The organism is Pseudomonas marincola (assembly GCF_900116605.1).
GTDB classification, from domain to species: Bacteria; Pseudomonadota; Gammaproteobacteria; order Pseudomonadales; family Pseudomonadaceae; genus Aquipseudomonas; species Aquipseudomonas marincola.
In genome coordinates, this window is sequence record NZ_FPBC01000009.1 from 57,278 (window position 1) to 172,620 (window position 115,343).

Annotated in this window: 104 protein-coding genes, 1 tRNA gene and 2 pseudogenes (2 of these 107 running past the window's edge); 51 read left to right on the forward strand and 56 right to left on the reverse strand. The window is 57.8% G+C overall.

From position 1 onward, the window contains the following. The 4 genes from BM395_RS15215 to BM395_RS15230 form a co-directional block, all read left to right on the forward strand. Window positions 1-780, forward strand: the 3' portion of a protein-coding gene (locus tag BM395_RS15215; RefSeq protein ID WP_090513303.1) for a hypothetical protein. It extends 588 nt beyond the left edge of the window; 780 of the gene's 1,368 nt are visible here — the last part of the coding sequence; the start codon falls outside the window, past its left edge; it ends in the stop codon at window positions 778-780. Between the two features lie 34 nt (window positions 781-814). Continuing rightward, the gene (locus BM395_RS15220) at window positions 815-3,049 is read left to right on the forward strand and encodes an Ig-like domain-containing protein (protein WP_090513305.1); all 2,235 of its coding nucleotides are present in this window, start codon (window positions 815-817) and stop codon (window positions 3,047-3,049) included. A gap of 73 nt (window positions 3,050-3,122) precedes the next feature. Next, window positions 3,123-3,602, forward strand: coding sequence for a curlin (locus BM395_RS15225; protein ID WP_090513308.1), 480 nt, complete (start codon window positions 3,123-3,125; stop codon window positions 3,600-3,602). Between the two features lie 56 nt (window positions 3,603-3,658). Next, complete coding sequence (locus tag BM395_RS15230) at window positions 3,659-5,095, forward strand: hypothetical protein (RefSeq protein WP_090513312.1); 1,437 nt, start codon at window positions 3,659-3,661, stop codon at window positions 5,093-5,095. A gap of 306 nt (window positions 5,096-5,401) precedes the next feature. On the opposite strand, the gene BM395_RS15235 is transcribed toward BM395_RS15230, so the two are convergent. The 20 genes and pseudogenes from BM395_RS15235 to BM395_RS15330 all read right to left on the reverse strand — a co-directional run bounded on the left by BM395_RS15235 (window position 5,402) and on the right by BM395_RS15330 (window position 28,398). Further along, window positions 5,402-6,238 (reverse strand): CsgG/HfaB family protein, encoded by an 837-nt coding sequence (locus BM395_RS15235; protein ID WP_090513314.1) that lies wholly within the window; start codon window positions 6,236-6,238, stop codon window positions 5,402-5,404. Window positions 6,239-6,266: 28 nt separating this feature from the next. After that, complete coding sequence (locus BM395_RS15240) at window positions 6,267-6,683, reverse strand: curli assembly protein CsgF (protein WP_069901565.1); 417 nt, start codon at window positions 6,681-6,683, stop codon at window positions 6,267-6,269. After that, the gene (gene csgE, locus BM395_RS15245; protein WP_090513317.1) at window positions 6,680-7,102 is read right to left on the reverse strand and encodes a curli production assembly/transport protein CsgE; all 423 of its coding nucleotides are present in this window, start codon (window positions 7,100-7,102) and stop codon (window positions 6,680-6,682) included. The genes BM395_RS15240 and csgE overlap by 4 nt, the downstream gene beginning before the upstream one ends. A gap of 10 nt (window positions 7,103-7,112) precedes the next feature. Then, window positions 7,113-7,640 (reverse strand): type II secretion system protein, encoded by a 528-nt coding sequence (locus BM395_RS15250; protein ID WP_090513320.1) that lies wholly within the window; start codon window positions 7,638-7,640, stop codon window positions 7,113-7,115. Continuing rightward, window positions 7,627-8,001 (reverse strand): type II secretion system protein, encoded by a 375-nt coding sequence (locus BM395_RS15255; RefSeq protein ID WP_090513322.1) that lies wholly within the window; start codon window positions 7,999-8,001, stop codon window positions 7,627-7,629. Before BM395_RS15255 ends, BM395_RS15250 begins: the two co-directional genes overlap by 14 nt. A 4-nt stretch (window positions 8,002-8,005) precedes the next feature. Next, the gene (locus BM395_RS15260; RefSeq protein WP_069901561.1) at window positions 8,006-8,479 is read right to left on the reverse strand and encodes a type II secretion system protein; all 474 of its coding nucleotides are present in this window, start codon (window positions 8,477-8,479) and stop codon (window positions 8,006-8,008) included. A 469-nt stretch (window positions 8,480-8,948) separates the two neighbouring features. Next, window positions 8,949-10,799: pseudogene (locus BM395_RS15265) on the reverse strand (type II secretion system protein GspD); the annotation flags it as partial. Next, a complete protein-coding gene (locus BM395_RS15270) occupies window positions 10,796-11,317 on the reverse strand; it encodes a hypothetical protein (RefSeq protein ID WP_090513330.1) in 522 nt (173 codons plus the stop codon). The pseudogene BM395_RS15265 and the gene BM395_RS15270, both read right to left, overlap by 4 nt. After that, window positions 11,314-11,865, reverse strand: a complete 552-nt coding sequence (locus BM395_RS15275; RefSeq protein ID WP_090513333.1) for a pilus assembly protein PilO — start codon at window positions 11,863-11,865, stop codon at window positions 11,314-11,316. Before BM395_RS15275 ends, BM395_RS15270 begins: the two co-directional genes overlap by 4 nt. A gap of 2 nt (window positions 11,866-11,867) precedes the next feature. Next, window positions 11,868-12,401, reverse strand: coding sequence for a PilN domain-containing protein (locus BM395_RS15280; RefSeq protein ID WP_090513336.1), 534 nt, complete (start codon window positions 12,399-12,401; stop codon window positions 11,868-11,870). Window position 12,402: 1 nt separating this feature from the next. Next, window positions 12,403-13,227: a hypothetical protein gene (locus BM395_RS15285; protein ID WP_090513338.1), complete on the reverse strand. Its 825-nt coding sequence runs from the start codon at window positions 13,225-13,227 to the stop codon at window positions 12,403-12,405. Further along, window positions 13,208-14,920, reverse strand: coding sequence for a GspE/PulE family protein (locus BM395_RS15290; protein WP_090513341.1), 1,713 nt, complete (start codon window positions 14,918-14,920; stop codon window positions 13,208-13,210). Before BM395_RS15290 ends, BM395_RS15285 begins: the two co-directional genes overlap by 20 nt. A gap of 134 nt (window positions 14,921-15,054) precedes the next feature. Further along, window positions 15,055-15,432 carry a response regulator gene (locus BM395_RS15295; protein ID WP_069901555.1) on the reverse strand — a complete coding sequence of 126 codons (378 nt, stop codon included), beginning with the start codon at window positions 15,430-15,432 and terminating at the stop codon, window positions 15,055-15,057. Between the two features lie 233 nt (window positions 15,433-15,665). Continuing rightward, window positions 15,666-16,622 (reverse strand): peptidylprolyl isomerase, encoded by a 957-nt coding sequence (locus BM395_RS15300; RefSeq protein WP_090513343.1) that lies wholly within the window; start codon window positions 16,620-16,622, stop codon window positions 15,666-15,668. 11 nt (window positions 16,623-16,633) lie between these two features. Then, entirely contained in the window at window positions 16,634-18,193 is a 1,560-nt protein-coding gene (locus tag BM395_RS15305) for a cytochrome c/ABC transporter substrate-binding protein (protein ID WP_090513346.1), read from the reverse strand. Between the two features lie 14 nt (window positions 18,194-18,207). Continuing rightward, on the reverse strand, window positions 18,208-18,846 hold the full coding sequence (locus BM395_RS15310; protein ID WP_090513348.1) for an SCO family protein: 639 nt from the start codon (window positions 18,844-18,846) through the stop codon (window positions 18,208-18,210). Beyond that, window positions 18,843-19,529, reverse strand: coding sequence for an SCO family protein (locus BM395_RS15315; protein WP_170860608.1), 687 nt, complete (start codon window positions 19,527-19,529; stop codon window positions 18,843-18,845). Before BM395_RS15315 ends, BM395_RS15310 begins: the two co-directional genes overlap by 4 nt. A 24-nt stretch (window positions 19,530-19,553) precedes the next feature. Continuing rightward, the gene (locus tag BM395_RS15320) at window positions 19,554-21,506 is read right to left on the reverse strand and encodes a YncE family protein (RefSeq protein ID WP_090513351.1); all 1,953 of its coding nucleotides are present in this window, start codon (window positions 21,504-21,506) and stop codon (window positions 19,554-19,556) included. Window positions 21,507-21,608: 102 nt separating this feature from the next. Next, window positions 21,609-27,494 carry a manganese-oxidizing multicopper oxidase MnxG gene (gene mnxG, locus BM395_RS15325; protein ID WP_244528991.1) on the reverse strand — a complete coding sequence of 1,962 codons (5,886 nt, stop codon included), beginning with the start codon at window positions 27,492-27,494 and terminating at the stop codon, window positions 21,609-21,611. Window positions 27,495-27,771: 277 nt separating this feature from the next. Beyond that, complete coding sequence (locus BM395_RS15330) at window positions 27,772-28,398, reverse strand: lytic transglycosylase domain-containing protein (RefSeq protein WP_090513354.1); 627 nt, start codon at window positions 28,396-28,398, stop codon at window positions 27,772-27,774. 198 nt (window positions 28,399-28,596) lie between these two features. On the opposite strand from BM395_RS15330, the gene gspG reads away from it, so the two are divergent. From gspG to BM395_RS15390, 13 genes are all read left to right on the forward strand, one after another. Next, on the forward strand, window positions 28,597-29,031 hold the full coding sequence (gspG, locus tag BM395_RS15335; RefSeq protein ID WP_090513589.1) for a type II secretion system major pseudopilin GspG: 435 nt from the start codon (window positions 28,597-28,599) through the stop codon (window positions 29,029-29,031). A gap of 12 nt (window positions 29,032-29,043) precedes the next feature. Then, window positions 29,044-30,234 carry a type II secretion system F family protein gene (locus tag BM395_RS15340; RefSeq protein ID WP_090513356.1) on the forward strand — a complete coding sequence of 397 codons (1,191 nt, stop codon included), beginning with the start codon at window positions 29,044-29,046 and terminating at the stop codon, window positions 30,232-30,234. An 86-nt stretch (window positions 30,235-30,320) separates the two neighbouring features. After that, complete coding sequence (locus BM395_RS15345; RefSeq protein WP_090513359.1) at window positions 30,321-31,631, forward strand: MFS transporter; 1,311 nt, start codon at window positions 30,321-30,323, stop codon at window positions 31,629-31,631. Between the two features lie 251 nt (window positions 31,632-31,882). After that, complete coding sequence (locus tag BM395_RS15350) at window positions 31,883-32,584, forward strand: YebC/PmpR family DNA-binding transcriptional regulator (protein WP_090513361.1); 702 nt, start codon at window positions 31,883-31,885, stop codon at window positions 32,582-32,584. A gap of 198 nt (window positions 32,585-32,782) precedes the next feature. Continuing rightward, complete coding sequence (locus BM395_RS15355; RefSeq protein ID WP_090513364.1) at window positions 32,783-33,400, forward strand: hypothetical protein; 618 nt, start codon at window positions 32,783-32,785, stop codon at window positions 33,398-33,400. Between the two features lie 173 nt (window positions 33,401-33,573). After that, window positions 33,574-33,840: a hypothetical protein gene (locus BM395_RS15360; protein WP_090513366.1), complete on the forward strand. Its 267-nt coding sequence runs from the start codon at window positions 33,574-33,576 to the stop codon at window positions 33,838-33,840. 107 nt (window positions 33,841-33,947) lie between these two features. Beyond that, window positions 33,948-34,478: an ankyrin repeat domain-containing protein gene (locus BM395_RS15365; protein WP_090513369.1), complete on the forward strand. Its 531-nt coding sequence runs from the start codon at window positions 33,948-33,950 to the stop codon at window positions 34,476-34,478. A 132-nt stretch (window positions 34,479-34,610) separates the two neighbouring features. Beyond that, entirely contained in the window at window positions 34,611-34,943 is a 333-nt protein-coding gene (locus BM395_RS15370) for a DUF2025 family protein (protein WP_090513371.1), read from the forward strand. A 146-nt stretch (window positions 34,944-35,089) separates the two neighbouring features. Then, the gene (locus BM395_RS23745) at window positions 35,090-35,221 is read left to right on the forward strand and encodes a hypothetical protein (protein WP_256547038.1); all 132 of its coding nucleotides are present in this window, start codon (window positions 35,090-35,092) and stop codon (window positions 35,219-35,221) included. Between the two features lie 47 nt (window positions 35,222-35,268). Next, window positions 35,269-35,676, forward strand: coding sequence for a GNAT family N-acetyltransferase (locus BM395_RS15375; protein WP_090513374.1), 408 nt, complete (start codon window positions 35,269-35,271; stop codon window positions 35,674-35,676). A gap of 211 nt (window positions 35,677-35,887) precedes the next feature. After that, window positions 35,888-36,409 carry a peptide-methionine (R)-S-oxide reductase MsrB gene (gene msrB, locus BM395_RS15380; protein WP_090513377.1) on the forward strand — a complete coding sequence of 174 codons (522 nt, stop codon included), beginning with the start codon at window positions 35,888-35,890 and terminating at the stop codon, window positions 36,407-36,409. Between the two features lie 2 nt (window positions 36,410-36,411). Further along, the gene (gene msrA / locus BM395_RS15385) at window positions 36,412-37,086 is read left to right on the forward strand and encodes a peptide-methionine (S)-S-oxide reductase MsrA (protein ID WP_197737971.1); all 675 of its coding nucleotides are present in this window, start codon (window positions 36,412-36,414) and stop codon (window positions 37,084-37,086) included. A gap of 171 nt (window positions 37,087-37,257) precedes the next feature. Further along, a complete protein-coding gene (locus tag BM395_RS15390; RefSeq protein ID WP_090513379.1) occupies window positions 37,258-37,599 on the forward strand; it encodes a YciI family protein in 342 nt (113 codons plus the stop codon). A 161-nt stretch (window positions 37,600-37,760) separates the two neighbouring features. Here BM395_RS15390 and BM395_RS15395 read toward each other — a convergent pair whose 3' ends face one another. Both BM395_RS15395 and BM395_RS15400 read right to left on the reverse strand, forming a co-directional pair. Further along, complete coding sequence (locus tag BM395_RS15395) at window positions 37,761-38,987, reverse strand: NADH:flavin oxidoreductase/NADH oxidase family protein (RefSeq protein WP_048390100.1); 1,227 nt, start codon at window positions 38,985-38,987, stop codon at window positions 37,761-37,763. A 74-nt stretch (window positions 38,988-39,061) separates the two neighbouring features. Beyond that, on the reverse strand, window positions 39,062-40,141 hold the full coding sequence (locus BM395_RS15400; protein ID WP_090513382.1) for a saccharopine dehydrogenase family protein: 1,080 nt from the start codon (window positions 40,139-40,141) through the stop codon (window positions 39,062-39,064). Window positions 40,142-40,336: 195 nt separating this feature from the next. Between BM395_RS15400 and BM395_RS15405 the strand changes: the two genes are divergently transcribed. Beyond that, on the forward strand, window positions 40,337-41,140 hold the full coding sequence (locus BM395_RS15405) for a type 1 glutamine amidotransferase domain-containing protein (protein WP_069901536.1): 804 nt from the start codon (window positions 40,337-40,339) through the stop codon (window positions 41,138-41,140). A 115-nt stretch (window positions 41,141-41,255) separates the two neighbouring features. Further along, complete coding sequence (locus BM395_RS15410; RefSeq protein ID WP_069901901.1) at window positions 41,256-42,182, forward strand: acetoacetate decarboxylase (ADC); 927 nt, start codon at window positions 41,256-41,258, stop codon at window positions 42,180-42,182. Window positions 42,183-42,197: 15 nt separating this feature from the next. On the opposite strand, the gene BM395_RS15415 is transcribed toward BM395_RS15410, so the two are convergent. Beyond that, complete coding sequence (locus tag BM395_RS15415) at window positions 42,198-42,677, reverse strand: MerR family transcriptional regulator (protein WP_048390106.1); 480 nt, start codon at window positions 42,675-42,677, stop codon at window positions 42,198-42,200. A 226-nt stretch (window positions 42,678-42,903) separates the two neighbouring features. Here BM395_RS15415 and BM395_RS15420 point away from each other — a divergent pair, with 226 nt between their 5' ends. The 4 genes from BM395_RS15420 to BM395_RS15435 all read left to right on the forward strand — a co-directional run bounded on the left by BM395_RS15420 (window position 42,904) and on the right by BM395_RS15435 (window position 47,716). Continuing rightward, on the forward strand, window positions 42,904-43,734 hold the full coding sequence (locus tag BM395_RS15420; protein WP_048390108.1) for an alpha/beta fold hydrolase: 831 nt from the start codon (window positions 42,904-42,906) through the stop codon (window positions 43,732-43,734). A gap of 217 nt (window positions 43,735-43,951) precedes the next feature. Continuing rightward, window positions 43,952-44,476: an RNA polymerase sigma factor gene (locus BM395_RS15425; RefSeq protein WP_090513384.1), complete on the forward strand. Its 525-nt coding sequence runs from the start codon at window positions 43,952-43,954 to the stop codon at window positions 44,474-44,476. Beyond that, a complete protein-coding gene (locus tag BM395_RS15430; protein WP_090513387.1) occupies window positions 44,473-45,306 on the forward strand; it encodes a FecR family protein in 834 nt (277 codons plus the stop codon). Before BM395_RS15425 ends, BM395_RS15430 begins: the two co-directional genes overlap by 4 nt. An 82-nt stretch (window positions 45,307-45,388) precedes the next feature. Further along, window positions 45,389-47,716 carry a TonB-dependent siderophore receptor gene (locus BM395_RS15435; RefSeq protein WP_090513389.1) on the forward strand — a complete coding sequence of 776 codons (2,328 nt, stop codon included), beginning with the start codon at window positions 45,389-45,391 and terminating at the stop codon, window positions 47,714-47,716. 177 nt (window positions 47,717-47,893) lie between these two features. Here the strand turns inward: BM395_RS15435 and BM395_RS15440 are convergent, their stop codons facing one another. Next, entirely contained in the window at window positions 47,894-48,820 is a 927-nt protein-coding gene (locus tag BM395_RS15440; protein WP_069901534.1) for a LysR substrate-binding domain-containing protein, read from the reverse strand. 152 nt (window positions 48,821-48,972) lie between these two features. Between BM395_RS15440 and BM395_RS15445 the strand changes: the two genes are divergently transcribed. From BM395_RS15445 to BM395_RS15470, 6 genes are read left to right on the forward strand one after another with little or no spacing between them, the layout of a single operon-like run. Then, the gene (locus BM395_RS15445) at window positions 48,973-50,094 is read left to right on the forward strand and encodes an NAD(P)/FAD-dependent oxidoreductase (RefSeq protein WP_090513392.1); all 1,122 of its coding nucleotides are present in this window, start codon (window positions 48,973-48,975) and stop codon (window positions 50,092-50,094) included. Next, complete coding sequence (locus BM395_RS15450) at window positions 50,084-50,422, forward strand: (2Fe-2S)-binding protein (RefSeq protein WP_090513394.1); 339 nt, start codon at window positions 50,084-50,086, stop codon at window positions 50,420-50,422. The genes BM395_RS15445 and BM395_RS15450 overlap by 11 nt, the downstream gene beginning before the upstream one ends. After that, a complete protein-coding gene (locus BM395_RS15455; protein ID WP_090513397.1) occupies window positions 50,412-51,818 on the forward strand; it encodes an NAD(P)/FAD-dependent oxidoreductase in 1,407 nt (468 codons plus the stop codon). The genes BM395_RS15450 and BM395_RS15455 overlap by 11 nt, the downstream gene beginning before the upstream one ends. After that, window positions 51,815-52,165, forward strand: coding sequence for a RidA family protein (locus BM395_RS15460; protein ID WP_069901530.1), 351 nt, complete (start codon window positions 51,815-51,817; stop codon window positions 52,163-52,165). The genes BM395_RS15455 and BM395_RS15460 overlap by 4 nt, the downstream gene beginning before the upstream one ends. Before the next feature lie 47 nt (window positions 52,166-52,212). Continuing rightward, window positions 52,213-52,989, forward strand: coding sequence for an ABC transporter substrate-binding protein (locus tag BM395_RS15465; protein ID WP_079235628.1), 777 nt, complete (start codon window positions 52,213-52,215; stop codon window positions 52,987-52,989). An 8-nt stretch (window positions 52,990-52,997) separates the two neighbouring features. Then, window positions 52,998-53,339: a hypothetical protein gene (locus BM395_RS15470; protein ID WP_069901529.1), complete on the forward strand. Its 342-nt coding sequence runs from the start codon at window positions 52,998-53,000 to the stop codon at window positions 53,337-53,339. An 80-nt stretch (window positions 53,340-53,419) separates the two neighbouring features. Here BM395_RS15470 and BM395_RS15475 read toward each other — a convergent pair whose 3' ends face one another. Further along, a complete protein-coding gene (locus BM395_RS15475) occupies window positions 53,420-53,884 on the reverse strand; it encodes a MarR family winged helix-turn-helix transcriptional regulator (protein ID WP_090513399.1) in 465 nt (154 codons plus the stop codon). A gap of 256 nt (window positions 53,885-54,140) precedes the next feature. On the opposite strand from BM395_RS15475, the gene BM395_RS15480 reads away from it, so the two are divergent. Both BM395_RS15480 and BM395_RS15485 read left to right on the forward strand, forming a co-directional pair. Beyond that, the gene (locus BM395_RS15480; RefSeq protein ID WP_090513403.1) at window positions 54,141-55,094 is read left to right on the forward strand and encodes a PDR/VanB family oxidoreductase; all 954 of its coding nucleotides are present in this window, start codon (window positions 54,141-54,143) and stop codon (window positions 55,092-55,094) included. Between the two features lie 37 nt (window positions 55,095-55,131). Next, window positions 55,132-56,214, forward strand: a complete 1,083-nt coding sequence (locus BM395_RS15485) for an aromatic ring-hydroxylating oxygenase subunit alpha (RefSeq protein WP_090513405.1) — start codon at window positions 55,132-55,134, stop codon at window positions 56,212-56,214. A gap of 61 nt (window positions 56,215-56,275) precedes the next feature. Here BM395_RS15485 and BM395_RS15490 read toward each other — a convergent pair. Further along, window positions 56,276-56,351: transfer RNA gene (locus tag BM395_RS15490), tRNA-Thr, on the reverse strand. 104 nt (window positions 56,352-56,455) lie between these two features. After that, entirely contained in the window at window positions 56,456-57,298 is an 843-nt protein-coding gene (locus BM395_RS15495) for a CvfB family protein (RefSeq protein WP_090513595.1), read from the reverse strand. 321 nt (window positions 57,299-57,619) lie between these two features. Between BM395_RS15495 and BM395_RS15500 the strand changes: the two genes are divergently transcribed. Further along, complete coding sequence (locus BM395_RS15500) at window positions 57,620-57,808, forward strand: hypothetical protein (protein WP_170827792.1); 189 nt, start codon at window positions 57,620-57,622, stop codon at window positions 57,806-57,808. Between the two features lie 325 nt (window positions 57,809-58,133). Then, the gene (locus BM395_RS15505; protein WP_090513408.1) at window positions 58,134-60,386 is read left to right on the forward strand and encodes an LTA synthase family protein; all 2,253 of its coding nucleotides are present in this window, start codon (window positions 58,134-58,136) and stop codon (window positions 60,384-60,386) included. A 70-nt stretch (window positions 60,387-60,456) separates the two neighbouring features. Here the strand turns inward: BM395_RS15505 and BM395_RS15510 are convergent, their stop codons facing one another. After that, complete coding sequence (locus BM395_RS15510) at window positions 60,457-61,818, reverse strand: DEAD/DEAH box helicase (protein ID WP_090513410.1); 1,362 nt, start codon at window positions 61,816-61,818, stop codon at window positions 60,457-60,459. A gap of 154 nt (window positions 61,819-61,972) precedes the next feature. Between BM395_RS15510 and BM395_RS15515 the strand changes: the two genes are divergently transcribed. After that, window positions 61,973-62,377: an anti-virulence regulator CigR family protein gene (locus BM395_RS15515; RefSeq protein WP_090513412.1), complete on the forward strand. Its 405-nt coding sequence runs from the start codon at window positions 61,973-61,975 to the stop codon at window positions 62,375-62,377. Here BM395_RS15515 and BM395_RS15520 read toward each other — a convergent pair. The 5 genes from BM395_RS15520 to BM395_RS15540 all read right to left on the reverse strand — a co-directional run bounded on the left by BM395_RS15520 (window position 62,347) and on the right by BM395_RS15540 (window position 66,122). Further along, window positions 62,347-63,045 carry a cupin domain-containing protein gene (locus BM395_RS15520; protein ID WP_090513415.1) on the reverse strand — a complete coding sequence of 233 codons (699 nt, stop codon included), beginning with the start codon at window positions 63,043-63,045 and terminating at the stop codon, window positions 62,347-62,349. The genes BM395_RS15515 and BM395_RS15520 overlap by 31 nt on opposite strands. Before the next feature lie 25 nt (window positions 63,046-63,070). Next, on the reverse strand, window positions 63,071-63,970 hold the full coding sequence (rarD, locus tag BM395_RS15525) for an EamA family transporter RarD (protein ID WP_069901521.1): 900 nt from the start codon (window positions 63,968-63,970) through the stop codon (window positions 63,071-63,073). Continuing rightward, window positions 63,967-64,836, reverse strand: a complete 870-nt coding sequence (locus tag BM395_RS15530; protein ID WP_090513417.1) for a carboxylate/amino acid/amine transporter — start codon at window positions 64,834-64,836, stop codon at window positions 63,967-63,969. Before BM395_RS15530 ends, rarD begins: the two co-directional genes overlap by 4 nt. A 203-nt stretch (window positions 64,837-65,039) precedes the next feature. Beyond that, complete coding sequence (locus BM395_RS15535) at window positions 65,040-65,639, reverse strand: FMN-dependent NADH-azoreductase (RefSeq protein ID WP_090513420.1); 600 nt, start codon at window positions 65,637-65,639, stop codon at window positions 65,040-65,042. A 159-nt stretch (window positions 65,640-65,798) separates the two neighbouring features. Further along, on the reverse strand, window positions 65,799-66,122 hold the full coding sequence (locus BM395_RS15540) for a 3-phosphoglycerate kinase (protein ID WP_069901518.1): 324 nt from the start codon (window positions 66,120-66,122) through the stop codon (window positions 65,799-65,801). A gap of 108 nt (window positions 66,123-66,230) precedes the next feature. On the opposite strand from BM395_RS15540, the gene BM395_RS15545 reads away from it, so the two are divergent. The 5 genes from BM395_RS15545 (at window position 66,231) to BM395_RS15565 (ending at window position 70,999) form a co-directional block, all read left to right on the forward strand. Beyond that, window positions 66,231-67,157, forward strand: coding sequence for a LysR family transcriptional regulator (locus tag BM395_RS15545; protein WP_090513423.1), 927 nt, complete (start codon window positions 66,231-66,233; stop codon window positions 67,155-67,157). Between the two features lie 13 nt (window positions 67,158-67,170). After that, window positions 67,171-67,977: an alpha/beta fold hydrolase gene (locus tag BM395_RS15550; protein WP_090513425.1), complete on the forward strand. Its 807-nt coding sequence runs from the start codon at window positions 67,171-67,173 to the stop codon at window positions 67,975-67,977. Between the two features lie 12 nt (window positions 67,978-67,989). Beyond that, window positions 67,990-68,544 carry a peptidylprolyl isomerase gene (locus BM395_RS15555; protein WP_069901515.1) on the forward strand — a complete coding sequence of 185 codons (555 nt, stop codon included), beginning with the start codon at window positions 67,990-67,992 and terminating at the stop codon, window positions 68,542-68,544. A 113-nt stretch (window positions 68,545-68,657) separates the two neighbouring features. Beyond that, window positions 68,658-70,490: an ABC transporter ATP-binding protein gene (locus BM395_RS15560; RefSeq protein WP_090513428.1), complete on the forward strand. Its 1,833-nt coding sequence runs from the start codon at window positions 68,658-68,660 to the stop codon at window positions 70,488-70,490. 242 nt (window positions 70,491-70,732) lie between these two features. Next, window positions 70,733-70,999 carry a DUF2790 domain-containing protein gene (locus BM395_RS15565; protein WP_090513430.1) on the forward strand — a complete coding sequence of 89 codons (267 nt, stop codon included), beginning with the start codon at window positions 70,733-70,735 and terminating at the stop codon, window positions 70,997-70,999. A 47-nt stretch (window positions 71,000-71,046) separates the two neighbouring features. On the opposite strand, the gene BM395_RS15570 is transcribed toward BM395_RS15565, so the two are convergent. From BM395_RS15570 to BM395_RS15590, 5 genes and pseudogenes are all read right to left on the reverse strand, one after another. Continuing rightward, on the reverse strand, window positions 71,047-72,180 hold the full coding sequence (locus tag BM395_RS15570) for a GNAT family N-acetyltransferase (RefSeq protein WP_090513433.1): 1,134 nt from the start codon (window positions 72,178-72,180) through the stop codon (window positions 71,047-71,049). A gap of 165 nt (window positions 72,181-72,345) precedes the next feature. Beyond that, window positions 72,346-73,659 (reverse strand): annotated as a pseudogene (locus tag BM395_RS15575) (OprO/OprP family phosphate-selective porin). Between the two features lie 215 nt (window positions 73,660-73,874). Beyond that, entirely contained in the window at window positions 73,875-74,126 is a 252-nt protein-coding gene (locus BM395_RS15580; RefSeq protein ID WP_069901510.1) for a zf-HC2 domain-containing protein, read from the reverse strand. Next, window positions 74,120-74,731 (reverse strand): RNA polymerase sigma factor, encoded by a 612-nt coding sequence (locus BM395_RS15585; RefSeq protein ID WP_069901509.1) that lies wholly within the window; start codon window positions 74,729-74,731, stop codon window positions 74,120-74,122. Before BM395_RS15585 ends, BM395_RS15580 begins: the two co-directional genes overlap by 7 nt. Next, window positions 74,731-75,852, reverse strand: a complete 1,122-nt coding sequence (locus tag BM395_RS15590) for a beta-ketoacyl-ACP synthase III (protein WP_090513599.1) — start codon at window positions 75,850-75,852, stop codon at window positions 74,731-74,733. Before BM395_RS15590 ends, BM395_RS15585 begins: the two co-directional genes overlap by 1 nt. A 609-nt stretch (window positions 75,853-76,461) precedes the next feature. On the opposite strand from BM395_RS15590, the gene BM395_RS15595 reads away from it, so the two are divergent. From BM395_RS15595 to BM395_RS15605, 3 genes are all read left to right on the forward strand, one after another. Continuing rightward, the gene (locus BM395_RS15595) at window positions 76,462-78,072 is read left to right on the forward strand and encodes an FMN-binding glutamate synthase family protein (protein ID WP_069901894.1); all 1,611 of its coding nucleotides are present in this window, start codon (window positions 76,462-76,464) and stop codon (window positions 78,070-78,072) included. A gap of 15 nt (window positions 78,073-78,087) precedes the next feature. Beyond that, on the forward strand, window positions 78,088-78,699 hold the full coding sequence (locus BM395_RS15600; RefSeq protein WP_069901508.1) for a LysE family translocator: 612 nt from the start codon (window positions 78,088-78,090) through the stop codon (window positions 78,697-78,699). A gap of 165 nt (window positions 78,700-78,864) precedes the next feature. After that, the gene (locus BM395_RS15605; protein ID WP_090513436.1) at window positions 78,865-80,070 is read left to right on the forward strand and encodes an MFS transporter; all 1,206 of its coding nucleotides are present in this window, start codon (window positions 78,865-78,867) and stop codon (window positions 80,068-80,070) included. A gap of 155 nt (window positions 80,071-80,225) precedes the next feature. Here the strand turns inward: BM395_RS15605 and zapA are convergent, their stop codons facing one another. From zapA to BM395_RS15635, 6 genes are all read right to left on the reverse strand, one after another. Continuing rightward, window positions 80,226-80,531, reverse strand: coding sequence for a cell division protein ZapA (zapA, locus tag BM395_RS15610; RefSeq protein WP_090513439.1), 306 nt, complete (start codon window positions 80,529-80,531; stop codon window positions 80,226-80,228). Next, complete coding sequence (locus BM395_RS15615; protein ID WP_069901505.1) at window positions 80,528-80,773, reverse strand: hypothetical protein; 246 nt, start codon at window positions 80,771-80,773, stop codon at window positions 80,528-80,530. Before BM395_RS15615 ends, zapA begins: the two co-directional genes overlap by 4 nt. Before the next feature lie 212 nt (window positions 80,774-80,985). After that, window positions 80,986-83,892 carry an HD domain-containing phosphohydrolase gene (locus BM395_RS15620; protein WP_090513442.1) on the reverse strand — a complete coding sequence of 969 codons (2,907 nt, stop codon included), beginning with the start codon at window positions 83,890-83,892 and terminating at the stop codon, window positions 80,986-80,988. Between the two features lie 198 nt (window positions 83,893-84,090). Continuing rightward, complete coding sequence (locus BM395_RS15625) at window positions 84,091-84,531, reverse strand: HIT family protein (protein WP_090513445.1); 441 nt, start codon at window positions 84,529-84,531, stop codon at window positions 84,091-84,093. A 97-nt stretch (window positions 84,532-84,628) separates the two neighbouring features. Next, the gene (hrpA, locus tag BM395_RS15630; protein WP_090513449.1) at window positions 84,629-88,603 is read right to left on the reverse strand and encodes an ATP-dependent RNA helicase HrpA; all 3,975 of its coding nucleotides are present in this window, start codon (window positions 88,601-88,603) and stop codon (window positions 84,629-84,631) included. Window positions 88,604-88,762: 159 nt separating this feature from the next. Beyond that, a complete protein-coding gene (locus tag BM395_RS15635) occupies window positions 88,763-89,662 on the reverse strand; it encodes a LysR family transcriptional regulator (protein ID WP_090513452.1) in 900 nt (299 codons plus the stop codon). 103 nt (window positions 89,663-89,765) lie between these two features. On the opposite strand from BM395_RS15635, the gene BM395_RS15640 reads away from it, so the two are divergent. Both BM395_RS15640 and BM395_RS15645 read left to right on the forward strand, forming a co-directional pair. Further along, window positions 89,766-91,307, forward strand: coding sequence for an NADH-quinone oxidoreductase subunit L (locus tag BM395_RS15640; protein ID WP_090513455.1), 1,542 nt, complete (start codon window positions 89,766-89,768; stop codon window positions 91,305-91,307). Then, complete coding sequence (locus tag BM395_RS15645; protein WP_090513459.1) at window positions 91,304-93,751, forward strand: YbcC family protein; 2,448 nt, start codon at window positions 91,304-91,306, stop codon at window positions 93,749-93,751. Before BM395_RS15640 ends, BM395_RS15645 begins: the two co-directional genes overlap by 4 nt. Window positions 93,752-93,926: 175 nt before the next feature. On the opposite strand, the gene BM395_RS15650 is transcribed toward BM395_RS15645, so the two are convergent. The 3 genes from BM395_RS15650 to fadD2 all read right to left on the reverse strand — a co-directional run bounded on the left by BM395_RS15650 (window position 93,927) and on the right by fadD2 (window position 98,651). After that, window positions 93,927-94,871 (reverse strand): L-threonylcarbamoyladenylate synthase, encoded by a 945-nt coding sequence (locus BM395_RS15650; protein ID WP_090513462.1) that lies wholly within the window; start codon window positions 94,869-94,871, stop codon window positions 93,927-93,929. A 166-nt stretch (window positions 94,872-95,037) separates the two neighbouring features. Beyond that, window positions 95,038-96,726 carry a long-chain-fatty-acid--CoA ligase FadD1 gene (gene fadD1, locus BM395_RS15655; protein WP_069901497.1) on the reverse strand — a complete coding sequence of 563 codons (1,689 nt, stop codon included), beginning with the start codon at window positions 96,724-96,726 and terminating at the stop codon, window positions 95,038-95,040. Window positions 96,727-96,962: 236 nt separating this feature from the next. After that, window positions 96,963-98,651, reverse strand: a complete 1,689-nt coding sequence (gene fadD2 / locus BM395_RS15660) for a long-chain-fatty-acid--CoA ligase FadD2 (protein ID WP_090513465.1) — start codon at window positions 98,649-98,651, stop codon at window positions 96,963-96,965. Between the two features lie 272 nt (window positions 98,652-98,923). Here fadD2 and BM395_RS15665 point away from each other — a divergent pair, with 272 nt between their 5' ends. From BM395_RS15665 to codA, 5 genes are all read left to right on the forward strand, one after another. Continuing rightward, on the forward strand, window positions 98,924-99,886 hold the full coding sequence (locus tag BM395_RS15665; RefSeq protein WP_090513468.1) for an alpha/beta hydrolase: 963 nt from the start codon (window positions 98,924-98,926) through the stop codon (window positions 99,884-99,886). Further along, the gene (locus tag BM395_RS15670) at window positions 99,883-100,353 is read left to right on the forward strand and encodes a MaoC family dehydratase (protein ID WP_090513471.1); all 471 of its coding nucleotides are present in this window, start codon (window positions 99,883-99,885) and stop codon (window positions 100,351-100,353) included. The genes BM395_RS15665 and BM395_RS15670 overlap by 4 nt, the downstream gene beginning before the upstream one ends. 262 nt (window positions 100,354-100,615) lie before the next feature. Further along, window positions 100,616-101,896 (forward strand): cytosine permease, encoded by a 1,281-nt coding sequence (gene codB / locus BM395_RS15675; protein ID WP_090513474.1) that lies wholly within the window; start codon window positions 100,616-100,618, stop codon window positions 101,894-101,896. Further along, window positions 101,896-103,137, forward strand: a complete 1,242-nt coding sequence (locus BM395_RS15680) for a PucR family transcriptional regulator (RefSeq protein ID WP_090513477.1) — start codon at window positions 101,896-101,898, stop codon at window positions 103,135-103,137. Before codB ends, BM395_RS15680 begins: the two co-directional genes overlap by 1 nt. Then, a complete protein-coding gene (gene codA / locus BM395_RS15685; RefSeq protein ID WP_069901491.1) occupies window positions 103,134-104,369 on the forward strand; it encodes a cytosine deaminase in 1,236 nt (411 codons plus the stop codon). Before BM395_RS15680 ends, codA begins: the two co-directional genes overlap by 4 nt. Here codA and BM395_RS15690 read toward each other — a convergent pair. From BM395_RS15690 to BM395_RS15715, 7 genes are all read right to left on the reverse strand, one after another. Further along, window positions 104,366-105,247 (reverse strand): efflux RND transporter periplasmic adaptor subunit, encoded by an 882-nt coding sequence (locus BM395_RS15690; RefSeq protein WP_090513480.1) that lies wholly within the window; start codon window positions 105,245-105,247, stop codon window positions 104,366-104,368. The genes codA and BM395_RS15690 overlap by 4 nt on opposite strands. 54 nt (window positions 105,248-105,301) lie before the next feature. Next, entirely contained in the window at window positions 105,302-105,505 is a 204-nt protein-coding gene (locus tag BM395_RS15695) for a DUF1656 domain-containing protein (RefSeq protein WP_069901489.1), read from the reverse strand. Then, window positions 105,492-107,480: an FUSC family protein gene (locus tag BM395_RS15700; protein WP_090513483.1), complete on the reverse strand. Its 1,989-nt coding sequence runs from the start codon at window positions 107,478-107,480 to the stop codon at window positions 105,492-105,494. Before BM395_RS15700 ends, BM395_RS15695 begins: the two co-directional genes overlap by 14 nt. A 258-nt stretch (window positions 107,481-107,738) precedes the next feature. Continuing rightward, window positions 107,739-107,849 (reverse strand): cytochrome c oxidase subunit CcoM, encoded by a 111-nt coding sequence (ccoM, locus tag BM395_RS23750; RefSeq protein ID WP_275941849.1) that lies wholly within the window; start codon window positions 107,847-107,849, stop codon window positions 107,739-107,741. Window positions 107,850-108,003: 154 nt separating this feature from the next. Then, entirely contained in the window at window positions 108,004-108,165 is a 162-nt protein-coding gene (locus tag BM395_RS23385) for a hypothetical protein (protein WP_090513485.1), read from the reverse strand. Beyond that, window positions 108,162-108,764 carry an alpha-ketoglutarate-dependent dioxygenase AlkB family protein gene (locus tag BM395_RS15710; RefSeq protein ID WP_090513488.1) on the reverse strand — a complete coding sequence of 201 codons (603 nt, stop codon included), beginning with the start codon at window positions 108,762-108,764 and terminating at the stop codon, window positions 108,162-108,164. The genes BM395_RS23385 and BM395_RS15710 overlap by 4 nt, the downstream gene beginning before the upstream one ends. Window positions 108,765-108,808: 44 nt before the next feature. Then, window positions 108,809-109,120, reverse strand: coding sequence for an aspartate-semialdehyde dehydrogenase (locus BM395_RS15715; RefSeq protein WP_090513491.1), 312 nt, complete (start codon window positions 109,118-109,120; stop codon window positions 108,809-108,811). Window positions 109,121-109,285: 165 nt separating this feature from the next. Here BM395_RS15715 and rapA point away from each other — a divergent pair, with 165 nt between their 5' ends. Together rapA and BM395_RS15725 are read left to right on the forward strand one after the other, a co-directional pair. Then, window positions 109,286-112,129 carry an RNA polymerase-associated protein RapA gene (rapA, locus tag BM395_RS15720; RefSeq protein ID WP_090513494.1) on the forward strand — a complete coding sequence of 948 codons (2,844 nt, stop codon included), beginning with the start codon at window positions 109,286-109,288 and terminating at the stop codon, window positions 112,127-112,129. 196 nt (window positions 112,130-112,325) lie between these two features. After that, complete coding sequence (locus BM395_RS15725; RefSeq protein WP_170860610.1) at window positions 112,326-113,987, forward strand: GGDEF domain-containing protein; 1,662 nt, start codon at window positions 112,326-112,328, stop codon at window positions 113,985-113,987. An 11-nt stretch (window positions 113,988-113,998) separates the two neighbouring features. On the opposite strand, the gene BM395_RS15730 is transcribed toward BM395_RS15725, so the two are convergent. Further along, window positions 113,999-114,790, reverse strand: a complete 792-nt coding sequence (locus tag BM395_RS15730) for a hydroxypyruvate isomerase family protein (RefSeq protein WP_090513500.1) — start codon at window positions 114,788-114,790, stop codon at window positions 113,999-114,001. Further along, window positions 114,787-115,343, reverse strand: the 3' portion of a protein-coding gene (locus BM395_RS15735) for an NAD(P)-dependent oxidoreductase (protein WP_090513503.1). Its footprint extends 334 nt past the window's final position; 557 of the gene's 891 nt are visible here — the last part of the coding sequence; the start codon falls outside the window, past its right edge — the gene reads right to left on this strand; the stop codon is at window positions 114,787-114,789. Before BM395_RS15735 ends, BM395_RS15730 begins: the two co-directional genes overlap by 4 nt.

The window sequence follows — 115,343 nt, forward strand, 5'->3', positions numbered from 1 at the left end:
GCACCCCAAACCTACACCGGTGCGCTGGGCGGTGATATCGGCCCGTTCCTGCGCAGCGTCAACGGGCCTTACACCGAGGTCAACCCGGACACCGGCGCAATGGAAACCTTCATTGGTGATCCCAACTTGCTTGAAGCGGTAACCGGCAGCCCGTTCAACACCAACTTCGTGCGCATTGAAGGCCCGGGCGGGATTGACCTGAGCACCACCGACTTTGCCATTTCCGGCAAATTATCCAGCGTGGTTCGCCCAACTCCGGCCCTCGTAGACCGGGCAACCTACTCGCGCAGCAACAGCCAGCAAGGACCGCTGAACGCCCAACAGGATGTCTTCCTCAAAGCGCCACCGCCTCCCGCCAAAGCCAGCTATGTGGATACCGGCGGTGCAACCGTGACCATGACCGAGGCGGACTCGACCGGCAACTGGTACGGCCAATCCAGCGTCAACCCGAGCTTGCCGGCAAACGTTGAGCTGACCGTCGACAACTCCTTGGCGATCGCTAGCAGCACGCCCGCAACGCTGGTCCAGCCATTGGTCGATCACGTGACGATCAGCACGGCGACCTATGGGTTGAGCTCCGGCCAGTTGATTGTTCAGGCCAGTAGCAGCGACCAGGTCAGCCCGCCAACGCTGTCGGTGTTTAACAGCAGTGGCGACTTCATTGCCACGTTAAGCAACGGTTCGACCCAGACCGGTATCAGCCCAATTCCACCGGCGAGCATCACCGTTCGCTCATCGAATGGCGGCTCGGATACCGAAGAAGTGGTCATCCTTCCATGACGGTTGCGCATCAGAATTTGCGCCAGGAGGCATCATGAACAAGTTGCCCTGCATGTTTATCTCATCCCTGAGCCTGATCGCTCTTGCCATCAGCAATGCTCAGGCTGAGTTGGGTGCGGTCGCCCCGCCACCCTACACCCCGGCAACCGGCGGCTACCCCGCCTGGTATGAAGATACCAGTGAGCCGGCCGCCGAGCGTCTCGATCTCTGCCTGTCCAAGGCCGAGCTCACACCGGGAGCAGGTTACCTCTGCATCCTGCTGCCCAACCCGGGTATCTTCGATGACACCAAACCCATAGTCTTCCCCGACAACTGGCCAGACGAGTCATTCTGGTTCCTGGCCGAAACCACCATCCCGGAAGGTGCGGTGGCAGGCTATGAAATGGACGCCTATGTGGCCGGTATTGAAGCCGCGTTTGGTGGTGGTGATCCATTACCTGGCGATCAGGTGAGCTTTGCGCGGATTCGTATACGCATCAGCGTGCCAGTCGCCGGAACTTACACCGTGACTCACCCGTATGGCGTCGACACCTTCAATGTGACCACGCCGGGACGTCGCGCCATCAACATGACCCGCGACATCGGCATCGGAGCGCCCGGCGATTTCAGCGGCGCACTGGGCGGTGACATTGGCCCGTTCCTGCATGGAGTGGGTGGGCCATATCTGGCGCAGAACCCGGAAACGGGGCAGACCGAGACATTTATCGGTAACCCCAACATTACCGAAGCCGTCACCGGCAGCCCGTTCGACACCAACTTCGTCAGAATTGAAGGCCCGGCCGGGGTGATCGAAACCAACCTGTTCAGCGTGTCGGGCAAACTGTCTGATCCGCGTGATCCGCTGCCGCTGGAAATCGAACGTGCAACCTACCGGCGGACTGCGAGTGGCACCCAGATAAGTGTGTTCGCAGACTCGGCGTCCAACAGCGACGTTTGCTTCCGCGAAACCCTCGATCTGGTGGATGGCGTGCCGCCTTCTCCTTGCCTGACCGACATGACGGCCAATAACAGCGGCAAGTACTTTGGCCATAATCCGGCGGCAACAACCCTGCCACCCTTTATTGTGGCGACGAGCGTAGACCCGAGCGGCGTCAAGCAGCAGACATCGCTCTCAAGCAAACTGGCTGACGTCGTTAAAATCAGCACTGCAACCTACTCGTGGGATGACCAGACCCTGCGCGTCACGGCCACGTCCAGTGACGAGGTACAGGTGCCAGATCTGGCAGCGCCCGGTTTCGGCAGGCTGTCGAAATCGGGGACTCAGCAAACCCTCGAAGTCAGCGACCTCAGCCAGCCGCCTGCCACCGTCACGGTCAAATCGGCAGCTGGCGGCAGCGATACCGAGATGGTCAGGGTCGTGGGTACGGCGCCAGCACCAACCGACAACGAGTTGCCGGTTGCAGTGGATGATGCGGCGGCGACCTCATCAGGCGCGCCAATTTCAATCAACCTGCTGGCCAATGACAGTGACCCGGACGACAACACGCCGCTGACCATTGTCGACCTGAGTCAGCCCGCCACCGGTTTGGGCAGTGTTGCGCTGAATGGCACAACCTCGGTGTTGTATACCCCGCCGTTAAACGTCACCACACCACTCACCGTGACGTTCAGCTACTCCGTGCAGGATGCACTCGGCGACAAGTCGGCAACACCGGCGACCGTTACCGTTACCGTTAACCCGAACCTGCCGCCAACTGTGGTCAACGACGCTGTAACCACACTCAATGCGCCGATCACCATTGATGTGCTGGCCAACGACACCGACCCGGAAGGCAACGTGCCGTTGAGCATTAACGGCTTCGGCCAACCCGCCGCCGGCCAGGGCAGCGTGACCAGCAATGGCACAACGCTGACCTACACCCCGCCGGCCACGGTGACGACGGCGTTCACCACGACCTTCAGCTACACCGCCCGCGATTCACTGGGCGCGGTATCAGTGCCGGCGTCGGTCAGCGTCACGGTCAATCCGCCACTGCCACCGGCCGTTGTGGAAAACCTGACGGTCACCACTGCACAGGTCACCCCGCGCTCGAACAATCGCTTCACGTGGGACATCCGCGGCCAGACGTCGATCACCAATGGCAACGTGATGACTATCAGCGTGACCACCGCCAATGGCCTGCAGGAACTGGGCACGACGGCTGTCCCGGGCACCGGCCGCTGGCGGCTATCGCTGACCTCGACAGAAGTTGTGCCAAGCGCCAATCCGGTGATCTCGGTCAGGTCTTCAGTCGGCACGGTGGTTCAGCAAGCATTGGATGTGCGTTAAGCAGTCGCTCAGTGGTTGAGGTGCGTGTTACTGCGCACTGCTACCACCGGGCAAAACAGCAGGAGGGTTGAGCATGCAAAGGCCAAGGTTAGCAAGCCAACTCTCCGCCATTCTACTGGGGTTTTGCGGGCTGCTTAACGCGGTACAGGCCGCCGACCTCGCCGACAACTTTGACCTGGCTGAGAGCTCGAGCGATATCGCCACGCCCAGCCAGTTAACTGCCAACCAGCTCGCGTTGATCAGCCAGGACGGCCAAAACAATGTGGCGCTGATTGCACAGCATGGCCAGTCGATACTGGGCGAGATCGTGCAGTCGGGCAGTAATCAGGAAGCCTACATCCTGCAGGAAGGCATTGGGCAAATGGCTTCAATCACACAGCAGGGTTATGCCAACGAGGCTTACATCAGCCAAAGCGGTGCCTATAACCAGGCGCAGATCAGCCAAAACGGTGCCTACAACAGCGCACTGATCGAACAAACAGGCACTGGGCAAGCCAGCAGTATCGCCCAGTATGGAAACAACCAGAGCGTGAGGCTCTACCAGTACCGTTGAAAGTGCTTAATCGATCCTATTGCTCGAAGAGCACGCTAAAACCAGGAGGCAATGCCATGTTCCAGTTCAAACCACTTGCTGTCGCAGTTCTGGCCATCGTGAGCCTGCCTGCACTCGCAAACAACAGCACTTCAACCCAGACTCAAGAGGGCGAAGATCATATCGCCGATGTGTTCCAGACTCAGGCCGGTCGCAGCCAGGCTACTCAGACCCAGGACGGCAGCGGGCAGATCGGCTGGATCGAGCAAGAGTTTGGCCGCAACCGCGCTGAGCAAACCCAGTCGGGTGATACCAACGACAGCTTTGTACTGCAAAGTGGCGAAAGCCGCAGCCGCTCGGTGCAGGTCCAGAATGGCTCCCTTCAGGGATCAGCGAATTTCCAGGAGGGCGGTAGTGACAACTTGATCCGCTCCAATCAGGGCGGCTCGTCGCACTTTGGCAGTGGCACGCAGTTATTCGAAACCAACAGTGAGATGCACCTAAGGCAGCGCGGCAATGCCAACGAGGCCGATCAGTATCAAGCCGACGGTGAGCGCAACAACGCCACTATCGACCAGCGCGGCAGCGGCAACATGGCCTCCACGGACAGCTTTCTTCAGCGTGACAGCCAGATGACCATCAATCAAAACGGCGATGCAAACGAGGCGTTCATTTATCAGGACGAAGGCGACTTCACCACGGCCACAGTGGATCAAGTTGGCGCGCAGAACGTGGTCGATGCCTTTCAAAGTGCTCAAATGAATAGTCATTACACGTTGACTCAGACCGGCAACTTGAACGGTGCTCAAATCGATCAGACTGCGGGCACCGACAACCTACTGACCATCACCCAGATTGGTAATGGCAACGAACTGGCGGCCGAGCAATACAATGCAAGCATGATGACGGCGTCACTGACGCAAAACGGCAGCGTCAACTACGCCGAAGCCTATCAGGAAGGCACTGGACACGTGCTGACCGTCAACTCGACTGGTACTGGTAACGAGGTCTACGCCGGCATCGTCTCAGGCTCAAATGGCCAATATGGTAATGGACAAACTGCAACCCTGACCCAAAACGGCGAATTCAACGCCATCACCCTGACTCAAGACGGCCTCCAGCAACTCGCAGTGCTGAATCAGACAGGCAGTGAAAACTCGATGGAAACCAGCCAGGGCGGCACATCGAATGAGCTGTATTTCTCCCAGGACGGTGAAGGCAACCAACTGCTGGTTGACCAGACTGGCACCGACAACTTGGTAGACGGCACCTCGACGGCTGATTTCAGCAGCGTCGAAATTACCCAGTCGGGGGCCAATAACCAGTCGCTCACCGAGCAATCGATTGGCAGTGATAACAGCATCGTGGTCAGCCAGACTGACAACGCCAACCTCTCGTCAGTCTTCCAGGCAGGCTCATTCAACAGCGCCACGGTGACTCAGTCGGGCAATAACATGATCTCCACCATTACCCAGAACGGTAACGGCAACACCGCTAACGCGGTTCAGCAATAACCATCCACCTCGCGTGTTGAGGTGTTAAAGACTGCCGCCACTTTGGCGGCAGTCTTGTGTTCAGCCCATGAATTTAACGCCTTCCCTGCCCCGCCCTTTAATAACGCTTAACTTCTGTGGCTGTGGCCCAACCCGGCAGATTGCGCCGTGGGAATTTCACGTTGTGTACGGCGCAGCACAAGCGAGGCAACGGCCAAGATACTGCCGGTAACTAAGAAGTCAGTAGTTGGGCGAGCGCAGATATATTCACTGCATCGGATCGCGTTTGCGCCGGGCGAAGATCGCCAGACGCAAACGCTATGCGTGCTATTGCACTTGGGTGAGGTACTTGTCCAGCGAGGTTTGATCGAGCTTTTGACCGTCTGCCATCTGCCACAGGTTACTGTTAACGCCTTGCACGACGATATGCGCAACCGCCGCTTCAATGGCCGACAGCACGCACAGCTGCGCGGGCTCGTTGGTGGTGTAACCGGCTTCGGCTTCGAGTAGTTTCTTGAACTCGACAAACTTGAAGACCCCGGCATTGCGCGCCACTGAGTAGATGGTTTTCGAGGTCATCACATTGGCCAAAACCATGCCGGTGCGTACATCGACTGCGCGCAGGTTCACCGACACCTGATCGACCCGGTATTCGCGGCCCAGACTGATGCCCAGATACGCCGCGCCCTCGCCCCCCGACCGCACGTTGGTGTCGTAGGCAATAATGCCGCCCTCCAGCAAAATGTTGGCCGCTTGCAGCGGCGGCAACTCGTTCTGGATATTCACCGGGGTATTGGGTTTGTTCTGCGAGGCGCGGATGATCTTGCGTTCAGTCAGCACGTTTTGCAGTCCTTCGCGTTCCAGCACACGGAACCAGCCGCTGGCTTGCAAGGCATCCACCAGCATGCTGCCCGCACCTTGGGTGACACTGGTTGAAAATGAGCTGGCCGGGGTCGGCTTGTACTGCCCGGTCTGATCACGAAAACCATAAACCGCTGCGACCAAACGACCTCTTGGCCGGGGCAGCGCCAGCAGATCGTAATAAGTCGAGGCGCGTGGGGTCAGGGTCGGCGTGTCTTCCTCCACCTCGGCGGGCATTGGCTCGCGAACGGCACAGCCGTGTAATGCAGCTACCATCATGACCAACAGCATTGTTTTTTTCATGGTCCGGGCATCCTTGGGCACGCTGAACTTAGTTGGCGTTGAGGCCGTTGACTTCGATGACTGAAATTTCACCGGTCAACTTGTCGGTGATCTGCACGCTCAAAGCGCCATCAACATCCACAAAGTCGATAAGGAATGAGTCAGTCGAAAGGCTGCCGGTATTGCCAGCTTCAATGTTGGTGAGCAGTTGCGAAAGCAGGCGCGACTCCAACTGACTGCTGAACCGTTCAAGCGCCGTGGTGCCGGTGAACGATGAGCGATCTATCGCGTCGGGGTCGTCGTAATCGTTCTGCGCCTGTGCCCGGTTCAGCAGCCAGGTGCCGTTTAACGGGTTTCCACCAAAGGTCGGGTTCACCGGCGTATAAACCAACTCGGTGGCCAGCGCCGCAGCACTCGATACTAGGATGCTAAAGCTGGCACTCAAGGCTATATGCTTACTGTTCATAGCTCGTCCTTATCCATGTCGATGGTGTCTTGCAGCAGGTATTCGATTTTCTGCCGGGTAATTTCTTCCTGAATAAAATCGGCCGCTTCATAAGCTGTGGGCTGCAACTCGGCGGTATTCGGCGCAAGGAAACGCCGGTAAAGAATGCGCCCTTCATATTCGATCCAGATCAGGCTGCCCCAGCGTGCGGAAGGCCGCTCGCGCACCACCAGATTGAAATCCATGCGGCTGGTATCGCGCAGGCGTTCGGTGAAGAAGCGGTAAAACTCATGGCCAATGTTGGAAATACTGTTATCGACAATGAAGCCTTTTAGCTCGTCTTCACTGCTGGCTTGCGCAGGCGCCAACAGGCCCAGGCTCAAGCAGACAATAAAGCCGCTATTCAACAGACACTGATGCGCCAATGGCGAACGGAACATCGTCAGCCCCTCAAGGCAGTTGCGCCTTATTCGGGTTTGCCGGGGTGTTCTGGCTAAGCCCCTGCATGAATGACTTATCGGCGACAAACTGCCAGTCCGAATAGTGTTTCATCCCTTCAAAATCGACCCACTGCGCGGGGAATTGCGCCTGTTTCATCGGCGCCTGTTCCGAGCGGCTGTACACGCCGGCAATCCGCCCATCAAACGACTGGATCAAGCCCCAGTCGTTGCTGCCGGTTATCGGGTCGGCATAGAGCTTGCGCAAATGCCGCTGGAGAGACGGAAAACGCGGGTCTTCAATCAGCTCGTCAAGGGTTTGCGGGTACTGGGCAACGCCTGGCGATACTTGATAATAGTGGCGCAGCGCCTGGGCATATTGGCTGCCCACCCAGAGCAAATCCTGTTCCCGCAGGCGCTGGCTGGTGGTTGACCAGAGTTGCCCGGCACCAGCCAGCGCAGTGCCCATGAGCACGATCAGAAACAGCACGGCAAAGTAGCTGAAGCCCTGTTGCCGGCGGCCAAAATCACCACTGCGCATACAAGCTCCCATCCCGCGCCTTGCCACTCGCGCCGCTTTTAATATCGCCAACTGAGCCGCTCACGCCTTCGGGAGGCGGCACAATCACCCACAAATCGCTGCGTTCGGTGATCGGATCGAGCGGCATGTTGCGCAAGTAACGCTGCTCGACCAACTCCTCAATCGACTCAGGGTAATGACCCTTGTCGCCGTAATATTGATCCAGCGAGTCACGCATCACCGCCAGGCTTTGGCGCAGCGTGGTTTCCTTGGAGTTATCGAGACTGGAAAAGTAACGTGGCACCGCAATCGTCATCAGCATCGCGATGATCGACATCACCACCAGCAGTTCTATAAGGGTGAAACCTGCATGCCTGCGCATCGCATTACCACTCCGAATAGGGAATCGAATTGAGCCCGACCAGCCGGGACTGCGAATAAACATCGAACACATCCTCGCCGGAGCGCGGATCATCCGCCGGACTGTCGTAGGACCGCAGCCCCCAGACCTCGGCGATGTCCTGTTGTGGCGGGGCGAATGGATCACGCGGAATGCGCCGCAAAAAATAGATCTTGCCGCCCTTCACATCGCGCAGATCACGCACCCCGTCGACCAGAACGCTGAGGTTTTCGGGGTAGCCCGAACTGGACAGCGACTTCTCGATATGACCGGCATCGGCGGCCATCTTGTAGGCGTCCAGTGCATCGCGTAGCTGGTGCAGCGCGGTTTTCAGCTCCTGCTCCTTGCCCCGGCGCACCACTGTCTCGGTGAGGGGAGCGGCAATACTGGCGAGCAACGCGATGAGGGCCATGGTGATGACCACTTCGATCAGGGTGAACCCGCGAGTTGCTCGTTTCATGGCAGCCGCCTCAAGGCTTCACAGTGACAAACTGCTGCGTTGGCAGCGTGGCGGCAATCAAGCGTTTGTCCTGACCGATGCCGGAAAATTTGATCACTTGCATCGAGGCCTGCTGATCCTGCGCATCCGCGCTTTGCAGGGCCCGCACCCGCACTTGCAACAGGCCGCCGGAACCGGTCGCACCTGCCGCGCCGCTGCGAATTTGCGAGACAGAAACCACACCGGCCTGCTCATCAAGCCGTGGCGTGAATGATGTTTGTGCGCTGTCGTGCTGGAGCAAGCCGCCTTCGAGCACCTCAAGCACCTTCAACCGGGCGGGGTCGTAAGACAACTGCAAGGAAGAACTGTGCAGCGGTTGCCCGGCTTGCGCCTGGAGCACGAAAACCGCTTCCTCGCCGGCGTGCATCTCGCTCGGCATGACCCAGCTCAAACGCAGATCTTCGCTGGCAGCCTTGACCGGCACGACTACCGGTTGCGCCTTGGCAGGCACTGCCGGTGTGCTAACTGGAGCCGGTGTTACGTAAGCAGGTGCACTCGGCGGTGCGCTGTAATCGGCTATCTGTCCGAACCGCGAAGCCGACTGCACACGCATGCTGCTCTCGGTACCGGTGGCAAACTCCATATCGCTGGGGCTCTGATACGGCAGATTACGCACGATGCGCGGGCGGATCGACAGCACCAGCTCCGACTTGTTGTTGGTGTCTTTATTGCTGCCAAACAAGCGGCCAACTCCCGGCACATCACCCAGCCCCGGAATCTTGTTGCCGGTGGAGAACTGGTCATTGCGCATCAACCCGGCGAGTACCTGGGTTTCACCGTCACGCAGGCGCAAGGTGGTGGTCGCGTTGCGGGTATCGACCTGAACCGGAATGGTGCCCTGGCGCGTGGCTTCAAGCGGTGTGGCGTTACTCACTTCAAGGGCAATCTTGATCGCCACTTCATCGTTGAGGTACACCGTTGGCTGCACTTCCAGCTTAAGGCCGACGTCCAGATAAGTGATGCTCTCGGTAATCACCGGCCCTTGTGTGGACGGCACCGACGTGGCGCTGATAATCGGCACCCGCTGACCAATGTGGATGCGCGCCTGCTCATTGTTGCTGACGCGAATAACCGGACTGGCCAGGGTGTTGATGTCGTTATCCTGTGCATTAATGCGCAACTGCGGCGACGGCGAAATGCTGATCCGCCCCGAATCAATGCCGCGCAGTTGATCAAGAATGCTCACCGCTGAGCCGTCATCGTTGATCACGCCGAAGGTGTTCGGCCATTGCAAACCGAGATCGAGAATACGCTGGGTGGCGACTTCCATGACCTCGACTTCCAGCACCACTTCCGGGTTGGACTGGTCCTGCGCCTGGAACAGCTTCTCGGCCATGCGTACGGCATCAATGGTGTCACGCATGGTTAACGTATTGAGGCGCTCATCAATAAACACATCGCGGGTTTTGAGCATGGTCTTGACCATATTCAACGCACTGTTGGCGTCGATATTGGTCAGGTAGAACGTGCGCATCACCAGATCCTGATAATCCTTGAGCTTTTGCGGAGAATCCGGATAGATCAAAATGGTGGTGTCGTTAACCACTTTCTGGTGCAACTGGCTCTGCTGCAGGAGCAAGTCGATTGCCGACTCTATCGGCACCTGCCGCACGAATATGGTGGCTTTGGCATCGGGCCGCACATCCTTGTCGAAGATGAAATTCAGCCCCGAGGTTTTCGCCAGCACCTCGAAGATGACCTTGAGATTGGCGTCGCGAAACTCAAGATTGATCGGCCGGCTCAACTGCGAACGCAGTTGCGGATAAGGCGCCTCTGAGCGGCGCTGGAGCAGTTCGATGTCACGCTGCAATTGCTGAGCGCCCTGGTGCTGCGGGTCGAGCGCGTAAATGTTACGGACCTGATGCTGCGCACCGGTAATATCGCCCCGGCGCAGCGAGGTCTGGCCCTGCACCAGCATCGCGTCAATCGACTTCAACGCTGCAATCTGACGCAGCCCCTCAGCCGCTCTGGAGTTCTGCGGATCGATGCCCATCACGCGCTGATAACCCTGAAACGCCATGGTGTAATTGCGCTGGGTGTAGTCCTGATCGGCCTGAGTCAGCAGCGTTTCGATTATTCGCGCGCGCTGGGTGGTCAGCGTCATCTGGATGCGGGTATCTCGCGGCGCTTCGCGGGCGGCCTCCTCCAGCCGGGCGAGGCCTGCCTCGTACTGGCCAGCCTCGATCATCTGCATGCCATCATCATGGGCCTTGTTAGTCGCGCAACCGACCAGAATCAGCGCCAGACACAAGCTTTTGCAAGCCAGACGTGTTGCCTTCATAAGGTGCTCCCAACAGCCAGAGACTGGGAAATTTTCAAGGGCAGATACAGCAGGGTCATTTGCTCCTGCGTAATCCTTTGCACTTTGTAGGTACCGCCAATCACATCGCCAACCCGCACCACATGCACTTGCTCGCCCTCCTGCAAAAACACCTGCAGACGGGAGTGGTCTTCAAGTTTGCCGATGAAGTGAAAAGGCAGAGGTGGCGCACTGGGGCGGTAGACCACAGGCGCGACTGGCGCGACAGCCACCGGTTTGAACTGGGGAACTACTCGCCAGCTGCGCACGGCAAATAAATCCGCTTGCGGAACACTCGCAGACGCACTTTTTGCCCCGGAACCTGCGCCGCTTTGCTCGCTCTGCTGAGCCGCAACGGACGGTTTCTGCAGGCGCGAGGCCGGGTCTGTTGGTTGAACGGCCAACTCGTCATCACCGGCAAAAAAATACTCGGGGATCAGCGCAACCAATCCGGCCGCGCCGAGAAAGGTCGCCCAGTAAAGCCCGCGCCGACTGTTCATATGCGCCTCGACAAATAAAGCGTCATGCGCACCCGCCCATCGAGTTGAACGTCGGCAATCTGCTTGCGTTTGATGTCTACGTTCTCCAGCACCAGCGCCGGCACCTGGCTCAGTACGGCGTGTAAAAAGCGCCTTAGCTGCGGATAACTGCCACTGACCGGAAGCAGGATCTGGTAGCGCGCCATGCGTGTTTTCGGGTCGATGCCGAGTGAGTATTCGCCGCGAGCCAGAGCAATGTTCTGCAATTGCGCCTGGGTGTAGATCTGGTCAATCGCCCGTGTTGCTTCGGCCTGCTGCGGAAGCATGCCGAGAAAGGTTTCAAGCTCACTGCCTTCAGCGGTGGGCGGAGGCAAAATGCCGTCTTTGATCTGGTTCAGGTACTGCTGGGTTTGCACCACTTGCAGGCTGATGTGCTGGAGGTTTTCGCGGGCTGGTAACAGCGCCAACAACGCATACAGCAGCGCCACCAGCATCAGGGCGATACCCGTCAGGCCCGGCCAACCCAGACGCTGGATGTATTCGTAGGCGATGAGCTTATTGATAGCCATGACTACTCCACCAGCCAGGTTGCGGACAGGCTGAAACGCACCGGGCGCTCAGGCATCTGGGTCAGCGTTTCGTGGCTTAACAGCGAGACATCACGAAGTTGTTGGGTGTTCTCCAGGCTGCGGTGAAAGGCCAGCATGGCCTCCAGATTGCGCGCCTCGGCGGTTAAGCGCAGTTGCTGCTTGCGCGCATCCGGCGCTATCGAGAGCAGCGCGATGTCGTCACGCGGCATGCTTTCGAGGCTGTTGAACAAGGCATTCCAGGGCAGGTTCATTTCGGCTGAGATTCGCCGCATCTCAGCGACACTGACATCGCTTCCCTGCCTGCCCTTGCTGGCGACGGAGGCTTTCGCCGGCTTGCCGCCGTTCAACTGTTGCTGCAGATAACTCAACTTGGCCGACTCCACGTCGCCAGCCTTGCTCACCAGCAGATGCGTGACCAACATCGCTGCCGCCAGCGCGCCACCCAATGCCAGCAAAGACCAGCCCAGCCTGGATGCAATCGCCTGCGGTTGAAAATCGAGCTGAAGTTCGCGCATTTCAGTCCACCGCCCGGGCCATGTTGAACAACGCATCTTCACGCTCGCCCGTTGGCAGCGGCAGCGGCAGCGTCAGCGCATGCGTACTCACGCCGCATACCGGGTGTGGCGGCTTGCTGTTGCGCGCCGGGGCATGCAGATAAACCGAGTCGAAATCGAGGTTTTCCAGCATCTTCAGTTCATGCTCACGGGCGATCAGCGCACTCAGGCTGGCGTCAGAGTCATCACTGCTTATCGAGCGAACGCTTACCCAGTGGCCACCGTGGGCCTGGATCAAATTGCTGCGATGGGGCTCGGCCAGGAGAAACACGAAATCATCTTTACGCAGCGAATGACGGAAATGATTGAACGCGGCCATCAGATAAGGCTGCAAGCTGATCAGTCGCATGCCTTCATGGCTGACGATCGTGCGCAATTGCTCGACCATGGTGTCGGCCATCACAGCGGCCAGACGCGATTGGCCCGCAGGCTCCGGCGAAAGAGTCAGGCTCCAGCCCTCGCCCAGTTGGCCGTAGATTTCTTCAAAGCAAATCCGCGCATAACCCTGCAGCTCCTGCGGGGTGCTGATGTGCTCGCTCCACGGCACCAGACAAAAACGGATGAACTGGTTGGACAACAACACGGTAATTTCAGCGCGCTTGCGGCTGTGCACATGGAGTATCAGTTGCAGCGCATTGAGCGCATCGGGCCATTCAGTCGCCCGCCCCTCGGCAGGCTGCACATCCTTGCGTTCGAGCATGCGCAGCTCACGGCCGTGGCGGCGAAAAAGGGCAACCTGCTCCAGGGTTACCACCGCAACAAAGGAATCACGCGCTAAAAGTGACACGATTGATCTCCTCCAAGGTGGTTTTGCCCTCACGCACCAACTCCAGTGCAGTTGTACGCAGTAGCCGCAGCCCGCGCTTGCACGCCTGCTCCTTGAGCTTGGCGATGGGCTCACGGTCAATAATCAGCTGGCGGATTTCATCGTCGAGTTGCAGCAGTTCGGCAATCGCTGTGCGCCCGCGATAGCCCGTGCCACGGCAGCGCCCGCAACCGGTGCCGTGGACAAAGTGGTAGTGCGGAGCATCTTCAGGATTGATCCCGGAAGCTTGCAGCTCCTCAATTGAAGGCGTTACTGCTTGCGCGCAGGTCGGGCACACCAGACGGATCAGCCGCTGCGCCAGCACCGCGTTGAGTGCGGCGACAAAACTGTAGGGGTCGACTTCCATCTGAGTGAAGCGGCCAATCACATCGAACACGTTGTTAGCGTGGATGGTGGTAAATACCAGGTGGCCGGTGAGCGCGGATTGCACGGCGATTTGCGCGGTGTCGGGGTCACGGATTTCACCGACCATGATCTTGTCCGGGTCGTGGCGCAGTATCGAGCGCAGGCCACGGGCAAACGTCAGGCCCTTTTTCTCGTTCACCGGAATCTGCAACACCCCTGGCAGTACATATTCAACCGGGTCTTCGATGGTGATGATTTTATCCACGCCGTGATTGATCTCGGTGATCATCGCGTACAAGGTGGTGGTCTTGCCGCTGCCGGTGGGCCCGGTCACCAGCACCATGCCGTAAGGCTCAGCCGCCAGACGCCGGAGTTTCTTCATGATGCCGGCTTCAAAGCCCAGCGCCTCCAGGCTTACACCGTGCACCTGATCGGCCAGATCCTGTTTGTCGAGCACCCGCAAAACGGCATCTTCACCAAAGATGCTGGGCATGATCGACACCCGAAAATCGATTTGACGGCCATTGATCGACACCTTGAAGCGACCATCCTGCGGCACGCGCTTTTCACCGATATCCAGCTCGGCCATCACCTTGACCCGGGAAATAACCTGCTCGGCAGTTTCGATACCCTGCACCCGGCTGATGCTGTTGAGTACGCCGTCAATCCGGTATTTGATCACCAGACCGCTGCCGGTCATGCCCAGATGAATATCGCTGGCGTGGATTTTCAGCGCATCGTAGAGCGTGGAGTTCACCAGTTTGACCACCACGCTTGAATCTTCGCTGATGCGCGCCAGCGACAGCGTTTCAACATCTTCAAGCTCGCTTACGTCGCTGTCTTGCGCGTCGAGCGAATCGACCGCGTGGTAGCTCTCTTCCTGACGCGCCAGATACCCGCTCAAATCCGCGGGGTGCACCAGATACAGCGGCGCGCCATTGAGGCACTCGTCAATCCAGGCCAGGCGGGCATTATCGAAGGGGTCGGCAAATACGCCCACCAGCGTGTTGCCCAGATGCACCATGACAAAATCACGTTTGAGCGCCTGCGCCAGCGGCACCCGGTCGAAGGCAGGAATGCAGGCGAACAAGGCGTCGCAGGTCAAAACCGGATAGTGCAGCGTGGCGCCAAGGCGCCGGACAAACTGCGCCGACTCAAGCCCGGCCAATGCTTCAAGCGTATCGACAGTGCGTTGCTGCCCAGCCGATTCCTCGCGCGCCCGAGCCAGTAACGCCGCCTCGAAACGCGTTTCAATTGGCAGCGGGTCAGCAACCGGTGATGCCTCTACAGCGAGGGAAAGCCTTTCCATACCGCACCCTCCAAGATCCACAGCGCAAACCACAAACCCTGTTGCATTGCCAGGCACTTAACCTCGCGGGCTTGAACCTGTTACGGCCACATTTGCGTCCTTGCAGCGGAGGGTGTTCGTCTGCCAGCAACGATTCAGCGGTGAGTGCTGTCACCTCTATCGATCAAGTTTTTCACTGCCCGACCGAGGTCTTTCAGTGGAAACGGCTTGAACAATATCTGCTCGATACCATGTTGCAGGGCCTTGGCACTGACTTCCCCGAGCGGCTGCGCTGTCACCAGCACACATTTACGCCCCCAGCCATTGCCAATCGCATCGAGCACCTGAAACCCCTCCATATCCGGCAGGCGAAAATCCAGGACGATTGCCGCAGGCTCATAGATTCGGGCGAAGCTGATGGCTGTCAGGCCGTCATCCGAAACCAATACTTCAAGGCCCATCAACTCCAGATAATCCTTGAAGTTCTGCGCGAGTACATGCTCGTCCTCAACCACCAGAATCCTGTTGTTCAACGGTGTTGCTCCTAGCACTGAATTCTCGGGAAGTGCCTGATGCGGAATAAAGTGCTCACCTGAAATCAGGGATTGCACGCTTCATGCCAGCCACTGTTCTTTTGAGTATTGCTGTAGTTAGCTGATTTCACTGAATTTTTTTAGAAAGCGCGCGCCCACCCAGCACCCCCAATAATGGGGCAAATGGTTTTTGGGTGAAGCTGCGCCCCCAGAAACGGGGATTGGTTGGAGCATTACAAACCGCTGACGACCTCAATCTTGCCGGTGGCGGTCAGTTGCTTAAGTGCGGCCTCGCGCGCCTCTTTGCGCCGCTGATCATGGAGAAAATCACGCACCAGTTGCATGCCCTGCTCTTTGGGCAGCGGGCTGGGAGGCAGGTAACTCTCCAGCTTTATCAGGTGCCAGCCGAACACGGTTCTCACCGGCTGGCTGACCTCGCCGGGCTTGAGCGCAAAGGCGGCGTTCTCAAAGGCGGGCACCATCGTGCCCCGCGAGAAGTAACCGAGGTCGCCACCCGCCGCTGCTGTGGAGTCCTGCGAGTGTTGCTCGGCCACTTCGGAAAAGTCCGCCCCGGCCTCTATCTGCTCGCGCAAAGCCAGCAACTCCTGACGCGACGCTTCATCTGCTTCGGGGTCTACCGGGTCACTGGCTTTTAACAACAGATGCCGGGCCCAGACCTGCTCGGGTTTTTGCAGGTGCTGGCGATTGGCGTCATACACCGTTTGCACCTCGGATTCGGCGGCCGGCTCTACCTCGCTGAGGGCTTCAAGCATCCGGCTGGCGACTAATTCATGGCGCAAGTAGTCGGTGAAGCTCTGGGTATCAAATCCGGCATTGTTCAGCTCGCGCGCGAACGCCTCATCACCGCCGAGGCCCTGTTTGAGCATGGCCAGCTGCTTGTCGATTTCCGCATCGCTGACACTGATGCCGCGGCGCTGCGCCTCCTGCCAGAGCAGCTCCTTGGCAATCATCTGGTCGAGGGCTTCACGTTTCAGCCGCTTGTAGGTGTCGGGATTGCGGATCCCGCCCACGCTGCGACCCTGCGCTTGCAAGTATTCGCTGAAATATCGCTCCAGCCGGAAGTTACTGATCTCAGTCCCGTTCACCCGCGCCGCAATGCCGGTTTCCCCGCCCTGAACAGTGCCCGCCAGCAACAGCATCAACACCCCAACACGGCCCAATATGCGCATGACGGCGCCCTCTAAAAATCCGAATCAACCGAGATGTACTGCCCTAACGCCTGAAACCGTTGCGCCAGGCTGTCGACCATGACGATATGAGCGCCCGAGGCACCCACTCGCTGGCCAGGCCCGAAGCTCAACTGGGGCGTGAGGCCGGTGCGAAAGTTGTGCAGGTTTTCCAGCGCGCTCACCAGCTTTTCCCGGCTGGCATCGCGCCCAGCGCGCTTGAGCCCCTCGCTGAGCAGCAACGCGGCACAGTAGGCACTGACTTGCAGCGCGCCATGCTGATTGCCCAGACCGCTTTGCTCGCGAATCGCTTCAAGCGCCTTTAGCCCTTCTGGCGTCCAGTCCGATGGCACAAAGGGATACGCCAGAAACACCCGCTGATTAAAGCCTTCGGCGACCCCCAAAGCCCCGCCCGCCACCTGCGCGGAAACTGCCAACAGATAAGGGTGGCGCTCGGCCTGATTAAGCCGCGCTGATAGCTCGCTGAAGGTGTTCGATAACCCTAGGAAGAACACCGTGCTGGCATCCGCCAACTGCGCTGCCGTGTCACTGAGTCGCTCGGTTTGGTAGGCCTGTAACTGCACGTTGGGCCAGCCATCATGCTGCAAGCGCTGCTGTAACCGTTGCGCCAGCTGTTGCTGGGACGGTTGTTGCTCATAAACAATCAATACAGTGCCAGGCGCGGGGGTGAGCGACTGGCTGGCAAACTTGCCCAGCGCCTGCAACTGCTCGACCACGCCGGGCAGGGGCGCAAAGATCAAACGGCTTTTCGGCCCTTCGGTTTTCAACTCCAGCGGCCCAATCAGCGGCACCCCCGTGGGTTCCAGCAACTCGGCATAATGCCCATCCAGTGCGGGAGCCAAGGGCGATAACAAGGCAAACACCTGATCATCCTCAAGCAATGAGCGCAGGCCACGCTCTGCGCTCTGCCGGTCGCTGCCCGCGTCGGCCACCAGCAGTTGCAACTGGCGGCCGTGGATACCGCCGGCCTGATTAACCTGATTCACAGCACCTTCAAGCACCTCGCCGACAACCTTGCCCAGTTCGGCTAACGGGCCTTGCTGCGGCAGCAGCGTGCCGATGCGCAGCACATCACTCTGCACGCCGGGATCGCGTTGCTCTTCGAGACGTTTGAGGTAGGCGGTGAGATTACTCATGTCGCGCATCGACATGATGAACCGTGGCATCGCCGGGTCGAGCTTATTGCCCCCCGGATCAATCCCCTCGCTGACGGCCCGCGCCAACGATGCATCTGTATAGGCCGGGTGAGTGCGGCCATTACTGGCTAACGTGGAAAAGCCCATGGTCAGTCGACGCCAGGTAATATCTGGCGGCCGCACGCCGCCTTCCGGCCGCCCGCGTCCATCTGCACCGTGACAATTGGCGCAAGGCACAACCGCTGCCGGAACCTGCGCACCGGAGGCGCCAACCCTCGCGATGACCTCACCGCCCCCCGCGCTTATGCCCTGGGTAAAGAGTTGTTGACCGGCAGCCTCGCGCTCAGTCAGCTCCAGTGCCACGGCCAGAGAACTGGTGAGCCAAAGGCTGCAAAGCAGCCCGATAAATTTGCCCACGGCAGGCTCCTTGTCTAACGCCCGGCAATCGGCATCGAGAGCAACTGCAAGCGCTGGGCGATTGCATCAACTGGTGCGTCCGGGCGGATCTTGCTCCATTGCTTGTGCGCCACATCGCCCACAATCAGTTGTGTCGAATGCTGCTCTGGGCTCTCGATGAAATGACCGAGGCGCTTGAGCACCAAGTCCATATTGGCCTGCGTGCCGGTAAGGAAAACCCAGTTCAGTGAATCAGCCCCTTGCTTGCGGGCGTACTCGGCGAGCACTTCGGGGGTGTCACGCTGCGGGTCACTGGTGAGCGAGATGAAGGTGATTTTGCTGGCCTTCTCTTCGCCCATGGCCTCGCGCACTTCCCTGAGCTTGCGGGTAATCAGCGGGCAGGCGTCTTCGCAGTGGGTGAAGATCACGTTGAGCATGACAATACGGTCTTTCATCACATCGCTGTAAAACCGTACTTCCTCGCCATGCTGATTAAGCAGGACGGTATCGGTGAAGTAGGTTTGCGCATCATGCGTGCCGCTGACTTTCACCCCCTGCACGGCTGGAGTCTTGTTCTCGGCCGCGCCCTGGGCGTGGTTTTCATGGTCTTCGTGAGCCAGCGCCAGACCACTGGCCAAGGCCAGCCCTAGTGCCAGCAGCAATGCGTTTCTCATGGTTGCACTCCACTGTTGCCCGCGATGTGCTGGGCTTCGTACTCGACGCGACTGAGCTGGATTTCCTGAATTTTTGCGGCCAGCGTATTAGGGTCGGCAAAGCCGTAGAAACGCGTCCATTTACCGGTGCGGCCATCGCCCACCATGATCAGCGCCGGATGCTCCTTCAGATCAGGCGACCAGGCGCCTAATTGCTTGAGCGTGTCGGTGATCGACTGAGGCTTGCCGGTTAGCCAGCTCCAGTTATCCCCGGCACTGTAATTTTGCGCATAACGGCGCAGTTGCTCCGGCGTATCGCGCAACGGATCAACGCTGATCGAGACCAGCTGCACCTCGGGACCACCGTTGGCTTGCAGCTGCTTTTCGGTTTTTTTCATGATCGCTGAAACGACCGGGCACACTGTTGTGCAACTGGTGTAGATAAAGCCCATGAGCACGATCTTGTCCGCCACCAGATCCTGTTCGAGGTGCACGGTCTCGCCGTTCTGGTTAAGCAGCGGCACGTCAGCGAAAGTCACGCTGGCACTCTCTTGTTTAACGGCTGCCTTTTGCGCCGCCATGTGCTCAGCATGACCGTCCATATCATGCCCGGCGTGCTCATCCATGCTGTGCGCAAACGCCGGTGCAGCGTGCAGCGCCAGCGCCAACAGACTTGCAGTAAAACCTGTGAGAAACCCTTGCATGGTTCTATCCTCATCCAGCTCTGATCAATTACTTGCAGTGGACTGCGGTTTAACGGCTTGCACGCGCAGGCTGCTGTAAGCCTGTGCGCCGAAAGGCAGGTGCAAAGAGTCGGAGCCGACATGCACGAAGTAGACGCCGGCCTTACTGATTGCCAACGGCGCTTCATAAACGCCATCACCCAACTCGGTTGCGACAACCTCATGCGACTGCGACGAAGGCGCCATGAAGTAACGCACGCGCAGGTCGGTGACGCCGGTGCGCGGGCTGTTGTCCCGGCCCTGAGTGACCCTGAAACGCGCAACCGCCGGGTCGCCAAGCGTAATGACCGGGCTCTGTTTCAGGTACTCGATGCGCGCCTTGGCGTAGGCTTGCTGAAGCTGCGGATTGGGTTGCACGTCGGTGGTGAAACAGTGAGTCAGTTCGGGCTGATTGATCATCAAAGCAATATCCAGTGGCCCGGATGCCGGCAGCTTGATGCGTGTGCTGTAGAGGCCCGGCTCAACCTCACGCAGGCTGCGGTCAACCACTGTCACCGCGCGCGCACTGTGGCCGCGATTGAGGTAGCCAAACATGGGCGCATTCATGCCTTCCATGTAGAAATAGGTGGTGTTGTCGATGGGGTTCACCACAAACACGGCATTGTCGTCCTGGCCCTGCCCCATGCTTTCAGCCAAGGGCAAATCACCGGCCAGCTTGGGCGCTGAAGGACCTGCCTCGAAGCTTTGCAGAATCGGTTTCTGGCCCTCACCCAAGCTCGACAGATTGACCATGCTCACCCGTGAAGTTGCCAGCCCGCGGATATAGGCGTAAGCCTTGGTGAACACCAGTTGATAAGGCTCGGCGACAACCTCAAGCGAGTGCATGACCTTATCGCTTGCGGCATCAATCACCACGGCGCGGTCCTGCATGGTGTTGAGGACAAAACCGTAGCGCCCCTCCTGACTGAATTGCAGAGGCCCGATGCCCTGACCAACCTCGATGACTGTGCGCACTTTCAGGCTCTTGGCATCAATCACGGTGATTTCACCTTGCTTGCCGTCGGTCACATACACCGCTTGTGACAGCGGCGAATAGCTCAGCGCCAGCGGTGCAGGGCCCGTTTCGAGCGTGGCGAGCAGTTTCAGGCTGGCGATGTCGATCACACTGACGGTGCCCGATTGGCGGTTGCTGACAAAGGCGTGGCGCGAATCTTCACTGAAAGCGATCTCGTGATGGCCTTTACCGGTGGCCAGACTCAGGGCGATTTTGCGGGTCTGCATATCAATCACCGTGACCCCGCTGCTGGCCTCATCGGCACTGTTATTGCCGACCCAGAGATAGCGCTCGTCAGGTTGCAGCGCCACCCGAAACGGCTCCACGCCCGCCGGTACGCTGGCCTCCACCTGAAACTTTTCGGTGTCGACGATTGCCACTTCACCGGCACTCGGCATGCTCACGAACAAGCGCTTGTCGTCACTGCTTACGGCCCAGTCCATGGCCGGCTTTTTCAGCATGATCACCGCCATGGTGCTGGTTATTCCGCCCAGCGAGGTATTCGGGTCGATCACCGTGATGCTGGCATCCTTGTTCAGCACCATCAGGTAATAGCTATTCAGGTCCATCAGCGGCTTGGCATTGAGCACGCCTTTCAAATACAGGCCAATGCGCGACTTGCACTGCATCTTCTGGCCTTCGGCTGAAATGCCGGCCTGACCCTGATCCAACCACGCGCCTGGCGCTATGGCGGATAACGGTTGTCCGGAGGCGACATCGCTGATGCGAAATTGCACATCTGCCAACGCGCCCTCGATCAGACCCATGCCGGGGCTGACCGGTTGCAGATTGAAGGTGACGACGACGCCATCCCGTTCAATCCGATTGGCCTCGGCAGCTGGCGCCTTAAGGTCATCTTTCGGCGCCGCGTCCGCTTGTGAGGCGGCGCGCGCTTCGCTGATGTAAGCCGCGCCGCCAGCGATGGCAAACACGACCAGCAGCATGCATGAGGCTTTTCTTATATTGTCCACGGCTACTGCACTCCTTGGTCCTGCCAATCCCCAGCTGGAGCCTCCGCAAGAAGGCTCCAGCGCTGCATGCCTTGCTCAGGGAGCCGGGGTTTGATCGGGTTCATCGCTGACCCGCAAAATGCCCCACAACCCATTGGCATTGCCCTGCCCTGCATAGTCGCGATACAGGTAGTCACCCGGGATCGCGTTACCGCCGCCGGCACTCGGGAACAGCATGCTGAAATGCGCGGCCGGCAATACGCTTTCCTGGGCGCCGATAAAGGTGCTTTCCGGGTTCCAGCCAAAGCGCACGGAACCCACGCCCGGGTATTTGGTGGGGTAGCCGTACTCATCGCGGTATTCCGACTGGAACGGCGAACGTGCCCAGTCATGCCCGGTGAGCTGGAAAATACTGCCGCGGCTGCCACCGGTTGGCAGCACCACGTGGGTGCGGAATGGCTGGCCCGGTTTTACCCGCAGAATCGGAGTGACCGGATCGCTGCCCACCAGCGCATTGCTGTAAGCCATGTGCGCATTCAGCGTGTCGCCCCAGCCACCGCCATTGGCGCGGCCAAACGGTGCGTTGGGCGGCAATTGCAGCCGATACCACAGCGGCTCGGTCTGGTAGTTGATGGCCATGCCCGAGTTATCCTGCGGGTCGCCGCCGACACCAAAGCCTTCCGACGCGATATTTTCCAGCGGCCGGCCGCTGGCCCAGCGCGGATTCAGCGATTTCTGCCAGACCAGCGCAAAGTCGCGGTAAGACGAGCCCTCCAGTGGTTTCACCGTTGCAGCAGCGCGCATGCCCGGGTCTTCTGTCCAGGTGGCGCCCTGCGGCACGATGCTCATGGCGCCGCCGAGGCCTTTCTGGCCCTGTTTGATCGGGTCTGCCGGAGTGATGGCCAGCCCGCCAAACTCGATTGGCGTGGCGTTGATGTTATCGACCGCACGGCCGAGGCGAACCAGTGGCCGCCCTTCCCGCTCAAGGTGCCCGGCGTAAAACTGATAGGTTTTAGTCGGGTACTCTGCCGCGTTCGAGGTTCTCGGCGCCACGGTCTGCACCGGGTTGATCCCGACATTGGCGCCGTCGGAACGGGTGATGTCGTAGCTCAGCAGTTGTGCGTGGATGCCAACGTGGCTCGAAGGCTTGATCAGGTTATTGCTGAACGTGGTCGCGCCGTTCGAGCTGTTGCGGTCACGCTTGACCACGCCCGCCATGATTGCGGTTTGCGGCAAGTCTGGCATGTCCACCGGCAAGCGGTTTTCAAGGATCACGCTGATGCACTCGCCCGCCGCGGCGCGCAATACGATCGGCTCGATTGGCACGTTGTTTTTCAGCTTGCCGTTTTTGTTCAGGTCATCCTTGCGCACATACATGATCGCGGTCGGGTCATGCAGCGGCCCGCTCTGGCCGCCAATGGTCGAGATTGTGCCATCTTCCTCGCTGATCACCGTGACTTGCGCAATGCTCACCTCACGGGGGTTGTACACCAGCGTGCCGCCGTTGGGTTTGAGTGCGCCACCGACATGCATGCCAGCGCCTTGCGGATCATCGATGCTCAGGTTCAGCGGATTCTTGAGGATGTCGTTGGCCAGCGCCGCGACAATCTCATACTCGCGCTTGACGGTAGGCCGCTGCCCCACTCCATTCGGATTCGGGGTGTAGCGCGGGCAAATGCCGTCAAATGAAGAGGTGTTGCGCGCCGACACCGGATGCGGATTGTTCGGCAGGGCAAACAGATCCGTACGCGGCTCACTGTAGTTGCGCATCACGCCCCACATGCCGTTCCAGTAACCTTCAATCGAGGCGTCCATCGAGTACAGGTAATCACCTGTCGCACTGGCCGATCCCGAGCTAAGTGAAACCGGCGCAGCAAAGCCCATCTGCTCGGAGATACCGACCATTTGCGAGGCGCGCCATCCCGAGTTGGAACTGCTGCCATAACCGGTCCCGGTGTGCAGCCACTTGACGCCATGCAGGGTCACGTTGTGCTCCTCTTCGTGGCCACCGGCGTGCACCCGCAGCCGCACGTTGTCGCCCGAATAGGTGCGCAGCAGCGGTGTAAACGGATCACCCGGCAGGTCGCCCGCCTTGTTGATATGCGGCGGGAACAGTGTGGTTCCGCCAGTCGGGCCCACTGCGCTGGTGATGGCGCTCGGCGCCATGTTCATGGCGGCAATGGCGCGGTCGGTACGGGTTTGCAAGGCGTACGCAAGGTCGCCTCCCAGCCCGGCAGCCTGCATGCCAGGTTTGCCATCCGGCGCCATCCGGTTCGGGTCGTAAACCCGCAGAGCCACCGGCTCGTTGCGGTAATTGACCACGAAGATTCCCGGATCATCCACCGAAATGGCTTGCGGGCAAGGCCGGCTTGGGCAACCCGGACTCACACCGCCAGGCAACTCGACAGTCTGCTCCAACTCCGTGCTGGCAACTCCCCGTGCAGGCGGGTTGATGGCGTAGCGGAAGGTATCTGCGGTGGCCGGATAACTGCCCGGATTGGGCACGCCATCAGGCCCGGCGCCCACATAAACCCCGGCTTCATAGGCATGCTGGAAGTCGCTGTATTCCAGGAAGAACTCACGGAAGGAGTCGTTCGAACCGTCGCCATTGACATCGTTGGTGGCGATCACCGCTTGCCATGAAGTCGGCCCGCCATCCTGACGACCAGCGGCATACAACGGCTGGCCAGTTTCAGCGTGATACCAGTTCGAACCTGCGGGTTCAGTGAGCACGGTGGCGTAAAGGCCGACCTGCTGGTGAGTCGATGGGCCAAGGTGGTCGTGGGTAAAGATATTGCCCAGACCGCGATCGACGTTATGCACGTTGACCACCGGATCGGCGAACCAGCGCTGCATGGCCGTGCGCGCACCGATCCAGTCGGGCCGGTTGTACTGGCCGAAGAACGGGTGCGCCTTGGCAATCGGGCAATCCGCGCTGCCGTCGCGCGGATCACCGGCGTGGCAGGCATTGAACTCACGGATGGCTTCAATACGCTCAACCACACTGGACGGGGCCAGCAAGCCGTCTTCATAGTTCCAGCCATTGGCTGAACCATCGGCAGCGGTAAGGTCCCACTTTGGCAGGTGGATATGTTGGCCGATCACATCAGTCGGGGTGCGCACCTGATAATCATCAAGCTCATAGGTGCCGGGAATCAGGTTGGTCTGCTGATACATGGTGCAGTCAAAGGTGTTCATGCGCATCACGAACGGCTCAGGCGGACGCTGCTTGTTGATCACGCCCCAGGCATCTTCCCAGAGCGCCAGCATGCGAGTTTGCGGGAAGTGATAGCCGACCTTGTTGAACACCGCATCGAACTGGATATTGGCTGCTTTGTAGAGCCGCGGCTTGTCGGCAGTAAAGGTCGAGCCGCCGGTAAAGCTCATGCCATCGAGCCGCTCACCACTGTTGAACTGGCCAATGCCGTTAGCGGCAGTCAGCCGTTTCTGATTATCGTCAATGCACGGCTCGTAGTAAGGCGCGCCGGCCACAGGCAGCGAGCCATTGGTTTTAAACACCTTGGGCACGACTTGCATATCGGCCATTACGGCAAAGCTCGGGTGGCTGGGCTTGGCGTGATAAGCCATCGCAGCCTGCTCGACATCAGTGCCCTGCTCCGGATAGAAAACCGGCTTGGCGCGGGTGATGGTTTTCGAGAAATCCAGCGCATTGGTGACCACTGTGGCCTCCCCGCCAGCGGCTTCACCTTCCAGCGAATGGCGCGGCAAGCCACCATCCCAACCGCCGGATTGAGCCGGGTCGAGATTGCTCCACAGGGCGTTACCGGTGTCGCGCAGCTGTTGCGCCAGCGTCGCGTCGAGCATGTCCAGTGGCGGGGTTGGCGGCCGCTGGCCTACGGTGCTTTCCATACCGGCAATCCAGAATGGGAAGCCCGGGTTTTTCAGATTGCCATCGGCGTTGTAGTTAGCCGGGCTGCGATCAACCAGCGCCACTGAGCCGATAATCTGGCTGTGCGCGACGTTGTCGTCATCGCCTTCATGCTCCTCGTCATCATCCGTTTCGGCCAGCAAACGCTCGCTGACTTTCGGCACCACAGCCACTTTGCCCGGCATGGGCGGCATGGCTTTACCGGGCAGCGGTACAACGGCCGGAATCGGTGTACCGGCGATTATCTCTCCGTCTGGCAGCGCCCGTGATCCTGCGGCTGGCAAGCCACTGCGCAAGGCGAAAGGTTCACTGTGGTAGCCATTCTCGCCCTGGGCCGAAACGTCGAGCACGGTGCCTTCTTCAAGCACGTCGTGAATGCGCCACATCGCCCACATGCCTTGAGCAAAGTGCGGGTAGAAGTGGCAATGATAGATGGCATCACCTGCCACCCGATTACGGTTGCCAGAGCCGCCGTTGGCGATTTCGTAGGTATAACCGGAACCAGAGCCAAGGCCCTGAGCGTCGATGTAATCGGAGTCATCATCATTCGGGTTGAACAGCCACTGATGCCCGTGCAGGTGGAAAATATGCTGCTCGGAGCCAACATGGGTGTTGCGGAATTTAACGAAATCGCCGGTGTAGCTGTGGCTTACATTTGAAGGTTCGGCCGGATACAGCGCCATGTTTGCCTTGATGCCAGTGGCTTCTGGCGGAGGGATTTCACCGGGACGAATATTTTCCAGACCGACGTTGGCCGGCACATCCACCAGCATGGCGACATCGCCCACGGTATGCGCGCTGAGGAAGAACTCCTCATAGGCGCAGGACAAGCAGTCATGCATCGGCCCGACACCCAGGCGGTTAGCCACAACCTCCGCGCCCATGCCGCCCGAACCGTAGTTGATCATGAAACTGTCGCGGGTCGGCTCCAGCACGTGCTGGAACACCGGATCGGCCCAGTAACCGGGAAACGCCTGCGCGGCGGCGGCTTCATCGTGGAAAGCGCTGGCAAAGTCGCGGAACGGTTCCAGCCGGTTAGGCAGGGCCGGATTGCGCTTGCCGATGCTTTCCAGCGGATAGGTCGCAGCCGGGAAGCTGCCGTCTGCATTTGGCCCCAGCACAATCGCATCGGCGTCGGATGAAATGATCTCGTTGTTATCAATCATCGCCAACACCGGACGCCCGGCCTTGCCCTCACTGGCCCAGGGCTCGCCCATTGGAAAGCGTGCCTGATAATCGACGATTGGCTGGCCGGCTGGAGTACGTCCGGTAGTGGCCAGACGCAGCTCTTCTTCGGTCACCACGTTGCGGTAAGTGCGACCGCCTTTAGGTACGACCACGACCTGGGCAAACAAACCATTGGCATTGTTACCGGACGAGGCTTCACCGCCGAAAGTTGCCCCTTGGCTGGTGGCCACAAACGCACCTTCATGTTGTGCGTAAAGGGTGTAGGAGCGGCTGCCTCCTGGCGCAATCAGCGAGCTCTGGTTGCGCCCCACGTTGGTTGAGGTGTCGTCGATTGAATTGACCGGCTGCAGGCCGTTAACCTGAAAACCAACGTGACGATCCGCTACCTGATCGTCAATTTTCATTGGATTGAGCGGGTCGAACTCCGCCTCGTTGGCTTCGTTTTCTTCCTCTTCTGGCCCGTCAAATTCGCCGTCGCTGCGCGGATTGGAATGAGCCGTCAGCAGATTCTGCAGATTGATCGTGATGCAATCACCGGCCGCCACCCGCAATACCAGAGGCCGTGGGCGTTTATCCGGACGCAGGGTCACCTCGCCCGGTACGACCATGCCGCCCTGTGTGAGCGGCACCTGATTGGCATCGACGACATCGCTGCGCAACGCGAACATCATGCCGTTGATATTTTGTGCACCGAGACGGTTGAACATTAACGGCTGGTCGATGGCGACGATGTTGGCGACCAGATTGCGCTCACAGCTGATTGCAGCCTGAGCCGCCTGTTCGAGCCCGCCAACACCCACTGCCAGCGCGATAGCCAGCAGCGGATGGCTGAACGTAAAGGATGAGCGGCTACGACCCAGACTGCTGCCATTGTGTTGGGACTTACTCGAAAATATCCGTTTCATCTTGGCTGACCTCAAGATCGGTTCATCGTCGCCAATTGGCCTACAACCGTTCAGCAATCCCTGTGCCAATAAAAAAACCTTTATTTTTCATATACTTGGAAACAAACATCAGGTGTCTTGGGGGATTTGCCCCAGCACTCACCCCCAAAACCCCAGTTGTGCTGGCTGAAAAGCAGGAACAATCCATGGCGTGGTGATTAATTAAAAAGTATTAATGAGCAGAAATGGCGCCTCCCCGGATCTGGGGAAAATCGCCCACATGCGGGCAGAGCAAGGCTTACATCGGCGCGGCTGTGACCGCCGCCTGCAATCGCTGAAAACGTTCGAGAACGGTGGGCACGTACCGCTGGGTTTCCGGGTACGGCGGGATCACGCCGCCGCGTTTGAGCACAGCGCCGGGGCCGGCATTGTAAGCAGCCAGCGCCAGCGACATATCGTCATTGAACAGGCTCATCAGGCTCTTCAGATAGCGTGCGCCACCGCGAATATTGGCGGCCGGATCCCATACATCGGCGACGCCCATGTCACGTGCAGTCCCCGGCATTAGCTGCATCAAGCCCGCAGCGCCCTGGCGTGAAAGTGCGTTGGGATCGTAGTTCGACTCGGCGCTGATAACCGCATGAATCAAGGCCTCAGGCAGCTGATTCTCACTGGCTGCAGCGCTCACTAAGGCGTTGTATTGCTCACCGCTGGCGCGCATGGCGGTGGCGGCTGGGGCCGCCGGTTTAGCCAACTCGATCTTGGGTTCGCGGGCCACCCGCTGGTAGTTCGAATTGGCTTTATAGATGTTGGTCAGGGTAATGCTGCCGTCCTTGTCGGTGACCATGTAGACGTCTGCCTGCGCCCCTTGAATGCTGATACCAACCCACAGCACGAACCCTGCAAACCAGCCGGCAATGCTCATATTTCACCCTCCGTTGCGAGCCATAAGCAGCGCGCCCCACAGGCCGCGATTGCTCACTTGCAGCGACGCTACACGCAAAGCACGTGCCGAAATGGTTGCACACGACCGCAAACCAATACGCTTGCACGCCTCTTGCATAGCTGCACAAAAGCGTTTGCACATGCACCCAACTTCAATGGGTAAAGGGAGATCGCAATGATGAAACGGGATACTAATTTCCGGCCTGCTCGCACCCAGGGTTTCACGCTGCTGGAACTGCTGGTGGTGTTGGTGGTTCTCGGGCTGCTTGCCGGCATTGTGGCGCCTAAATACTTCAGCCAGCTGGGGCGTTCCGAGGTCAAGGTAGCCAAGACGCAAATCGAAGGGCTGGGCAAGGCGCTGGATATTTACCGGCTTGAAACCGGCCACTACCCCACGACTGAACAAGGCCTGGCAGCGCTCAATGTTGCCCCCAGCGACGAGCCGAAATGGGCCGGACCTTACTTGCACAAAGGCATCCCGCAAGATCCCTGGGGCCGGGATTACGTATACCGCTCGCCCGGCGAAAATGGTGAGTTCGACCTGCTCTCAATGGGCAAGGATGGCCAGCCCGGCGGCGATGGTGATAACGCTGAAATAACCAGCTGGCAATAGCAGGCGACGACCATGCGCATTCTGGTTAAAGGTGTCGGCAAGCAAGCGACCATCATCTCGCAAGTCTTCGAGGCGCCCAGCCTGCTGGATGCACGCAGGCTGGCGGAGGAGCAAGGCATCAAGGTTCTCGCCGTGCGCGGCGAACAACGCCTGCGCCTGCCCGGCCTTAAACCGCGAGAGAGTTTTTCCTTGCTGTTGTTCAGTCAGGAGCTGACGACGCTGCTCAATGCGGGACTGGCCTTGATCGATGCGCTGGAAAGCCTGGCCGAGAAGGAATCGGCGCCACAGGCACGGCGCATTCTGAATGATCTGGTGCGCCTGCTTTATGAGGGCAAGTCACTGTCGCAGGCACTCGCCCAGTTTCCCGAGGTTTTCCCATCCTTGTACGTCGCGCTGGTTCAGTCCAGCGAGAAAACCGGCGCGGTGGGTGAAGCATTAGGCCGCTATGTGTCTTATCGCAGCCGCATGGATGAGGTTCGGCAGAAGGTGATCAGCGCATCGATTTATCCGGCCCTGCTGTTCATTGTCGGCTGCGGGGTTTTACTGTTTTTGATCGGCTATGTGGTGCCGCGCTTCAGCCTGGTGTTCGAAAGTGTCGGCAGCAACATGCCCTGGCTTTCGCAAGTGCTGCTCAGGTCCGGGCAGTTTTTGCACGAGCATCAAAGCGCGTTGATCAGTGCTTCATTGGCGCTTTTGCTACTGAGCGTTTTCTTACTGCGTCAGGACCGTGTACGACTAGCGCTCAGTCGCCTGATTGAGCGAGTACCGACAATCCGCAATCGCATCTTCATTTATGAGCTGGCGCGCTTTTACCGCTCGCTGGGAATACTGCTGCAAGGCGGGATTCCGATCCTCACGGCAATGGCCATGGTGCGCGGTTTGCTCGGCGTCAGTTCAAAGGTCAGGCTCGACCACGCCAGCGAACAAATCCGTGAGGGGCATTCGTTGTCGAGTGCTTTCGAGAGCAATCAGTTGTCTACACCGGTTTCCATTCGCATGCTTCGCGCGGGCGAGCAGTCGGGCAATCTCGGGGAAATGATGGAGCGAACCGCGAACTTTTATGACGAGGAAACGGGCCGCTGGATCGAGTGGTTCGTGCGCTTGTTCGAGCCGATTCTGATGACATTTATCGGCCTGATCATCGGCGTGATCGTGATTCTCATGTACATCCCGATTTTCGAGCTGGCCTCCAGCATCCAGTGAAATCAGCCACCGAGACCAGACTCTGATTGACCCCACCAGCAGAAAACCGGCAGCCTTGCAGGCAAATGACGGGCAACAGGCTGCCAATGAACAAGTCCACAGTAAGCGAAGACATCTACTCCAAGCTGGTCAACGAAGAAGACGCGCGCGTTTGCAGCGAGATCAGCGAGAGCCAATGCAGCAACCTTCCGGCAAATTTTTTGCTGATGGTGATCAGCCACTTTTTCTCCAAACTCGGTGACGCGCTTGCCAGCCCCAAGGTGGTTTTGCCCTGGGTGATGCAAAGCATCAATGCACCGCTGTACCTGATCGGTTTTCTGGTACCGATTCGCGAATCCGGCTCACTGATCCCGCAACTGTTGATTGCCAGCTACATTCGCCGGGTGCAAGTGCGCAAGTGGATCTGGGTCGCGGGGAGCTTGATTCAGGCGGCCGCGATAAGCAGCATTGGTCTGGTGGCATGGCAGCTCGAAGGCAGTGCCGCTGGGTGGTCGATTATTGCCCTGATCACTCTGTTCAGCCTGGCGCGCGGCCTGTGCTCGGTCGCCTCAAAAGATGTGATTGGCAAGACCATCCCGAAAACCCGCCGTGGCCAGGTCAATGGCTGGTCGGCCAGTGCCGCAGGTTTGGTCACGGTTGGCGTGGCTGGCGTATTGCTGCTCAGCGGCGAAAGCCAGCCGACCACGCTGATGTACGCCCTGTTCATCGGTGGTGCAGGCTTGCTTTGGATTATTGCTGCGCTGTTTTATGCACAGATAAAGGAGCAGCCAGGGGCAACGGAAGGCGGTGGTAATGCCTTGCGCGAAGCCATCCAGCGCTTGTCGATTATGCGCGACGACAAACCCTTCCGGCGTTTTGTAATCACCCGTTCACTGTTGCTCTGTTCGGCACTGAGCGCGCCCTACTACGTGGTTCTGGGGCAAAAAAATATCGGCACCGCCGCCTCGCTGTTGGGACTGTTCATGCTCGCCAGCGGCGCTGCGAGCTTGTTTTCGGCGCCGATTTGGGGGCGTTTTGCCGATGTCTCGAGCCGGCAAGTAATGATCATCGCGGCGCTGATGACCTCAGCACTGGGCCTGGCTGTTTATCTGTTGCAAACCCTGCACAGCGACTGGCTGGCTGTAAGCTGGGTACTGCCAGCGCTGTACTTCATGCTCAGCATCGCCCATCAGGGTGTGCGCATTGGCCGCAAGACCTACGTTGTGGACTTGGCCGAAGGCAACAAACGCACCGATTACGTCGCCGTCAGCAACACCCTGATAGGCCTGATTCTGCTGCTGATGGGCTTTCTGGGCGCACTCGGCGCAGTGCTCGATGTGAGTGAAATCATCTTGCTGCTTTCAGTGCTCGGCGCCATTGGCGCGGCTATGGCCATGACCCTGCCACAAGCCGAATGAGCCAGCGCGCTGGCCGGCGCAAACCCGCGGAATAGCGGGCTTTCGCGCCGTTTGTGCGGACAAAATCAACCGGTCCGCCGCGTTGACAAAGACTAGTAATCCATAATTTGCCGCGCTTTTAGAGTGCCATCGGCGGCCGAAGGGATTAAAATACGCGTTTTCGTCGCGCGCGCGTATTACAGCCTCCGCCCTGAGCCTTGAGGTTACCGGCCGCGCCTAATCTTCATTCATTTAGAGCAAGAGAATCAGCCATGGGTGCACAGTGGAAAGCCAAGCCTAAAGAAGCCGCGGCGAATGCCAGGGGAAAAATTTTCGGGCGTCTGGTCAAAGAGATCATGATTGCTGCGCGTAACGGCGCTGACCCGGACACCAACCCCAAGCTGCGTCTGGCGATCCATCAGGCCAAGAAAGCCTCGATGCCCAAGGAAACGCTCGAACGTGCGATCAAGAAAGGCGCGGGTCTGCTGGGTGACACCATCAGCTACGAAAAAACCACCTACGAAGGTTTTGCACCGCATCGCGTGCCGGTCATCGTCGAATGCCTGACCGACAACGTAAACCGCACCGTTGCCGAAATCCGCGTACTGTTCCGTAAAGGCCAGCTTGGCGCATCCGGCTCCGTGGCCTGGGATTTTGACTATCTGGGCCTGGTCGAAGCCTCGCCAGCATCCGACGACGCTGATGCCGAATTGGCAGCCATCGAAGCCGGTGCTCAGGACTTCGAAGATGCCGAAGAAGGCGCCACTCTGTTCATGACAGACCCAACCGACATGGACACTGTGTGCAAAGCCCTGCCTGAATTTGGCTTCACCGTGAACTCGGCGGTGCTCGGCTACCGCGCCAAGAATCCGGTCACGGTCAGCGGCACGGAGCTGGAAGAAGTTGAAGCGTTTCTTGAAGCCCTCGACGGCCACGACGACGTACAGAACGTTTACGTCGGTTTAGCGGTCTGATCACTGCAAACACCCCTAATACGGCGCAGTAACCCGTACTTCCCGATCATCCTGTCGGCGCATACCCAACAGGATGGGGACTAGGTTGTAATCATCAGTGCGTGTTCCTGCGCTAAGCGCTGCTGGCCTGCACGGTAATTTCACCGTGCAGCAAGGCTGGCATGCATACATGGACGTATGCTCAAAAGGAGTTCTACCTTGCGTAACGTCATCCTCATTGCCGCGTGCCTGCTGGTCGGCGCCTGCAGCAGCCCTGCCCATAACGACCATCCGCAACGGCTTGTCGACGGCAGCAACCCGATTGCCAAAAGCAATATCGAAGCCATCCACAACGCCGATGTGATCCCGCTGCCGCTGCATACCGATGCAACCGACTCCATCTGGAAAATTGGCGAAGAGCAACCGCGCATGGACTTCGGCAGCTCAATCTCGAATTACCGGGTTTTCTCGATCAAGCTCAAACAGGGCGAACACTACAACCTCAACGTCAGATCAAGCTGCCTTGATGACTGCCTTGGCGTGAGCAAGTATGCGCTCAAACCAAGAGCCATGCTGATGGATGCTTACGGCATTGTGATTGCGGGCAAGCCCTCGCGCGCCGCCAGCGAAGTCGGTTCAGTGTCTTTGGGCTGGGAAGGCGAAGCCCCTGAAGACGGCACCTACTACCTGTTGGTTGCCGCCGACAACGAAGACACCGGCAAAGCCATTGTCATCGACAACATTTGGCTGAACAACTCACCGCTGATGTCCGTTCAGGTGGGCATGAACAGCCCATCATTCAGTGAAATGAACGCCTACGCGACTGAAAGCAACTAAGACGCGTCGCCGCACTTCAACGTGGCCCCAAACCTTGGGGCCACGCGACATTCCCCCCTGAATCTGCAGCATCGGCCTGACGATAATCACTATCATGGCTAATGATTTCTGCCGCCCACGGTTTCTCAATACGCTAAGCGCACTAAAAGAAGCTATTGACGCCTGGGTGCCCAATGAAACGTATCGTGACTATCGCCTTGCTGGCATTAACCGTGTTGCTTGCTGGTTGTTCGTCTCAGCCACAAAAGGTCGAGCGCGCCTATACCGATGCCGAAATCAAAGAGTTTGCGCTGGAAATGCTCAGCCGCAGCGGCCTGCCTTATGAAGAGTATGAAAAGCTGCGCCGGGCCATCGAGAACCCGCAGCACCGCATGAGCAGAACCAGCCGCGAACTCGATGCACTGCGTGATAGCGCCACACGCGGCGAATCACGCAGCTAGCCGCGCAACCTTGCCAATGCCTCTGTGCATCGGGGCGATGGATAAAGCCAATTAACCACCGGCCGCATTGCGCGTTATCCTCAACGCATCAACTTGAGGGAACGCACATGAACAACGACGCCGCCAACACCGATAACGCAGCCGAACTGGATGACCAGACCCTGGCATTCGCCGAGCGGGTATTCGATCTCGCCCGCCACGGTGAAACGCAAACGCTGGCCGAGATGCTGGCTCAGGGCCTACCCGTCAACTTGCGCAACCACAAAGGTGACAGCCTGCTGATGCTGGCCTGTTATCACGGCCACTTGGAAACTGCGCAGCTGTTGCTCAATCATCAGGCAGATCCGGAGCAGCGCAACCTCAATGGTCAGTCGCCACTTGCCGGGGTGATTTTCAAAGCCGACATGGCGATGATGACGCTGCTGCTCGACCACGGCGCCGATGTTGAGAGCCCGACCAGCGACGGCAAAACGGCCTTGATGATGGCCGCCATGTTCAACAACATCCCGGCCATTGAACTGCTGATTAGCCGCGGCGCCAATCCGCTGAGAGCCGACGACAGCGGGACAACCGCCCTGCAAGTCGCTCAACGCATGGGTGCAACCCAAGCCGCAGAGGCTCTGGCTGGCAAAGCCTGAAACGCACTAATGAACCTCGCCGGCGCAGCCTATTGATCCGGAGCAATATCACTGGCGCGCCGACGCCTTAGCCTTGTGCGCTTGCTGCTGCGCGGCAGCAGACACCCTTTCGGCTAATGGCGAGGCATGACAATGAGCATCACATCGAGCAGCATTTGCGCGGCAGCGGATCAACTGCAGGGTTTTGTCGGTTTCAACCGCAAAACCTCAGCCTATATCGTACGGTTCAGCGAAGATGCCTTCGGCATGGACATCCCGGACGACAGCATCACCCCAACCCATGAGTTTGTCTGGCAAGCGCTTACCGGTGGGGTTATGCAGCTCAAGCGCGAGCGCCTGCAAATGCTCCTCGACTTGCACCTCGACGACCGGATCAACATCACTGAACCCTTACGGGTGTATCTCAGTCGCGAAGACCTGCCCGAAATCAGCGCAGAGCGGCATATCTGCAAGAGCAATGGCTGAAATCTGCTGAAAGCCCCCAACACTCAAGCCGGCAGTGGCCTAGACTGAACAGTGATCCTCATGCAAATCAGGAGGTGCAGATGCCGCACGACTGCATGGCAACACCGAGCCACTATTCAACCATTTGAATTGCCGAGGTGAGTATCATGAGTAAAAGTCTCGATGCGAAAAAGCAGGCGAAGAAAAAGCCGCTGAAAACCGCACACGAAAAACGCCTGGCCAAAAAGCAGCGCCATTCCGGCACCACACTGCTGGGTAATCACTCCCCGAATCAATAAGCCTGTTTACCTGTGCGGGCAAAGGCTCGCACAGGTAATATCCGCGCATGAACCCGCCGCGCATTCGTTGCCTACCCGCCGCATTAACGCCTCTGGCCGACAAATTCTATCGCGCCCAGCGCTCGCCCATGCGCACCAAACAAGCTAATCAGGTCTGGGTCGCCGAGAGCGACGAGATTGTTGGCGCGCTGTGTTTACGCGCGGTCGCCGACGGCTTCTGGCTGACCAGCCTGCTGGTCGCAGCAACCCGGCGCAATCAGGGAATCGCCAGCCACTTGCTGGATCGCGCTTTGGCCGAGGTTGATGCACCCGTCTGGTTATTCTGCGCCCCGGCGCTGGCCGATTTTTATGCCCGTTTACACTTCACCCCAGCAGCCGATCTCCCTGTGGAACTGGCCGAGCGGTTAAGTCGCTACCAGCGCACCAAGTCACTCATCGCCCTGCGCTACCGCTAACCACAACGCCCTGCTTTCCACCTGAGGCGAGATGCAGCGCAGCTCATCTCTTGCGGCGGTTAGATTGAGCCTATGCCCGCGCCGTCGAACGCTAAAATCACGGCTAGTTGTGCATTTACGCCTTGATAATCATAAATTCTCGGCATCAACGGCCTGTAACATTTACCCAAAAGTATCGTCTATTAACCAAGCCCTCAATGAGACTGCAGTCATGAAGCGACGTGCACTGATCCAATCCATTGCGCTACTGCCCGCTGTGTCCCTGCTCGGCAATTTCGCGCAGGCGGCTGAGGCCGATCCGGCCAGAACGCCTACCGTGAAAATGCTCGATAAAGACCATGAACAATGGCGCGAGCAGGTTTCTGCCGAAGCCTACGATGTGCTGTTTGAGGAAAACACCGAACGCCCCGGCAGCAGCCCGCTGAACCATGAAGAGCGTGAGGGCACATATATCTGCGCTGCCTGCTATTTGCCGCTGTTTGAGAGCAGCAACAAATTCGACAGCGGCACCGGCTGGCCGAGCTTTACCCAGCCGATAGCAGGCCACATGGCCACCAAACGCGACTTCAAATTGATACTCCCGCGCACCGAATATCACTGCGCGCGCTGCGAAGGTCATCAAGGTCACGTATTCGATGACGGACCGCCGCCGCGTGGCGAGCGCTGGTGCAATAACGGCCTGGCACTGAAATTCATCGTCGCGGGCGAAACCTTACCGCCACTCAGGAGCTGAACATGACTCTGTCGCTAACGCATTGCTGCAAACCCATCGCAGGCACCCTGCTGTGGGCTGCATTAAGCACTGTATTGATGGCTTGCGGCGCGGGCTCTTCACAAGCCGAGCAAGCGGCTGAACCCGTGACCAATGCCGCGCCTGCCGAGTTTCAGGGCAAAGCCGTGTTTGCTGGCGGCTGCTTCTGGTGCACCGAGTCCGACTTCGACAAGATGCCTGGCGTTATCTCGACCACATCTGGCTACACCGGCGGTGAGGTGAAGAACCCAACCTACGAGCAAGTTTCAGCCGGCGGCACCGGGCACATTGAATCGGTGCAAGTGGTCTACGACACCCGCAAAACCAGCTACGCCAAGTTGCTCGAAGCATTCTGGCCAACCATTGACCCGATCACTGCCAACGCTCAGTTCTGTGACCATGGCACCCAGTACCGCAGTGCGATCTTCTACGCCAACGAGAAGGAGAAGGAACTAGCAGTTGCCTCCAAGGAAGCGCTGGACGCATCGGGGCGATTCAAGCAACCCGTAGTTACCGAAATTCTTCCCGCCACCACCTTCTATCCGGCCGAGGAATACCATCAGAACTACCACAGCAAAAATCCCCTGCGCTACAACTACTACCGCAGCGGCTGCGGCCGTGATGACCGCCTGGAACAACTGTGGGGGAAGAAAGGCTGAGGGTTGAATCGCCCAAAGCCGTGTAGGCATCTATGCTATCTACCTTGAGCGCCCCAACCTTGCAACCAATGCAGTTGCAAGGTTGAGGCCTGAACTCAAGCAACTGAACCGATAGTTAAAGCGTCAGGCTGAATAGGACGTACGGCCTGCATCACCGCGAGTAGATGCATCATGTCCAAGTATCTGATTTCGTTTCCGAGCGCCGCAATGGTTGTCCCGGAAGGTGAGTGGGAAGCCGTGACCCGGGATTCGCACGCGGTGATTCAAGAGGCGAAAGCCGCCGGTGTTTACGTATTCGCTGGCGGTATCAACGATGCTGAACCCACCCTGCTCGTCTCAGCCGACGGCTCGACCACAATCGGCGGCTATCCAGAAGCACCAGCACTAAACGGCGGCTTCGCCGTGCTCGAATTGCCCTCCCGCGACGCTGCCATCAAATGGGCCGCACGTCTCGCCCAAGCTTGTCGATGCGACCAGGAACTGCGCGTGTTTGGGTTTGATCCAGAATCTTGATATTTGATCGTAGAACCGTGCCATGCCACGGTTTGAAGCTGTAGATTTCTAGCCAGCTGCTGGATGCGACTGGCAGGAACCGGCCAATAGCGGACGCTCCTGCTAGTAATGACCGATACGACAAAACTTAGCTCTTCAAACACAAAACTTGCCGGCGCACATCAAACGGTTTCCACCCACCGTCGATATTGACGAGTGCGAAGTGCCATACCGAGCTGTTGCAGGATAAGCGCACGCAGCGGTGAAACGTTCGGATCGGGCTTTTTCGCGCGACTCAGCTTGCGCAACTGAAACTTCACTACCGCCATGTTTGCCAAGGATGCGATGGCTTTATTTTTCCAGGTAATCGGCGGCAATTGCGGAGCATTGTCTTTGCCCAGCAGCCAGTCCCGAGGCAAGTTGGGATCGATGGCTAACGCTGTTCCGATCCCAACCATATTAACGCCGCTCTGCACGACGTTTTCCGCCACCGCGCGGCGACGTATACCACCGGTCACCATTACCGGCATTCTGGCAACTGTTTGGATATCACGGGCGAACTCGACGAAGTAGGCTTCGCGAGCCAGCGTGCGACCATCGCGCGCCTCCCCCTGCATAGCGGGCGCTTCATAACTGCCTCCGGATAATTCCACCAAATCCACACCAAGGCCATTGAGCAGCTCAACGACCTTCTTCGCATCATCGGCGGTAAACCCTCCCCGCTGGAAATCGGCGGAGTTGAGCTTGACCGCCACTGCGAAATCCGCAGAAACCACAGCCCTGACCGCCTTGACGATTTCGAGTAACAGGCGCGCCCGATTTTCTAGGGAACCGCCCCATTCGTCCGTCCTTTGGTTGGTCAACGGCGAAAGGAACTGGCTCAACAAATAGCCATGGGCAGCGTGGATTTCCACGCCGGTGAATCCGGCTTGTTCGCCGAGGCGCGCGGTGTTCGCAAAGCGTTGGATAACTTCCTTAATCACGCCGGAGGTCATCGCGTGAGGCATGGCGAAACGCTTGGACAGTTTGCCCAAATCCAGCGGCACGGCCGACGGTGCCCATGTTTTTTGCCCAAGATTGGACTGCATCTGCCGCCCTGGGTGGTTGATCTGCAACCAGAACTGCGCACCGCCGGATCGACCAATACGTGCCCAACGCTTGAACTTGGCCAGTTGCTGATCGTCCTGCAAAACTACGCCACCCGGTCCGGTCATGGCGCGGCCGTCGACCATCACGTTGCCGGTGATGATCAGGCCTGCACCACCATCGGCCCACGCTTGGTAGAGACGCATCAGTTCTTCGGAGGGTGCCTGATCGGCGTCCGCCATGTTCTCTTCCATGGCGGCTTTGGCGATTCGGTTCTTGATAGACGAACCGTTTGGAAGCATCAGGGTGTCGAACACATTCATGGGGCAGTCCTCAACTGGATATGAGGCTACCTTAAGATTGAAGTCAACTTTAAGGTCAACATCTTTTTTCCGAATCATTCGATGTTCATCGCGCCAGATCCTGGCAATTGCGTCACCAGCTCAGCACCTAACAACAGTGCGGGTGTGTAAGCCCCGCCAGTCGGACGCATTTGCAACAGGTAATCAACCACCGCCAATGCAGCGTCGATGGTCAGGCTGTAGACGTTCGCGGTATGCAGGCGCGCGGTTCTGCACTCACCGCGGGCGTTGCGAGCCTCGCCCCAAACATAGGTGCCTTGATCTGCGCGTTTTTCCTGATCTGGGCCGACCACGGTTTTTCCAATTCGTGCTTTGAGCAACCGCTGCACGAACGACAAACCCAGCAACGGACGAATCCAATTAGCAAACCGGGCGCAGCGGATCATGCCTGCGGAACCAGGGATGAAAACTTCGATGTTGGCAATACCGGTGGTGTGCCAAGCAGTGGAAACGTCGCCCCATGGAATAGTCATTGCCAGCTTTTCTCCGGCACCAAAGTCGATGCGACGCACCCGGTAGGCCAGCGGCACCGAGGTGATTTTGCCGTCACGGCGAACCTTGCCACCCTGCGCCATACCCTCAATTGAAGTCTTAGCAGTACCGGGCGAAAAACTTGAGCGCGAATCAAAACCCAATGCCAGATGCGTAGCATCCGGCATCGCATTTTTCAATGCAGCGGCTACACAGTCCGTAGGGACCACATCGAAACCGACGCCTGGGCAAATGACCACGCCCGCCGCCCGCGCACGTTCATTCAGGGATTGAGCGTGCTCGAATACGGCAATCTCGCCGGTGATATCCAAATAATGTGCATTGGCACGCAAGCATGCTTCCATCATCGGAACGGCGGTCGCTGAGAACGGCCCTGCACAATGCAGAACCAAGCCATGGCCTTTGATCTGAGCAAGTAAACGTACTTCGTCTTCGAGTCCAAACACCCGAGCCTCAAGACCCAACTCCCGAGCCAGGGCTTCAACTTTGTCTCGGCTACGTCCCGCCAGTACAGGTTTAAGCCCACGTTTTACAGCATCACGAGCGATCAACTCGCCGGTGTAGCCGTTGGCTCCATAAATCATCCATTTCATCTGCGTATCAAAGTTGTCTAGCTGACTCATGCATGGCTCCCGAGTGGATTAGTGACGAGCGTTATTGCCTTGCTCATTGAGCATCAGACGCTAGCGTTAAAGTCAGGTTGAGGGTCAAGTTGAAGCGAGCAGCTACCAGTGGAAATTATTTGCAGAGGCGGGGGTTGACCTTAAAGCGAGGTTTAAGGTGAGCATGCGCCGACCTGCTTGATTGATGGAACCCGGATGATGCTCAAGACCTTTGTTTCTTATGCGTTGGTACTGATAGGTAGCGCTTTCATGACATTTGCAAATGCTGACACCGCCCCTTCCACAATGACTGCCAAAAATCGCCAAATTCTGGTGATTCTGACCAACCACTCCAGCTATCCCTCACGAACCGATACGACGGGGTTGTGGCTGACTGAGCTGACGCATTTCACCGACGTAGTGGAGGCAGCTGGCTACAGCACAGTTTTTGCCAGTCCCAAAGGCGGTGCGGTGCCTCTAGATGAGCGCAGCCTCGGTTGGTTGTACATGGACAAGGCCGCCCGAGAGCATTTGCAGTCCCCTGCCTTTCGCGCTCGCCTGCAAAACACACTGCCGATCGCCGATGTCGATCCGTCCCAGTTCAGCGTCATCTACTTCACCGGGGGCCATGGGGTGATGTGGGACTTCCCCAATAATCCTGACCTGCGGCGTGTCGCCGAAACCATCTACAACCAAGGTGGCATCGTCTCCGCAGTCTGCCATGGCGTAGCGGGTCTGTTGGATCTGAAGGATGAACAAGGCCAATTGATCATCAAGGGTAAGAACATCACCGGTTTCTCTGATCGCGAAGAACTGCTCTCTGGCATGAAAAGCCAGGTGCCCTTCTTCCTTGAGGACAAGTTGGTGAGCCAAGGGGCGCGGTACCGCAAAGGCTGGCTGCCATTCACGTCATTCGCCATCACTGATGGAAGGCTTGTCACCGGCCAAAACCCTCAATCGCCCAAAGCCGTAGCTGAAGCCGTGATGGCGGTGCTCTCAGGCGACAACGTAGCTCGCTGAACCCTCAAGTAGTTCCCACCACCCGGAGAAAGACCGATTGAAACTCGCAAGCGCCGTATTAACAGGATTGCTGTTCAGCTCAATTGCCAACCATGCGTTGGCGGGGACGCCTGAAATGCTCAGCCCGACTGAAACCAACACAATCGATATCGCAGGCCACACAGTGCCGGTCGTCAAGGGCGGCTTGTACGACCGTTATCGCTCGAATCCTCCCTTGTCGGTGATTGCAGCAGAACTGCCGGGTGTTGATTTGAGCTGGTTCAAAGGACTGGAAAAGCACAAGGTAGACATTGGCTTCGAGTCATACTCTCCGAACTTTTATTACCAGAACAGTCGGGTAACGGCTGTTTACACGGCCGACCTGGACGCACTTCGGGCATTGATGCCGCCGGAAGTATTGGCAACCGTACACCCCCTGCAAATCTGGCCGGGTCGCGGCTTGATTGCGTTTACCGCGTACACCTATGAGCATTGTGATAACGACGCCTATAACGAAGTGGCCGTGTCGATCATTACCAACAAGCCAGGCAAAGCAAATCTGGGCCCGTTCACACTGATTGGCCAGTCGATGTCTGGCGACTTCTGGGGCTATGTGCTCAAGCTGCCGGTCAATACCGAGCTTGCACGGGTGCGCGGTGTCGTCGGTTACAACCTGCCTAAATGGCTGACCGGTATTGACCGCAAAGAAGATGCCCAATCTGTGGTCTATGACATCACCGACAGCCAGACCGGAAAAGTCGACGTGTCCTTCAAAGCGAAGAAACTCGACAACCTCTCTCGCGATGTCGACATCGTCACCAGCAGCTTCACCAATCTCGATCATCAGGGCCAACTGGCATACGGGTATGCGGTTTCCCGCCAGCTCAGTCACGGCTCCAGCCGCGACGCTGATTCGGTCACCCTCACGCTGGGCGACGGCAGTCTGTCGAATTACCTCCGTGCCATGAAGCTGGGGAAAATGATGAAGTACGAATACGTGCCAGAGTTCCAGAGTGCGCTTTATGCGCCCAAGCCACTCGCCAGCCTGATTGGCGAGCGCTGAGACCTTTTGCGCCTGTCAGGCTCCGGAAGCCTGACGGGTGTGTTTTTTTGTAGAAGACGTTACCGCGGGCCTATCTGAAGCTTTGCCAACCCCCTCTTCACGCAGACGATTTATCAGCATTTGAGCATTATCCCCACACGCCATGCCGTCGGGTTTATCTTCGATGCCCTTGATGACGACCAGAAGTTGAGCTTTGTTTTGCGCTAGCCGCTCCTGCAGAACGCTGATTTCTTCCACCTTTTGCTTAAGTCCAGTGAGCAACTCGTCGTGCCGCCAGCCACTGGCATTCATCGGCATCAGTTGCCGAATCTCCTCCAATGAGAAACCTGCCGCTTGTGCGCCGGTGATGAGTTCCAGTACCCATTCGGTATCGGGCGCGTAGTCCCGGTAGCCATTAGCCTTGCGCTCAACGGAGCTGATCAAGCCACTGGCCTCATAGAAACGGATGCGTGACGGTGCCAGTCCGCTAATTTTCGCCAGTTCGCCTATTCTCATACATCACCCTGAAAAATCTATTGACCTTAAAGTTGACTTTAAACCTAAAGTCATCGAGCGGCCAAGCGCAACGTGTGACTTGGTCGTCATGGCGTTCGTGAGTAAGCGCAGGCTAATCCAGCAACGCACTCTGAACTGCCACCGGAAGGGCTGCATGCTATTAACTCAAGGCCATGATCGGAACGCGATTCGATGAAGGCCTCCACTTCATTCAGGAGATACGAACATGGGGTATGTCACTACAAGAGATGGTGTTGAAATCTTCTACAAAGACTGGGGGCCACGCGATGCCCAGGTCATCTTCTTTCACCACGGATGGCCACTGAGCGCGGATGATTGGGACGCGCAAATGCTCTTTTTCCTGGGTGCCGGTTACCGGGTTGTAGCACACGATCGGCGCGGTCACGGGCGATCCAGCCAGGTCTGGGATGGACACGACATGGACCACTACGCCGACGACGTCGCGGCCGTAGTTGATCACCTGGGTGTACAAGGAGCAGTTCACGTCGGGCACTCCACCGGCGGCGGTGAAGTCGTTCACTATATCGCTCGCCATGGCGAAGACCGCGTCTCGAAAGCGGCCATCATCAGTGCCGTGCCACCGCTGATGGTCCAGACACCGACCAATCCTGGCGGCCTGCCGAAGTCAGTGTTCGACGACTTGCAGGCACAACTGAAAGCCAACCGGGCACAGTTTTACCACGACGTTCCTGCAGGGCCTTTCTATGGCTATAACCGCCCGGGTGCAAAGACCTCCGAGGGCATTGTCTTGAACTGGTGGCGACAAGGCATGATGGGATGTGCACAAGCACACTATGACGGGATAGTGGCGTTTTCTCAGACCGACTTCACCGAAGATTTGAAGAGCATCAAGATCCCCGTCCTGGTAATGCATGGTGATGATGACCAGATCGTGCCTTATGAAAATGCAGGGGTTTTGTCGGCCAAACTTCTGCAAAACAGTACGTTGAAAATCTACCCGGGCTTCCCTCATGGAATGCCGACAACCAACGCCGAGACGATTAACGCAGATCTGCTGGCATTCGTGCGGAGCTAAAAAATGGGGCGGGTTAATCCCGCCCTTTTTCCCCTTGCGACTCCAAGATCAGATTTTGAATTTCGCAAAGTGCATAAGAAATGCGTTAACTGATTGTCCGCTATTGGCCGATTTCGGACCACCGCGGCCAACTGCTCCCGAAACAGACAAACGACCCTGTTAATACAAAGAATTATCATTTATATTCGCACTTAAATCGCATTGCCTCAGGCCCCGCATGTCGCTGGAGTCCGCTAAATCCTCTCTTATCAGCACTCTGGTGCGTCATTACGACGAGCTGGTCGAGCGCGTTCGCCGGCGTTTTGGTGACGGTGGTTTTGCCCATGAGGTGATCCACGATGTTTGTGTTCAACTCCTCGAAAAGCAGCAAAAAGAGCAACCCCGAACGCCGTTGGCTCTGCTGCACAAGATTTCTCACGATCAGGCTATCAGCCGTTACCGCAGTGAACGCCGGCGCCAGGCGTGGATTGTCACCCTGCCCGATCTGCCTGAGCGCGAATCTGAGGCACCCTGCGCTGTTCGGCAATACGCCGCGTGCGAAGAGCTGGAGTTGCTGACCCAGGCCATTGAAGCACTGCCGCCGCGCTGCCAAATGGTTTTTGTTATGCATAAAATCCATGAACTGCCGCAGGCGGAAGTCGCCAGACAAATGGGAATTTCCTTGAAGACGGTGGAGAAGCACCTGCGGCTGGGGCTGGCGGCTTGCCGCGCGCACCTTGCTCGCACGACGTTAGAACCATGAACAACACCAAGACAGCCATGCCCAAACAATCGCCGGACGATGAGCTGCTGGCCCGTCATCGTGACGCGCTGCGCAATCGTTTTCCGCTGCCTACGCCCAAGCCCCGTAAAAAGGCCAAATCAGCAAGCGCTGCGGCCTGTGTTCTGTTGCTGGCGGCGGGCTTTGTGTGGCTGGACCCGGCTTATCACCGCGAGCAGTTCCGCGCGCCCCAGGGCGAGCACCTGCAGGTGCAGTTATCCGATGGCAGCCAGATAATGCTGGAGCGCAATAGCCGCATCACGGTTGAGTGGCACTTACGTTCCCGGCGCGTGCAACTTGAGCAGGGACAGGCGATGTTCGATGTTGCTAAAACGATTGTCCGGCCGTTCCAGGTGACTGCTGGTGAGGCCCGTGTTCAGGTGCTGGGCACGCTTTTCAGCGTTGCTGACTTCAACCAAAACGTGCGTGTCACGCTGGTGCGCGGGCGTGTTTCAGTAAGCACTCGCGACGATCCAGAGCACAGTGTGACGCTGCTGCCTGATCAACAGATAGACGTGTCGAAAAACCAATTACAGCAAGCAGTGTCTGTCGATGTGAACGCTGCGAACGCCTGGCAAAACGACCAACTGGTGTTTGATCACACGCCACTGGCGGAGGTGCTGATGCTAATTCAGCGCTACTCCCCTCGCCCGGTCATTCTTGATGAACCAAGCCTGGCCAACCTGACACTGAGCGGTGTATTCGATACGCGTAACGTTGACGCGCTGCTCAGCGCCCTGCCCGAAGTTTTGCCAATCGCCCTCAACAGCACAGCCGATGGCGAGATTCACGTCGTGGGCAAGGCTAAATAAAAATATTTTCGGTTGGAGGTAGGGTTTTGGTCTGCCCATGACGGCTTATAGGTCAGACCCTACATTCCAAGGAAAATAATTAATGAAGCACCGTCTGCCCTTGCAGTTGTCAGCCCTCACCTTCAGCTTACTGCTCGCCGTCTCGGCGCAGGCTCAGGAGGCTGTCGAGCTGGACTTGCCCAGCGCCTCTCTGGACCAAGCCCTGAATACTCTGGCCCGCCAAACATCGGTACAGATCCTGTTCGCCAGTGACATTACCGCAGGTAAAACCGCACCCGCCATCAAGGGCCGCTACACACCTGAGCAAGCACTGGCGCAGCTGCTGAATAACAGTGGCCTGCAATCAAATGCGCGCGGCGAGCAGACATTCATCATCGCCCCGGCAGAATCGGCGACTGCGCATAACCCCACTGAAACTACGCAACTTGGCAGCATGGTAATCAAGGGCGATGTTCTCGGCGGCGCGACCGACTCTGAAATTTTAAGCTACTCAGGCAGCCGCTCCAGCGTCAAATCTGCTGATCTGACAAAGGCCAGTGTGCGCGGCGTCGATGACGCATTGCAGCGTGTACCCGGAGTCAAGATATTCGATGAAACCGGGACCGGCGCACTGCCACAAATAGCGGTACGCGGGCTGTATGAAAGTCGCAGTGGGCGGGTGCAAGCGTTGTCCGACGGCGTACCACTCGCTCTCGCACCTTACGGCCAAACAGGGCTTTCGCTGTTCCCGGTCACCTTGGCGACCGTCGACAGGATAGATGTTGTGCGCGGCGGTGCAGCCGTCCAGTACGGCCCAAACAACGTGGGCGGGGTGATTAATTTCATCAGCAAACCCATTCCACGCCAAACAGAAACGACCCTGCAGGAGAGAATCACCTTTAACGCGGGGGGCCGTCAGCTTTGGGATTCCTACCTGGGCACCGGCGGTTACCTCACCGACAACTTCGGTTTACAGCTCGACCTGAACACCATCAACGGAGAAACAGGCCGCGAGCATTCGGATACCGATATCCAGAACTACCGTCTGCGCGGCCAGTGGGATATCAATGACAACAGCGATTTGAGCTTCGGCTTACAGCACTACAAAGCCGACATGGATCTGGCCGGTGCTCTGAGTGTTGAGGACTATAAAGACGACCCACGGCAGTCAACGCGGCCACTGGATCGCTTTGAAGGTGATACCGACCGGGTATGGGGAACCTACACCCAACAATTTGGCGCAGCGGGCCCTTTCGATTCGATTGAGTTCAGCTGGACCAACTTCGCGCACAACAGCTATCGCAACTTCATCATTGGCCTGCCCTTCACCCCGGACGGTACAGCCGCAACCAAGCAGGACGCTCCGCGCGACTTCAAAGTATGGGGCAGTGAGCCGCGCCTGAGCATGACCATGGACGGTGAAAGCGTCAGCCAAACCTGGCTATTGGGCGCGCGCTACGTCAAGGAAGACATCGACTATGAAGTCAACCGACAGAACCTCGCGACCGGCCAAACTCAGGCCTTCCGCGACTGGACGTTCAATGATGACGCCAAAGCCTTTTACCTGAGTAACGCCATCAGCCTGTTCGACAACCAGCTCACCATCACACCCGGCGTTCGGTACGAGCACGCCACCATGAATTACGACGATGGCATCACCGGCTTCAAAAACGAAAACGTCGCCAAGGAGTGGCTACCCGGCTTGACCCTTGGCTGGCAGGCCAGTGAGGACTGGTTCATCTACGCCAATGCGCAAAAATCCCTGCGCCCGCCGCAGGTTACCCAGATCGTCAAGGAAGGCGACGTTGGCGCTGAACTGGCGTGGAATTATGAAACGGGTGTGCGCTACACGCCATGGCAAGGCTTGCGCGTTGACATGGGCCTCTACCGCATCGACTTCGATGACCAGATCTCCTACAACGCCACCACAGACCGCTTCGAAAACCTTGGCAGCACCCGTCATCAAGGTCTCGAAACAGAAGTGTTCTGGCCCCCCAGCGCCCTGCCGCAACTGGATCTGCATGCCAGCTATGCCTATCTGGACGCCGAGCAGCGCAACGGCAGTTTCAAGGGCAACGACGTGCCCTTCGCCTCCAAAAATCAATTCTCCATCGACGGCCGCTACCGCTTCGCCGAATACTGGACCTACAGCCTCGACGGACTTTACGTCAGCAGCGCCTACACCGATGCAGCGAACACCACCGATGAAAACAGCATCGCCTCGGTAGGGGAACTGCCCGCCTATTGGCTGTGGAACACGGCTATTGAGCGTGAGTTCAAGCTTCAGGACCAGAGTGTTCTAACGGCGTCTGCGGGCGTGAGCAACTTGTTCAACCGCGAGTATTACTTCCGCGGCATCGACACCAGCCCTTGGGGCCGCCAACCGGCGCCCGAGCGTTCGTTGACGCTCGGCGTTAATTATCGTTTCTGAGGGGGGAAAAGTTTGCAGGAGACAGGGAGTAATTGGGGCAAGCCTCAATTGCTCCCTGTCTAATCAGTGGCGCAACCTATACAGCCTCCCGGATGCATTGGGAAGCTCTGCTGCAGGCGTAGATTCAAATCACACAGTCATTCAATCAGCTATATGGGTCGGGATTATTCATCCCGGTCATTTTACGATGCCAATGGTGTCGCCCAGAAAACTGCCTTTCACCTCACGGTCAACGAACTCGCGCATATGCGAGACGAAACTCTGCTGGATGTTTGAGAGCCGGCCCTGAGAAGGCATTAGCATATTGAAATCAACCTCAATGGACGGCGCAAAAGGACGAAACACAACCCCCTGCCCCTTGTACTCCAGCGCACTGATCGCATCGACCAACGCCAAGCCAGCGCCCAGTTCAACAAATGCGCACATGGGCGCAGACAATTGCGTTTCCAACTGAAGCCTGCGCGACACGCCATGCGCTGAAAATATGGCATCGATGTGGTGTCTGGAGCCGACCGCGCTCGGATAGGAGATAAAGGCCTCGCCTTCAAGGTCTTCCGGAACCACAACAGATTTCTCTTGCAGTCGATGCCCGGCAGGCATTGCACAGAGCAAATTCGATCGCAGCAGTTGTTCGCCGCGCGGGCACAGATAAGTACTGGGCTCCGCAATAAAACCCAGATCACAACGTTGCCCGATCACCTGATCCACAACTTCTTCAGACGACTGCACGACCAGACACACCTGCGCATGGGGATGTTGCTCGACAAACGCGCAAATGGCCCGCGGTAAAAATGAAAGACCCAGTGCCGGCGCGCAGACGATGCGCAGCGACCCGCGGGTGAGGCTGCAGATTTCTCTCGCCGCGCGGGCGATACGCTCAACACCGACCAGAGAGCGCTGAACCTCTTCATACAACACCAGTGCTTCCGGAGTCGGTCGCAGTCGGCCCTTGATGCGGTCGAAGAGCGGGAAGCCAATATCTTCCTCAAGCGCTGAAATCAACCGAGTCGCGGCCGGTTGAGAAATGTGCAGCGCTTCTGCCGCACGCGTCACCGTCTCTCCCACGATGACTGCCCGGAACGCTTCAAGCTGACGAAGGTTCATTCAGCAACCCATAACAAATAAACATAGGCTTCATAAAATAAAGCATTTTTCAGTCACCGATAAGCCCCATAGGATTGATATCAACCAATAGAGGCTCCGGAATCAGTGGCCTATATGAATCTTAGCGCCATAGAACAATGAGCAATCAACCTATGCATAAATCGAAAACAGTTGTCGTAGGTGGTGGCCTTTTGGGCATGACCATCGCTTACGGGCTTGCGCTCAAAGGGCAACAGGTTTGCGTTTTGGACGAGGGCGACAGCGCCTTTCGCGCGTCCAGAGGCAACTTCGGCTTGATCTGGGTGCAAAGCAAAGGTTACGGCATGACCCCTTATGCCCACTGGACCCGACAAGCAGCTGCATTATGGCCTGAACTGGCTGGCAAGCTCTTGGCCGATACCGGCATTAATGTGCACCTGCGCCAGAATGGCGGGTATCAGTTGTGTTTGTCGCAAGCCGAGCTCACTGAAGAAGTTCACCGCTTGCAGTGGCTGGAATCTGCTTTGGGTGACTACCCCTTTGAGGTGCTCGAACCGAATGAGTTGCAGAAACGCCTCCCGCGGATCGGCCCGGACGTTGTCGGCGCCTGTTTCTCCCCCATGGACGGCCACGTTAATCCCCTCAAGCTGTTCAGTGCCTTGCACCACGCCTGCCAAGCGCGCGGCGTGCACGTTCTCCACAACTATGCCGTCGATGGAATTGAAGCTTTCGGCAACGATTTTCTGATCACATCGAACGCTCGCGAGCTGCGTTGCGAGCAACTGATACTGGCTGCAGGACTGGGAAACAAAACGCTCGGAGCCCACCTTGGGCATGACGTACCAGTAGCCCCCAGCCGTGGACAAATTCTGATTACCGAACGAATTGAGCCATTTCTTGATATTCCCACGTCAACCGTCCGGCAAACCGATGAAGGCACCGTCCAGCTCGGCGACTCGGCCGAGTCCGTCGGTTTCGATGACCGCACCAGCACAGCGGTGATCGCTGACATTGCAGATCGTGCAGTGCGCAGCTTTCCGTGTCTGGCCAACGTCAATCTGGTGCGGGCGTGGGGGGCTTTGCGCGTGATGACCCCGGATGGCGGGCCGATCTATCAAGAGCTGTCACATGCGCCCGGCGCGCACTTGGTGTCCTGCCACAGCGGTGTAACGCTTGCTGCCATGCATGCCCTGCGACTCGCACCGTCAATAGCCACAGGCACTGCGCTGCCGGAACTTGCGTCTTTCGGACTCGGACGATTTAGCGCCAACGCAGAGGTTCATCATGCCCACTGAAAGCTTGTTTACCCCATTAGCCAAAGCTCAGTCTTGGGTAACCATCGACTACGAAGGGCATCAGCTCAAGGTTCCGCAAGGTGTTTCCATCGCCGCCGCCTTGCTCGCCAGTGGCGTACGCCATTCGCGTACCACGCCTGTTCAGGGCGCTAACCGCGCACCATTTTGCATGATGGGTGTGTGTTTCGAGTGCCTGGTCGAGGTCGATGGTGTGCCCAACCGCCAAGGCTGTATGACGCTGGTAAGCGACGGCCTCAGGGTTCGACGTCAGCTCGGGGCGCGCAAGCTGGCGCCACTTTGTGCCGAAGGTGACTGCGATGAAAACTAAAGCCGTGGATCTGTTGATTATCGGTGCGGGGCCAGCCGGTATGAGTGCCGCTGTCGAGGCGCGCAACAACGGCTTATCGGTACTGGTGCTGGATGAGCAGCCAGGTCCTGGCGGGCAAATCTACCGCAACATTAGCAACACCGACGCCCAACGCTCACAGATACTCGGCGCTGACTACAGCCATGGGCGTCATTTGGCACAGGCGTTTTTGGCCAGTGATATCGAGTATGTCGCCCAAGCCTCGGCGTGGCAGGTCACTGATCAGAAGCAAGTGCACTATTTGCATCAGGGGCAATCGCGAGTAGCGCAGGGCCAAAGATTACTCATCGCAACGGGCGCATACGAGCGTCCAATGCCGATTCCAGGCTGGACCCTGCCTGGCGTCATGACTGCTGGCGCGGGCCAGATATTGCTCAAGAGTGCGGCTGTGGTACCTGCCGGTCCTGTCGTTCTTGCAGGGTGTGGGCCTCTACTCTACCTGCTGGCCGTTCAGTATTTGCAGGCTGGTATTTCCCTTGCAGCACTGGTCGATACCAGTCGACACAGCGACGTGCTCAGTGGTTTGCGCCATATACCCAAAGCCTTGAAGGGCTGGCCGGACCTGCAAAAAGGCCTGTCACTACTCGCAACATTACGTAAAGCCAAAGTTAAGCATTACAGGGGCGCAACAGCGCTGCGTATTGAAGGCAGCGCACACGCCGAAGCCCTGAGTTTCAGCAGCCGTGGTGATGAATATCGCATTGCCTGCAACCTCGTCATGTTGCATCAGGGCGTAGTGCCTAATACCCAAATCAGCTGGTCTCTGCGTCTGCAGCACCATTGGCAGAACGACCAACTGTGCTGGCAAGCTGAGCGCAATGCATGGGGCGAAACCAGCACGTCCGGGATATTTATAGCCGGCGATGGCGGCTCCATTGGCGGTGCAATGGCGGCTCAGGCACAAGGACGAATCGCAGCACTGGCTATCGCCTGTCAGCTCGGCCGACTAGACAGCTCCAGCCGGGACAAGCTTGTAAAACCCTACCGGAAGGCGTTGCACCGCTGCATGGCGGCGCGCCCTCTCATCGATTCGCTATATCGCCCGCGCAACGAGAACCGCATTCCCGAAGACAACGTAATTGTTTGTCGTTGCGAAGAGGTCACCGCCGGCACCGTACGCAGCCATGTGCGTCTCGGTTGCCTGGGCCCAAATCAGATTAAAGCCTTCAGCCGCTGCGGCATGGGCCCCTGCCAAGGGCGCCAGTGCGGCTTGACCGTAACCGAGATTATTGCCGCCTCCGGCAACGTTAGCGCAAGTGAAGTGGGTTATTACCGCATACGCGCGCCTTTGAAGCCCATCACCCTGAAACAGCTTGCACAACAGCCCAACAAAAACCTCAACCAGGAGTTGTCATGAGCAATATTGAGCATTTCGACAGTAACCCGAAACTAAGCCGGGTTGTTGTTCACCAGGGCGTCGCATGGCTCAGCGGCATCGTCGCCGACGACTGCAGCCAGGACATCAGCGGCCAGACTCGACAGGTACTTGCACGACTTGAAGCCCTGCTGGCTTCAGTCGGTAGCGACAAGTCACGCGTGCTCAGTGCCCAGATCTGGATGAAGGACATGAAGGCCGATGTTGATGCAATGAATGCCGAATGGATCGAATGGTGCGAGACGCCTCCTCCGGCACGCGCTACATGCCAGGTCAGCTTCGACGATCCCGATATTCGCATCGAGCTCATCGCCACCGCCGCCGTCTGAACAATCCAGCAATCCCTAAGCAATAACAACAACACTCTGGAGTTTTCATGAACACGAAAAATATAGTCCGCACGCTGGGCCTGATGACACTGATCGCGATGGGAAGCAATGCTTACGCTGAGAACGGCACCATGCGCGTCGGCATTGAAGCGGCTTACCCGCCCTTCGCGTACAAAACCCCGGACAATAAAATCCAAGGGTTTGATTACGACATTGGCGAAGCCATTTGCGCTGAAATGAAGGTCAAATGCGAATGGGTAGAGGTTGAGTTCGACGGGCTGATTCCTTCACTCAAAGTCCGCAAGATTGATGCAGCCATCTCATCGGTTTCAATCACACCGGACCGCCTTAAATCAGTCGATTTCACCAACAGCTACTACCGCCTTCCCGCGAAGATTGCGGTTCGCAAAGACAGCGCCATCAAAGCAATTCCAGAAGACCTGGCGGGTAAACGCATTGGTGTTCAGCGCTCAACCAACTTCGACCGTTACGCCACAGAACACTTCCAAACAGCAGGTGCCGAAATCATTCGCTACGGCAATCAGGCCGAGATCTTCCTCGACATGCTGGCTGGGCGCCTAGACGCCACCATGGCAGGCTCGATTGCCATTGAAGAAGGCTTGCTGAACAAGCCTGACGGCGAGACGTTCGGGTTCGTAGGCCCCGACTACACCGACACCAAATACTTCGGAATGGGCGCGGGGATTGCCGTGCGCAAAAACAATCCACTGACACAAGAAATCAACCAGGCGCTGACAACCATACGTGCCAATGGGACATACGACTCCATTCGCAAAAAATACTTCTCTTACGATATCTACTGAGAACGGCCGTGCTGCTTTCGCCCCTGGAAATGTTTGCGTTAGAAAAGCTTCTTGAGCAGACAGGCACAAGCGGCCTGGAATTATCGCCCAGTCATTTCAGCGCGCTTGGCCGGGAGTTCACTGCAGCCGGCTTTTACACCCTCATCAAATGCCATGAGCAGCATGAACTCATGCTGCTCGGCAAAGAACTGAGTGTGGCGTTTACCCATCACGCCTTGAAGCGTGGTGGGTACTTTATCTGCTGGCTTGAGGACAACTTCACACTTTGCCTAGAAGGTGTGGCGAACCACCAGGATTGGTCTTCCGAGGTATCACCAGAAAGCCTCGCCATTCTCTGGCGCCAGCCCTAGCCGACCTGTTGCTGCCACTGCCCTGTCGGGCCCTATACGCGCAGCGTCTACGGCCAATTCTTTCCCCTGAATATCGCGCGCTACTCTTTCGGCACCACTGCATTTACTTCTGGCAATTGCCCACTCATGCGGTGCAGGAAGTCGATGAGTACCTCGACCTCGGATTCACTGAAGTTTGCCAGCAGTAACCGCTCCCTTTCGAGCGCTGTTTCCAGCACCCGGTCGTGTAATTCGCGCCCTGAAGGGGTGAGCGTTACGGTGTGCCGCCGGGCATCTTTGCTATCGACTTCGGTAGACACAAAGCCTTCGCGCTCGAGCATCTGCAGCGAGCGACTCACAGCACCTTTGTCGAGCCCAATCACCTGAACAATCCGGTTGGCGCTGATGTGATCCTCCACAGCAAGCATTGCCAGCACCCGCCACTCAACGATGCCAATGCCAAAGTGCTTGCGATAGCAGGCGGATGCCCCGCTGGACATGTTGTTGGTAAGGAATGTGAGCAGAGCGGGAACGTAACGCTCGAGATTAAGTGGGGGTTGCGCCATGACAAACGGGTCCGCTGATTTATTTTAATTGGTTGACATCGCAACTAAAATTACTAAGATTAGAGTCACTCAAAGATATCGCGTCGGCATCATAGTCCAGGCGCCAGAACAATAAAATTATGAGGCTCATCGCCATGAACAGCCTGCACTGGCTCCCTCCTCCCTGAGCTGAATCGCGCTTATCACGCGGTTGCTGAAACCGCCTAAATCCATTTTATTTTTCAAACACTGCATTACTGCGGTGGCGGGTACGCTCATGCTCGACGTTTATGTGTCACGCAAAACCACTGAAGCTGAAGATGTTTGCAGCTTCGAATTGACGGCTGCCAATGGCGCGCAATTACCGGCCTTCACTGCGGGCTCGCACATCGATGTGCAGGTTGCGCCAGGGCTGACCCGACAGTATTCATTGTGCAACCCGCCACATGAGCGCGAGCGGTATCTGATCGCGGTGCTCAACGAGCCGGCATCTCGCGGTGGCTCAAGGGGCATGCATGCCGACATACCTCAGGGCGCACAGCTGAAGATCGGCGAGCCACGCAACCTTTTCGAGCTCGACCTGACAGCGGAGCATTACCTGCTGTTCGCCGGCGGGATCGGTATTACCCCCATTCTTGCCATGGCGCACGATTTATTGGCAGCCGGAAAGTGTTTCGACCTGCATTACTGCGGCAGATCTAAAGAGCGCCTGGCGTTCCTTGATTTGTTAAGCACGACGCCTTTCGCCAAGCACGTGCATGTTCATGTAGACAACGGCCCAGCCGAACAGCGTCTGGATGCAGCGCAGATACTGCAATCGCCCACAGCAGGCGAGCAACTTTATGTCTGCGGCCCATCCGGGTTTATGGCCCACATTGAGTCAACTGCCAAAGCCTGTGGCTGGCGCGATCAGCAGATTCATCGCGAAGATTTTGCGGCCCCTGTGCAGGTGCTTGAGAGGGATCAGCCGTTCGAAGTTGAGTTGACGCGTTCCGGGCAGATCTTGGTGATACCGGCAGAAAAGACCGTACTCGACGTGCTGTTAGAGAACGATATCGAGATCGAAAGCTCCTGCGAGCAAGGCATCTGCGGATCATGCATTACACGGGTTTTAGCCGGTGAGCCGGATCATCGCGATCAATACATGAATGCCAAGGAGCATGCCCTCAACGATTGCTTTACCCCGTGCTGCTCGCGCTCGCTCAGCCCCCGGCTGGTGCTCGATCTGTAACCCCTGACAACAATAAGCCTGATAGTTGGAGAGCCTGATGAATACCTCACACACCCAGTCGCAAGCCATCGAAATCGGTGCGCCCGCTGAAACGCTGCCAAAATTTCCATTGAACCAATGGTACGTAGCAGGCTTTGCCTGGGAGCTGAAAGACAAGCCACTGGGCAGAACCCTGCTTTGCAAACCGATTGTTTTGTTTCGGACTGCCGATGGCCGTGCTGCAGCGCTGGAGGATCGTTGCTGTCACCGCGCTTTACCTCTGTCGCACGGCACGCTTGAAGAACAGGGCCTGCGTTGCGGTTATCACGGCTTGCTGTTCAACGGCTCAGGCCAGTGCCTGGAAGTGCCGGGGCAAGCCAAAATACCTTCAAAAGCCAAGGTGCCGGCCTACCACGTAAGAGAACGTGACCAGATTATCTGGATCTGGTTTGGCAGCCCAAATCAGCCGGAGCCGACAAGCGAGCCGCCAGCGTATGACATTCATAGCAGTGGTGAGTATCTCTTTGACGGCGACGTCTATCACTACGATGCGCCTTACCAGCTCATCCACGACAACCTGCTGGACTTGAGCCATCTGGGTTACGTGCACCTGCGCACTATTGGGGGTAATGCAAGTGTGCACATGAATGCGCAAATGAACGTTGAAAGCACCGACACCAGCGTGACGGTAACCCGCCATATGCCGGGCTCGGTTCCGCCGCCAACCTATTCGGCGGCCTACCCCTTCAAAGATAAAATTGATCGCTGGCAGGAGATCGAGTTTCACGTATCGCACCTGCGTATCTGGACCGGCGCCATCGATGCGGGCACAGACTCGCTGGACAATCCTCAGCGCGAAGGCTTTCACATGCGCGGCTTCCATGGCGTAACGCCCGAAACGGAAACGACCAGCCACTACTTCTGGACGATGGCGACCAACCCCAAGAGCAATGAGCAGGAAATCAAGGAGAAGGTCGTCGAGCAGACTGCCATGACCTTCGATGAAGACAAGGTTGTGATCGAAGCCCAGTACCGCAACATGCTTGAGTTTGGCCCAAAGCCGATGGTCGACATTCACGTTGATGTCGGTGCAAACCGCGCACGCAAGATTATTGAGCAGCTGCGCCAGGCATCTTGCTGATCGGCAGTCGAGGCGGCTCAAACCGCCTCGACTCCGAGCTGGGTTCCAGGGTTGACTCAATTGGTGCCGTTGAGAGGAATTGAACCTCCGACCTACTGATTACGAATCAGTTGCTCTACCAACTGAGCTACAACGGCGCAGAGTGCGGCGCTGGGGTTTGGCGGAGCTGTTTCGCGGCGCTCCCCTGCCTTTGCCAATGCAAGGGAAATTCTAGCAGCGCCCGGGCCAACGGCCAGAGGGATTACTTGCGCAGCAATTCCAGATAGTCGGCATGGATGGCGATATGGCCGTCTTTATACAGACCCCCAATGGCCTTCTTGAAGTTGCCCTTGCTCACGCGGAACATGGCGCTGATGGCCTCGGGGGAGCTTTTGTCGCTGAGGTCCAGACGGCCATCGTTTTCGCGCAATTTGCTAAGAATCTGCTGGGCCAGGCTGCCGGCGGCTTCTTCACCGATGGGCTGCAGGCTCAGGCTGATCTTGCCGTCGCCGCGCATCTCCTTGATGAAGCCCTTTTCCTGCATGCCACTGCGCACAAACTTGAACAGTTCGTTCTTGTGGATCAGGCCCCAGTGCTTGCCGTTGATAATGGCCTTGAAGCCCATGTCGGTCTGGTCGGCCACCAGCAAATCGACTTCCTGGCCCGGCTTGTAATTGGCCGGTTCTTTATCCAGATAGCGATCAAGACGCGCAGTCGCGGTGATGCGTTTGCTGCGTTTATCGAGAAATACATGCACAACGCAGTAATCGCCCACTTGCAGCGGGCGCTTTTCTTCGGAATGCGGTAGTAGGAGATCTTTCGGCAAACCCCAGTCAAGAAAAAGCCCGACGCGGTTGATATCGACAACCTTGAGGCTGGCAAAACCGCCCACCTGCACTTTCGGCTTCTCGGTGGTGGCGATGTATTTATCTTCACTGTCGAGGTAGACGAATACATTCAGCCAGTCTTCCACCTCGCTCGGTGTGTCGCTGGGGATGTAGCGTTTCGGCAGAAGGATTTCACCTTCCGCGCCACCATCCAGATACAAGCCAAAGTCAGTGTGTTTTACCACCTGCAAGCTATTCATTCGTCCAATCAGGGCCATGCTCATCTACCTCGTTGCAAGGGCGTCATTCTAGCTGATATGGCGTTTATTTTGTTATTTCAAATCAGCGCAAGCCACCAGCCAGCCCAGGTTTAAACGCGACCAGACCGGCGGTTTAAAATAAACCCAGGGTCAAACCGCAGCTCATCTACAATAACAAATAACCATAAATAACAATGACTTATATAAATAAAATGATTTTATAAATGCAATATAAACTGAATTTAAAAAAGCCTGTATTTAATTTCGGAGTGTATTTATAAAGATATTGTCAAGTATTTAGTGTACAATCTTCGGCCAAATTAATTTTTAAACAGGTTAATGGCCGTCATGCGCGTAAAAGCATCCAACAGCAAGCCCAAGCCCGCCCCAGCAGTAGAAACCAGCGCTTCGATCGACGCGCAGATTGCTAACTTCCTCAAGGCCGGCGGTGAAATCCAGCAGATCGCCAAAGGCGTCAGCGGCCAGGTCTACGGCGCTAGCAAGCAAATCACCATCGGCAAGAAATAAGCCCGCTCACGCCGACTTATTTACAGCTGATTATTAGGGAGCCTCTGAAAAAGCTAGCGAGCGACGGGAACGCACCGCATGAAAGCTGCACATAGCTGCACTTTCAATCGCCAACCCGAGCGCAGTACTTTTCCAGAGGTTCCTTAGCGTTTTGCTCGCAACGACAAAGCGCTGACTACCGCTCCAGCCCACGACCCCACCGCCCCACATATATTTGCAACGGCTACTGGCAGTTGGCTCGCGCATGTTTCAAAATTATGGCAACCCACCTTCGTGGTAAATCTGGCATTGCCGACAATCTGCAGGCCATGTCATTGGAGTTTCCGTGCGTTTTCTCAGCCGCTGGCTGCAACAGCCTATCAGTGCATCGCTGGCCTTAGCCTCCCTGCTCCTGCTAATCCCTATGCTCAGCCGTTATTTCTTCGGCTGGACGCAACCCTTCGGCTATCTGTCGGACCTTACAATCGGCAGCGCACTGCTGATTCTGCTGGCGCGGCGCAGCCTTTGGCTGAGTGTGCCGATAGCGCTGTTCTGGAGTGTGCTGACCTTAAGCAGTGCTGAGCTGATCAGCGCCGTTGGCCGCATGCCCGAAGTCGGTGATCTGCATTATTTAACAGATGCCCAGTTTGTCAGCCGCTCGACTGAAGGCAACGGGCTCAATCACCCTGTGCTGGCGGGCGTCTTGCTGCTCAATCTACTGGTTTTTGCGCTGCTGCAATTTCGCCAACGCGAAGCAGGCGCTCAACCGGTGCGCCTGCGCTGGTTACTGCTGCCGCTAACGCTGTTTGTCAGCCATAACCTGTTGCAGGCGCGAATCCCCAGCGACGCTGCGCAGTGGGCTCAATTCAACTTGCCGCACAAGCTGCTGGTCGCCGGTATCAACAGCACGAGCGCGCAGCTCGACTCGCTGGTGAATGGCGATCAACCACCCGTTGCGGTGGATATCAGCGCCCTGTCGCGCCTTGACCTCAATGGCACGCCGTTGCTCAGCGGGCCGGGCAAAGCGCGCAATGTATTGATTGTCACGCTGGAGGGCATACCCGGCGCGTATATCGAACCGAGCCGCCATGCATTGCGCAGCCGTTATCACGAAGACCTGATGCCGCGCCTCAGCGCTTGGGCGCATCGCGGCATGCTCACCAGCGATTATGTACTGCACAGTCATCAGACCATTCGCGGTCTCTACGCGATGCTCTGCGGTGATTACGCCAAGCTCGACTCGGGCACCCCCAAAGGCGTCGAGTTACTGGGCCAGGCCCAACGCAGTGAACACTGCCTGCCCGCCCAGTTGCGCGCGAACGGTTTCAGCACGCACTACTTGCAGGGCGCAGGTCTGCGCTTCATGGCCAAAGATCAGATCATGCCGCGCATGGGCTTTGAGAAGACGCTGGGCCGCGACTGGTTCAAGAATGATGCGTACCTGGAATTTCCCTGGGGCATGGATGATAAGGCCTACTTCGAAGGCGCCCTGAGCTACATCGAGCAACTGCGCCAAGCGCCGGATAAACCCTGGATGCTGACACTGCTGACGGTGGGCACGCATCAGCCCTACTCGGCGCCAGCAGACTACCTGCAACGCTACAGCACGCCCAAACAAGCGGCGGTGGCCTACCTCGATGACGCCATTAGCGACTTCCTCGACGGTCTCAAAGCCCGTGGCGTACTCAAGGACACGCTGGTTATCGTCACCTCGGATGAATCGCACGGCATCGAAAATGTCCGTCTCGCCTCAGCCTGGGGTTTCAACCTGATTCTGGCGCCCGAGCAAGAACAATTACCCGCGCTTAAAACCGGAACCTATGGCCACGTCGACCTGACTGTCTCGGTACTCGATTATCTGGGCCTGACGCCGCCTCAAGACTTGATCGGTCGCTCCATGTTGCGCGACTACAACACGGGCCGCTCGATCATTTCCTACACCAATGGACTGCTGCGCGAACATGACGGCACCGTCTTGACCGAATGCGACTTTCAGAATGTCTGCCGGCGCTACGCCAGCACGCGGTTCATCAGCGACCGCGCCGAGTATCTGGGCCGCTTTACCGGTGTACAAGCGCAGGCATTGAGCCAACGGGCAGCCTTGCTGGATCAATCGCTGCAGCACAATCAAAGCAGCCTGAGCTACCAGTTCGCCAACAACCGGCCAATCAAACTAAGCGTTGAGCCCGGCAATGACTGGGCCGACAATCTGGTTGGCGCACAATATCTGCTACTCCCCAAAGGCAGCCACACTCAGGTTACCTTGCGCATTCGTGCGGTGGGGCTCGACGCCGCAGGCGCTCACCTGCAACTCAAGGCCAAGGAATACGAACGCGATGTAAGCCTGCCGATTCCCGAATTGCCAATTCTCACCGCCGACCAGCCACTGGAAGTCGAGTTTGCGTTCGACAATCTGGATGCTCGCAAGGCATTCTCGTTTCACCTGCTCGGCCAGGGCAACGGCGCCATCGAGATCACAGATTTCAGCGTCGATACGGTGCCGCTCAACGCCAAGCTGCTGGCGGCGCAGCAAGAAGATGGCGCACCCGAAATCGAACCCGAAGCATTGCTCGACGATCCAAAGCCGGGCAACCCCTAAGCCGCTAGCGGTTTGTGCAGGCAATAAAAAACCCGCTGCGATGCGGGTTTCCTATTGCCTGTGCGGGTGATTACTCGGCGCCAGGCTCGGCCGGCTTGCGGCGCTTGAGCGGGGCCAAACCGTCTTTACTCACCAATACTGGCGCGTCGGTTTTTGGCTTGTTGATCGTGTTGCGCTTGCTTGGCGACTTGGCTGCCGGTTTTTTCGCAGCGGCCTTCTTGCCGGTTTTAGCGTCGGTCTTTTTCTTCTTGGTGCCGGCCGCTTTGCCAGACGCCTTAAGGTTCTTCGGCCCTTGATACAGGCCTTTGTGCTCCTTGATGTTACGACGCTCGAAACGCTGCTTGAGGTAGCGCTCGATGCTCGACATCAGGTTCCAGTCGTTGTGGCAGATCAACGAGATCGCCAGACCTTCGCCACCGGCACGGCCGGTACGACCGATTCGATGCACGTATTCATCGCCCGAGCGCGGCATATCAAAGTTGATCACCAGATCGAGGCCGTCAACGTCCAGACCACGGGCGGCGACGTCGGTTGCAACCAGAATCTTCACCGCGCCCTGACGCAAGCGATCAATCGCCAGCTTGCGGTCTTTCTGATCCTTTTCACCATGCAAGACGAACGCTTTGTAATCACGCGCAACCAGTTTGCCGTACAGACGATCAGCCTGAACGCGGGTATTGGTGAAGATAATCGCCTTGTCGTAAGTCTCGTTGGCCAGCAACCAGTCGACCAGCAATTCCTTGTGGTAGTTATGGTCGGCGGTGATGATTTGCTGGCGCGTGCCTTCATTGAGCTGGCTGACGCTGTTGAGCTGCAAATGGGTTGGATCTTTCAGCACCTTGCTGACCATCTCACGCAGCCCTGCACCGCCACTGGTGGCAGAGAACAACAGCGTCTGGTGCTCACCGTTGCACAGACCGGCCAGACGTTCGACATCTTCGGCAAAACCCATGTCGAGCATGCGGTCGGCTTCGTCCAGCACCAGCACTTCAACTTCATCGAGCAACAGGTTGCCGGCGTTGGCATGTTCGATCAGGCGACCAGGGGTGCCGATCAGAATATCCACACGGCGCAACATCGCAGCCTGCTGTTTGAAGTCTTCACCGCCGGTGATCAGGCCCGCCTTGAGGAAGGTAAACTGAGCAAAACGCTCAACTTCCTTGAGGGTTTGTTGTGCCAGCTCGCGGGTTGGCAGCAGGATCATCGCGCGCAGGCACACACGCGGCTGCGAGCCACCGTCGCCGAGCAGGCGGCTGAGCATCGGCAATACAAAGGCGGCGGTCTTACCGCTGCCAGTCTGTGCAATTACCCGCAGGTCATTGCCTTGCAGGGCAGCCGGAATAGCCGCCACCTGCACCGGAGTAGGCTCGACAAATTTAAGCTCGGCCACGGCTTTAAGCAGGCGTTCATGCAGGGCGAATTGGGAAAACACGGGGTAACCTCGACAAAAAACTGGACTCAGCCGTATAGCGTAACGCTTTCCGGAGCGTTGGCCGAGTTTCTTTACAGATTTGCTGTAATTATTCATGGATATACACTGATATTTGCTTGTCGAAGATCGTACAAGACAATTTCCGGAGATATTTATGCTCAGGTCATCAAGCCTGTTCGTTACTGTCAGCCTCGCAATCGCACTGGGCGCTCAGCCAGTATTGGCCGCCCCCAAGCACGACAAGCATGGCGGCAACCATAACAGCGACATCAGCATCAACCTTAATGGGCCGTCCGTCGATATTGGCCGAGTGCGCGTCATTCTGGGTGATAACCGCGACTTGATCGGCCCGGCCAGTTCGCTGCCGCCCGGCATTGCCAAGAACCTTGCGCGTGGTAAACCGCTGCCGCCGGGCATCGCCAAGAAGTTTGATAATCGCCTGATCGGCAAGCTGCCGCGCTATGACGGCTACGAATGGCGCCAGGCCGGCACCGATGTGGTGCTGGTCACGCTGGCGACCGGGGTGATTTACGAAGTACTGAGAAACGTACTCGACTGATCCGCAGCGGGCGTCTCAATGAGATGCCCGACCTTCACGTAAATCAGGCAGCCTTCAGTTGAATACGGCGTGTGCACAGAACCATGCGGATTACGCAGCCAGGTGCCCGCCGGATAATCACCGAACTCGTCCTGAAATACCCCTTCGAGCACCAGAATTTCCTCGCCGCCCATGTGCCGGTGCGCCTTGAATTGAGTGCCTGGCGCCCAGCGCACCAAGGCCGTGTGCACGGTGGCGAAGCTGTCGAGCGGCAACACGCTCAAACCCGGCACCAGCCCCGGTTGAAACTCGGCGCTGCGGGTATCAATGCGCTTTACCGTTTGATCATCGGGTTGCTGGTAGCAGAGTTTGACCAACAGCAAACAGCCGTCTGGGCTCGCCGGTGCATGCTGGCTGCCCGGTGGATTCTTGATCCAGTAACCGCGCGGATACTCGCCAAACTCATCGGTAAACGTGCCGTCGAGCACCAGAATCTCCTCGCCCGCAGGATGACTGTGGCTGCGAAAGCTTGAGCCGGGCGCGTACCGCACAATTGAGGTGGCCTTACCGCTCTCGGCAGCAAAGCGCTCCAGCGGGCGCCGCTCCACACCGGCAAGGGGTGAAGGCAGCCACTCCAGCGTGTTGCTGTCGACGACCACACGCTGATTGATATCGGCATTTACCTGCACCGTATTGCTCCTTGAGAATCAGTCTTCAGATCAGTTTCTTGCGCTGCTGTTTAATCAGCAGCCGCGTACTATCAAGTGCAACCAGAATCACCGCAATCCAGATCGGCACATAGGTGATGAGTTGCTGGCTATCAATACTTTCGCCCAGAAACAACAACGACACAGCGAATAACAGCACCGGCTCGACGTAACCGAGAATCCCGAACAGCCCCATCGGCAGCAGTCGGCTGGCAACCAACATGGCCGCGAAGGCCAACGTCCCGAGTAACCCCAGCCCCGGCAGTAACAGCCACAATTGCGGCGCTTCGGTGAAAGCCGCCTCAGGCCCAAAAGCGACAATGATCCAGATGGCCAACGGCGCCAGCACCAGCATTTCAAGGATAAAGCCGGACAAAGAATCCAGCGCCATCCAGCGACGCAGCATGAAGTAAGGCGGATAACCCAAAGCAGTCACCAGCGTGACCCAAGAAAACGCCTGCGTTCGCCACAGCTCATGCGCCACGCCGCAGGCGGCAAAGAACACGGCAATCTTGATCAGCGGCCGCAAGCGCTCACCGTAGAAAACCCGCCCGGACAACACCATGGCCAGTGGCAGAAGAAAATAGCCCATCGACACATCGAGCATTTTGCCGGACAGCGGCGCCCAGACAAACAAGCCCCACTGAATACCAATAAGAATGGCGGCAACCGGCAACGCCAGCATCAGCTTGGGCTCACGCCGCAGTCGCGTGAAAGCGCCGCGCAACAGCGGCCACTGGCGGGTCAACAGCACCAGCAACAGAATCGCCGGTATTGACCACAACACCCGCTGCGCAAAAACCTGCACACCGTCCAGCGGTGCCAGCCATTGCACATAGCCAGGAATAAGCGCAAATAAAATGGAGGCGCCGACCGAAAACGTCACCCCACGACCCGAAAGATTCATCCGCTAACCTTGGCGCCAGGCATCATGCCTTGGCGGGTTATGAACAGGGAAAGTGCAATCACCGCGCCGCCGATGCTCAACCGCAGTAAATCGGCATCGCGGTTCCACAGCAACAGGTTGACCAGCAATCCAGCCGGCACCAGCGCATTATTCATCACAGCCAACGTGCCACCGTCGACCAGACTCGCACCTTTATTCCACCAGTAAAGACCAAGACCCGACGCCACGAGGCCAAGCCACGACAAAACCGTCCATTGCGTGAACGTGTGCGGCAGCTTTTCGCTGTTGCCGAACAGCAGGAATGCCGGCAACGCGACGGCCAGCGCACCGAGGTAGAAATAACCGAAACGCCGATGCTGAGGAATCGGCGACGGGAAGCGCTGCAGCAGGTGCTTGTAGAAAACCTGCCCGGCAGCAAAGGTGGCATTGGCGATTTGCAGCAAGAAGAAGCCGTAATAGAAATCCGCACTGATGTGGTCGAAGCGAATAATCGCCGCCCCGAACACTGCAACCACAGCAGCCAGCAGCGCCCACGGATTGAAACGCCGATTAATCGCATCCTCAATCAGGGTCACATGCAGTGGCGTAAGAATGGTGAACAGCAAGACTTCGGGCACGCTGAGCACACTGAAACTCAGGTACAGGCACACGTAGGTGATACCGAACTGCAGGGCGCCAATCACCAGCATGCCCTGAATAAAACGCGGCTCGACGCCACGCCAGCACGTCATCGGCAGAAAAACCAACCCGGCAATGACGATGCGGGTCAGCACGGCAAAATAACTGTCGACCTGACCGGCCAGGTATTCGCCGATCAGACTGAATGAAAACGCCCACAGCACGGTTACAAAAACTAGATATCGCATGGCCACCCCTTTTGCAGGCGGCGACCTTAGCGTGTCCGTGGCAATTGAACAATCGTGAGGCGCTGCGAACAAAAAATAGCCGATAAAAAACCGGGCAAGCCGACTCAATCTCCCTGCAGGAGTTGAAGCGCCTTGCCCGGTTTGCCCATCAGCTTGCGACGAAAGCTAGCTGATGTGTGCAGCTGTCAGCGTGAAGGCTTGGCTCAAGCCACTTCAGCCATTTTCGCCTTGGCCGCAGCGATACCTTTTTGCTGATGCTCTTCACCCAGATTCAAGCCTTCGGCGTGAATGAAGCTGACATCGTGGATGCCGATAAAGCCCAGCGCCTGACGCAGATAGGGTTCCTGATGATCCAGCGCGCTACCAGCGTAAACGCCACCGCGTGCGGTCAGCACAAAGGCGCGCTTGCCAGTCAACAGACCTTGCGGGCCGGTCTCGGTGTACTTGAAGGTCACACCGGCGCGCAACACGTGGTCGAGCCAGGACTTGAGGGTGCTCGGAATGGCGAAGTTGTACATCGGCGCAGCCAGCACCAGCACATCGGCGGCCAATACTTCATCAGTCAGGGTATTGGAAAGCTCCAGCGCGGCCTGTTCGGCAGCGCTTTGCTGATCCGCCGGAGTCATCCAGCCGCCCAGCAGGTTGCTGTCCAGATGCGGAACCTGATCAACCGCCAGATCACGAACGGTGATCTGATCCGCCGGATTAGCGGCTTGCCACTGCGCAACGAAGTCTGCTGTCAGTTGACGAGAGATAGAACCTTGCTTGCGCGCACTGCTTTCGATTACCAGAACATTAGCCATACTGTTTGACTCCATCGAGGGATGTTTGTTGTCGATGGAGCCAAGACTAATCAGGTTAAAATCGATTAAAAAGCGCAATATATTGCTTTAACCAATCGACAATATTGATTTATAAGCGAGCGAGCTCTAGTCTGGCTTGAGCCAGTTCACTGGCACATTTCAGCCGTTTCTCTCAACTTCACAGACGACGCTTACGCGCAGCTTGATAATTTTACGAGAGAATTTGATCGATAAATTGGTGTCTTCGCCAGCAGACAGCGCAGCGCTGCGAGTACGCGGGGCTTCTGGTCCGTTGCGGAAGGTGGCTTTGCACTTGGCGTCGGCCTGGCCGTAGTTGTAAAGAACAACTGCGCCCATGCTGTCGTCGATTTCAAGGCCGGTCACTGAAACCTCGGCACCGTTGAGTTTTTTGTCAATTTCGATCGGGTAGGCGAAGGCCGTTAGCGGTAAAAGTGCAATCAGTGCGCAACAAATTTTTTTCATGTTTTGGCTCCTGTAATTAACCGCCAGTGTAGAGCGAGATGCTCCCGGTGTGCACCCGAGCTGATCTATTAACCCGAATTAGCCTGCTGAATAAGGACCACACGACCCATGAAAGCGCCGCGCGTAACCCTCGATCAATGGCGAACATTACAAGCGGTAGTCGATCAGGGTGGATTTGCCCAGGCGGCGGAAATCCTCCATCGTTCGCAATCATCTGTCAGCTACACCGTCGCGCGAATGCAGGACCAGCTCGGCGTACCGTTGCTGCGTATCGATGGCCGTAAAGCGGTGCTGACCGAGGCCGGCGATGTCTTGCTGCGCCGCTCGCGGCAACTGGTCAAACAAGCCAGCCAGTTGGAAGACCTGGCCCATCATATGGAGCAAGGCTGGGAAGCCGAAGTCCGCCTGGTTGTGGATGCGGCCTACCCTAACGCCAAACTGGTTCGCGCCCTCACCGCCTTCATGCCGCAAAGCCGTGGCTGCCGGGTTCGTCTGCGCGAGGAAGTGCTCTCGGGAGTCGAGGAAATTCTCAAGGAAGGCACTGCCGATCTGGCCATTTGCGGCTTTAACATTCAAGGTTATCTGGGTGCTGAACTGGGCTCAGTCGAATTCATCGCCGTCGCTCACCCGGATCACTCACTGCACCGCCTCGGCCGGCAACTGACCTTTCAGGACCTCGAATCGCAAATGCAGGTGGTCATTCGTGACTCGGGCCGCTTGCAGCCACGCGACGTTGGCTGGCTGGGCGCCGAACAACGCTGGACGGTCGGCAGCCTGGCCACCGCCGCCGCCTTCGTTAGCAGCGGGCTGGGGTTTGCCTGGCTGCCGCGCCACGTCATTGCACGTGAACTCAACGACGGTCAGCTGAAACCGTTACCGCTGGATCAGGGCGGCAACCGCAACCCGACATTCTTTCTCTATTCGGACAAGGAGAAGCCGCTGGGTCCGGCAACGCAGATTCTTGTCGAGCTGATTCAAAAATTCGACGCGGCCCCGCTCAACGCAGAATTTGCATCCCCACCCTCCCCAGTCTGAAGGAACAGACCCCATGTCCTATTTCGATAATGATGGTTGCCAGCTGCACTACGAAGAATACGGTGAAGGCAAACCCCTGCTGCTGGTGCACGGGCTGGGCTCTAGCACACTGGACTGGGAATACCAGATAGGCGAGTTGGCCCGTCACTATCATGTTTTCGCTATCGATCTGCGCGGCCATGGCCGCTCAGACAAACCCCGCGAAGCCTATAGCATGGAAATTTTCGCGGCTGATGTGGTGGCGTTGATCGAACACCTGAACTTGCCGCCCGTGCATCTGGTTGGGATTTCCATGGGCGGCATGATCGGCTTTCAAATCGCCAGCCAGAACGTCGACCTGCTCAGCAGCCTGACCATTATCAACAGCAGCCCCGAGGTCAAAGCCAAGAAGCCGGCGGATTACATTCAGATCGCCAAGCGCTGGACGCTGGCTCGGGTCATGAGCCTGGAAACCCTGGGCAAGGCACTGGGCAAGCTGCTGTTTCCCAAGGCGGAACAAGCCGACCTGCGCAGAAAGGTCGAGGAACGCTGGCCGCGCAACGACAAGCGCGCTTATCTGGCCAGTCTCAACGCCATTATTGGCTGGGGCGTCAGGGAACACCTTGCACGAATCACCTGTCCTACGCTGGTGATCAGCGCTGACAAAGACTACACGCCAGTCGCACTGAAACAGGCCTACGTCAGCGAGATGCCTAATGCACGCCTCGAAGTCATCAGCGACTCGCGCCACGCAACGCCGATGGATCAGCCACTGGAATTCAATAAACGCTTGCTTGCCTTTCTTTCGGAAGTCGACACAATCAACAAAAACCCCGCATAAGGATCTACCCGAATGTTGAAAAGACTCGTCCTTGCTGCCTGCTCCATGCTCCTGGCGACTAGCCTGCTGGCCGCTGAAAATCCCAAGGTGCTGATGACCACCAGCCTGGGTGAAATCGAGATTGAACTGAATCAGGAAAAAGCGCCGTTGAGCGTGAAGAACTTCCTCAACTACGTGGATACCGGGTACTACCGTAACACCCAATTTCACCGGGTCATCCCCGGTTTCATGATTCAGGGCGGCGGTTTCGATGCCAACATGAAGCAAAAGCAAACCCAGCCATCGATCAAGAACGAGGCCAATAACGGTCTGCACAACGTGCGCGGCACCATCTCCATGGCCCGCACTCAGGTTGTCGACTCGGCCACCAGCCAGTTCTTCATCAACCACAAGGACAACGCCTTCCTCGACAACGGCTCGCGTGACTTTGGCTACGCTGTTTTCGGCAAGGTGACCAAAGGCATGGAAGTGGTCGACAAGATCGCCCAAGTCCCGACTGGCACCCGTGCCGGCATGCCCAACGTGCCGCAAACGCCAGTGATGATCGTCGACATCAAGCGCCTGTAAATCTTCGTTGCACCCTTCTGGCCGGGCACATTCAATTGCCCGGCCAGATTCCCGCCACAACCGACTACTCCCTGATAGGCTAAAGCCCATTCCCTTCGGCCAGGACGGCGCTGATGCTATTTCGTTTTTTCGAGTCGCGGGTCGATGTCTTCAAGAACACGGCAGATGAAGCGCCGCCGCGCAGCATTGCGGGTTTCTACTGGCACTATCTGAAGCAGGTCTGGCCACTCTTCCTCGCCTTGCTCATCGTCGGTATCTTCGGTGCGCTTATCGAAGTTTCGCTGCTTAACTTTGTAGCGCAACTGATCGACATGGCCCAGGCCACGCCAAGCAGCGAATTTTTCAGCCGCTATCGCAACGAATTGCTGTGGATGCTCTGCGTGGTGATGATCATCCGCCCCGTGGTATTTGGCCTGCACGATCTTCTCGGCAATCAGGCGATTACGCCCAACCTGACCAACCTGGTTCGCTGGCAAAGCCATCGCTACGTACTCAAGCAAAGCCTGCGTTTCTTTCAGAACGACTTTGCCGGGCGTATCGCTCAACGCATCATGCAGACAGGGCCGTCGTTGCGCGACTCGGCAATGCAGGTGATCGAGGCGCTGTGGCATGTGGTGATCTATGCCGCCGGCGCGCTTTATCTGTTTGCCGAAGCGGACTGGCGGCTGATGGTGCCGTTGCTTGTGTGGATTTTGGCCTACTGCTTATTGCTGACCTATTTCGTCCCGCGTATCAAGCAGCGCTCAGCCACCGCCTCGGCCGCGCGCTCCAAACTGATGGGCCGTGTGGTCGACGGCTACAGCAATATCAGCACCCTCAAGCTGTTTGCCCACACCCGTGAAGAGCAAAACTATGCGCGCTCAGCGATGCAAGAGTTGCTCGACAAGGTGCGCATTCAAACCCGCACGGTGACCGCCTTGGATGTCAGCGTCACGGCCATCAATGGGCTGCTGATCGGTGCGACCGGCGCCCTCGCCTTGTGGCTGTGGAGCAATCAGTTAATCAGCACAGGCGCAATCGCCCTGGCGCTGGGACTGGTGATCCGCATCAACAGCATGGCGGAGTGGATCATGTGGGTGGTCAATGGCATTTTCGAGAACGTCGGCACCGTGCAAGACGGCATGAAAGCGATTGTGCAGCCCCGCGAGGTACAGGATCGCGAAGACGCTCAACCACTCAACGTGCGCCACGGCAGTGTGCAGTTCGACAGCATCGGCTTTCACTACGGCAAAACCGCAGGGGTCATCAGCGACCTGAGTTTGCACATTGAGGCCGGTGAAAAGATCGGCCTTATCGGCCCCTCTGGGGCAGGCAAGTCAACCTTGGTCAGCTTGCTGTTGCGCCTCTACGACCTGCAAACCGGACGCATTCTGATCGACGGCCAGGACATCGCCAATGTGACCCAGGAAAGTCTGCGCGCACAGATTGGCGTAGTCACCCAGGACACCGCCCTGCTGCATCGTTCTATTCGCGACAACCTGAGCTACGGCCGTCCTGCGGCCAGCGACAGCGAGCTGGACGCAGCAATGCGACAGGCCCACGCCGAAGACTTCATCAAGGCACTTGATGACAATCAGGGCGGCAAAGGCCTCGATGCTCAGGTTGGCGAGCGTGGAGTAAAGCTTTCAGGCGGCCAGCGTCAGCGCATTGCGATCGCCCGGGTGCTGCTCAAGGACGCGCCGATTCTGGTGCTGGATGAAGCCACTTCGGCGCTGGACTCAGAAATTGAAGTGGCCATTCAGGAAAGCCTCGACACGTTAATGCAGGGAAAAACGGTAATCGCCATTGCCCACAGGCTGTCGACTATCGCCCGCATGGATCGCCTTGTGGTGATTGATCAGGGCAGCATTGTCGAAACCGGCACTCATGCCGAGTTGATCGCCAAAGGTGGGCTGTATGCCCGACTCTGGCAGCATCAAACCGGCGGATTTGTCGGCGTTGAATAAGCCGCTGGGCATGCCAGTCGACGATTAGACAAATAGCTAGCTTGCTTTGTAACCAAACATTGCATAATCTCGGCCTCAGGGTGTGACAAATGGTCGCGACCAACTCAACCCCTCTTGCTTGAGCCTCCGGGCTTTGCTCGTGCTTTTGAATCTGAGGCTTCTGAATCAACCCTTCAGACCCACTCGATGACAATTGCGAGTTTCAGTTGATGTGTTACTTCCAGAATTAAGGAAAGGCCATTATGAAAATTGCGTCAGTCGTAACAGCGTTCATCACCAGCCTTGCACCTGCTGCATTTGCGGCAGAAGTAGACCGCGAGCCCGGCTCAGGGATTCCGGCAGTTAAGTATCAATACGGCATGGATGTAGACATCAGCAAAGTCCTCTACCGCACGGACAACTCCAAGAAAGTAGGCGTTGTACCGGTCAATGTTGTGTATGAGGACAGCAAAGGCGAAATCCACAAAATTCAATTCCTGGAGTGGGGCAACGGCCCGCACAACGTATAACGCCTTGCCCTGACCTGCCGCCGGTACAGGTCAGGGCTAACGCGACCTCAGTCGCTGGTTTGCTGGCGATAAGGCAGCAGGCTACACGCCTCCTTCGCATACTGGCTCACTCCCTCCCGCTCTTCCTGCAAGAAATCCGCAACCGCATTGCGCAGTCCCGGATGGCACAGGTAATGCCAGGAACGGGTGATCACCGGTTCAAACCCGCGAATCAATTTATGCTCACCTTGCGCACCGGCATCGAAGCGCTTGATACCGTGGGCGATGGCGTAATCCATGCCCTGGTAGAAGCACGTCTCGAAGTGCAGCCGGTCAAACTCGCCAAGGCATCCCCAGTAACGGCCATACAGGCTATCGCCATCGATCAGGCTGAATGCCATCGCAATCGGCTGGCTGTTCTGAACAGCCATGACCACGCGAATACTCTCTGGCATGTTTTGCGCCAGCAGGCTGAAAAATGACCGCGTCAGATACGGCAACTGGCCGCGCACCCGATAGGTGTTGGCGTAGCAGGTATAAACGAAATCCCATTCCAACTCAGACAACTGACTGCCGATACGCCAGTCAAACTCGACGTTCTGTGCGGCCACCTGCTCACGCTCCTTACGCATTTGTTTGCGCTTGCGTGAACTGAGGGTGTCGAGGAAATCCTGAAAGTCGCGATAACCGCGATTGTGCCAATGGAACTGACAACCGTGGCGCTCCAGCCAACCTTCGCGCCCTTGCAGCAGCGCATCAGCCTTGGGATCGGTGAAGTTGATATGCGCGCTGGATAAACCACGCTCAGCCAAGGTTTCTGGCAGCGCATCAAGCATGTTGCTCAATGCTTCGGGCGTGCCGAGCAAACGTGCCCCGGAGACGGGCGAAAACGGAATCGCGCAGAGCAGTTTGGGGTAGTACTGAATACCGGCCCGGGCGCAGGCATCGGCCCAGCCGTGATCAAACACATACTCGCCATAGGAATGGCTTTTCAGGTAGCCGGGAATGGCCGCGCAGAGCGTGTCCTGAGCATCAAACCACGGCTGATGCGCGGGGCTCCAGCCCGAGCGCCCTCCCACACTGCCGCTGAGTTCCAGCGCCTGCAAAAAGGCATGGCGCAGAAATGGCTGACCGGCTGGCACCAGTGCGTCCCACTGGCCCGGATCTAGATCGTCGATGGAACAAGGCTGTGATGTTTTCATGGCCGCAGTCTGGCCTTTTGCGCAGATGAAAAAAAGCCCCGCTTGAGAGCGAGGCTTAAAAAGAGCACCAATTGTTGCTCTGCGTCGAGACCTGCGCAGGCAGTCGTTACGCAGGTCAACATGAGCCGCAGGGGCTCATGCGTCGATCACTCGTACTAACGTGTCTTAGAACACGTATTGCATGCGCATTACGAACGCATCGCCATCATCGTCGCCAGCGGCGTTTTCGATGTTGTCGGTGTTGAGCATTACGTAGTTAGCAGCAACTTTGACCGCTTCAGTGGCGTACCAGTTAAGGCCCACAGTGTGGATGCTGGCTTCGGTATCGCCGACCTGGCGGGTAGCAGTCGAGGTTACTACGTTGCCATCATCGACATTGATGTGGTCATAGCGGTAGAACACTTCCCAGGCGCCGAGTTGCTTGTCTTCAGGCTTGACGATGTCGAACTTGGCGCCATCAAGCTTGTAGCCGCGAGACTCGCCTGTAAGGGTGTATGCCACCTGACCATAGTAGCCGTCGGTGTCGATGTCTTTGATCGCCGCGCTATCGGCTTTCAGAGTGCGGGTCAGGTATTCACCCTGAGCCGAGAAAGGACCCATTGCCCAGGCCAGTTCAGCGCCCCAGACCGAATCACTTTCAAAGTCACCGGCAACGCCCTGGAAGCCGCCGAATACAGCGCGGTTGCCATTGGTACCGGCATCGTTACCGCCGTTGGTGGAAACACCGCGCACGGTCAGACGTGGACGAATACGGCCATCGACAGCTGTGTCTTCGAGGTCACGGCTGGCGTAGTTGACACCCACATGCAGGACATTACCTGCCTCTGCCATCGGCGCGAATACACCGCGCAAGTTAAACTGCTTGACGCTGTCGCCATCGGTATCGTTTGCGTCTTTGGCGCTGATACCGCCCGACAACCAGAACATGTCACCGGCAACGCCACTGGCTTGAGCGCCAAGGCCGTTTTCGTGGCCGTTTACCCAGTCAGCCACTTCATAGGCTGCGTTACGCTCGATGGCGGTGATCGACTTGGAGCTGGTGGCTTTTTCCAGACCAAAGTCCGGATCGAAACGGCCAAACTTCAAGTTAAATGGTTTGAAACCGGTGTAGGCAATCGACGCCTCGTCGAAGTAACCGTCATCCGAGTTGCCGGCGTTGTGCGCGAAGTCGTAGCTGATTGCGTACTTCCAGTCGGTGTAAGCAACACCGCTGATTTCCAGGAATGCGCGACGGAAGTAGGCTGCGTCTGCGGTTTCACCATTTTTGGTGTAGAAACCATCGAAGCGGCTGTAGTCGGCTTGCAAACGGCCGCCCAGCTTGAAGCTGAATTCTTTGTCGGTAGTGGCTACTTCAAGACCGCCTTAGGTTTTGACAACAATGTCAGCCCCATCAGAAGTCACAGTGCCGGCGAATACTTGCGTGGAAACAGCCATTGCCAGAGCGGTGGCAGCGACACCGGCGAAGTGCTTACAGATCATCGAAAAATTCCCCTATGGACTTTTAGTCGTAAAACACACGAGTGTTTGAGCTCGTTTGTGTGGGGGAATCTTGGCGGTGGGATATGTCAGCTCGGTTGCTGATATATAAAGATTTTGTGACAACGGAACTTTTTTACTTCGAATACTTATAAGCAGCTATAAGCACCCGCGACTGCAACCCGCGAGCAGTCGGGACTATCGAGGAGTGGCACAGATTAACTCTGATGATTACCGCGCTGCTTTCCTTGTCGGATTTCAGACAAGCGAGCAGCCAGCGAATCAAGTGCGGCAGACTCCTCAACAGGGAGCCTGCGCACAACAGCCTGAGAAAGGCGCATGTGTTTGATGAAGCGGCGACAGTTGATGCACATGAGCAAATGCGTGCGCATGGAAATCCGCGTTCGCAGACTCATTCTGTTGTCGAGCAAGTCGCCCGAACGCTCAACCAGTTGCTTGCAAGTCAGCATTTACCTGTTTCCTCAAAATGCTCCAGGGTCGCGAACACTTTAAGGCGCGCCCGGTGTAGTAGTACCCGAACATTTGAGAGCGATATATCAAGAAGATTACAAATTTCTTCCAACTCCAAGCCCTGCCGTTCACGCAGCAACAACACACTGCCCTGAGAGGCCGACAGACTTACCAATGTTTTTTCCAGGCACTCGCGGAGTTCGACCTCCATGAGCAGCTTCTCGGGAGTATCCTGATGCCACGCATGCGGGGCCAGTAACCAGTGGCCATCATCCGCGAAATGTTCATCGCCGATGGTGCCATGCGGGCCGGGCAGGTCGTCAATCAGAACCTCCCGGCGATTATGCTTCAACCGAGTTTTAGCTGTATTGGCGGTGATGGTCAGCAACCAGGTTTTGAGGCTCGAACGCCCCTGAAAACCCTCGAGATTATTGACCACAGCCAGCCATGCATCCTGGACGACTTCATCCGCATTACGGCTGCCCACAATAGCAAACGCAACCGCACGCATTGCCCCCTGATAGGTGGCAACCAACTCCCTGTATGCTTTTTGCTCGCCCGACAGCAGCCGTGCGAGTAAAGCGCTATCGTCCGGATAATTCATCAAATTTTGCGCAAAATCACACTGCCAATCGAGTAGCCTGCGCCAAACGAGCTCAGCACACCCAGCGACCCGACCGGCAGATCATCCTGATATTTATGCAGAGCAATCACTGAGCCTGCAGAGCTGGTGTTGGCATAGGTGTCGAGAATAACCGGCGCCTCACCTGGCTCGGCGTCACGGCCCAGCAACTTGCGCGCAATCAGCAGGTTCATGTTGAGGTTGGCCTGGTGCAGCCAGAAGCGCTTAACGTCATTGACGCTCAACTCGTTCTCTTCAAGGTGGGCAGCAATCAATTCAGCCACCATCGGGCAGACATCTTTGAATACCTTGCGGCCTTCCTGCACGAACAGTTTGTCGCGGGCGCCCTGGCCCTCTTCTGCTGCGCGGTTGAGGAAGCCAAAGTTGTTGCGGATGTTGTTGGAGAACTGAGTCAGCAATTTGGTGCCGACAATATCGAACTGGTAGGCGGAGGTCGCCTGATCCTTGCGCTCGATAATCACGGCAGTCGCCGCGTCACCAAAAATGAAGTGGCTGTCGCGGTCGCGGAAGTTCAGGTGTCCGGTGCAGATCTCCGGGTTAACCATCAGGATCGCGCGAGCCTGCCCCAACTGAACACTGTTGGTCGCAGCCTGAATGCCGAACGTTGCCGACGAGCAGGCCACGTTCATGTCATAACCGAAGCCCTGAATGCCCAGCGCCGCCTGAACTTCGATGGCAACAGCCGGATAAGCACGCTGCAGGTTCGAGCAGGCGACAATCACGCCGTCGATGTCGGCAGCGGTTTTACCCGCACGCGCCATAGCTTCCTGAGCGGCGCCAATGGCCATCTCGCAAAGAACGCCCCACTCATCATTTGTGCGCTCGGCAATCCGCGGCACCATGCGCTGCGGATCAAGGATGCCGTCTTTGTCCATGACGAAGCGGCTCTTGATGCCCGATGCTTTCTCGATGAATGCACTGCTGGATTCAGTGAGTGGCTGCAATTCACCGCGGGCAATGGCATCGCTATTGTCCGCGTTGTATTGGCTTACATACGTATTGAATGATTCAACCAGCTCGTCGTTGGAGATGCTATTAGCCGGGGTGTAAAGGCCGGTACCGCTAATGACGACGTTATGCACGGTCATTCCTCTAGTTCACTGCCGCTCAGGCGGCCAATTATGCATACACCCGCAGTTGGCAGACTGCAGGTACTGTATTTTTCATGCTGGCCAAATTGTTGGTTCCAGCGCTATACAACAGAGTGTGCCACAGCCAGAGCCTTGAAGCCTCGTAGCCTGTAAAGCAAATATGACAATTACGCGCATTTCAGGCCCCGTCCCCGCTCAACCTGAGCAGGACCAAGCCGTGTCAACTTCTCAGCAACTCGGCGGCAAAGAGCTAAAACGGTGTGTTCAGGGCACGCTTACGCCTGAAGCAAGGTACTTATATGATCACTTTAGCCAACAACTATCAGCGCCGAGCCCTGAGATTTATCAGGCCCATAAATTGCGGGCATAACGCCAGCACTTAAAAGCTGTCTAGTTTTATCCATACAGGGTGCAAGGTCAAATTAACCCGACGGGCCATCGAACAGGCCAATGCGGACTTATACCGAACTATCAGTTGGTCATCTGCTGCAACAAGCCCTGAATGCTGGCACTCCAAAAGGCCTGATTTTGCCCACGGGATAACCTGAGCGCTTATTTCGGGTTACATTCAGGGCCATGAGCCGCTATCAGGAAACCAGCATGAATTTTTCACTACTCAGCCGTTACTCATTCTTTGCATCCTGCGTTTTATTCACCCTTATCAGCCTGGCATTTTTGGATCACCATTGGATGTGGCCACTGACGCTGATAGGCGCTGCATTGAGTGCGGTGGGCATCGTAGATTTGCTGCAAACGCGTCAGGCGGTTCGCCGCAACTATCCCATTCTGGGCAATATTCGTTATCTGGTCGAAACCATTCGCCCCGAGATTCGCCAATACCTGCTGGAAGCGGACAACGACCAATTACCCTTCTCGCGCTCGCAGCGCTCGCTGGTCTATGCACGCGCCAAGAATCAGGGGGCCGATAAGCCTTTTGGTACGCTGTTGGATGTATATGAGCCCGGCTTTGAATTTATCAGCCACTCGATGCGCCCTGCTCCGCTCGTGGACCCGAACAATTTTCGCATCGACATTGGCGGCCCGCAGTGCACTCAGCCCTACTCGGCCTCGCTGCTGAATATCTCTGCCATGAGTTTCGGCTCGCTCAGCGCCAACGCCATTCGCGCACTGAACAAGGGTGCAAAGCTCGGTAATTTCGCCCACGACACCGGTGAAGGCAGTATCAGTGCCTATCACCGTGCCCACGACGGCGACCTGATCTGGGAGCTCGGCAGTGGCTACTTCGGTTGCCGCAGCAGCGATGGTCAATTCGACCCGGAGCGGTTTGCCGCTCAAGCCACCTCGCCACAGGTTCGGATGATCGAGATCAAGCTCAGCCAAGGTGCTAAACCGGGCCATGGCGGTATTCTGCCGAAGCACAAGATCACTGTTGAGATATCCGAAACCAGGGGTATTCCAATGGATGAGGACTGCATTTCCCCTTCTCGTCACAGCGCGTTTTCGACGCCTATCGAGTTGCTGGAGTTCATCGCCAAACTGCGCGATCTTTCAGGTGGCAAACCGGTCGGCTTCAAGCTTTGTCTGGGGCATGCATGGGAATTCATGGGCATCGCCAAAGCCATGCTCGAAACCGGAATCCTGCCTGACTTCATTGTGGTCGATGGCAAGGAAGGCGGCACCGGCGCGGCGCCTGTGGAGTTCACTAACCATATTGGCTTGCCGCTGCGTGAAGGCCTGCTGTTCGTGCACAACACACTGGTCGGCATCGGCCTGCGCGACAAGATCAAGATAGGCGCCAGCGGTAAAATCATCAGCGCCTTCGACATCGCCCGCGTACTGGCGTACGGCGCCGACTGGGCCAACTCGGCGCGCGGTTTCATGTTCGCCATCGGCTGTATCCAGAGCCAGTCGTGCCACACCAACAAATGCCCGACAGGTGTCGCTACGCAGGATCCACTGCGCCAGCGCGCTCTGGTTGTCGAAGACAAAGCCGAACGCGTGCACAGTTTCCATCGCAATACCCTGCACGCCTTTGCCGAGATGCTGGCGGCGGCAGGCCTTGATCATCCGGCGCAACTCGAAGCACGCCACTTGGTGCAACGTATGTCGGCGAACGAAATCAAGCTACTATCGCAACAGCACCTGTTCCTCAAGCCAAACGAACTGCTCGGCGAGCAAAATTGCGGCGAGTTCTACCAGCGCATGTGGCAACTGGCCCGCGCCGACAGCTTTGAGGCAGCAAACGTTTAAGACGGAGTCACGACGATGGCATTGCATGTTTGGCTGATTTATCTGGCGGCCGTTACCGGATTATCACTCACTCCCGGCCCGAACGGCCTGTTGGCGCTGACTCATGGCGCACTCTATGGCCATCGTCGAACCCTGTGGACCATCAGCGGCGGCGTGATCGGTTTTGTCGCGCTGATGGCCCTCTCGATGTTTGGCATCGGCGCCCTGCTGAACGCGTCGGCCAATGCGCTGATCATTCTTAAATGGATTGGCGGCGCTTACCTGATCTGGCTCGGTATCGGACTGTGGCGGGCGCCGGCAATCAATCTGCAGGCTCCTCAGGGCCAGGCGTTGAAAAGCTCGAATGCGCTTTTTCGTCAGGGTCTGTTCTCGGCGGTATCCAACCCGAAAGTGATTCTGTTTTTCGGCGCGTTCCTGCCGCAATTCATTCAACCCAACGAAGACCTGCTGCTGCAATTCGCCGTTATGGCGCTGACGTTCGCAGTGGTAGAAGGCTGCATCGAGTATGTGCTGGCACATGCCGCTCACCGCATCCGCCCCTGGTTGCAGCGCCGTGGCAAAGCCTTCAATCGTTGCTGTGGCGGCCTGTTTGCGGCAATGGGTGCGGCACTGCCGCTAACTCGTTAATGGCAAAGAGCGGCCACTTCGGTTGCTCCAACCGTTAGTCAAGTCAAGATCACTAATAACGCATAACAACGTAAAGCATGGTCGTAGAGCGGTTCTGCACTTACTTTCAGGGATAAAGCGGCCGATAATGCCGCGCCCGAAAAAGCCGTCTGCGGAAACCTGTTTATGTCCCAAGTCCCACCCGAATCCCCGTCGCGCCTCAGCACACGCGCCATCATATTAATTGAGTTAGCGCTCGCGCTCGGTGGCTTCGCGATCGGCACCGGTGAGTTTTCGATCATGGGCTTAATGCCCAATGTCGCGCAGGACTTATCGATCACCGAACCGCAGGTCGGTAACGTCATCAGCGCCTATGCGCTGGGTGTTGTGGTTGGCGCGCCGATTCTGGCAATTGTCGGCTCGCGCTTGTTGCGCAAACATCTGTTACTGCTGTTGATGGGCATCTTTGCGGTTGGCAACTTTGCCAGCGCCTTCGCGCCCGACTATCACTCGCTGATGATTGTGCGCTTCTTTGCCGGCCTGCCGCACGGCGCCTACTTTGGCGTTGCCATGCTGGTCGCGGCCTCAATGGCGCCACCGCATAAGCGCGCCAAGGCCGTCAGCCGCGTTCTCATGGGTTTGACCATTGCCATATTGGTTGGCAACCCCATCGCGACCTGGTTGGGCCAAGTGCTCAGCTGGCGGTATGCGTTTGCGCTGGTCGGCTTGATCGCCCTTATGACCGTCATCATGGTCGCGATCTTCATGCCGCTGGACAAACAACAAGCGCGCAGCAATCCGCTGTCGGAAATGCGCGCGTTTAACCGCCCGCAAGTCTGGCTCGCGTTGGCCATCGGCTCTGTCGGATTTGCCGGCATGTTCTGCGTGTTCAGCTACATGGCGCCAACGCTGCTCGAAGTGACCCATCTCAGCGCCAACTGGATTCCCTTCGCGCTAGCCGCGTTTGGCTTGGGCGGGATTGTGGGCAACATTGCCGGCGGCTGGCTGTTCGATAAGCTGCAATTCAAAGCCGTGGCCTGGCTGTTGCTGTGGAGTGCATTGGTGCTGATGCTGTTCCCGTTTGCCGCGCACTCGGTGTGGACTGTATTCCCGGCTGTGTTTGCTGTCGGCACCATGGTGTCGCTGTCTCCAGCGCTGCAAACTCACCTGATGGACGTCGCGCATGGCGCACAAACGCTGGCAGCCGCCTCCAACCATGCGGCATTCAATATCGCCAATGCCCTTGGCCCATGGCTCGGCGGCCTGGCGATCAGCGCCGGTTACGGTTGGACCTCAACCGGTTACATAGGCGCCGCCACGGCACTGGCCGGTTTGCTGATATTTTTCTGGGCATGGAAAGTTGAAAAGGATGTCGCTCAGGCCAAGGCCTGAGCGCTCCAGACCGCGACTTAGCCGCTGGTGTAAGCAGTGGCTAAGCAGCGCGGTTTTACCATTTGAGTCACAACCGTTGCGGTTCGCTCTGGCTGGCAGGCCAATAATCATCGGCAATTAACCGCTATTGGCAAACTGCTAACGCGGCAAATAGATCAGGCTTCGCGAATCAGGCTGTTCAGCCCGGCCACGCGCTCGTTGATCTGCGCTTCCAACGCCTCGATCTGCGCCTGATGTTGCACTTGCAGTTCGATTTGCTGGGCACACAGTTTCAGCGCGGCGAGCACCAACAGTTTCTCGCCCACCAGAGTGGGTGACGCCTGCTTGGTTTCGGCCAATAGCTTTTTCAGCATCAGTGCCGATTCGCTAAGCGCCTCAGCTTTACCTTCTGCTGTTTTGATGCTGTATTCACGCCCCAGAATATTGATTACCGAGACGTTCTCTTCGCGCATGCGATTCATTGATTAGGCGCAGCCTCTGCTGATTGACCGGCGCGGGCCAACTCGACCAGCGCCTGAATCCGCGCGGCTGTGGCTCCGTGTAATTCTTCTTGCTCAAGGGCGGCTAGCTGCAACGTCTCGTTTTCTTCCTTGAGGGTCTGCAACTCTTTGGTCAGCGTCGCATTGCTGCCCTGAAGCGTTTTATTCTCTTGCAAAAGAGCACCGACAAGCTGTTCCAACTGACTTAAATTGTTTTCTAACATAATGATTACTCAGGTCTTTTGCACGGGCCGCGACAATAAAGAAAACTCGCCGAAGAAGCCATACACCTGCGGCCCTTTGACCCTATAAAAACAGATGAATGCCCTCGTGTTGCTCAGCGCTTGCTGAAATCATCGCCGGTGAGTCAGTTAACGAGTCTGCTCCGACCCGCCGCCTGCCCCCGAGTTCAATTGCAACAAACGCCAGTTGCTGCTCAGGCTTGATCGGTGCGGTTATCAGGTAAAAAGGCCATCAAGTCGCGGCAATCGATTTGTTCCGGGGCCAGGAACCGGTCCGCATAGCGCAAACACGCGCCAGAGCGAATGAATATACTCAGCAAATTGGCGTCCAGATGCCCATCCGCGCACATCCCCGACATGATACGCAGCGCTTGCGACAGGGTTTTGCTCGGTTTGTAAGGCCGGTCACGCGCGGTCAACGCTTCGAAGACATCGGCAATCGCCATCATCTTGGCTTGCGGGCTGAGTTGCTCGCCGGTTAAACCGCAGGGATAGCCCTTGCCATCGATGCGTTCGTGATGGCCGCCCGCAATCTCCGGAACCTGCTCAAGCCCATGCGGAAACGGCAAGGCATTGAGCATCTTGATGGTTTGGATGATGTGCTCGTTAATCTTGTAGCGCTCTTCCTCGGTCAACGTGCCTCGGCGTATCGACAGGTTTTTCAGCTCGCCCCGGTCATACAAATACTCGGGCACCTGCATGTTGAAACCGAAGCGGTTGTCGGGGTCGAGACAATCAGCCGCCGGCCGGGCAATTTTGTGTTCCGGACGGTCCGCCAGCAAATCCTCCCACACCGGCAGTTCGACCACGGGTTGCGCCTCTTTACGGACGCGCTCCTCGCCGGAAATACCCAGACGATCATCCAGCGTACGCAGCCAGCGGCGCTTGGCGATGGCCTGCAACCGCTGCAATTGTTCCTCACCCAAAAACTCGCTACCGGTGTTGCAGCGAGCTATAAACGCAAACTCTTCATCCAGTTGCTGCCACTGCGCATCCCGCGCGGCGATGGCCTCGGCACGGTCAGCGCCAGCGTTCAACGCCTCCAGATAATCGATCTGCGCATCACGCTTGAGCACCTCGAAACGCAGGCGTATTTCATGAATCCGGTCGTAGATTGTCTCAAGCTTGGTGGCCTTATCGACCACATATTCGGGCGTCGTCACCTTGCCGCAATCGTGCAGCCACGCGCCGATGTGCAGCGCATGCCAGTCATCATCGCTCATATCAAATTGCGCATACGGCCCTTGCGACTCGGCACAGGCCGCCTCGGCCAACAACTTGGCGGCCTCCGGCACACGCTCGCAATGGCCGCCGGTATAAGGGCTCTTGGCATCGATTGCGCTGGCGACCAACTGAATCAATGACTCGAACAACGCCTTCTGCTGCCCGATCAAACCCCGCGTTTCAAGGGCCACGGCAGCAAACCCGGCTAACGCCTCGATGAAGCTGATGTGCGCATTATCCAAAGCCTGCTCAAGGAACAGCACCAGCGCTCCAACGGCCTGCCCCTTGCGGTTGAACAGCGGCACCGTCAGTGAGGCGCTGGCCGGCAAGCCAAGTTGGCGGCAGTGCTCGGCATTTGCCTGGGAGTGGATCGATTGCTTGCGAGCAATGGCATCCGTCACCGAAAACATCAGCACAGCGCTGTCCAGTTTATAGAACTTCAGCGGGCAGGTTTCCCAAAGGCCATCGGCCAGGCGCAAGGATTCAACGCCATCAACCGCCGTGCGCACATAGAGCAACCCACCGCGTGCATGCGAGGCCTCGGTCGTTGCGCGCAACAGCGTTGCCATTAAATGCTCGAAATCGGCATCGCCGTTCAGGCGGGTAATGATGTCAATGAGCCCGGCCAATGTATCGCGACTGGCGGAGAGCGCAGTATTGAGCTGCTGCATCTCGTAGATTTCGCTTTTAACGTCATCCGCACGGGCAAAATCAAAGAAACGCAGGCGTTCAGCCCTGCGGGTCAACCTGATAATCGGCTCGGTAACGGCACGTGACAGCCAAATGGCCAACGGAATGCTCAGCAGTAAGATCGCCAGGGTTTCAAGAAACATCCGATCACGAACCGAGCGCACCTCAGAGAGCAGATCATCCTTGGGCACTGCAGCGCCAAGGTAAATGTTTGAAGTGCCGGTATTAGGCAACCGAACCAACTCAACCCGCCATTCCCTATCGTTTTGCACAAGCTCTTCGAGGGCGACTTCTTGCTCCTGCTTCGCTTCCAACTGGTCGAGCAAACGCGAAAAGGTATGCATTACAGGTTTTTTCAGGGTACTCAAACGCGGCGCGTGAGCGGGCCTGCGGTCATACAAATCGGGGTCGTTACTGGCCAGAATCTGGCCCTGACGGTTGACCAGCACCATCCTTGCATTAGGCGTTAGCTGGCTGCGGATCAGGCTTTCATCCAGCAGCCTGTAGTTCAGGTCGGCGCCCACCACCAACTGGTCATCATCGGACGCCTTGGCGATCGTGATACCCGCTGTATCCTTCAGATAAAACCGGTAAGGCCGCGTGCGAATCATCGTGTCGACGCTTATCGCCTGTTTAAACCAAGGACGCTCACGCGGGTCATAATTCTCGACGTCGCGCGCGGGTACACGCATTATTTCGCTGAGGTCGGCACGTAAATAGACGGTTTGCAGATTCGGCACGTCGGCCCTGTGCACAAAGTTCTGCGAAACATACACAGTCCCGGGCGGGGCCGTTTCTCGCGCCGGCGGATCGGCATGGGCCAATTCAGCCAGCGACAAGTAATTTCCCTGGTTGTCTGCGTAGTAGAAAGAAATCGCCGCGGGAGCTGCCCGCAACGCAGCCTGCAGCATGGGCAGCGCGCGCATACGAGCGGTCTCGTCGGGGGTCCGCAAAAAATCGGTGAGTACCAACAGGCTCAAGCCTTCGCGCACCGTCGACAGCAGGTAATGGAACTCGACAGCGGTGTCTTCCGCGGCGTTATAGGTTTGTTCGAGGGATTTATCGTAGACAGTCTGAACCGTGCGCTCATACGAACGCACGGCAATGGTCGCACCCACTGCGCTAACCAGCACGACCATTGCGCACACAGCATAAGTGCGCAGCGACCATCCTCTGAACTTGAGCATACATATCCCTTGTTAGCCTTGCGGCTGAGCGTGTGCGACGGAGTAAAAGTATCCGAAGCGGCTGGATTGATCGCGCCCTGTTACAGCCCCGGCAACAACCAGCGTGTTGCTGCTAGAACAATAGACAAACTTCAGGCAACTGTTCAGACGAGGTGACGATACAAGCAGCAATGTTGCTGCCTGCATCGAAGGATAGCCTCAGAGGGCGGCGATACGCTGCTGCAATCGCGCCTGCAGCGCTTCCAGCTCAGCGTTGTCGGCCATATTGCTGGCATGAATAGCCAGGTCTTCGCCGGCAAATCTTGGAATCACGTGAAAGTGCAGATGGAAAACCGTTTGTCCGGCTGGCGCCCCGTTGAACTGGGCAATCTGAACCCCTGCGGGCTCAAGTTCGTCGGTGAGTACCTGCGCGAGACGCTGAACCACGGTAATCAACTGGCTGAGTTTTTCCGGCTCGATATCCAGCAGATTACGCGCTTCGACGTGCTTCGGAATCACCAGGGTATGGCCGTATGACTGCGGGAACAGATCCAGGAACGCCAACACATCATCATCTTCGTAAATCTTGTAGCACGGTGCATCGCCACGAATGATTTTGGCAAAAATGTTTTCTGAATCGTAACTGCCATGCAAGCTCATTTAGGCGCTCCTTAATCGATGGATGGAGATTCAAACATACCGGTTTGGACACAACGGCCCAAGCCTATTAATGGGTCAGACATGTCTGCCTGATTGCTCAGGCCTCGACATTGTTCCATTGCTTGCTCAGACGCTTATCAGACACCGGAATCTTGGTTCCCAGTTGTTGGGCAAACAGCGAGACACGGTATTCCTCCAGCATCCAGCGATAGAGCAGCAATTGCTCGTCGCGCTTGCCCTCCTGCAGATGCTTGGCCAGCCGGGCACTGTATTGCTGCCAACATTGCGCCAGCTCGCCACTCCAGACCCGGTCGCGCTGCACTTGCGAGCCGAGTTTATCCAGACGCTGCTCTATCGCCCGCAAGTAGCGCGGCAGTTCTTTAAGCCACACCGCCGGGGTTTCGCGAACAAAACCTGGATACACCAGATTGGCCAGCTGCTGCTTGATATCGTTCAGGGCAATGGCCTGGGCCAGATCAATCTTGCCCTTAAAGCGCTTTTGCAGGCTGTGGTAAAGCTTGAGAATTTCCAGCACCAGCCTGGCCAAACGCTCGGCATGCTCGACCCAGTCGCCGCGTTTGCTGGCCAACGCAGCCAGCGCTGCACCGTCACGCGGTAACGGCTGCTGCCCTTCAAGCATGCAGCTGTCGAGACTGGCTAAGAGGATATCTTCAACCAACGCATCAACCCGACCCAGCTCGCGGTACAACAGCCCCAGCTCGGTCAGGCCGGGCAATTTGCCGCGCAGGAACTTGGCCGGTTCTGCCAGTTGCTGCAGGAGCAAGCGTTGCAGTGCTCGCCGGTGCTGAAACTCAGCTTCGGCGGCTGTCGAGAAACGCCCTTCCTTGACGCTGCCGGCCTCTTCCACCAAGGCTGGATAAACCGTCATGGTCAACCCGGCCACTTGATGCTGAGTCTTTTCGGCGACCTCGGCAAAGCCCTTGGCCTCGATAGGCTTGTCGGCTGTTTTGCTTTGCGGAATCGCCAATGCAGCCTGGCTGGCTTCACTGAAGCGCGCTGTCAGCTCAGCCAGATCACGGCCTTCACCGAGTAACTTGCCACGGGTGTCTACCACCTCGATATTCATTCGCAGGTGGCTTTCAACAGCGCCGGCAGACTCGGCCCACGCCTCATCCGGCACGCGCGCGCCGGTCATGCGTTGCAACTCGCGGCCCAACGATTGCGGCAGGCTGCCCTCGCCAAAGGTGATCTTGCTGAGAGCGGCCGCCACGAAGTCCGGTACCGGCACAAAATTCTTGCGCAACGCCTTTGGCAATCCCCGCACCAGCGCCATGCATTTGGCTTCGAGCAGACCCGGCACCAGCCATTCGAGACGCTCGGGCTGCAACTGCGGCAGCAACGGCGCAGGCACCCGTACCGTGACACCGTCACGCGGGTGGTTAGGCTCGAAGTGGTAACTCATGGGTAACTGCAAATCGCCCAATTGCAGGGTATCCGGATACAGGCTGGCCGTGACTTCCTTGGCATCACGCGCGAGCACATCTTCCTCACGCATGATCAACAGCTGCGGGTTCTTCGCGCTTTCGCGCTTGTACCAGGACTCAAAGCTGGCGGTTTGATAGATATCCGCCGGAATGCGCGCATCGTAGAACGCGAACATTGCCTCTTCGTCCGCCAGAATATCCCGGCGCCGCGCCTTGGCTTCCAGCTCATCGAGCTTTTCCAGCAGTTGGCGGTTGGCGGACAAACAACGCGCCCGCGAATTGATTTCGCCACCGACCAGGCCTTCGCGGATAAATAGCTCACGCGATACCACCGGCTCAATCGGACCAAAGTGCACAGGCCTGCGCCCGACCACGATCATGCCGTACAGGGTGATTTGCTCGTAAGCCACCACCTGCCCGCGCTTCTTTTCCCAGTGCGGTTCAAAGTGATTTTTCTTGATCAGATGACCTGCCAGCGGCTCGATCCAGTCCGGTTCGATCTTGGCGACCATGCGCGCAAACAGCTTGGTGGTTTCGACCAATTCTGAGGCCATCAACCACTGCGGACGCTTGCGGCCAATGCCAGACGAGGGATGAATCCAGAAGCGCCGTTGCCGCGCGCCCAGGTAATCGCCATCTTCGGTCTTCTGCCCGATCTGGCTGAGCAAGCCTGCCAGAATCGCCTTGTGCAGCGTTTGATAGCCCACCGATTTCTCAGCTGCCGAAAGCTCCTCGCCCTCAGCAGCCTTGGCCTTGGCGGCAGCGGGTTTGTTCGCCGCCGGCTTGGCATTCAATTGCAGGTCGCGGCTGATCAACACCAACTGGCGATGAGCATCGCGCCATTCACGCAAGCGCAAATAGTTGAGGAAGTTCTTCCGGCACCAACTGCGCAGCGCACTCGAGCCCAACGCCTGACGCTGCTCCTCAAAGCCACGCCACAGGTTGACCAGCGCGGCGAAGTCCGAGTCCACGTCCTTCCATTGCGCATGGGCCTGATCCGCTGCTTGCTGGCGGTCCGATGGGCGTTCGCGAGGGTCTTGCACCGATAGATTACTGGCAATAATCAGCACTTCATCGAGGCTACCCAACCGCGCGCCCTCAAGCACCATCCGGCCCAGACGCGGGTCAATCGGCAGGCGCGCCAACTGGCGACCGAGCGCTGTCAGCTGGCCTTCACGGCTAACCGCCGAGAGTTCCTGAAGCAGGTTGAAACCGTCACTGATGGCCTTGCCATCTGGCGGCTCAATAAACGGGAACTGGTTAATCTCACCCAGTCGCAGATGCAGCATCTGCAGGATTACCGCCGCCAGATTGGTCCGCAGAATCTCGGGATCAGTAAACTCAGGACGCGAGTTGAAATCTTCTTCGCTGTAGAGGCGAATACAAATCCCCGGCTCTACCCGCCCGCAGCGGCCTTTACGCTGATTGGCGCTGGCTTGCGAGATTGCCTCAACCGGCAACCGCTGGACCTTGGCGCGATAGCTGTAGCGGCTGATCCGCGCCGTGCCGCTGTCGATCACATAGCGAATACCTGGCACCGTAAGCGAGGTTTCGGCGACGTTGGTGGCCAGAACGATTTTGCGCGCAGGCATCGGCTGGAAAATTTTCTGCTGCTCGGCCGGCGTCAGGCGCGCATAGAGCGGCAACACTTCGGTGTGTTTCAGATTGGCCTTGCGCAGCCAGTCGGCCGCTTCGCGGATCTCGCGTTCACCGGGCAGAAACACCAGCACATCTCCGGGCAATTTGCCTTCACTGCGCTCGAACGCAGCAATCTCATCAATGCTGGCGAGCAGCGCCTGATCGACAGACAAGTCTTCCTCGACCTGATTGCCCTCTTCGTCCTGCTCGGCGGCCAGAGGGCGGTACCAGGTTTCAACCGGATAAGTACGCCCAGACACTTCAACAATCGGCGCGTCGTTGAAGTGCTTGGAGAATCGCTGTAGGTCGATGGTCGCCGAGGTGATGATCAGCTTCAGATCGGGCCGACGCGACAACAGGGTTTTCAGGTAACCGAGCAGGAAGTCGATGTTCAGGCTGCGCTCGTGCGCCTCGTCGACAATGATCGTGTCGTACTTTTCGAGGTAGCGGTCATGCTGGGTTTCGGCCAGCAAGATACCGTCGGTCATCAGCTTGATCAGGCTGCGCTCGTTACTCTGGTCTTCAAAGCGCACCTGATAACCGACCAGCTCGCCCAGCGGTGTACCGATCTCTTCTGCCACTCGGGTTGCCACACTTCTGGCGGCCAATCGGCGTGGCTGAGTGTGGCCAATCAAACCATGCGTGCCGCGCCCCAGTTCCAGGCAAATCTTCGGCAGCTGAGTGGTCTTGCCCGAGCCGGTTTCGCCGGCAATCACCACCACTTGGTGTTTACTGATTGCCTGCTTGATCTCGTCGCGCTTGGCTGCAATCGGCAGCGCGTCGTCGTAACGCATCGGCGGCACGCTGAGCTTGCGTGCCTCAACCTTGGCACACGACTTCTGAAAACGCTCAAGCCACTGGGCCTGCTTCTGCTCATCGGGCTGCTTGCGCAACTCGTGCAATTGCCGGCGCAAACGATGCCTGTCGGCAATCATCGCCTGATCAAGGTTTTTCAGTAATGAGTCATAAGTCGGTGTGACGTCGGTCATCGGGCTATCGCGGCTGTCGTGTCTAGCCGTCAATTGTCGCAGATTTCCAGAGTGGGGTCAGGCCGCGATGGCACACAGGTTTTGGCTGCCCGATGTTGCGCAAACCAGCGCACGCGTGATTGCGTACAGCACAAGCCCGCGTATCGATTTGGCGTCAGATCAGTGGGCTGGCCCGATTGCCGGGTGTGAATGGGCCGACAACAGCTCGTCGAGCACGCCTAGGTTGAAATGCCGCTGCAGGGTCACAGCGAAGAACTGCTCAGCGATCTGCGGAATTTCAGCGTAAAGCTCAAGCGCACCTGCGCGTAACTCGTCCTGCACCACAACTGCCGGCAACAACGCCACGTCACCGGAGTCCCGCGCCAGAAGGCGGAGCATGGCCATGTCGTCTACCTCGGCGCAGATCTGCGGACGCAAACCACGGCTGTCGCAAAACAACTCGAACTGGCTGCGAATATCACTGCTGCGCCCCGGCACGATGAGCCGCACTTGCTGCAAATCGCGTTTCAGATCGAAAGGCTGCGCGCCGCTGCGGGGTGGGCCGACCAGGCAAACCGTTTGCCGGTCCAGCACCTGACAACGCCAGGAACGCTGAGCATCCGAACTGACCGCGGTGTTGCTTAATACAATGTCCAGCTTATGCAGCGCCAGACGCTCCAACAACTCGCCAAGGCTGCCCGACTCCAGCGTTATCAGCACATCGCTGCGGCCCAAAAACGGCCGTAGCAAGTTCTCCTGAAAGTTACGCGAAAGGGTCGCAACCGCACCGATGCGTAGCTTCTGGTTGGCCTGCTGAGCGCCCTGCAAGGTCATCTGCAATTCGTTGCCAAGGGCGAAAATGCTTTCTGCGTAATCCAGCGCCAACTGACCAGCCTCGGTAAGCAACAGGTTTCGGCCCGAGCGAATGAACAAGGCGTAACCAAGTTGCTCCTCAAGGGCACGAATTTGCGTCGACAATGCCGACTGCGCGACATGCAGTGACTGCGCGGCGCGGGTCAGGTTGCCTTCCTTGGCGACGGCCCAGAAGTAATGCAGATGATGGAAATTCAGGCGGCGCATGATTCGTTCTTTATTAAAGATGAATATGTTCTATTCAATCTATTTTAATTAAAAATGCAACTACTGGAAACTGAACCTGCCGATCACCCGCGGAGGTTTCCCGATGCAACACTTGCTCCCCCAATTGAGCGCCCTGCTCCCCTGGATTTACCTGCTGGCCATGTTGCCCGTGGCATTGAGCCCGGCGCGCCTGGCGATTAACCACCTCTGGTGGCCCGCACGGCTGGCCGGTTACGCGGGATTTCTCGTGGTGCTCGCAGCTCTTTTTCAGGCGCTATTGAACGAGCGAGAAAGCGACCGTCTGGGCCTGGCCATGGCCACGCTGATCAGCCTTTTGGCATTGGTCATCGTTGAATATTCGCGGCGCTATCTGGACGGCGAGCAAGGACAGAAACGCTATATTCTGGCGCTGCTCGGCACATTGACGGCGGTGGCCGTGGTCGTCACCAGTCACGATGTGTACGTGCTAGTAGCGGCCTGGATCATTTCCAGCCTGTGCCTGCATCAACTCCTGACCTTCTACCGCGACCGTCCCATGGCTCAGGTTGTGGCCCACAAAAAGTTTCTCGCCAGCCGCCTGGCTGATCTCTGCCTGATCGCGGCAACCGTGCTGCTGGTGAGCGCCAGCGGCGACAGTGCAATTGCAGTGATCCTCGATGAAGTCGCCACACGCCTGCAATCAAGCGGCGCGCTGGGCTGGGATTTGCAGCTGGCGAGCGTGTTACTGGTGCTGGCGGTAATACTCAAGTCCGCACAACTGCCGGTTCATGGCTGGTTGATTCAGGTAATGGAAGCGCCAACGCCGGTGTCGGCCCTGCTCCATGCCGGAGTGGTCAATTTGGGCGGTTTTGTCCTGCTGCGTTTCGCACCGTTGTTGTCCGCCGCGCCCGTCGCACACACTTTGCTCGTGGTTATCGGCGGTCTGACCGCGGTGCTCGCTGGCCTGGTGATGATGACCCGCATCAGCATCAAAGTACGTCTGGCTTGGTCAACCTGCGCGCAGATGGGCTTGATGCTCTTGGAGTGCGGTCTGGGGCTGTACGAACTGGCGCTGGTACACCTGCTGGCACACTCGCTGTACAAGGCTTATGCGTTCCTCGAAGCGGGAGACACTGTTAGCCGTGCGCGGCAGCAGTCGCTGCAGCCGCGCAGCTCACCCGCAAAACCAAAGATCGCGCTTGTGGCGCTGATTGTAGCTGGGGTTTGGTTGGCGCTGCTGCACGGCCTTTGGAGCACGCTGCTCCCTGCGCATCAGTTGCCGCTGATCGCGCTGGGCATTCTCACCATTGGCCTTGCTCCTTGGTGCATGCGCCTCAGCGGTGCGCTTTACAGTCTGACGACGCTGACGCTCTTGCTCGGCTGCTACCTGCTGTGGCACTCGGCGGCTGCGCACATTTTGGGCGCGAGCCCGGCGACGAGCGCGCTGCAACAGTCCCTCGGCGTGTTTGCACTGCTGCTGTTTCTGGGCCTTTACGTGCTGCAAACCTTGATTATGAGCCAACCCGACAGCGCGCTGGCACGGCGACTCTATCCCTGGGCGTTTGCCGGCTTTTATCTGGATGAGCACTTTACCCGCCTGACCTTCCGCCTGTGGCCGATTGCAAGTCCACAGCCTGCTAAACCTGCAACTGGAGAAAGCCAATGACCGCGTTCGAACCGACTCCCTGCTCTAACAAGGCGGCGCTGCATGAAATTGCCCGGCAGGCCTGCGAACGCATAGCGCCGACCTGGCCGCTGGACCAGATGATTGCCGTCAACCCACTGTGGGAGCGGCGCGACCAGCCTTGGGCGCAAGTCGCCGAGCAGCTTTGGCGCCGCGCAGGTTCACGCCTGACCCTGAGTGCGGCCGACTACCGCGCTGCCTGGCAAAATGGCCAGATCAATCAACAGCACCTGACGCGGGCGCTGGCTGAAACGGCGCATACCTGGACGCCTGAGCAGCTGTTGCAGTTTCTCGATCAGCCGGCTGAGCCAGCCCAAACCTTGCCACTGCTGGAAGACATGGCCAAAGCCGAGATCGCAGTGCCTGGCTGGCCCGCCCTGATCACCCAGCAAATCGGTCAAAGTTGCGCCGCCTGGTTCGACGAGAATCAGGCCGACTGGCATCCGCCGAAGAAGGCCAGCCTGTACCACGCCTGGCGTGAATCGATGCTGCAAGACCGTGGCTTGAGCGTGCTCAGCGCTTGCCGCTCGCTGGGCGCGCAAATTGCCGAGTTGCCAGAGGAGCCACAAGCTGCCCTTGAATCGGCGGTAGAGCATTTGGGCATTGCTGAGCATGAGCTGAGCGAGTGGTTTGACTGCCTGTTGCTGCGCAACCTCGGCTGGGCATCGTGGTGCGCGTATAAGCGCTGGCAAGCCCGCCTCGGAGGGGGTGACGATCCTGTTTTGCTTGACCTGCTGGCTATTCGCGCCGCTTGGGAATGGCTGGTTGACGACCGCCAGCGCGACGCTGACAGCGGCTGGAGCCAATGGCGTGCAGCATGGCAAGCCGCACGCAAGCAGCCCCTCACAGCACAGTGGCAAGCGCTGCAAGTGTGGCAGCGGGCAGAAGAACTGGCCTGGCAAGAGCAGCTCCACGGCATGTTGCAGAACCCCGTCAAACCTTCGAAAGTGGCTGCGCCAATCGCCAAGGTGTATTTCTGCATAGATGTGCGCTCAGAGGTATTTCGCCGGGCCCTTGAACAAGCTTGCCCGCAAGTACAGACCGGTGGTTTCGCCGGCTTCTTTGGCCTGCCTGTCGCCTATACCCCGCTGGGCACGCAAGCGACACGTCCACAACTGCCAGGATTACTGGCGGCGCAATTCAGCGTGACAGACAGCAGCGGCGACAGCGAGCGTGACGCGGGTCTGGCCCGTCAGCGCAATTCGCGCCTGCAACGTGGCGGACGCTGGCAACTGTTTGAGCGCCTGCCCGCCTCGACATTCTCCCTGGTAGAAACATTGGGCCTGGGTTACGCCGGCGCTCTGCTGGGGCGTGTGGGTGGTTTTCTGTCACGCTCAGCCGCACCGGACAGCCACGCATTGCGGCCACGCGAGTGGCAACAGTTAAAGCCGTCTCTGCCGGTCATTCCACTGGAGCAGCGCACGAACGTGGCGGCGCGTATTTTACGCGCGATGAGCCTTACGCAAAACTTTGCGCCACTGATCGTGCTGCTGGGGCACGCCAGCCAAAGCACCAACAACCCACAGGCCGCTGGCTTGGATTGCGGTGCCTGCTGCGGCCAGAGCGGCGAGGTTAACGCCCGATTGCTCGCGGACTTGTTGAATAACCCGCAGGTGCGCAAGGGTTTGCTCGACGAAGGCATTGAACTGCCAGACGATTGCCGCTTTCTGGCAGGGGTGCACAACACCACCACCGATGAGATTCGGGTGTTTGACAGCGAAACGCTGGCCCAGCGTTTACAGCCAAACTGGCAGACACTGCGCCGGGCTTTGGATGATGCGGGCGCACGTGCGCGGCGCGAACGGGCTGGCCTGTTAGGGCTTGAGGGCCTCAGCGAAAAACCGGTAAAGCTGCTCAGCAGCGTGCGCCGGCGTGGCACGGATTGGGCGCAGACCCGCCCAGAGTGGGGCTTGGCCGGTAATGCCGCGTTCATCGCTGCGCCGCGCTCTCGAACCCTTGGGCAGAACTTGCAGGGACGCGCCTTCCTGCACGATTACGACTGGCAGCAGGACCCCAGCGGCAAGGTACTGGAGTTGATCATGACCGCGCCGATGGTGGTCGCTAACTGGATCAACCTGCAGTACTTCACCTCCACCACCGACAACCTGCGCTTTGGCTGCGGCAACAAGGTACTGCACAACGTAGTCGGCGGGCGAATCGGGGTGTTCGAAGGCAATGGCGGCGACTTGCGCACCGGCCTGTCACTCCAGTCATTGCATGACGGCAAGCACTGGGTCCATCGCCCATTGCGCTTGACGGTGGTGATCGACGCGCCGCAGCGCATGATCGACAAGGTCATCGCCGAGCATGCCGTCGTCCGCGATCTGGTGATCAATGGCTGGCTGCATCTGCAGCGAATAGACAGCTATCGCAGCGACATCTGGGAACGTCGCACGGCTGAAGGCTGGCAGCCGCTGCCTCGTTGAAAAAACAGGACCGCGCCGCCGTGCGCGGTCCTTCGCAGACGTGAACCGATACTGCCTCGATTTCCCTTTCGCCGTTTTACTCAAAGCCCATGAGCCGGCCGCAGGCTCATGAAGTTTGGCTGCTTCTTTGCGATTGAGAGAGAGCGTGCTGTGCCCGAATCGTGCAACAGATCAATCAGGCAAGCGAATGGCAGGCCCGCGACAAGCGATCATGAACAGCGGCCCAACTGTCCAGCTGCGGTGGCGTCTGGATATAGATGTGCTCAAGGCCCAAAGCATCCAGCTGATAAAGCGCCGCGTAAAAGCCGGCGGCGTAGTGCTCGGGATCAGAGCCGAGACTGATGGCCGGGCCAGTGCTGGCGTGTACCTGATCGCACCAGATCCAGCCATTTGCCTGATTGCTCAGCGCATCAAAAGGAAGCTGGGTAAAACGCTGCGCCGGGGTTGTTGGCGCATAGTGACGCAGGTGCTGGCCCGGAGCCCGGATACCGCCAGCGGCCTCTTCAAGCGGCTCGCCCAGTATTTGCTGCAATTGCATACGGCTGAGCATGCCGCTGCGCAACAAGCGTGGGCTGTCATCCGCTAGCAGGCTGACAATGCTCGACTCCAGACCAACCTGGCAGGGGCCTCCGTCGAGAATAGTCAGCTGGCTGTGATGAAACTGCTTAGCCACATGCTCGGCACAGGTCGGACTGATTGACATGTAGCGGTTGGCCGATGGCGCCACCAGACCACTGCCAAAGCTACGCAATAACGCTTGGGCCATTGGGTGCGCCGGCACACGAAGCGCCACGCTGTTCTGCCCGGCGGTCACGCAGCGCAATACATCGTCGCGCGCCGGCAGTACCAGCGTTAACGGGCCAGGCCAAAAAGCCTCCATCAGGCGCTGGGCTTGCGGGGTAACCTCTGCGGCCCATCGACTCGCTTGCCCGGCATTCTCAATATGCACGATCAAGGGGTTGCTGCTGGGGCGTCCTTTCAAGGCAAAGACTTGGTTGACTGCGCGCTCTTGCAGTGCGTCAGCCGCCAGACCGTATACCGTTTCAGTAGGCATGGCGACCAAATGGCCGTCCCGCAGTTGCTCTGCGCACAGTTCGATGTCTTGAGTGATGGTTGGCATGGCTGAAAGGGTTCTGCGTATGAGTATGGCCTGCTCAGCAGGAGGCTGTGCGTGGCGCAAATAAGGGGTTGAGATCGTATTTTATTGGCGGTCTTGGGTTTACCGCGAGTATTAATGCTGCAAAAACGAAAAAACCCGCCGAAGCGGGTTTTTCCAACAATCAGAATCAGGCCTTGGCCATCTTCTTCATTTCTTCGTCACGCAGTTCGCGGCGCAGAATCTTGCCGACGTTGGTCATTGGCAAGGCATCACGGAACTCGACAGCGCGCGGAACCTTGTAGCCGGTGACGTTGGCACGCATGTGCTCCATCACGGTTTCCTTGGTCAGCGTTACGCCTGGCTTGACCACGACAAATACCTTGATCGCCTCACCCGACTTCTCGTCCGGTACGCCAATGGCAGCGCATTGCAGTACGCCCGGGATCATCGCCAGCACGTCTTCCAGCTCGTTCGGGTAAACGTTGAAGCCCGAAACCAGAATCATGTCTTTCTTGCGATCGACAATTTTCAGGTAGCCGTCTTCCTGAATCAGACCAATATCACCAGTCTTCAGCCAGCCTTCAGCATCAAGAATCTCAGCAGTGGCTTCCTGGCGCTGCCAGTAGCCTTTCATGACTTGCGGACCCTTGACGCAGATCTCGCCGATCTCGCCAACGTCCAGGTCTTTGCCATCGTCATTGATGACTTTGCACAGCGTTGAAGGCAGCGGGATACCGATGGTGCCCAACTGGATCGCGCTGAACGGGTTAACCGTCGCAACCGGGCTGGTTTCGGTCATACCGAAGCCTTCACAGATTGGGCAGTTGGTCACTTCTTGCCAACGCTCAGCAGTCGCCAGTTGCAACGCCATGCCGCCAGAAACGGTGAGTTTCAACGAGGAGAAATCCAGCGCGCGGAAACCTTCGTTGTTGCTCAGCGCGACGAACAAGGTATTCAGGCCTACAAATACGCTGAACTTGTAGGGTTTGATTTCCTTGATCATCGCCGGCAGGTCACGCGGGTTGGTGACCAACAGGTTATGCGCGCCGATGAGCATCATCGCCATGCAGTTAAAGGTGAACGCGTAAATGTGATACAGCGGCAGCGGGCTCACCGCGACCTCACAACCTTCGTTGAGGTTTGCACCCATCAGGGCACGCACCTGCAGCATGTTGGCGACCAGATTGCGGTGCGTCAGCATTGCGCCCTTGGCAACGCCAGTGGTGCCGCCGGTGTATTGCAGCACGGCAATGTCTTCACCTTTCGGTGCGGACTCACGCAGGATCTTGCCGCGACCTTTGTCCAGTGCATCGAGGAAGCTGATGGCCTGAGGCAGGTGATACGGTGGCACCATCTTCTTCACGCGCTTGACGACGGTGTTAACCAGAATGCGCTTGAATGTTGGCAGCATGTCGCCAACTTCGGTGATGATGACCGTTTTTACCCCAGTTTTCGGCACAACTTGCTCAGCAAGGTGGGCCATGTTCGCGAGGCAAACCAGTGCCTTGGCACCGGAGTCGTTGAACTGATGCTCCATTTCGCGCGCGGTGTACAGCGGGTTGGTGTTGACCACCACCAGACCTGCACGAATGGCGCCGAAAATAGCGACTGGGTATTGCAAGATGTTCGGCATTTGCAGGGCGATACGGTCGCCGGGCTGCAAATCCGTGTGATTCTGCAAGTAAGCTGCGAAGGTACCGGAGAGCTCGTACAGCTCGCCGTACGTGAGCGTTTTACCCAGATTGGTGAAAGCCGGCTTGTCAGCAAAACGTTGGCAGGATTGCTTCAGTACCGTTTGAACATTCGGGTACTGATCAGGGTCGATTTCGGCAGAAACCCCAACTGGATACTTATCCTTCCAGAAGTTTTCGATCATGGAAGCCCACTCCTCAGCAACAGCTTTAATCAAGACCGCGCATAACATGACGGTTGTTTGTTGTTAATATTTCGGCTCGTTGAGCCTAAAAGCGCGCCGAGATTATCAGCTTTACCAGAAAGCGACTAGCACCAAAAGCAGGCTAAAGAGTCATAAAAATGACCAGCATGCCACTGCTGGTCATTTTTTGAGGTTCTTCACAAACCCAGCCACACGAGACCCAGCAGGGCCGCGCCTTAGCTGATGTCGCGAAGCTCACGACGTAGGATTTTTCCTACCGGGGACATGGGCAAAGCATCTTTGAAGACGATGTGTTTAGGCACTTTGTAGCCGGTGAAGTTCTCCCGGCAGAACGCCTTGACCTCAGCTTCGGTGAGGCTCGAATCACGTGCAACGATGAACAATTTCACCGCCTCGCCGGATTTTTCATCGGGCACGCCCACCGCGGCACAACTAGCCACCTTGCTGTTGGTCAGCATCACGTCTTCAATTTCGTTCGGGTAAACGTTGAAGCCTGAGACGATGATCATGTCTTTCTTACGATCGACAATACGCGTGAAGCCGTCCTCGTCGATTATCGCAATGTCACCGGTTTTGAACCAGCCATCGGCATCGAGCACTTCGGCGGTGGCCTCTTCACGCTGCCAGTAGCCTTTCATGACTTGCGGCCCTTTAACGCACAATTCGCCGCGCTCACCCAGACCCAGGTCTTGGCCTTCGTCATCGATCACCTTGAACGCGGTGCCCGGCACGGGAATTCCCACGGTGCCCAGACGCGCCCGCTCACCATAGGCGTTGGTGCTGGCGACCGGCGACGTTTCAGTCAGGCCGTAGCCTTCAACCACGGTGCAACCGGTGATTTCTTTCCAGCGCTCCGCGGTCGCTTTGACCAGCGCGGTGCCGCCCGAGTTGGTCAGCTTGAGGCCAGAGAAATCCAGTGACTTGAAGTCCGGATGGTCCATCAGCGCGACAAACAGGGTGTTGAGCCCCAGCAATGCAGTGAAGCGCCACTTGGACAGCTCTTTGATGAAGCCCGGAATATCGCGTGGATTGGTGATCAGTACGTTGTGGTTGCCATTAACCATCATGCACATGCAATTCGCGGTGAAGGCATAGATATGATAGAGCGGCAGCGGCGCGATCATCACCTCTTGCCCCTGCTTCATCAGTGGCTGGCCGGCATCGTCCAGTTGGGACATGCAGGCATCAACCTGCAGCATGTTTGCCACCAGATTGCCGTGGGTCAGCATGGCCCCTTTGGCAACGCCAGTCGTGCCGCCGGTGTATTGCAGCACGGCAATATCATCCAGCCCGGCTTCGACCGCCTTGACGCCCTGACCCATGCCCGTACTCAAGGCGCTTTTAAAGGAAATAGCCTGCGGCAGATGGTAGTCCGGCACCATCTTCTTGACCTTCTTGACCACGGTGTTAACCAGCCAGCCTTTCATCGCCGGCAGCATGTCACCCATGCGCGCTTCAATCAGGTATTCAATTTGGGTATCGGGCAGGACTTCCTGCACCAGCTTGCCGAACATGTTCAGGTACACCAGTGCGCGCACGCCAGCATCCTTGAACTGGTGGCGCATTTCGCGGGCGGTGTACAGCGGATTGGTGTTCACCACGATCAGCCCGGCGCGCATCGCCCCGAATACCGCGACCGGGTACTGCAGGACGTTGGGCATTTGCACAGCGATGCGATCGCCCGGTTTCAAATCCGTGTGTTTCTGCAGGTAGGCGGCGAAGGCTGCCGACTGGCGCTCCAGATCAGCGTAGGTCAGGGTAACGCCCATATTGCTGAACGCGGGGCGGTCAGCGAAGCGCTTGCAAGAACGCTCGAACACCTCGACGACCGACTTGTAACTGTCGAGGTCAATTGTGTTGGGCACTCCCGGTGCGCGTTTATCATTCCAGAAATCGGGCTGCATTATTTTTATCCTCTCCCCTGAATTTCGCCCTGCCTGAGGGCACTCATCCGAACTTAACAGCAATGCAGATTAGCGCCTATATATATGAGCCTTAAATCATTACTGTGAATCTTTGTAACTGGCCCAACGTATTGCTACATCACGATGCTCTATTTCGGCCCATCCGGCCGATCAGGTGCAAAGTCGGGAACTCGGCGGGAATAACCTTGAACATTCCCAGATGCGTATTTCTAGTCCTACAATGGCGATTCCATGCAGGCTAAGGAATCGCCATGCAGCACCAATCCTTCTGGCTCAACAGCAGTGACTCTCAGCCGATTTACGTGAACCACTGGTTCAGCCAGCAGCCGCCCAAGGCGGTGGTGATGGTCGCTCACGGCATGGCCGAGCACAGCGGCCGCTATGCAAGGCTGGGCGAGGCATTGGTAAATGCGGGCTATGAACTCTACGCCCACGACCAACGCGGCCACGGCCAAACGGCAAGCAAAGGCACGCAAGGCCATTACGCCGATGCCAACGGCTGGGATCTGGTCATTGACGATATCGCCCGCCTCAACCACACCATTCGCCAGACTCACCCCACCGCGCCGATTTTTCTGCTCGGGCATAGCATGGGCAGCTACATTGCCCAGGCCTACCTGATGAGCCACAGCGCCAGCTTGCAGGGTGCCGTGTTGAGCGGTTCAAACTACCAGCCGGCAATGCTCTATAAAGCAGCGCAGACCATCGCCCGAATCGAGCGCAAACGCCAAGGCCCCAAAGGCCTTAGTGCCTTGATCGATAAGCTGTCATTCGGCTCGTTCAACAAAGCCTTCAAGCCTAATCGCACCGAGTTCGACTGGCTAAGCCGCGATCCCGATGAGGTCGACCGTTACGTGAGCGATCCGCTTTGTGGTTTTCGCTGCACCAACCAGCTGTGGATAGACCTGCTCGGCGGTTTGCAGCACATCAGCTCGGTCAAAAATCTGGCAAAAATAGACAGCAGCCTGCCGCTTTTGGTGATCGGCGGCAGTGACGATCCGGTCAGCCAGGGCAAACGTCTCGATGATTTGGCGGTCGCATTGCGCATGGCCGGCAACCGTTATGTGCAACTGCAGGTCTACCCGCAAGCGCGCCATGAATTATTCAATGAAACCAACCGTGACGAGGTCAGTGCATTTCTGATCCAGTGGCTTGATCAGGCGCTTAGCTTGCCCCGCCACTCACACCCTTCACTTCAGGAGATTCTGTCATGAGTCAACTCAGCAACACCCCTTACGAAGAACTCACCGTAGGCCAGACCGCCAGCTACAGCAAAACTGTCGAAGAGCGTGATGTGCAATTGTTCGCCGCCGTTTCGGGCGATAACAACCCCGTGCACCTGGACCCGGAATTTGCCGCCGAGAGCATGTTCAAGGAACGCATTGCCCACGGTATGTTCAGTGGCGCCCTGATCAGCGCCGCCGTCGCCTGTGAGTTGCCAGGCCCGGGCACTATCTATCTTGGCCAGACCATGCGTTTCACCTTGCCGGTGAAGCTTGGCGACACCCTCACTGTGCGTCTGGAAATTCTCGAAAAGCTGCCAAAATTCCGCGTTCGCATCGCCACTCAGGTGTTCAATCAGCGCGACGAGATGGTTGTCGACGGCGAAGCTGAAATCCTTGCGCCGCGTAAAGCACAGACCGTGACCATGCCGGCAATGCCGCAAGTCACTGTCAACTAAGCATTCCTGCCAGCGTACGTGATACACCGCTGGCTGCGTTCAAGCTGGTGCATAACTAAAAAGCTACGCACCAGACTTGACCACGCCTGTTTATCATTCACAATAAACCCCGTTAAAACTGTCCACTTTGCAACTTCTGTTGTGCAAGCAGCACAAACCGCTTTGTAACTATCACCCAGCGTGAAGTGCATTTTCGCGAATACGCAGTCTGGCACGCCGCCTGCTATGAAGAATACTTCACTGACCCTGTGGAGTTCCGCGCATGACCCCTTCCAAGATCGACAGCGACTACCCGCTCAGCGAGGTTCCGCAAGGTGCTCGCAAAGGCCTGTTTTCGACCTCAATTCTGCTCTTCGGCTTCACCTTCTTCACCGCCACCATGTTTGCTGGCGGCAAGATCGGCATGGCCTTCGATTTCACCTCGCTGATCTGGGCCGCCGTTATCGGCAACCTGCTGCTCGGGCTGTACGCCGCCGTGCTCGGTTACATCGCCTGCCGCAGCGGCTTGAATTCGGTACTGATGGGCCGCTTCTGCTTCGGCGAAGTCGGCAGCAAGTTGTCTGATGTGCTGCTCGGCTTCACTCAGATCGGCTGGTATGCGTGGGGCACAGCCACCATCGCCATCGTGCTGGTAAAAATCCTCGGCTTGCCAGAGGAATTGACCATACCGCTGATGGTGCTGTTCGGTTTCGGCTTCTGCATCACCGCGTTCATCGGCTACAAAGGCCTGGACATGCTCTCTCGCGTGGCCGTTCCGGCAATGATGATTCTGCTCGGCTGTTCACTCTGGATTGCCACGCGCGATGCCGGCGGCATGACCGCGCTGATGGCCATTGAGCCGAAAGAAAGCATGACCCTGAGCGTGGCCATCACTATGGTTTTCGGTACTTTCGTTAGCGGCGCAACGCAGGCCACCAACTGGACGCGCTTTGCCAAGAGCGGCCGCGTGGCCATGCTTTCGAGCCTGCTCGGCTTCTTTATCGGCAACGGCCTGATGATTATTGCCGGTGCCTACGGCGCAATCGTTTATCAGCAGCCCGACGTGGTCGAGGTGCTGGTATTGCAGGGTTTGTCGATGGCCGCTGTGGTCATGCTGTTCCTCAACCTCTGGACCACTCAGGACAACACCATCTACAACTTCGCCGCTGCGGGCTGCAATTTGCTGCGCACCAATCGCCGCAAGTTGGTGACCCTGGTGGGCGCTGGGATTGGCACCTTGCTGGCGATTGCCGGCATGTATGAAATGCTGATTCCGTTCCTGATTCTGCTCGGCTCGATCATTCCCCCGATTGGCGGCGTGATCATGGCGGACTTCTTCTATGGCCACAAAGGCCATTACCCGAAACTGCAGGAAACCCAACTGCCGGCATTCAACTGGATCGGCCTCAGCGCCTACACCATTGGCGCCGTGTGCGCCTACCTGTCGCCATGGATCGCACCGATTGTCGGGATTGCAGTGGCTGCGGTGGCCTATATTGTTCTGAGCAAACTGCTGAGCGGTGCCACCAACGGCGCAACCAGCGCATCAGGCCCGGCCAACTAATGAGCCTTACGGTCGCGGATGTTCTGGCCCTGCCCGGCCTGGAAAGCATGCGCCTGCGCGCTGGCCAAATCGCACAAAGCAATCCGGTGCGCTGGCCATATGTTGCCGAGAACACCGATATCGCCGAATGGATCATGGGCGGCGAATTGGTGTTTGTCACCGGCATCAACCATCCGCGCACCGAACAAAACCTGTTGTCACTGGTGCAGCAGGCGCATGAGCGGGCGGCCGCCGGGCTGGTGATATTGACGGGCCCGGAATACATCCGCCAAATCCCGCCAAGCGTGATCGATGCCGCGCAGCAACTCGACGTGCCGCTGATTGAGCAGCCCTACGCGCTGAAAATGGTCATCGTCACGCAGGCGATTGGTACTGCGCTGGTGCAAGCGCAAATGCTCGGCCGCTCGCGCCAGCATTTGCTCGAACAACTGCTCGAAGGTGACGTGCAATCGCTCGAGGCGCTGCGCCAGCGCGCGCAAAGTCTTGGTTTGCCATTGGCAACCCCGAGGCAGGTGGCGTTGTTCAAGCTTGAGGGCAGTGATCGCCTGCTTGAGCAACTCTCTGCCGAAGACGCCGAATTGCGCTTACAAGACTGTCGTGAGCGTTTGCAACAGAGCCTGCTGCAACAGTTGCAGGCTCTGGGCGATACGCTCTCGCCAGTCTGTCAGGGCGAGCATTGGATTGCCCTGCTCCCGGCCACCAACAGCCTCGATCAGCAACACAACCGCGAGGCAATGCTGGCCTCGCTCAATCAACTTAATCCGAGCCTGGCTCCGCTGCGCCTGTATCTGGGCCTAAGCACAGGCGGTCACGGCCCTGAACGCTTTGCGCACGCATTGAACGAGGCCCGTCAGGCTCTCGTTGCCGCGCAGTCTTTTCCAGAGCGTCTGGGTGTTTGCAGCTTTAATGAACTGGGCGCACTTGAATTACTCGGGGCGATTCGTGACCGCAGTTTGCTCGACCAGTTCGTCGACAAGGTGCTCGGCCCGATCATCAGTGATGACGCACGCCATGAGCCGGTGCTGATGCCAACGCTTGAGGCCTGGTTTCAGGAAAACGGCAATCTGGCGCTGGCCGCACAACGCCTTGGCGTCCACCGTAATACCTTGAGTTACCGCACCCAGCGCATCGAGTCGCTGAGCGGCAACTCGTTCAGCAATCCTCACGACCGCCTGAATATCAGCCTCGCTTTGCTGATCTGGCGCTTGTCCTCTTCCCGCCCTGCCAGGAGTACCGCATGAATATCATTAACGCCCGCCTTCGGGGCCGCGACGGCCTGTTTCGGATTACCCTTGAGCAGGATCGAATCAAAGAGATCAGCGCGCAAACCCCAACCATCAGCAGCAACCCCGGCGACTTGGATGCGACGGGCAATCTGGTTATCGCGCCGTTCATCGAGCCGCATATTCACCTCGACGCCACGCTGACTGCCGGTGATCCATCGTGGAACATGAGCGGCACGCTGTTCGAGGGCATTGAGCTGTGGGGCAAGCGCAAAGCCACGGTCACCCACGAAGACACCAAACAGCGTGCGAAGAAGACTATTGGCATGCTGGTCGAGCACGGCATCCAGCATGTGCGCACCCATGTTGACGTTACAGACCCAAGCTTGAGCGCACTCAAATCGATGCTTGAGGTGCGCGAAGAAACCCGCCATCTGGTCGACATGCAAATCGTCGCATTCCCGCAGGAAGGCATCGAGTCGTTCAAAAATGGCCGGGCGCTGATGGAGCAGGCTGTCGAGTTGGGCGCAGATGTGGTCGGCGGCATTCCGCACTTCGAGAACACCCGCGATCAGGGCGTTAGCTCGATCAAGTTTCTGATGGATCTGGCCGAACGCACCGGCTGTCTGGTGGATGTGCACTGCGACGAAACCGACGACCCGCACTCGCGCTTCCTTGAAGTGCTGGCCGAAGAGGCCCGCGTGCGGGGCATGGGCAGCCGGGTAACCGCGAGCCACACCACAGCGATGGGCTCTTACGACAACGCTTACTGCTCGAAGCTGTTTCGCCTTTTGAAGATGTCTGGCATCAACTTTGTGTCCTGCCCGACCGAAAGCATTCACTTGCAAGGGCGCTTCGACACCTACCCGAAACGCCGCGGTCTGACCCGTGTCGCCGAAATCGACCGCGCCGGCATGAACATCTGCTTCGCTCAGGACTCAATCGTCGACCCGTGGTATCCGCTGGGTAACGGCAACATCATGCGTATTCTTGAAGCTGGCCTGCATATCTGCCACATGCTCGGCTACGCCGACCTGCAACGCGCGCTGGATCTGATCACCGACAACAGCGCCCGTACCCTGAACCTTGGCGAGCGTTACGGCATTGAAGTGGGCCGCCCTGCCAACCTGTTGATTCTCTCGGCGCCTAACGACTACGAGATGATCCGCAGCCAGGGCCACGCGCTGACGTCGATCCGTGCAGGCAAGGTACTGATGCAACGCACCCCGGCACGCATCGAGCGCTTTTAAGGCACGGGTTTATCCGGTGCTGGCTTGGCCAGCACCTTAACACTGGCGGTCATGCCAGCGCTGAGTTCGAAGTCTTCGGGCATTTCCAGCAACTTGATGCGCACGGGAATCCGCTGCGCCAACCGCACCCAGTTGAATGTCGGCTCGACATTAGCCAGCAACTGCCCATCCGGGTTGGAGTTACGGTCGGTAATCCCGCGACTGATGCTCTGGACCTCGCCTTTAAGCGGCTTGCCCGAGCCCATCAACCAGATTTCAACCGGCGCGCCAACGCTGATTTTCGACAGCTTGGTCTCCTCGAAATAGGCCTGCACGTAGAACGATGAGTCAGCGATCAGCGCCATGATCGACTGCCCGGCGGTGACGTAATTACCCTGCGCCAGCTGCAAATTGGTGACATGCCCACTGCGCGGCGCGAGCAGCTTGCTGCGGGTCAGATTGAGCTGGGCTTGTTTCACCGCCGCTTGCGCTTCGTGGTACTCGCCACGGGCAATCTGCGCAGTGATCTGAGCGTTCTCGCGCACCTCGGCGCTGATCGCCTGCGGGCCGAGGCGCATCCGCCGTGAGGCCTCATGCTCGCGCAAATTAAGCTGCTGCTTGCGCGTCTCCTGCACAGCCTTGGCTTGTTCCAGCGCCACGGCATAACGCTCGGGATCAATGCTCACCAGCAGGTCGCCGGCCTTGACCGTCTGGTTGTCACTCACCGGCATCGACACCACAGCGCCGGAAACATCGGGGGCAATGGTCACAACGTCGGCACGCACGCGGGCATCACGGGTCCATGGCGAGTACATGTAGTACTGCCATACCCAATTGCCGGCGAATAACGCGGCCACCACCAACGCCAACGTTATGCCAACTCGAATCGTTGAACCCATGAACTTCTCCCCTGCTTCGGCAACGCCGCAGCGTTGCTTCCTGGTTGACCAATACTAGTGCCCGAGCACCGCTACAACCGCGGCCAGCACGCAAATAAATAATGCGAAATCAAACAGTGCTTCGTGCCAGATCCAGCGGGTAAACCCCACACGCTGCAACAGCCACCGCAGCAAGCCGGTCAATAGCAGCGCCAGCACCGCGTAAATCAAAAAGGGGCTGAGCAGCACGCCACCCACCGACCATTCATGCAACCCCATAAGCCTCCCCTTGTATGGCGCGCCAGTGCCGCCAGCCACCGCGCAATTGCAAAAGTGCAGCTTGCGCCAGACGCAATTCAATCCGCGATGGCTGACTGCGAATAGCGGCCAGCAGTCGTTCGCCAGCCTGCTCCAGTGCGCCTTCACGGCCATTGTTCGGGCCATCGAGCAAGAACTCTTCGAGACACGCCATGAAATCGCTCTCGACCGCTTCCAGCCCGGAACCCGCAGCCGCGAGGCAGCCGCGCAGGTGGATTAACTCATCCCCCAGATCAAGACTGGCGACGCCATCATCCCAGCGGCTGCGTGTTGCATCAGGCAGCGCGGGGTAATGCCGCGCCAACTGCAGCAAGCGGTCAGCCATGCGCCCACCGAACCAGTTCTCGGCATCGACCAGGCGGCGATTGGTCAGCCGCGCCAGATCCGCGCGAATGGCCTTGAGCAAGCGCTGCCCGTGCCATACCGGATTACGCAGCGTCACCAGATTGAACGCCAATACCGCAAAACCAACCCCGATCAGCATGGCCAATGCGCTGTTGAGGAAGTAGTCGACATCGTAGGTCATGCTGTTTTGCGGCGAGATCAGCACAATGAAATGCAGGCAGAACGAGGTCGCCGTGGCGCCAATTTTCGGATTGGCCATGCCCAGTGCGCCGAAGAACAAAGGCGCGCCCATGACGATACACAGCATGGGGAATCCGGTGACCTGCGGCAACAACAACTCACCGGCCACAAATGCCACGGGGATCGCCAGGAGAATACCGCGCAGAAACATCATGCCGATTTGCGCCGCGTTATCACGGCTGGCAAACAGGCTGCAAACCACCGCACATAACAACAGTGCGCCGGATGCCGCTGTCCAGGCTGTTGCGATCCAGAATGCCGACAGCGACAGGAAAGCCAGCGCACTGCGCGCCCCGTAAACCGCCGAAGTCTGCCAGTCGCGGTGCCATGACAAAGGCTCCGGCGCATCATCGGGGGCGACGCCCACCTCAACGGCGTGCAACGACTCGCTCGCGGTTTGCACCCGATGCATCAACAGCGCCAAGCGCTCCAGACAAAATTGCTGCTCGGCGCTCCAGTGCGGCTCCAGCGCCTCTTTCGAGAGCTTTTCGGCCAGCACCTGAAATTGCTCAACCTGCGTTTGCTGGAGCACCTCACTCACTTGCGAACGCCAGGTTTGCAAGGCATCCGCCTGCTCAGCCGACAATTGCCGCCATTGCCGCGCCACACCCCGGGCCAGGCGCAAGACCCCGAGCAGGTCGCGACTCAACACCCGCAGTGCCGCCGCCCGCTGGCGGCCGCGATTGCCTTCGAACCAGGCGTGTTCTCGCTGCGAGTCCACGGCCACCAACCGGCCCAGGACCTCGAGCAAGCCCCTGCGGGCGTGCGCTTCGCCGTTAAGCGCAAGACGCGCCGCATTGATCCCCGACTGCCAGGCAACCTGGGCTTGCTGGGCGAGTTGGTGCTCAACCCTTTGCGGCCAGAGAATGGCGCTGACCAGCGTAGCGCAGATAATGCCCAGACAAATTTCGGTGCTGCGCGCCACGGCCTGATCAAACACAGTCAAAGGCACCGAGATCGCAGGCAAGGCAATAATTGCCACCGTGTAGCCCGAGAGCAAAAATGAATACGACCAGGCACTGCGCAGCATGGTGGCGGCAGCGGTACACAGCGCCAACCACAAGCCCAACGCCCCCAGAAACAGCCATGGGGTTTGCGCAAACAGCGCGATGAACACCACTGAAACCGATGTACCGATCAGCGTGCCAACCAAACGCGCCAAGCCCTTCTGCACCACCATGCCGGATAACGGTTGGGCCACGATGAAAGCAGTCATCAGCGACCATGAGGGTTCTTCGAGCCCAAGGCGCATGGCCAGCCAAAGCGCCAGTAAACCGCCAAGCACAGTCTTGATCGCGAATTGCACCGCTTGAGTTCTTGGCGCGAAAAGCGCCAACAAGGTATCGCGCATGGTGGGAACCAATAGGATTACACAATAAGAAGGTAGCGGATCACGGCCAGAACGACAGTGATAGCAAGCAAACCATTAGCCTGCTAACTATATACAATGAAGTATATGAAGGGAAAGATGCCGCCGCAGGCTTTTTGTTCTGCCACGGCGAAATGCCACTACTTCATGGCGAAGAGTGCTGAAAAAAGCCAAAAAAATAGGCGACTTAATGAAGTCGCCCAAACTGCCTTGCGTGCTCTTGATCGGAAGAACCAGACCCTATTTGTGGTCGTGAGCGTCCTTCCAGATGAAATATCCGACACCGCCAAAGAAGACGAACATGAGCGCTACCACGGCAACACCAGCGAAAACGACATGATCAAAAAACATAAAAGCCTCCTAAGGACTAACCTTGTCTCGATGGCTTAAAGTTAATGGATCAGCGCGATGCAAAACTTGACCTGGATCAACAGGCCGCAGGCATTGGCGAGAGCAAGCTATAGACACTGATCTGGATCAAGAAAATCAGCGGTAGATGAGGGAGTTAGCGCTTCTTGGGTTTCTTGCCCGGCTTCTTTTTAGCCTTGCTAAGAGGCAGCACCTGCTCGAAGACCTTGCGCATGTCATCGAGTTTTTTGTCGTGCAGGTCATGGATGCGCTTGCTGCGCTCGGTCGAAAAGTCGATCAGATTATCGTCGCCACTCATGCTGGTAACCGTAGTAAACGAAAGGTCAAATTCAGGCGAGGCTCGCACGCACTGCGGGTTTTCGCCACCTGATGCTGCCAATGATGCTGTGTTGGGCCGCGCATGACCAGTAGCGAGCCGTGTTCAAGTGCAAGCGAATGTTCAATTCGGCTCTGGCCTTTGCGGCGCAGATCGAAGCGCCGCGTGCCGCCGAGGCTCAACGAGGCGATCACCGGATTGCGCCCAAGCACGGCCTCATCATCGCTGTGCCAGCCCATTGAGTCCTGACCATCACGGTAATAGTTGAGCAGCAGCCCATTGAATGACTGGCCTGCGGCGGTCTCCACTTGCTGGCGAATCTCACTGAGCAGCGGCGTCCACGGCAACGGCACATGGGTGTAACCGCTGTAGCGGTAACTGGCCTCGGCATCGCCATACCAAGCCTCCAGCCGGGGCACGAGGTGGCGCTTGCCGTACAGCTGCAGTTCGGGTTGCTGCCAGGGCGTCTGTTCGACCAGTTGCTGCAATAGCTGACTCGCACGCTCCGCGTCCAGCCAGCGCGCGTGCCATTCAAGCTCGCCATCGGCTAACGGCAGAGTGCTCTGGTCAAACAAGCTCATGGGGGTTCCCGGCAATTGCAGGTGATTTGAGATAATTGCAGGCCTCAAACTTCAATATCAACCCACACGCCCTGACGCGGCAAGTCGTCCTCGATTAGTGGATGTTCAGCTACAGGTTCAGCCGGCTCGGCCTCTTCCTCGCCATCCGGCGCAGCGTCCATAACCTGACGCTGGCGGCGACGCTGTTCTTCGCGCAACAAGTCCTGAACATCCTGAGGATGGCGCTTATCGAGATTCAACGCGCTCTCGCTCGATGTCTCGGCAGCCGGCGTCACCGCGGCAACCACCGGTTTGGGTTTATTGACATCTTGCTGCGCCGTTACGGGCGGCAGGCTCTGCGGTATCGGCGGCAACATGCATTGACTCTCCTTTTGTCAGACTGTCGGCCCCGGTGATCACTACTTGAGTCGAGCCTCGCTACACTTTTGCCATTAATCATAAGCGGAATCTGATAATGCGCCTTGGGTCTTGGGTCTCGGTTCCGTTACCATAGTCGGCTTTTTCACGCACAGGAGACAGGCATGGCGCAGTTTGAACCGGGGCAACGCTGGATTAGTGACAGCGAAGCGGAGCTGGGCTTGGGAACCATCCTCATGCAGGAAGGCCGCATGCTCACTGTGCTCTTCCCGGCGACGGGCGAAACACGCCAATACGCGGCGCGCAATGCACCGCTGACCCGCGTGCGCTTTTCTCCTGGTGACGAGATCACTCATTTCGAAGGCTGGAAACTGACCGTACAGGAAGTCGACGATATCGACGGCCTGCTGGTTTATCACGGCCTCAATGAGCAGCATCAGAGCATTACGCTGCCGGAGACTCAGCTCTCCAACTTCATCCAGTTCCGTCTTGCCAGCGACCGCCTGTTTGCCGGGCAGATTGATCCACTGGCCTGGTTCGGCCTGCGTTATCGCACGCTCGAATTTACCAGCAAACAACTGCAGTCGAAACTGTGGGGCTTAGGCGGCGTGCGTGCCCAACCGATCGCGCACCAGTTGCACATCGCCCGCGAAGTGGCCGACCGGGTTGCGCCGCGCGTACTGCTGGCGGACGAAGTGGGTCTGGGTAAAACCATCGAAGCCGGTCTGGTTATTCACCGCCAACTGCTTTCGGGCCGTGCCAGCCGCATCCTGATTCTGGTGCCGGAAAACCTCCAGCACCAGTGGCTGGTCGAAATGCGCCGCCGCTTCAACCTCGACGTCGCCCTGTTTGACGCCGAACGCTTCATCGAAAGCGATGCCAGCAACCCGTTTGAAGATTGCCAACTGGCGCTGGTCGCGCTTGAGTGGCTGCGTGAAGACGAGAAAGCTCAAGACGCATTGTTTGCTGCCGGCTGGGATTTGATGGTCGTCGACGAGGCCCATCACCTGGTTTGGCATCCGGAAAAAAGCAGCCCGGAATATGCGCTGGTCGAACAGCTTGCCGAGGTTATCCCGGGCGTCCTGCTGCTCACCGCAACGCCAGAGCAATTGGGACAAGACAGCCACTTTGCGCGCTTGCGCCTGCTCGACCCGCACCGTTTCCATGACCTTGAAGCGTTCCGCGCCGAAAGCGCCAACTACCGTCCGGTGGCCGAAGCCGTTCAAGAGCTGCTCGACCACGGCCAGCTCTCTGCCGGTGCACATAAAACTGTGCATGACTTCCTCGGCGCCGAAGGCGAAGAGCTGCTGGATGCCGTGAACAAGGGTGACGCCGAAGCATCAGCGCGACTGGTTCGCGAGCTGCTAGACCGCCACGGCACCGGCCGCCTGCTTTTCCGTAACACCCGCGCGGCGGTACAAGGCTTCCCCGAGCGCGAACTGCACCCCTACCCGCTGCCGAGCCCGGACGAATACCTGGAGCTGCCAATTGGCGAGCACCCGGATCTTTATCCCGAGGTCAGCTATCAGGCCCAGCCTGAGGTTGAGGACGAGCAGCGCTGGTGGCGCATCGACCCACGCGTAGAGTGGTTGATCGACACCCTGAAGATGCTCAAGAAGTTCAAGGTGCTGGTGATTTGTGCGCACGCCGAAACGGCCATGGATCTTGAAGATGCCCTGCGCGTTCGCTCCGGCATCCCGGCGACTGTGTTCCATGAAGGCATGAGCATTCTTGAGCGCGACCGGGCAGCGGCATACTTTGCAGACGAAGAGTTTGGCGCCCAAGTACTGATCTGCTCGGAAATCGGCAGCGAAGGTCGCAACTTCCAGTTTGCCCACCATCTGGTGCTGTTCGACCTGCCAGCTCACCCGGATCTGCTTGAGCAGCGCATTGGCCGTCTCGACCGTATTGGCCAGAAGCACCGCATTCAACTGCACGTGCCGTATCTGGAAAACAGCCCGCAAGAGCGCTTGTTCCAGTGGTATCACGAAGCGCTGAACGCGTTCCTCGCAACTTGCCCGACCGGCAACGCGCTGCAGCATAAGTTCGGCAGCCGCATGCTGCCACTGCTTGAAGGCGGTGATGACGGCCAATGGCAAGAACTGGCTGACGAATGCAAGGCCGAGCGTCTGCGCCTTGAAGATGAACTGCACGCTGGCCGCGACCGCCTGCTGGAACTCAACTCGGGCGGTGCTGGCGAAGGCGAGCAGCTGGTCGAGGAAATTCTCGAACAGGACGACCAATTCGCCCTGCCGATCTACATGGAACAGTTGTTCAACGCTTTCGGCATCGACAGCGAAGACCATTCCGACAACGCCCTGATCCTGCGCCCGAGCGAGAAAATGCTCGATGCCAGCTTCCCGCTGGGCAGCGACGAAGGCGTGACCATCACCTATGACCGCGACCTGGCACTGGCCCGCGAAGACATGCAGTTCCTCACGTGGGAGCACCCAATGGTTCAAGGCGGCATGGATCTGGTGCGTTCAGGCTCAATGGGCAACACCGGCGTCGCGCTGATCAAAAACAAGGCCCTCAAGCCAGGTACCGTTCTGCTTGAGCTGCTTTACGTCAGTGAAGTAGTAGCGCCACGCGCACTGCAATTGGGTCGCTACTTGCCACCCGCTGCATTGCGTTGCCTGCTCGACGCCAATGGCAATGATCTGGCCAGCAAGGTGGCGTTCGAAACCCTCAACGACCAGCTCGAAAGCGTGCCACGCGCCAGCGCCAACAAGTTTGTGCAGGCGCAACGTGATGCGCTCAACCCGCAGATCAGTGTCGGCGAAGACAAGGTTTCACCGCGCCATCTGGAGCGTGTTGCCGACGCTAAACATCGTCTGGCGGCTGATCTCGATGAAGAGCTTGCCCGCTTGACCGCCCTGCAGGCAGTCAACCCGAGTGTGCGCGACAGCGAACTGGAAACCTTGCGCCAAATCCGCAGCAAAGGCCTGGCAGCACTGGACAAGGCAGCGCTGCGCCTCGAAGCCATTCGGGTGTTGGTCGCGGGATAAAGAACAGTCCAGGGTGCCCGAGTAACCTTGTTTTTTTCAGGGTTTTAGGGCACTAATGGAGAGTGTCTCTTTACAAGGTTCAAGCAAACGGACTCGAGTACAGGCGCGGGTGTTCTACACTTGGCTTTCAGATGATGCCCATTTGATGGCACACTTCACACCAGTACTCGACACTCGCCGATTGCGAAAGGAATCCATGAGCGCGATACGCCGCTTCTGCCGAGCGACCAAGCTCGGGAATCTGCTGATTATCACAACAGTCCTGCTCTGTTGTCTGACATCGCCTCTCGCCGCTGCAGAACCTATTCGCCTGCAACTCCGCTGGCTGCACCAATTTCAGTTTGCCGGCTATTACATGGCCAAGGAAAAAGGCTTCTATCGCGAGGCCGGCATGGATGTGGATATCGTTGAGGGTGGGCCGAATGCGCCCAAGGCGATCGACAGCATGCTCTCCGGTGAAAGCGACTTTGCCATCGCCAACAGTGGGCTGGTAATCGCACATATGCAAGGCAAGCCGGTGGTTGCACTGGCGGCGATCATGCAAAGCTCACCCAGCGCCTGGATTGTGCTGGCGGACTCAAATATTTTCACGCCGCTGGACCTTGCCGATAAGCGCCTGATGCTGCTGCCCTTGCCGGAAAGTGCCGAGCTACGCCTGACCCTGTTGCGCGAAGGAATAAGCCTCAACAACCTGAACATCACCAACGCCAGTTTCAATCCACAGGACCTTATCGATCACAAGATTGATGCCTACGACGGCTACAGCACCAACGAGCCCTTCTGGCTCGAGCAACAAGGTGTGCCGTACCGGCTGATCCGGCCACGCGAATACGGGGTGAACTTCTACAACGACATCCTTACCACGCGCACAACCCTGATCGAGCAACGCCCGGAGATGGTCGACGCCTTTGTTCGTGCGAGCTTGCAGGGCTGGCAATACGCGCTGGATCATATCGAAGAAACCATTGCAGTTATCCACGCGCAATACGCGCCAAACAAGAGCCTTGAGCACCTGCGCTTTGAAGCCGAGGCAATCCGCGAGCTGGTGATGCCGGAACTGGTGCAAATCGGCCATATGAATCCGGGTCGCTGGAAAACCATCGCCGCCAGCTATAAAGAGCTGGGCATGGCCGATGGTCCGCTCGACCTTGAGCAATTCATTTATCACCACAAAGAACCCGCAGATTACAGCCGCTTGTATGCCTTGCTCGCTGCCAGCCTGCTGGTGTTATTGTTGGTGGGCGCATTTGCCTTGCGTCTGACGCGACTCACCGGCCGCCTGCGCCGCGAGGTGTCCGCGCGAATAGAGGTTGAGCACGAACTGCTGAAAACCAACCAGCAATTGGAGAAACTGGCCAATACCGATCGCCTTACAGGCTTGTGGAATCGCCTTAAGCTGGAGGAAGTTGCCAACATCGAAATCCGCCGTGCCGAGCGCTACGACTTTGCTCTGAGCCTACTGTTTTTTGATATCGATCACTTCAAAGCCATTAACGACCAATACGGTCACGAGGTTGGCGATCAAACCCTGGCCTGCCTCAGCGAGCTGCTCCAGCAGCACCTGCGCGAAGCGGACAGCCTCTGCCGTTGGGGCGGTGAGGAGTTCCTGTTATTGATGCCGCACACCGATCTTTCGCAAGCCAGCAGCATGGCTGAAAAACTGCGCAGCCTGATCGCCAATACGCCGATAACGCCTGAGGTGTCGTTCACCGCAAGCTTCGGGGTGGCCCAATGGCAAAAGGGGCAAAACCTTGACGAACTGATCCAGCAAGCCGACCAGCGCCTGTATCGCGCCAAGGCGCTGGGACGTAATCGGGTCGAGGCCGGCAATGTGACCGTGGTCGCCTCAACCCAATAACCGCAGCGGGCTTAGCTGCCGAGGGTTTTGCGCCACTCAGCCAACCAGTCCAGACTCGCCGTCGTGCCCACATCGCCGGGACGATATTCCGCCGCGATCCAACCCTGATAACCACTGGCTTTGAGCGCCGCCATTGCCGGTGCAAAGTCGACCTCACCGGTCCCAGGCGCACCGCGTCCCGGACAATCGGCAAATTGCACGTGGCCAATTCGCCCGGCCAACAAGGCAATCCCGGCGACCAGCGCAATACCCTGCCGCGCCATGTGATACAGGTCGTACTGGGCCATGAAATTAGGATGATCAACCAGGCGAATCAACTCATCCAGATGCTCCGGGGTATTGATCAGAAAGCCTGGCATATCCAGCGGATTGATCGCCTCCGCGACCAGTTTAATGCCCAGCTGTGCAAAGGCCTCGGCACTCTTGCGCAGGTTTGCGCCCAGAGTGGCCAGTGCCTGCTCACGACTGACGCCCTGAGCAAGGCGTCCCGGCAAGATATTCACCGAGGCCGGACGCACCATCGCGGCGTAGCTGAGCGTCTGCTCCAGCGCCGCATCGAACTCGGCCTGGCGTGCCGGCACGGCGGCAAGACCAGCGCCGCCATCCATGAAATCACCGGCTGGCAGGTTGATCAGCACCAGCGGCATGTCTGCACGCTCCAGCGCCTCCTTGAAGCGAATTGCCGGGACTTCATATGGGAACTGCACTTCGACACCGTCAAAGCCAGCCACGCGAGCGGCCAGAATGCGCTCGATCAAGGGGACTTCGGTAAACATCATCGACAGGTTTGCAGCGATTTTCATGCCTTCGGCTCCCGGTACATTTCAATCAGGGTGGAGGGGTCTCGCGCCGCGTTGCCCTGACTGGCATGCAGGCGCATCAGTTGCGCAGCCAAGCCAGTCGCGGGCGTAGACGACGCGGTTTCGCGGGATAGTTTGACCGCTGTATCGAGGTCTTTGAGGAGTGTACGCACATGCCACTTGATCGGCTCAAACTCGCTGCTGGCCATCTGCGGTGCGAGAATCTGCAGTGGCTTGGAGTCGGCGAAACCACCGGCCAACGCCGAGGCAATCAGCGTGGCATCGACACCCGACTTTTCCGCCAAGGCCACAACCTCGGCGATCACCAGCGCGTTGCAGGCGACGATCATCTGGTTGCAGACCTTGGTCACCTGCCCAGCGCCCACATCGCCCATGCGCGTGAGGCGCTGGCCTAAATTATCGAGCAGCGGCCGCACCCGCTCGATGTCTTCCACGCGCCCGCCGGCCATGATCGCCAGCGTACCGTTTTCAGCGCCCGGCGTACCGCCGGACACTGGTGCATCAACCCAGCGCATGCCGGTTCGCTGCTCAAGCT

What these genes read in the sequence shown, in the direction of transcription:
- BM395_RS15220 (WP_090513305.1), top strand. Translation starts at nt 815, where the DNA reads ATGAACAAGTTGCCCTGCATGTTTATCTCATCCCTGAGCCTGATCGCT.
- BM395_RS15225 (WP_090513308.1), top strand. Translation starts at nt 3,123, where the DNA reads ATGCAAAGGCCAAGGTTAGCAAGCCAACTCTCCGCCATTCTACTGGGG.
- BM395_RS15230 (WP_090513312.1), top strand. Translation starts at nt 3,659, where the DNA reads ATGTTCCAGTTCAAACCACTTGCTGTCGCAGTTCTGGCCATCGTGAGC.
- BM395_RS15235 (WP_090513314.1), bottom strand. Translation starts at nt 6,238, where the DNA reads ATGAAAAAAACAATGCTGTTGGTCATGATGGTAGCTGCATTACACGGC.
- BM395_RS15240 (WP_069901565.1), bottom strand. Translation starts at nt 6,683, where the DNA reads ATGAACAGTAAGCATATAGCCTTGAGTGCCAGCTTTAGCATCCTAGTA.
- csgE (WP_090513317.1), bottom strand. Translation starts at nt 7,102, where the DNA reads ATGTTCCGTTCGCCATTGGCGCATCAGTGTCTGTTGAATAGCGGCTTT.
- BM395_RS15250 (WP_090513320.1), bottom strand. Translation starts at nt 7,640, where the DNA reads ATGCGCAGTGGTGATTTTGGCCGCCGGCAACAGGGCTTCAGCTACTTT.
- BM395_RS15255 (WP_090513322.1), bottom strand. Translation starts at nt 8,001, where the DNA reads ATGCGCAGGCATGCAGGTTTCACCCTTATAGAACTGCTGGTGGTGATG.
- BM395_RS15260 (WP_069901561.1), bottom strand. Translation starts at nt 8,479, where the DNA reads ATGAAACGAGCAACTCGCGGGTTCACCCTGATCGAAGTGGTCATCACC.
- BM395_RS15270 (WP_090513330.1), bottom strand. Translation starts at nt 11,317, where the DNA reads ATGAACAGTCGGCGCGGGCTTTACTGGGCGACCTTTCTCGGCGCGGCC.
- BM395_RS15275 (WP_090513333.1), bottom strand. Translation starts at nt 11,865, where the DNA reads ATGGCTATCAATAAGCTCATCGCCTACGAATACATCCAGCGTCTGGGT.
- BM395_RS15280 (WP_090513336.1), bottom strand. Translation starts at nt 12,401, where the DNA reads ATGCGCGAACTTCAGCTCGATTTTCAACCGCAGGCGATTGCATCCAGG.
- BM395_RS15290 (WP_090513341.1), bottom strand. Translation starts at nt 14,920, where the DNA reads ATGGAAAGGCTTTCCCTCGCTGTAGAGGCATCACCGGTTGCTGACCCG.
- BM395_RS15300 (WP_090513343.1), bottom strand. Translation starts at nt 16,622, where the DNA reads ATGCGCATATTGGGCCGTGTTGGGGTGTTGATGCTGTTGCTGGCGGGC.
- BM395_RS15310 (WP_090513348.1), bottom strand. Translation starts at nt 18,846, where the DNA reads ATGAGAAACGCATTGCTGCTGGCACTAGGGCTGGCCTTGGCCAGTGGT.
- BM395_RS15315 (WP_170860608.1), bottom strand. Translation starts at nt 19,529, where the DNA reads ATGCAAGGGTTTCTCACAGGTTTTACTGCAAGTCTGTTGGCGCTGGCG.
- BM395_RS15320 (WP_090513351.1), bottom strand. Translation starts at nt 21,506, where the DNA reads ATGCTGCTGGTCGTGTTTGCCATCGCTGGCGGCGCGGCTTACATCAGC.
- mnxG (WP_244528991.1), bottom strand. Translation starts at nt 27,494, where the DNA reads ATGAAACGGATATTTTCGAGTAAGTCCCAACACAATGGCAGCAGTCTG.
- BM395_RS15330 (WP_090513354.1), bottom strand. Translation starts at nt 28,398, where the DNA reads ATGAGCATTGCCGGCTGGTTTGCAGGGTTCGTGCTGTGGGTTGGTATC.
- gspG (WP_090513589.1), top strand. Translation starts at nt 28,597, where the DNA reads ATGAAACGGGATACTAATTTCCGGCCTGCTCGCACCCAGGGTTTCACG.
- BM395_RS15340 (WP_090513356.1), top strand. Translation starts at nt 29,044, where the DNA reads ATGCGCATTCTGGTTAAAGGTGTCGGCAAGCAAGCGACCATCATCTCG.
- BM395_RS15345 (WP_090513359.1), top strand. Translation starts at nt 30,321, where the DNA reads ATGAACAAGTCCACAGTAAGCGAAGACATCTACTCCAAGCTGGTCAAC.
- BM395_RS15350 (WP_090513361.1), top strand. Translation starts at nt 31,883, where the DNA reads ATGGGTGCACAGTGGAAAGCCAAGCCTAAAGAAGCCGCGGCGAATGCC.
- BM395_RS15360 (WP_090513366.1), top strand. Translation starts at nt 33,574, where the DNA reads ATGAAACGTATCGTGACTATCGCCTTGCTGGCATTAACCGTGTTGCTT.
- BM395_RS15365 (WP_090513369.1), top strand. Translation starts at nt 33,948, where the DNA reads ATGAACAACGACGCCGCCAACACCGATAACGCAGCCGAACTGGATGAC.
- BM395_RS15370 (WP_090513371.1), top strand. Translation starts at nt 34,611, where the DNA reads ATGAGCATCACATCGAGCAGCATTTGCGCGGCAGCGGATCAACTGCAG.
- BM395_RS23745 (WP_256547038.1), top strand. Translation starts at nt 35,090, where the DNA reads ATGAGTAAAAGTCTCGATGCGAAAAAGCAGGCGAAGAAAAAGCCGCTG.
- BM395_RS15375 (WP_090513374.1), top strand. Translation starts at nt 35,269, where the DNA reads ATGAACCCGCCGCGCATTCGTTGCCTACCCGCCGCATTAACGCCTCTG.
- msrB (WP_090513377.1), top strand. Translation starts at nt 35,888, where the DNA reads ATGAAGCGACGTGCACTGATCCAATCCATTGCGCTACTGCCCGCTGTG.
- msrA (WP_197737971.1), top strand. Translation starts at nt 36,412, where the DNA reads ATGACTCTGTCGCTAACGCATTGCTGCAAACCCATCGCAGGCACCCTG.
- BM395_RS15390 (WP_090513379.1), top strand. Translation starts at nt 37,258, where the DNA reads ATGTCCAAGTATCTGATTTCGTTTCCGAGCGCCGCAATGGTTGTCCCG.
- BM395_RS15395 (WP_048390100.1), bottom strand. Translation starts at nt 38,987, where the DNA reads ATGAATGTGTTCGACACCCTGATGCTTCCAAACGGTTCGTCTATCAAG.
- BM395_RS15400 (WP_090513382.1), bottom strand. Translation starts at nt 40,141, where the DNA reads ATGAGTCAGCTAGACAACTTTGATACGCAGATGAAATGGATGATTTAT.
- BM395_RS15405 (WP_069901536.1), top strand. Translation starts at nt 40,337, where the DNA reads ATGATGCTCAAGACCTTTGTTTCTTATGCGTTGGTACTGATAGGTAGC.
- BM395_RS15410 (WP_069901901.1), top strand. Translation starts at nt 41,256, where the DNA reads ATGCTCAGCCCGACTGAAACCAACACAATCGATATCGCAGGCCACACA.
- BM395_RS15415 (WP_048390106.1), bottom strand. Translation starts at nt 42,677, where the DNA reads ATGAGAATAGGCGAACTGGCGAAAATTAGCGGACTGGCACCGTCACGC.
- BM395_RS15420 (WP_048390108.1), top strand. Translation starts at nt 42,904, where the DNA reads ATGGGGTATGTCACTACAAGAGATGGTGTTGAAATCTTCTACAAAGAC.
- BM395_RS15425 (WP_090513384.1), top strand. Translation starts at nt 43,952, where the DNA reads ATGTCGCTGGAGTCCGCTAAATCCTCTCTTATCAGCACTCTGGTGCGT.
- BM395_RS15430 (WP_090513387.1), top strand. Translation starts at nt 44,473, where the DNA reads ATGAACAACACCAAGACAGCCATGCCCAAACAATCGCCGGACGATGAG.
- BM395_RS15435 (WP_090513389.1), top strand. Translation starts at nt 45,389, where the DNA reads ATGAAGCACCGTCTGCCCTTGCAGTTGTCAGCCCTCACCTTCAGCTTA.
- BM395_RS15440 (WP_069901534.1), bottom strand. Translation starts at nt 48,820, where the DNA reads ATGAACCTTCGTCAGCTTGAAGCGTTCCGGGCAGTCATCGTGGGAGAG.
- BM395_RS15445 (WP_090513392.1), top strand. Translation starts at nt 48,973, where the DNA reads ATGCATAAATCGAAAACAGTTGTCGTAGGTGGTGGCCTTTTGGGCATG.
- BM395_RS15450 (WP_090513394.1), top strand. Translation starts at nt 50,084, where the DNA reads ATGCCCACTGAAAGCTTGTTTACCCCATTAGCCAAAGCTCAGTCTTGG.
- BM395_RS15455 (WP_090513397.1), top strand. Translation starts at nt 50,412, where the DNA reads ATGAAAACTAAAGCCGTGGATCTGTTGATTATCGGTGCGGGGCCAGCC.
- BM395_RS15460 (WP_069901530.1), top strand. Translation starts at nt 51,815, where the DNA reads ATGAGCAATATTGAGCATTTCGACAGTAACCCGAAACTAAGCCGGGTT.
- BM395_RS15465 (WP_079235628.1), top strand. Translation starts at nt 52,213, where the DNA reads ATGAACACGAAAAATATAGTCCGCACGCTGGGCCTGATGACACTGATC.
- BM395_RS15475 (WP_090513399.1), bottom strand. Translation starts at nt 53,884, where the DNA reads ATGGCGCAACCCCCACTTAATCTCGAGCGTTACGTTCCCGCTCTGCTC.
- BM395_RS15480 (WP_090513403.1), top strand. Translation starts at nt 54,141, where the DNA reads ATGCTCGACGTTTATGTGTCACGCAAAACCACTGAAGCTGAAGATGTT.
- BM395_RS15485 (WP_090513405.1), top strand. Translation starts at nt 55,132, where the DNA reads ATGAATACCTCACACACCCAGTCGCAAGCCATCGAAATCGGTGCGCCC.
- BM395_RS15495 (WP_090513595.1), bottom strand. Translation starts at nt 57,298, where the DNA reads ATGGCCCTGATTGGACGAATGAATAGCTTGCAGGTGGTAAAACACACT.
- BM395_RS15500 (WP_170827792.1), top strand. Translation starts at nt 57,620, where the DNA reads ATGGCCGTCATGCGCGTAAAAGCATCCAACAGCAAGCCCAAGCCCGCC.
- BM395_RS15515 (WP_090513412.1), top strand. Translation starts at nt 61,973, where the DNA reads ATGCTCAGGTCATCAAGCCTGTTCGTTACTGTCAGCCTCGCAATCGCA.
- rarD (WP_069901521.1), bottom strand. Translation starts at nt 63,970, where the DNA reads ATGAATCTTTCGGGTCGTGGGGTGACGTTTTCGGTCGGCGCCTCCATT.
- BM395_RS15530 (WP_090513417.1), bottom strand. Translation starts at nt 64,836, where the DNA reads ATGCGATATCTAGTTTTTGTAACCGTGCTGTGGGCGTTTTCATTCAGT.
- BM395_RS15535 (WP_090513420.1), bottom strand. Translation starts at nt 65,639, where the DNA reads ATGGCTAATGTTCTGGTAATCGAAAGCAGTGCGCGCAAGCAAGGTTCT.
- BM395_RS15540 (WP_069901518.1), bottom strand. Translation starts at nt 66,122, where the DNA reads ATGAAAAAAATTTGTTGCGCACTGATTGCACTTTTACCGCTAACGGCC.
- BM395_RS15545 (WP_090513423.1), top strand. Translation starts at nt 66,231, where the DNA reads ATGAAAGCGCCGCGCGTAACCCTCGATCAATGGCGAACATTACAAGCG.
- BM395_RS15550 (WP_090513425.1), top strand. Translation starts at nt 67,171, where the DNA reads ATGTCCTATTTCGATAATGATGGTTGCCAGCTGCACTACGAAGAATAC.
- BM395_RS15555 (WP_069901515.1), top strand. Translation starts at nt 67,990, where the DNA reads ATGTTGAAAAGACTCGTCCTTGCTGCCTGCTCCATGCTCCTGGCGACT.
- BM395_RS15560 (WP_090513428.1), top strand. Translation starts at nt 68,658, where the DNA reads ATGCTATTTCGTTTTTTCGAGTCGCGGGTCGATGTCTTCAAGAACACG.
- BM395_RS15565 (WP_090513430.1), top strand. Translation starts at nt 70,733, where the DNA reads ATGAAAATTGCGTCAGTCGTAACAGCGTTCATCACCAGCCTTGCACCT.
- BM395_RS15570 (WP_090513433.1), bottom strand. Translation starts at nt 72,180, where the DNA reads ATGAAAACATCACAGCCTTGTTCCATCGACGATCTAGATCCGGGCCAG.
- BM395_RS15580 (WP_069901510.1), bottom strand. Translation starts at nt 74,126, where the DNA reads ATGCTGACTTGCAAGCAACTGGTTGAGCGTTCGGGCGACTTGCTCGAC.
- BM395_RS15585 (WP_069901509.1), bottom strand. Translation starts at nt 74,731, where the DNA reads ATGAATTATCCGGACGATAGCGCTTTACTCGCACGGCTGCTGTCGGGC.
- BM395_RS15595 (WP_069901894.1), top strand. Translation starts at nt 76,462, where the DNA reads ATGAATTTTTCACTACTCAGCCGTTACTCATTCTTTGCATCCTGCGTT.
- BM395_RS15600 (WP_069901508.1), top strand. Translation starts at nt 78,088, where the DNA reads ATGGCATTGCATGTTTGGCTGATTTATCTGGCGGCCGTTACCGGATTA.
- BM395_RS15605 (WP_090513436.1), top strand. Translation starts at nt 78,865, where the DNA reads ATGTCCCAAGTCCCACCCGAATCCCCGTCGCGCCTCAGCACACGCGCC.
- zapA (WP_090513439.1), bottom strand. Translation starts at nt 80,531, where the DNA reads ATGAATCGCATGCGCGAAGAGAACGTCTCGGTAATCAATATTCTGGGG.
- BM395_RS15615 (WP_069901505.1), bottom strand. Translation starts at nt 80,773, where the DNA reads ATGTTAGAAAACAATTTAAGTCAGTTGGAACAGCTTGTCGGTGCTCTT.
- BM395_RS15620 (WP_090513442.1), bottom strand. Translation starts at nt 83,892, where the DNA reads ATGCTCAAGTTCAGAGGATGGTCGCTGCGCACTTATGCTGTGTGCGCA.
- BM395_RS15625 (WP_090513445.1), bottom strand. Translation starts at nt 84,531, where the DNA reads ATGAGCTTGCATGGCAGTTACGATTCAGAAAACATTTTTGCCAAAATC.
- hrpA (WP_090513449.1), bottom strand. Translation starts at nt 88,603, where the DNA reads ATGACCGACGTCACACCGACTTATGACTCATTACTGAAAAACCTTGAT.
- BM395_RS15635 (WP_090513452.1), bottom strand. Translation starts at nt 89,662, where the DNA reads ATGCGCCGCCTGAATTTCCATCATCTGCATTACTTCTGGGCCGTCGCC.
- BM395_RS15640 (WP_090513455.1), top strand. Translation starts at nt 89,766, where the DNA reads ATGCAACACTTGCTCCCCCAATTGAGCGCCCTGCTCCCCTGGATTTAC.
- BM395_RS15645 (WP_090513459.1), top strand. Translation starts at nt 91,304, where the DNA reads ATGACCGCGTTCGAACCGACTCCCTGCTCTAACAAGGCGGCGCTGCAT.
- BM395_RS15650 (WP_090513462.1), bottom strand. Translation starts at nt 94,871, where the DNA reads ATGCCAACCATCACTCAAGACATCGAACTGTGCGCAGAGCAACTGCGG.
- fadD1 (WP_069901497.1), bottom strand. Translation starts at nt 96,726, where the DNA reads ATGATCGAAAACTTCTGGAAGGATAAGTATCCAGTTGGGGTTTCTGCC.
- fadD2 (WP_090513465.1), bottom strand. Translation starts at nt 98,651, where the DNA reads ATGCAGCCCGATTTCTGGAATGATAAACGCGCACCGGGAGTGCCCAAC.
- BM395_RS15665 (WP_090513468.1), top strand. Translation starts at nt 98,924, where the DNA reads ATGCAGCACCAATCCTTCTGGCTCAACAGCAGTGACTCTCAGCCGATT.
- BM395_RS15670 (WP_090513471.1), top strand. Translation starts at nt 99,883, where the DNA reads ATGAGTCAACTCAGCAACACCCCTTACGAAGAACTCACCGTAGGCCAG.
- codB (WP_090513474.1), top strand. Translation starts at nt 100,616, where the DNA reads ATGACCCCTTCCAAGATCGACAGCGACTACCCGCTCAGCGAGGTTCCG.
- BM395_RS15680 (WP_090513477.1), top strand. Translation starts at nt 101,896, where the DNA reads ATGAGCCTTACGGTCGCGGATGTTCTGGCCCTGCCCGGCCTGGAAAGC.
- codA (WP_069901491.1), top strand. Translation starts at nt 103,134, where the DNA reads ATGAATATCATTAACGCCCGCCTTCGGGGCCGCGACGGCCTGTTTCGG.
- BM395_RS15690 (WP_090513480.1), bottom strand. Translation starts at nt 105,247, where the DNA reads ATGGGTTCAACGATTCGAGTTGGCATAACGTTGGCGTTGGTGGTGGCC.
- BM395_RS15695 (WP_069901489.1), bottom strand. Translation starts at nt 105,505, where the DNA reads ATGGGGTTGCATGAATGGTCGGTGGGTGGCGTGCTGCTCAGCCCCTTT.
- BM395_RS15700 (WP_090513483.1), bottom strand. Translation starts at nt 107,480, where the DNA reads ATGCGCGATACCTTGTTGGCGCTTTTCGCGCCAAGAACTCAAGCGGTG.
- ccoM (WP_275941849.1), bottom strand. Translation starts at nt 107,849, where the DNA reads ATGTTTTTTGATCATGTCGTTTTCGCTGGTGTTGCCGTGGTAGCGCTC.
- BM395_RS23385 (WP_090513485.1), bottom strand. Translation starts at nt 108,165, where the DNA reads ATGAGTGGCGACGATAATCTGATCGACTTTTCGACCGAGCGCAGCAAG.
- BM395_RS15710 (WP_090513488.1), bottom strand. Translation starts at nt 108,764, where the DNA reads ATGAGCTTGTTTGACCAGAGCACTCTGCCGTTAGCCGATGGCGAGCTT.
- BM395_RS15715 (WP_090513491.1), bottom strand. Translation starts at nt 109,120, where the DNA reads ATGTTGCCGCCGATACCGCAGAGCCTGCCGCCCGTAACGGCGCAGCAA.
- rapA (WP_090513494.1), top strand. Translation starts at nt 109,286, where the DNA reads ATGGCGCAGTTTGAACCGGGGCAACGCTGGATTAGTGACAGCGAAGCG.
- BM395_RS15725 (WP_170860610.1), top strand. Translation starts at nt 112,326, where the DNA reads ATGAGCGCGATACGCCGCTTCTGCCGAGCGACCAAGCTCGGGAATCTG.
- BM395_RS15730 (WP_090513500.1), bottom strand. Translation starts at nt 114,790, where the DNA reads ATGAAAATCGCTGCAAACCTGTCGATGATGTTTACCGAAGTCCCCTTG.